This window comes from Micromonospora lacuserhaii (assembly GCF_036902735.1).
In the GTDB taxonomy this organism is placed as follows: domain Bacteria; phylum Actinomycetota; class Actinomycetes; order Mycobacteriales; family Micromonosporaceae; genus Micromonospora.
This window is the reverse complement of sequence record NZ_JBAKHO010000008.1, coordinates 1-115,343: the sequence shown is the minus strand read 5'-3', so window position 1 is coordinate 115,343 and position 115,343 is coordinate 1. Positions and strand designations below refer to the sequence as shown.

99 protein-coding genes, 1 tRNA gene and 2 pseudogenes (1 of these 102 running past the window's edge) are annotated in these 115,343 nt (G+C 73.0%); 65 read left to right on the top strand and 37 right to left on the bottom strand.

Annotated features, from left to right (window positions below):
* The 3 genes from V6U81_RS08240 to V6U81_RS08230 all read left to right on the top strand — a co-directional run.
* Positions 1-308, top strand: partial view of an FtsK/SpoIIIE domain-containing protein gene (locus V6U81_RS08240; protein WP_420883993.1) — the 3' portion only. Its footprint begins 2,302 nt before the window's first position; 308 of the gene's 2,610 nt are visible here — the last part of the coding sequence; its start codon lies beyond the left edge, outside the window; the stop codon is at positions 306-308.
* Positions 309-950, top strand: coding sequence for a hypothetical protein (locus tag V6U81_RS08235; RefSeq protein WP_334486192.1), 642 nt, complete (start codon positions 309-311; stop codon positions 948-950).
* 111 nt (positions 951-1,061) lie between these two features.
* Positions 1,062-1,325 carry a DUF6244 family protein gene (locus tag V6U81_RS08230; protein ID WP_334486190.1) on the top strand — a complete coding sequence of 88 codons (264 nt, stop codon included), beginning with the start codon at positions 1,062-1,064 and terminating at the stop codon, positions 1,323-1,325.
* A gap of 354 nt (positions 1,326-1,679) precedes the next feature.
* Here V6U81_RS08230 and V6U81_RS08225 read toward each other — a convergent pair whose 3' ends face one another.
* A complete protein-coding gene (locus V6U81_RS08225) occupies positions 1,680-3,038 on the bottom strand; it encodes a pentapeptide repeat-containing protein (RefSeq protein WP_334486188.1) in 1,359 nt (452 codons plus the stop codon).
* A gap of 252 nt (positions 3,039-3,290) precedes the next feature.
* Here V6U81_RS08225 and V6U81_RS08220 point away from each other — a divergent pair, with 252 nt between their 5' ends.
* The gene (locus V6U81_RS08220) at positions 3,291-4,109 is read left to right on the top strand and encodes a lipase family alpha/beta hydrolase (RefSeq protein ID WP_334486186.1); all 819 of its coding nucleotides are present in this window, start codon (positions 3,291-3,293) and stop codon (positions 4,107-4,109) included.
* A gap of 55 nt (positions 4,110-4,164) precedes the next feature.
* Here V6U81_RS08220 and V6U81_RS08215 read toward each other — a convergent pair whose 3' ends face one another.
* Together V6U81_RS08215 and V6U81_RS08210 are read right to left on the bottom strand one after the other, a co-directional pair.
* On the bottom strand, positions 4,165-5,031 hold the full coding sequence (locus V6U81_RS08215) for an aldo/keto reductase (protein WP_334486184.1): 867 nt from the start codon (positions 5,029-5,031) through the stop codon (positions 4,165-4,167).
* A gap of 116 nt (positions 5,032-5,147) precedes the next feature.
* Positions 5,148-11,318: a PAS domain S-box protein gene (locus V6U81_RS08210; RefSeq protein ID WP_334486182.1), complete on the bottom strand. Its 6,171-nt coding sequence runs from the start codon at positions 11,316-11,318 to the stop codon at positions 5,148-5,150.
* 254 nt (positions 11,319-11,572) lie between these two features.
* Between V6U81_RS08210 and V6U81_RS08205 the strand changes: the two genes are divergently transcribed.
* From V6U81_RS08205 to V6U81_RS08190, 4 genes are all read left to right on the top strand, one after another.
* Positions 11,573-11,938: a YciI family protein gene (locus tag V6U81_RS08205; protein ID WP_334486180.1), complete on the top strand. Its 366-nt coding sequence runs from the start codon at positions 11,573-11,575 to the stop codon at positions 11,936-11,938.
* Positions 11,939-12,043: 105 nt separating this feature from the next.
* Positions 12,044-13,426: an FAD-binding oxidoreductase gene (locus tag V6U81_RS08200; protein ID WP_334486177.1), complete on the top strand. Its 1,383-nt coding sequence runs from the start codon at positions 12,044-12,046 to the stop codon at positions 13,424-13,426.
* A gap of 224 nt (positions 13,427-13,650) precedes the next feature.
* Entirely contained in the window at positions 13,651-15,099 is a 1,449-nt protein-coding gene (gene pyk / locus V6U81_RS08195) for a pyruvate kinase (RefSeq protein WP_334486175.1), read from the top strand.
* The gene (locus V6U81_RS08190; RefSeq protein ID WP_334486172.1) at positions 15,096-15,980 is read left to right on the top strand and encodes an acyl-CoA thioesterase; all 885 of its coding nucleotides are present in this window, start codon (positions 15,096-15,098) and stop codon (positions 15,978-15,980) included. Before pyk ends, V6U81_RS08190 begins: the two co-directional genes overlap by 4 nt.
* A gap of 46 nt (positions 15,981-16,026) precedes the next feature.
* On the opposite strand, the gene V6U81_RS08185 is transcribed toward V6U81_RS08190, so the two are convergent.
* Both V6U81_RS08185 and V6U81_RS08180 read right to left on the bottom strand, forming a co-directional pair.
* Positions 16,027-17,796: a vWA domain-containing protein gene (locus V6U81_RS08185; RefSeq protein ID WP_334486170.1), complete on the bottom strand. Its 1,770-nt coding sequence runs from the start codon at positions 17,794-17,796 to the stop codon at positions 16,027-16,029.
* Between the two features lie 24 nt (positions 17,797-17,820).
* On the bottom strand, positions 17,821-19,089 hold the full coding sequence (locus V6U81_RS08180) for a serine/threonine protein kinase (protein ID WP_334486168.1): 1,269 nt from the start codon (positions 19,087-19,089) through the stop codon (positions 17,821-17,823).
* Between the two features lie 191 nt (positions 19,090-19,280).
* Between V6U81_RS08180 and V6U81_RS08175 the strand changes: the two genes are divergently transcribed.
* Together V6U81_RS08175 and V6U81_RS08170 are read left to right on the top strand one after the other, a co-directional pair.
* Entirely contained in the window at positions 19,281-19,751 is a 471-nt protein-coding gene (locus tag V6U81_RS08175) for an RrF2 family transcriptional regulator (RefSeq protein WP_334486165.1), read from the top strand.
* Positions 19,752-20,011: 260 nt separating this feature from the next.
* Complete coding sequence (locus V6U81_RS08170) at positions 20,012-20,980, top strand: sulfite exporter TauE/SafE family protein (RefSeq protein WP_334486162.1); 969 nt, start codon at positions 20,012-20,014, stop codon at positions 20,978-20,980.
* A gap of 532 nt (positions 20,981-21,512) precedes the next feature.
* On the opposite strand, the gene V6U81_RS08165 is transcribed toward V6U81_RS08170, so the two are convergent.
* From V6U81_RS08165 to V6U81_RS08155, 3 genes are all read right to left on the bottom strand, one after another.
* Entirely contained in the window at positions 21,513-22,946 is a 1,434-nt protein-coding gene (locus V6U81_RS08165) for a pyridoxal-dependent decarboxylase (protein ID WP_334486159.1), read from the bottom strand.
* 269 nt (positions 22,947-23,215) lie between these two features.
* Positions 23,216-24,226 (bottom strand): LLM class flavin-dependent oxidoreductase, encoded by a 1,011-nt coding sequence (locus V6U81_RS08160; protein WP_334486156.1) that lies wholly within the window; start codon positions 24,224-24,226, stop codon positions 23,216-23,218.
* 56 nt (positions 24,227-24,282) lie between these two features.
* The gene (locus tag V6U81_RS08155; RefSeq protein ID WP_334486153.1) at positions 24,283-24,762 is read right to left on the bottom strand and encodes an Lrp/AsnC family transcriptional regulator; all 480 of its coding nucleotides are present in this window, start codon (positions 24,760-24,762) and stop codon (positions 24,283-24,285) included.
* A gap of 83 nt (positions 24,763-24,845) precedes the next feature.
* Here V6U81_RS08155 and V6U81_RS08150 point away from each other — a divergent pair, with 83 nt between their 5' ends.
* Positions 24,846-26,021, top strand: a complete 1,176-nt coding sequence (locus V6U81_RS08150) for a trans-sulfuration enzyme family protein (RefSeq protein WP_334486150.1) — start codon at positions 24,846-24,848, stop codon at positions 26,019-26,021.
* Positions 26,022-26,052: 31 nt separating this feature from the next.
* Here V6U81_RS08150 and V6U81_RS08145 read toward each other — a convergent pair whose 3' ends face one another.
* The 3 genes and pseudogenes from V6U81_RS08145 to V6U81_RS08135 all read right to left on the bottom strand — a co-directional run bounded on the left by V6U81_RS08145 (position 26,053) and on the right by V6U81_RS08135 (position 26,911).
* Positions 26,053-26,418, bottom strand: a complete 366-nt coding sequence (locus tag V6U81_RS08145; protein WP_334486378.1) for a hypothetical protein — start codon at positions 26,416-26,418, stop codon at positions 26,053-26,055.
* A 279-nt stretch (positions 26,419-26,697) separates the two neighbouring features.
* Positions 26,698-26,802: pseudogene (locus tag V6U81_RS08140) on the bottom strand (terminase gpP N-terminus-related DNA-binding protein); the annotation flags it as partial.
* A 32-nt stretch (positions 26,803-26,834) separates the two neighbouring features.
* Positions 26,835-26,911, bottom strand: a tRNA-Leu gene (locus V6U81_RS08135).
* Positions 26,912-27,015: 104 nt separating this feature from the next.
* On the opposite strand from V6U81_RS08135, the gene V6U81_RS08130 reads away from it, so the two are divergent.
* The 8 genes from V6U81_RS08130 (at position 27,016) to polA (ending at position 36,945) form a co-directional block, all read left to right on the top strand.
* The gene (locus V6U81_RS08130; RefSeq protein WP_334486147.1) at positions 27,016-27,636 is read left to right on the top strand and encodes an ANTAR domain-containing response regulator; all 621 of its coding nucleotides are present in this window, start codon (positions 27,016-27,018) and stop codon (positions 27,634-27,636) included.
* Between the two features lie 74 nt (positions 27,637-27,710).
* Positions 27,711-28,895, top strand: a complete 1,185-nt coding sequence (locus V6U81_RS08125) for a hypothetical protein (RefSeq protein WP_334486144.1) — start codon at positions 27,711-27,713, stop codon at positions 28,893-28,895.
* A gap of 248 nt (positions 28,896-29,143) precedes the next feature.
* Positions 29,144-30,292 carry a branched-chain amino acid ABC transporter substrate-binding protein gene (locus V6U81_RS08120; RefSeq protein WP_334486141.1) on the top strand — a complete coding sequence of 383 codons (1,149 nt, stop codon included), beginning with the start codon at positions 29,144-29,146 and terminating at the stop codon, positions 30,290-30,292.
* 64 nt (positions 30,293-30,356) lie between these two features.
* Complete coding sequence (locus V6U81_RS08115; protein WP_334486139.1) at positions 30,357-31,340, top strand: branched-chain amino acid ABC transporter permease; 984 nt, start codon at positions 30,357-30,359, stop codon at positions 31,338-31,340.
* Positions 31,337-32,494, top strand: coding sequence for a branched-chain amino acid ABC transporter permease (locus V6U81_RS08110; RefSeq protein WP_334486136.1), 1,158 nt, complete (start codon positions 31,337-31,339; stop codon positions 32,492-32,494). The genes V6U81_RS08115 and V6U81_RS08110 overlap by 4 nt, the downstream gene beginning before the upstream one ends.
* Positions 32,487-33,428 carry an ABC transporter ATP-binding protein gene (locus V6U81_RS08105; RefSeq protein ID WP_334486133.1) on the top strand — a complete coding sequence of 314 codons (942 nt, stop codon included), beginning with the start codon at positions 32,487-32,489 and terminating at the stop codon, positions 33,426-33,428. The genes V6U81_RS08110 and V6U81_RS08105 overlap by 8 nt, the downstream gene beginning before the upstream one ends.
* Positions 33,415-34,128 carry an ABC transporter ATP-binding protein gene (locus V6U81_RS08100; protein WP_334486130.1) on the top strand — a complete coding sequence of 238 codons (714 nt, stop codon included), beginning with the start codon at positions 33,415-33,417 and terminating at the stop codon, positions 34,126-34,128. The genes V6U81_RS08105 and V6U81_RS08100 overlap by 14 nt, the downstream gene beginning before the upstream one ends.
* A gap of 117 nt (positions 34,129-34,245) precedes the next feature.
* Entirely contained in the window at positions 34,246-36,945 is a 2,700-nt protein-coding gene (gene polA, locus V6U81_RS08095) for a DNA polymerase I (RefSeq protein WP_334486128.1), read from the top strand.
* Positions 36,946-36,954: 9 nt separating this feature from the next.
* On the opposite strand, the gene V6U81_RS08090 is transcribed toward polA, so the two are convergent.
* From V6U81_RS08090 to V6U81_RS08080, 3 genes are all read right to left on the bottom strand, one after another.
* Positions 36,955-37,383 carry a DUF3140 domain-containing protein gene (locus V6U81_RS08090; RefSeq protein WP_334486125.1) on the bottom strand — a complete coding sequence of 143 codons (429 nt, stop codon included), beginning with the start codon at positions 37,381-37,383 and terminating at the stop codon, positions 36,955-36,957.
* Positions 37,370-37,588 (bottom strand): hypervirulence associated TUDOR domain-containing protein, encoded by a 219-nt coding sequence (locus V6U81_RS08085; protein ID WP_334486123.1) that lies wholly within the window; start codon positions 37,586-37,588, stop codon positions 37,370-37,372. The genes V6U81_RS08090 and V6U81_RS08085 overlap by 14 nt, the downstream gene beginning before the upstream one ends.
* 81 nt (positions 37,589-37,669) lie before the next feature.
* Positions 37,670-38,479, bottom strand: a complete 810-nt coding sequence (locus V6U81_RS08080; RefSeq protein ID WP_334486121.1) for a class I SAM-dependent methyltransferase — start codon at positions 38,477-38,479, stop codon at positions 37,670-37,672.
* Between the two features lie 400 nt (positions 38,480-38,879).
* Here V6U81_RS08080 and rpsA point away from each other — a divergent pair, with 400 nt between their 5' ends.
* Both rpsA and coaE read left to right on the top strand, forming a co-directional pair.
* Positions 38,880-40,376 (top strand): 30S ribosomal protein S1, encoded by a 1,497-nt coding sequence (gene rpsA, locus V6U81_RS08075; RefSeq protein ID WP_334486118.1) that lies wholly within the window; start codon positions 38,880-38,882, stop codon positions 40,374-40,376.
* Positions 40,377-40,586: 210 nt separating this feature from the next.
* Positions 40,587-41,765, top strand: a complete 1,179-nt coding sequence (coaE, locus tag V6U81_RS08070; RefSeq protein WP_334486115.1) for a dephospho-CoA kinase — start codon at positions 40,587-40,589, stop codon at positions 41,763-41,765.
* 4 nt (positions 41,766-41,769) lie between these two features.
* Here coaE and V6U81_RS08065 read toward each other — a convergent pair whose 3' ends face one another.
* Positions 41,770-43,608 carry a hypothetical protein gene (locus tag V6U81_RS08065; protein WP_334486112.1) on the bottom strand — a complete coding sequence of 613 codons (1,839 nt, stop codon included), beginning with the start codon at positions 43,606-43,608 and terminating at the stop codon, positions 41,770-41,772.
* A gap of 301 nt (positions 43,609-43,909) precedes the next feature.
* Between V6U81_RS08065 and uvrB the strand changes: the two genes are divergently transcribed.
* From uvrB to V6U81_RS08045, 4 genes are all read left to right on the top strand, one after another.
* On the top strand, positions 43,910-46,018 hold the full coding sequence (gene uvrB / locus V6U81_RS08060) for an excinuclease ABC subunit UvrB (RefSeq protein WP_334486109.1): 2,109 nt from the start codon (positions 43,910-43,912) through the stop codon (positions 46,016-46,018).
* A gap of 16 nt (positions 46,019-46,034) precedes the next feature.
* Positions 46,035-46,850 carry an AraC family transcriptional regulator gene (locus tag V6U81_RS08055; protein WP_334486107.1) on the top strand — a complete coding sequence of 272 codons (816 nt, stop codon included), beginning with the start codon at positions 46,035-46,037 and terminating at the stop codon, positions 46,848-46,850.
* A 24-nt stretch (positions 46,851-46,874) separates the two neighbouring features.
* A complete protein-coding gene (locus V6U81_RS08050) occupies positions 46,875-47,243 on the top strand; it encodes a VOC family protein (protein WP_334486105.1) in 369 nt (122 codons plus the stop codon).
* Positions 47,244-47,370: 127 nt separating this feature from the next.
* The gene (locus tag V6U81_RS08045) at positions 47,371-48,270 is read left to right on the top strand and encodes a helix-turn-helix domain-containing protein (protein WP_334486103.1); all 900 of its coding nucleotides are present in this window, start codon (positions 47,371-47,373) and stop codon (positions 48,268-48,270) included.
* Positions 48,271-48,988: 718 nt separating this feature from the next.
* Here V6U81_RS08045 and V6U81_RS08040 read toward each other — a convergent pair.
* Positions 48,989-49,282, bottom strand: coding sequence for an antibiotic biosynthesis monooxygenase family protein (locus tag V6U81_RS08040; RefSeq protein WP_334486101.1), 294 nt, complete (start codon positions 49,280-49,282; stop codon positions 48,989-48,991).
* 424 nt (positions 49,283-49,706) lie between these two features.
* Between V6U81_RS08040 and V6U81_RS08035 the strand changes: the two genes are divergently transcribed.
* Positions 49,707-50,705 (top strand): TerC family protein, encoded by a 999-nt coding sequence (locus tag V6U81_RS08035; protein WP_334486098.1) that lies wholly within the window; start codon positions 49,707-49,709, stop codon positions 50,703-50,705.
* 58 nt (positions 50,706-50,763) lie between these two features.
* Here V6U81_RS08035 and V6U81_RS08030 read toward each other — a convergent pair whose 3' ends face one another.
* Entirely contained in the window at positions 50,764-51,669 is a 906-nt protein-coding gene (locus V6U81_RS08030; protein WP_334486095.1) for a C40 family peptidase, read from the bottom strand.
* Between the two features lie 58 nt (positions 51,670-51,727).
* On the bottom strand, positions 51,728-52,825 hold the full coding sequence (locus tag V6U81_RS08025; protein ID WP_334486092.1) for a mandelate racemase/muconate lactonizing enzyme family protein: 1,098 nt from the start codon (positions 52,823-52,825) through the stop codon (positions 51,728-51,730).
* Between the two features lie 43 nt (positions 52,826-52,868).
* Between V6U81_RS08025 and V6U81_RS08020 the strand changes: the two genes are divergently transcribed.
* Entirely contained in the window at positions 52,869-53,666 is a 798-nt protein-coding gene (locus V6U81_RS08020) for a tyrosine-protein phosphatase (RefSeq protein ID WP_334486089.1), read from the top strand.
* Between the two features lie 49 nt (positions 53,667-53,715).
* On the opposite strand, the gene V6U81_RS08015 is transcribed toward V6U81_RS08020, so the two are convergent.
* Positions 53,716-54,582 carry a serine hydrolase gene (locus tag V6U81_RS08015; protein WP_334486086.1) on the bottom strand — a complete coding sequence of 289 codons (867 nt, stop codon included), beginning with the start codon at positions 54,580-54,582 and terminating at the stop codon, positions 53,716-53,718.
* A gap of 100 nt (positions 54,583-54,682) precedes the next feature.
* The gene (gene typA / locus V6U81_RS08010) at positions 54,683-56,551 is read right to left on the bottom strand and encodes a translational GTPase TypA (protein WP_334486084.1); all 1,869 of its coding nucleotides are present in this window, start codon (positions 56,549-56,551) and stop codon (positions 54,683-54,685) included.
* 134 nt (positions 56,552-56,685) lie between these two features.
* On the opposite strand from typA, the gene V6U81_RS08005 reads away from it, so the two are divergent.
* The gene (locus V6U81_RS08005; protein WP_334486082.1) at positions 56,686-58,044 is read left to right on the top strand and encodes a DedA family protein; all 1,359 of its coding nucleotides are present in this window, start codon (positions 56,686-56,688) and stop codon (positions 58,042-58,044) included.
* Positions 58,045-58,103: 59 nt separating this feature from the next.
* Here the strand turns inward: V6U81_RS08005 and V6U81_RS08000 are convergent, their stop codons facing one another.
* Positions 58,104-60,230 carry an MMPL family transporter gene (locus V6U81_RS08000; RefSeq protein ID WP_334486080.1) on the bottom strand — a complete coding sequence of 709 codons (2,127 nt, stop codon included), beginning with the start codon at positions 60,228-60,230 and terminating at the stop codon, positions 58,104-58,106.
* A gap of 177 nt (positions 60,231-60,407) precedes the next feature.
* On the opposite strand from V6U81_RS08000, the gene V6U81_RS07995 reads away from it, so the two are divergent.
* The 4 genes from V6U81_RS07995 (at position 60,408) to V6U81_RS07980 (ending at position 64,038) form a co-directional block, all read left to right on the top strand.
* Entirely contained in the window at positions 60,408-60,923 is a 516-nt protein-coding gene (locus V6U81_RS07995) for a MarR family winged helix-turn-helix transcriptional regulator (protein ID WP_334486077.1), read from the top strand.
* A 338-nt stretch (positions 60,924-61,261) separates the two neighbouring features.
* Positions 61,262-62,119 carry a hypothetical protein gene (locus tag V6U81_RS07990; RefSeq protein WP_334486074.1) on the top strand — a complete coding sequence of 286 codons (858 nt, stop codon included), beginning with the start codon at positions 61,262-61,264 and terminating at the stop codon, positions 62,117-62,119.
* 69 nt (positions 62,120-62,188) lie between these two features.
* Positions 62,189-62,764, top strand: a complete 576-nt coding sequence (locus V6U81_RS07985; RefSeq protein ID WP_334486071.1) for an ArsR/SmtB family transcription factor — start codon at positions 62,189-62,191, stop codon at positions 62,762-62,764.
* Complete coding sequence (locus V6U81_RS07980) at positions 62,761-64,038, top strand: MFS transporter (protein ID WP_334486069.1); 1,278 nt, start codon at positions 62,761-62,763, stop codon at positions 64,036-64,038. The genes V6U81_RS07985 and V6U81_RS07980 overlap by 4 nt, the downstream gene beginning before the upstream one ends.
* A gap of 48 nt (positions 64,039-64,086) precedes the next feature.
* On the opposite strand, the gene V6U81_RS07975 is transcribed toward V6U81_RS07980, so the two are convergent.
* A complete protein-coding gene (locus tag V6U81_RS07975; protein WP_007462771.1) occupies positions 64,087-64,290 on the bottom strand; it encodes a cold-shock protein in 204 nt (67 codons plus the stop codon).
* A gap of 188 nt (positions 64,291-64,478) precedes the next feature.
* Between V6U81_RS07975 and V6U81_RS07970 the strand changes: the two genes are divergently transcribed.
* Positions 64,479-65,162, top strand: a complete 684-nt coding sequence (locus V6U81_RS07970; RefSeq protein ID WP_334486056.1) for a class I SAM-dependent methyltransferase — start codon at positions 64,479-64,481, stop codon at positions 65,160-65,162.
* A 92-nt stretch (positions 65,163-65,254) separates the two neighbouring features.
* Entirely contained in the window at positions 65,255-65,881 is a 627-nt protein-coding gene (locus V6U81_RS07965; protein ID WP_334486054.1) for a DedA family protein, read from the top strand.
* Between the two features lie 15 nt (positions 65,882-65,896).
* On the opposite strand, the gene V6U81_RS07960 is transcribed toward V6U81_RS07965, so the two are convergent.
* The gene (locus V6U81_RS07960) at positions 65,897-66,550 is read right to left on the bottom strand and encodes an MBL fold metallo-hydrolase (RefSeq protein ID WP_334486052.1); all 654 of its coding nucleotides are present in this window, start codon (positions 66,548-66,550) and stop codon (positions 65,897-65,899) included.
* An 8-nt stretch (positions 66,551-66,558) separates the two neighbouring features.
* A complete protein-coding gene (locus tag V6U81_RS07955; RefSeq protein WP_334486051.1) occupies positions 66,559-67,275 on the bottom strand; it encodes a maleylpyruvate isomerase family mycothiol-dependent enzyme in 717 nt (238 codons plus the stop codon).
* Between the two features lie 177 nt (positions 67,276-67,452).
* On the opposite strand from V6U81_RS07955, the gene rsgA reads away from it, so the two are divergent.
* The 6 genes from rsgA to uvrC all read left to right on the top strand — a co-directional run bounded on the left by rsgA (position 67,453) and on the right by uvrC (position 76,384).
* Entirely contained in the window at positions 67,453-68,532 is a 1,080-nt protein-coding gene (gene rsgA / locus V6U81_RS07950) for a ribosome small subunit-dependent GTPase A (RefSeq protein WP_334486049.1), read from the top strand.
* A gap of 187 nt (positions 68,533-68,719) precedes the next feature.
* Positions 68,720-71,665, top strand: coding sequence for an excinuclease ABC subunit UvrA (gene uvrA, locus V6U81_RS07945; protein ID WP_334486047.1), 2,946 nt, complete (start codon positions 68,720-68,722; stop codon positions 71,663-71,665).
* A 168-nt stretch (positions 71,666-71,833) separates the two neighbouring features.
* Positions 71,834-72,319, top strand: a complete 486-nt coding sequence (locus V6U81_RS07940) for a Rieske (2Fe-2S) protein (protein WP_334486046.1) — start codon at positions 71,834-71,836, stop codon at positions 72,317-72,319.
* A gap of 151 nt (positions 72,320-72,470) precedes the next feature.
* The gene (locus tag V6U81_RS07935; RefSeq protein WP_334486044.1) at positions 72,471-73,052 is read left to right on the top strand and encodes an IS607 family transposase; all 582 of its coding nucleotides are present in this window, start codon (positions 72,471-72,473) and stop codon (positions 73,050-73,052) included.
* A complete protein-coding gene (gene tnpB, locus V6U81_RS07930) occupies positions 73,049-74,431 on the top strand; it encodes an IS607 family element RNA-guided endonuclease TnpB (RefSeq protein ID WP_334486043.1) in 1,383 nt (460 codons plus the stop codon). Before V6U81_RS07935 ends, tnpB begins: the two co-directional genes overlap by 4 nt.
* A gap of 9 nt (positions 74,432-74,440) precedes the next feature.
* On the top strand, positions 74,441-76,384 hold the full coding sequence (gene uvrC / locus V6U81_RS07925) for an excinuclease ABC subunit UvrC (protein ID WP_334486041.1): 1,944 nt from the start codon (positions 74,441-74,443) through the stop codon (positions 76,382-76,384).
* Here uvrC and recQ read toward each other — a convergent pair.
* Positions 76,381-78,225: a DNA helicase RecQ gene (gene recQ / locus V6U81_RS07920; RefSeq protein WP_334486039.1), complete on the bottom strand. Its 1,845-nt coding sequence runs from the start codon at positions 78,223-78,225 to the stop codon at positions 76,381-76,383. The two genes, uvrC and recQ, sit on opposite strands and share 4 nt — an antisense overlap.
* Positions 78,226-78,480: 255 nt before the next feature.
* Here recQ and rapZ point away from each other — a divergent pair, with 255 nt between their 5' ends.
* From rapZ to V6U81_RS07880, 8 genes are all read left to right on the top strand, one after another.
* The gene (gene rapZ, locus V6U81_RS07915) at positions 78,481-79,401 is read left to right on the top strand and encodes an RNase adapter RapZ (RefSeq protein ID WP_420883992.1); all 921 of its coding nucleotides are present in this window, start codon (positions 78,481-78,483) and stop codon (positions 79,399-79,401) included.
* Positions 79,398-80,360 (top strand): gluconeogenesis factor YvcK family protein, encoded by a 963-nt coding sequence (locus V6U81_RS07910; RefSeq protein ID WP_334486037.1) that lies wholly within the window; start codon positions 79,398-79,400, stop codon positions 80,358-80,360. The genes rapZ and V6U81_RS07910 overlap by 4 nt, the downstream gene beginning before the upstream one ends.
* Positions 80,361-80,414: 54 nt before the next feature.
* Complete coding sequence (whiA, locus tag V6U81_RS07905) at positions 80,415-81,395, top strand: DNA-binding protein WhiA (RefSeq protein ID WP_334486035.1); 981 nt, start codon at positions 80,415-80,417, stop codon at positions 81,393-81,395.
* 263 nt (positions 81,396-81,658) lie between these two features.
* The gene (gene gap / locus V6U81_RS07900; RefSeq protein ID WP_334486033.1) at positions 81,659-82,663 is read left to right on the top strand and encodes a type I glyceraldehyde-3-phosphate dehydrogenase; all 1,005 of its coding nucleotides are present in this window, start codon (positions 81,659-81,661) and stop codon (positions 82,661-82,663) included.
* Positions 82,660-83,859 (top strand): phosphoglycerate kinase, encoded by a 1,200-nt coding sequence (locus V6U81_RS07895; RefSeq protein ID WP_334486031.1) that lies wholly within the window; start codon positions 82,660-82,662, stop codon positions 83,857-83,859. Before gap ends, V6U81_RS07895 begins: the two co-directional genes overlap by 4 nt.
* A complete protein-coding gene (gene tpiA, locus V6U81_RS07890) occupies positions 83,859-84,650 on the top strand; it encodes a triose-phosphate isomerase (RefSeq protein WP_334486028.1) in 792 nt (263 codons plus the stop codon). The genes V6U81_RS07895 and tpiA overlap by 1 nt, the downstream gene beginning before the upstream one ends.
* A gap of 95 nt (positions 84,651-84,745) precedes the next feature.
* On the top strand, positions 84,746-85,006 hold the full coding sequence (secG, locus tag V6U81_RS07885; RefSeq protein ID WP_334486026.1) for a preprotein translocase subunit SecG: 261 nt from the start codon (positions 84,746-84,748) through the stop codon (positions 85,004-85,006).
* Between the two features lie 143 nt (positions 85,007-85,149).
* Positions 85,150-85,494 carry an RNA polymerase-binding protein RbpA gene (locus V6U81_RS07880; protein WP_334486024.1) on the top strand — a complete coding sequence of 115 codons (345 nt, stop codon included), beginning with the start codon at positions 85,150-85,152 and terminating at the stop codon, positions 85,492-85,494.
* A 49-nt stretch (positions 85,495-85,543) separates the two neighbouring features.
* On the opposite strand, the gene pgl is transcribed toward V6U81_RS07880, so the two are convergent.
* From pgl to tkt, 6 genes are all read right to left on the bottom strand, one after another.
* On the bottom strand, positions 85,544-86,314 hold the full coding sequence (pgl, locus tag V6U81_RS07875) for a 6-phosphogluconolactonase (protein ID WP_334486021.1): 771 nt from the start codon (positions 86,312-86,314) through the stop codon (positions 85,544-85,546).
* Positions 86,315-86,437: 123 nt separating this feature from the next.
* Positions 86,438-87,454, bottom strand: a complete 1,017-nt coding sequence (locus tag V6U81_RS07870) for a glucose-6-phosphate dehydrogenase assembly protein OpcA (protein WP_334486018.1) — start codon at positions 87,452-87,454, stop codon at positions 86,438-86,440.
* 31 nt (positions 87,455-87,485) lie between these two features.
* Positions 87,486-89,027 carry a glucose-6-phosphate dehydrogenase gene (zwf, locus tag V6U81_RS07865; RefSeq protein WP_420883991.1) on the bottom strand — a complete coding sequence of 514 codons (1,542 nt, stop codon included), beginning with the start codon at positions 89,025-89,027 and terminating at the stop codon, positions 87,486-87,488.
* An 11-nt stretch (positions 89,028-89,038) separates the two neighbouring features.
* Positions 89,039-90,685, bottom strand: coding sequence for a glucose-6-phosphate isomerase (locus tag V6U81_RS07860; protein ID WP_334486015.1), 1,647 nt, complete (start codon positions 90,683-90,685; stop codon positions 89,039-89,041).
* Between the two features lie 70 nt (positions 90,686-90,755).
* Positions 90,756-91,937 (bottom strand): transaldolase, encoded by a 1,182-nt coding sequence (tal, locus tag V6U81_RS07855; RefSeq protein ID WP_334486012.1) that lies wholly within the window; start codon positions 91,935-91,937, stop codon positions 90,756-90,758.
* A 16-nt stretch (positions 91,938-91,953) separates the two neighbouring features.
* Positions 91,954-94,092 (bottom strand): transketolase, encoded by a 2,139-nt coding sequence (gene tkt / locus V6U81_RS07850; protein ID WP_334486009.1) that lies wholly within the window; start codon positions 94,090-94,092, stop codon positions 91,954-91,956.
* Between the two features lie 290 nt (positions 94,093-94,382).
* Between tkt and V6U81_RS07845 the strand changes: the two genes are divergently transcribed.
* The 3 genes from V6U81_RS07845 to V6U81_RS07835 all read left to right on the top strand — a co-directional run bounded on the left by V6U81_RS07845 (position 94,383) and on the right by V6U81_RS07835 (position 96,845).
* A complete protein-coding gene (locus V6U81_RS07845; RefSeq protein WP_334486006.1) occupies positions 94,383-95,336 on the top strand; it encodes a heme o synthase in 954 nt (317 codons plus the stop codon).
* A gap of 238 nt (positions 95,337-95,574) precedes the next feature.
* Positions 95,575-95,907 (top strand): hypothetical protein, encoded by a 333-nt coding sequence (locus V6U81_RS07840; RefSeq protein ID WP_334486004.1) that lies wholly within the window; start codon positions 95,575-95,577, stop codon positions 95,905-95,907.
* Positions 95,908-95,915: 8 nt separating this feature from the next.
* On the top strand, positions 95,916-96,845 hold the full coding sequence (locus V6U81_RS07835) for an ATP-grasp domain-containing protein (RefSeq protein ID WP_334486001.1): 930 nt from the start codon (positions 95,916-95,918) through the stop codon (positions 96,843-96,845).
* 151 nt (positions 96,846-96,996) lie between these two features.
* On the opposite strand, the gene V6U81_RS07830 is transcribed toward V6U81_RS07835, so the two are convergent.
* Complete coding sequence (locus V6U81_RS07830) at positions 96,997-97,959, bottom strand: COX15/CtaA family protein (RefSeq protein ID WP_334485998.1); 963 nt, start codon at positions 97,957-97,959, stop codon at positions 96,997-96,999.
* A 98-nt stretch (positions 97,960-98,057) separates the two neighbouring features.
* Between V6U81_RS07830 and V6U81_RS07825 the strand changes: the two genes are divergently transcribed.
* From V6U81_RS07825 to V6U81_RS07780, 10 genes are all read left to right on the top strand, one after another.
* Entirely contained in the window at positions 98,058-98,858 is an 801-nt protein-coding gene (locus V6U81_RS07825; RefSeq protein WP_334485995.1) for a helix-turn-helix transcriptional regulator, read from the top strand.
* A complete protein-coding gene (gene sufB / locus V6U81_RS07820; protein ID WP_334485992.1) occupies positions 98,855-100,285 on the top strand; it encodes a Fe-S cluster assembly protein SufB in 1,431 nt (476 codons plus the stop codon). Before V6U81_RS07825 ends, sufB begins: the two co-directional genes overlap by 4 nt.
* Before the next feature lie 115 nt (positions 100,286-100,400).
* Positions 100,401-101,543, top strand: a complete 1,143-nt coding sequence (sufD, locus tag V6U81_RS07815; RefSeq protein WP_334485989.1) for a Fe-S cluster assembly protein SufD — start codon at positions 100,401-100,403, stop codon at positions 101,541-101,543.
* Positions 101,543-101,869, top strand: coding sequence for a non-heme iron oxygenase ferredoxin subunit (locus V6U81_RS07810; protein ID WP_334485986.1), 327 nt, complete (start codon positions 101,543-101,545; stop codon positions 101,867-101,869). Before sufD ends, V6U81_RS07810 begins: the two co-directional genes overlap by 1 nt.
* Positions 101,869-102,642, top strand: coding sequence for a Fe-S cluster assembly ATPase SufC (gene sufC / locus V6U81_RS07805; protein ID WP_334485984.1), 774 nt, complete (start codon positions 101,869-101,871; stop codon positions 102,640-102,642). Before V6U81_RS07810 ends, sufC begins: the two co-directional genes overlap by 1 nt.
* Positions 102,643-102,664: 22 nt before the next feature.
* A complete protein-coding gene (locus V6U81_RS07800) occupies positions 102,665-103,969 on the top strand; it encodes a cysteine desulfurase (protein ID WP_334485981.1) in 1,305 nt (434 codons plus the stop codon).
* Entirely contained in the window at positions 103,969-104,445 is a 477-nt protein-coding gene (gene sufU, locus V6U81_RS07795; protein ID WP_334485979.1) for a Fe-S cluster assembly sulfur transfer protein SufU, read from the top strand. Before V6U81_RS07800 ends, sufU begins: the two co-directional genes overlap by 1 nt.
* On the top strand, positions 104,442-104,900 hold the full coding sequence (locus V6U81_RS07790; protein ID WP_334485976.1) for a metal-sulfur cluster assembly factor: 459 nt from the start codon (positions 104,442-104,444) through the stop codon (positions 104,898-104,900). The genes sufU and V6U81_RS07790 overlap by 4 nt, the downstream gene beginning before the upstream one ends.
* Positions 104,901-105,404: 504 nt before the next feature.
* Positions 105,405-106,031, top strand: coding sequence for a LysE family transporter (locus tag V6U81_RS07785; RefSeq protein ID WP_334485973.1), 627 nt, complete (start codon positions 105,405-105,407; stop codon positions 106,029-106,031).
* Positions 106,032-106,076: 45 nt separating this feature from the next.
* Positions 106,077-106,724: an acVLRF1 family peptidyl-tRNA hydrolase gene (locus V6U81_RS07780; RefSeq protein WP_334485971.1), complete on the top strand. Its 648-nt coding sequence runs from the start codon at positions 106,077-106,079 to the stop codon at positions 106,722-106,724.
* Positions 106,725-106,785: 61 nt separating this feature from the next.
* Here V6U81_RS07780 and ypfJ read toward each other — a convergent pair whose 3' ends face one another.
* Positions 106,786-107,700 (bottom strand): KPN_02809 family neutral zinc metallopeptidase, encoded by a 915-nt coding sequence (gene ypfJ / locus V6U81_RS07775; RefSeq protein WP_334486359.1) that lies wholly within the window; start codon positions 107,698-107,700, stop codon positions 106,786-106,788.
* A gap of 246 nt (positions 107,701-107,946) precedes the next feature.
* Between ypfJ and V6U81_RS07770 the strand changes: the two genes are divergently transcribed.
* Positions 107,947-109,551: an ABC-F family ATP-binding cassette domain-containing protein gene (locus V6U81_RS07770; protein ID WP_334485969.1), complete on the top strand. Its 1,605-nt coding sequence runs from the start codon at positions 107,947-107,949 to the stop codon at positions 109,549-109,551.
* Between the two features lie 24 nt (positions 109,552-109,575).
* Here the strand turns inward: V6U81_RS07770 and V6U81_RS07765 are convergent, their stop codons facing one another.
* Positions 109,576-110,178, bottom strand: coding sequence for a cadmium resistance transporter (locus V6U81_RS07765; RefSeq protein WP_334485967.1), 603 nt, complete (start codon positions 110,176-110,178; stop codon positions 109,576-109,578).
* 217 nt (positions 110,179-110,395) lie between these two features.
* On the opposite strand from V6U81_RS07765, the gene V6U81_RS07760 reads away from it, so the two are divergent.
* The 3 genes from V6U81_RS07760 (at position 110,396) to V6U81_RS07750 (ending at position 113,532) form a co-directional block, all read left to right on the top strand.
* Entirely contained in the window at positions 110,396-110,623 is a 228-nt protein-coding gene (locus V6U81_RS07760) for a helix-turn-helix domain-containing protein (protein WP_007462679.1), read from the top strand.
* A gap of 46 nt (positions 110,624-110,669) precedes the next feature.
* Positions 110,670-111,437 carry an enoyl-CoA hydratase/isomerase family protein gene (locus V6U81_RS07755; RefSeq protein WP_334485964.1) on the top strand — a complete coding sequence of 256 codons (768 nt, stop codon included), beginning with the start codon at positions 110,670-110,672 and terminating at the stop codon, positions 111,435-111,437.
* A 112-nt stretch (positions 111,438-111,549) separates the two neighbouring features.
* Positions 111,550-113,532 carry an ABC transporter ATP-binding protein gene (locus V6U81_RS07750; protein WP_334486356.1) on the top strand — a complete coding sequence of 661 codons (1,983 nt, stop codon included), beginning with the start codon at positions 111,550-111,552 and terminating at the stop codon, positions 113,530-113,532.
* Here V6U81_RS07750 and mug read toward each other — a convergent pair.
* The 3 genes and pseudogenes from mug to V6U81_RS07735 form a co-directional block, all read right to left on the bottom strand.
* The gene (gene mug, locus V6U81_RS07745; RefSeq protein WP_334485961.1) at positions 113,529-114,125 is read right to left on the bottom strand and encodes a G/U mismatch-specific DNA glycosylase; all 597 of its coding nucleotides are present in this window, start codon (positions 114,123-114,125) and stop codon (positions 113,529-113,531) included. The genes V6U81_RS07750 and mug overlap by 4 nt on opposite strands.
* Positions 114,122-114,883 carry an SDR family oxidoreductase gene (locus V6U81_RS07740; protein WP_334485959.1) on the bottom strand — a complete coding sequence of 254 codons (762 nt, stop codon included), beginning with the start codon at positions 114,881-114,883 and terminating at the stop codon, positions 114,122-114,124. Before V6U81_RS07740 ends, mug begins: the two co-directional genes overlap by 4 nt.
* Positions 114,884-114,931: 48 nt before the next feature.
* A pseudogene (locus V6U81_RS07735) lies at positions 114,932-115,267 on the bottom strand (SCO6045 C-terminal-like domain-containing protein); the annotation flags it as partial.
* Positions 115,268-115,343 lie beyond the last annotated feature (76 nt).

The window sequence follows — 115,343 nt, the reverse complement described above, 5'->3', positions numbered from 1 at the left end:
GCTCCGGTCACGACGACCTGCGGGCGCTGCTGCGGGAGGGGCCGGGCCGGGGGGTCCACCTGCTCGGCTGGTGGCGCGGACTGCGCCGGCTCGCCGACGACCTCGGCGGCTCGCAGAACCGCGACGACGTGGCCTGCCTGCTCGCGTTGAACGTGCCGGCCGGCGACCTGGGCCTGCACCTCGGGGTGACCGACCTCGCGTACACCCCGCGCGCCGACCGCGCGCTGCTGGTGGACCGGCACGCCCAGCGGACCGCGCTGATCGTGCCGTTCACCCGGCCGGGACACCGGTACGAGGAGGAGGACTGAGTGGCCGGCTTCGACGAGTACGCCGCCGCGGTGCGCCAGCTCTCCGTCCAGGTACGCGAGGGGGAGCGGGGCGCCGCCGCCGAGGCGGAGCGCCGGCGGGGGATGTACGCCGCGGCCGACCAGCTCGGCCAGCGGCTTGCCGTGCAGGGCCAGCGCCTCGACCGGCTCGGCCAGGCGATCGGGGTGCCGGAGGCGCCCGCCCCTGACGGTCCGGTGGAGGCCGGGGCCGACCCGGGCGTGGTGCTGGAGGAGGCGCGGCGGCTAATCGAGGAGGCCGACCGGCAGACCCAGCAGGTGGAGGCGCTCGCCCAGCGTCCCGAACTGCTGCCCACCTGGTCACCGACGGCCCGGGCGGTGGCCGTCTACGTCGCGTGCGCGGCGGCCGGCGTGCTGCTCATGCTGGTCCTGGTGGTCGCCTCGGGCGTCGGGCTGGTCAGCGGCTTCACCCTGGGCGCCTGGGTGTGCGCCGGGTTGCCGGTGCTGTCGTTCGCCGCCGGCTGGCTCATCCTCGGGCGTTGGGGCCGGCCCGCGCTGGCCGCGGTGGAGCCGCCCCGGTTCGTGCCGCTCGGCTTCGTCATCTGCGTGGCCCTGGTGCCGACCGCCTACTGCGCCAGCCTGCTGCTGGTCCGCTTCCTGCGCTGACCCCTCCCGCCCGTCCACATCGGAGGCGAGGTGGGTTCGTCGACGCGGTGGTCGCTAGGCTCGGGCGAGGACCGTGGGCGGCACGGTCGGCGGGCGAGCAGGGGAGGGCGCGTGAGCGCAGCGCAGATCATCGCCAGGCTGGCGGCCGCGGCACAGAAGCTGGACGAGGCGAAGGCCAAGACGGCCGCCGCCGCGCAGGACGCGGCCGAGGCCCGGGAACTGGTCGCGGGCGCCCTCGAAGGCGTCGCCGCCGGGCCGCTGATCGGGATGCTGGACGCGTACCGGCAGGCGCTCGGTCAGGCGGCCCAGGGCGCCGGGCCGGCCAGCCAGCAGGTCCAGGAGACGATCGCGAAGGTGCAGGCGCTGGGGAGCTGACCTCGCGCCGACCGGTCAGCGGGCCCGCGCCCAGCCGAGAAACCGCTCGGTCAAGGTAGTCGTTCGAGCCGGGTCACGGTCGCCCCCGGCCAGGTGTGCGGGGCGTCCGGGATTGCCCGGGCCTGGTCGACCCGCGGGCGGCGGGCCAGCGTCGCGCGGCGGAGGCCCGACGGGGTTCCGGCACGCTACAAACTTGATGACGGCAACGAATCGCGCGCGACGGGCGGCGCTGATGCATTGACGTCATCAAGTCTGTAGGGGCCAAACCGACGTACCGGCCCCGCCAGCCAGGACCAGCGAGCCAGCAGATTCACGGGACGATCGCCAACGTGCGGGCGTTGGGGAGCTGACCGCTCACGGGTCGGTGAGCAGCAGCCAGTCGTCGTCGAGCCGGGTCACGGTCGTCCCCTCCGGCCAGGTGTGCGGCACGTTCGCGACCGCACGGGCCTGGTCGACCAGCGGGCGGCGGGCCAGGGTCGCCCCGTCGAAGCTCACCGAGCCGTGGAACCGGGCCCGACCGAAGTTCGCCGCCCCCTCGAAGCGGGCCCGTTCGAAGTACGCCTCCCCGCCGAACACGGTCCACCGGAACAGCGCCATGTCCGCGAACCGGGCCGTCCGGAACCCGGCGTAGCCGGCGAACTCGGTGTGCTCCATCGACAGCCCGCCGAGGAACACCGCGCCCCGGAAGCTGGTGCTGTCGCCGAAGCTGCTCGCGTCGAAGGTGACGGACCGGTGGAAGGTCGCGTCGCGCCACGACACCCGGTCGGTGAAGACGGCCCGTCGACAGTGGACCGGGCCACCCAGATCGGCGCCGTCGAAGCTGAGCGGACCGCTGACACGGGCATCGTCCAGCACGATCTCGGCGTCCCCGCGGACGCCGTCGAAGACCGCCCCCTCGCACGTCGCCCCGGCCAGCGACAGCCGGCCGCGCAGGGTGGCGCCGGCGAAGGTCGTACCGCCGGTGAGGACCGCGCCGGAGAGGTCCGCGTCGACCAGGGTGCAGCCGCCGGCGTCGAACCCGGTCAGCTCGGCCCCGGCGAGGTCCAGCCGGGCCTCCGGCCAGTACGCCGCGTCGTCCGCGCGCAGGTGCCGGCCGAGCACCCGCTGCGCGGTGCGCCGGACCTCCGTCTCCCGGGGTCCGTCGTCCGGCGCCGGCATCCGGAGGTACGCGCAGAGCACGGCCACGATCGTGGTCCGCTGCGCGGGATTGTCCTGCCCGAGCCGCTCCAGCGCGTAGAGCCCGCCGAGGCGCACGGCGGCGCTGTCGCTGCCGAGGAGTTCGACCGCCCGGGTGTAAAGGTCGGTCAGCCGGCGCTCGGCGGCGTCGTGCTCGGCCGCCGCGGCCTGCCGTTCCTGGTGCCGCTGGCCGATCCCGGCCACCGATTCGGCGTGCTCCTGCACCCGGTCCCGGTGCGCCTGGTCCTGGGCGGCCACCGTCTCCTGGTGCCGCTGGGCGCGTTCGCCGATCCACTGCCGACGGGCGGCGAGCAGCAACGCGAGCCCGCCGCCGGTGCCGGCCACCACCGTCAGGCCGGTGCGGATCGCGTCGATGCGCAACGCGGCCCGGGTGTCCGCCTGCGTCGCCCGGTCCGCCTCGCCGAGCAGCCAGTGCAGCACCAGCAGGCCGATCAGCACGGCCAGCAGCAGGCCGATCAGCACCGACCACCACGGCATCACCCGTAGCTGCCCGCCCCGGCCCTTCTCCTCGCGCACGGGCCACAGCATGCCATCCGGGCCGGGGGTGCGGGGGCCCGCGAATACGGAGCCGCCGAACCTCCCCTGTGGAGGGAGCGACGCCGCTGGTCCGATTGGCCGCTTTGTGCCCCCGGCGCGAGATCAGGTTACCGACGCGTAACTTCCCATTGACGAGTGTGAAACACGCCACGCATCATCGTCCCACCGATCGATCGGATCCCCCCGCCCGCCGTCCCGGGTTCCCGGGTACCTCCCACCGGAGGTGCAGCCATGCTGCTCCGCACGATCCTCGCTGCCACCACCCTCTCCGCCGCACTGCTCGTCCCGGCCACCGCCGCGGTGGCCGCCCCCGACCCCGCCGCCCCGGCCACCACCAGCGCCGGCACCGCCGCCGGTGTCGCCACGAGCGGCACCACCCTCGCCGCCGCGAACGCCAATCCCGTCATCGTCGTCGGGGGCCTGATTGGCATCTCCATCGCGTACGAGCCGATCGCCGCCCGGCTGCGCGCCGACGGCTTCCGGGTCTCCATCTACCAGTTGCCCGGCCTCGGCTTCGGCGACATCCGCGAGTCGGCACGGTCCCTCGCCGGCTACGTCGACCAGGTCCGCGCCGCCACCGGAGCGGCCAAGGTGGACCTGGTCACCCACTCCGAGGGTGGCCTGGTCTCCCGCTGGTACGTCAAGAACCTCGGCGGCACGGAAAAGGTCGCCCGCTACGTCAGCCTCGGCAGCCCGCAACAGGGCACCTACGTGGCCAACATCATCAACTTCCTCGGCCTCGGCAGCTGCGCCGGCATTGTCGCCTGCCAGCAGATGTCGATCGGCTCCGACCTGCTCACCGGCCTCAACGGCGGCGACGACACCCCGGGGGCGGTCCGCTGGACCACCGTGCGGACCTGGCAGGACGAACTGGTCCGTCCGGTCGGCAACGCCTCGCTCGCCGACGGCGCGACCAACGTGCTGATCCAGGGCTGGTGCCCGCTGCGGGTCGTCGGCCACCTCGGGCTGGTGCTCGACGGCACCACCTACAGCGTGGTCCGGCAGGTGCTCACCGACGCACCGATCCGCCCCAACTGCTTCGCGCTCTGAAAGTACGACGGCCGGCCGCCACCCACGGGTGACGGCCGGCCGGTCTGCCTGCGGGTCAGGCGGCCTTCGCCAGCGCCTCGAACTCGTCGTCGGTGAGCTGCACCTCGGCGGCGGCGACGTTCTCCTCCAGGTGGTCCACGGAGGACGTACCCGGGATGGGGAGCATGACCGGCGACCGGCGCAGCAGCCAGGCGAGCGCCAGCTGTGCGGGCGACGCGTCGTGGCCGGTGGAGATGGCGTCCAGCGGGCCGCCCGGCTTGGCCAGGTTGCCGGTGGCGATCGGGAACCAGGGGATGAACGCCAGGTCGTTGCGCTCGCAGTAGTCGAGGACGTCCTCGGCGCTGCGGTCGGCGAGGTTGTAGAGGTTCTGCACCGAGACGATCGGGGTGATCTTCCGGGCCGCCTCGATCTGCGCCACGGTCACCTCCGACAGCCCGATGTGCCGGATCTTGCCCTCCTGCTTGAGCAGCGCCAGCTCGCCGAGCTGATCCTCCAACGGCACCTTCTCGTCGATCCGGTGCAACTGGTACAGCCCGATCGACTCCAGGCCCAGGTGGCGCAGGCTCAGCTCGCACTGCTGGCGCAGGTACTCCGGGCGCCCGAGCGGCCGCCAGTCGCCCGGGCCGGAGCGGCTCAGGCCGGCCTTGGTCGCGATGACCAGGTCGTCGGCGTACGGGTGCAGCGCCTCCTTGATCAGCAGCTCGGAGACGAACGGGCCGTACGAGTCGGCGGTGTCGATGAACGTGACGCCGAGTTCGTACGCCCGGTGCAGCACCCGGACCGCCTCGGCCGGGTCCTTCGGGTCACCCCAGACGCCCGGGCCGGTGATCTGCATGGCCCCGTAGCCGAGCCGGTCGACCTGGAGGTCGCCGCCGATCCGGTAGGTGCCCGAGGCCTTCGCGGGCTGCGTGCTGGTTGCCATGAACCGGTCTCCGATCGTGTCCGCCGTCAGCGGCAAATCTAGCCACCGACGGCGAGGTTTTCCCGGAGATCGCCGGCTGCAACACCGGCGCGCCGATTGTGGGCGGGGACACCCGCTCAGCCGGCGTACCGGATCACCACCAGCGCCTGATCGTCGTCCGAACCGGAGAGCTTGCTCAGGAGCGCGTCGGCGATCGCCTCCACCGGCTGGTCCCGCACCCCCACGATCACCTCGTGCAGCGTCGCCACCCCCGCGTCGTACGACTGGTCGCGCCGCTCCACCAACCCGTCGGTGTACGCCACCAGCAGGTCACCCGGGCCGAACCGCACCGTGGTCAGCGGCACCGGCTCCCGGACCAGCCCCAGCGGCAGCGCGGTGGCGGTGGCCACCGTCTCCGGCGCCCGCCCGGAACGCAGCAGCACCGGGTGCGGATGCCCCACCCGGGCGACGGTGACCTCGCCCGCGGCCGGGTCGAGGACCATCGCCAGGCTGGTGCCGAGGAAGCCCGCCCCCAGCAGCTCGGTCAGCCGGGGGAACACCTCGGCCAGCGGCACGCCCGTGCGGATCAGCGTGTTCACCACCGTACGCAGCTGCGCCATGTCGGCGGCCGCCTCCACCTGGTGGCCCACCACGTCCCCGACCACCACCGCGAGCCGGCCGCCGTCCAGGGCGATCAGGTCGTACCAGTCGCCGCCCAGGTGCAGGCCGCTCATCGCCGGCTGGTAGCGGGTGGCGATCTCCAGCCCCGCCGGCACCGGCGCCGACGACGTCCGCAACCGCCCGGCCAGCCGGGTCACCAGGTTGTGCTCGGCCGCCGCCAACCGGACCCGCTCCAGGGTCTGCTCGCACAGGTCGGCGATGGTGTCCAACAGCGCCAGGTCGCCCTCGCGCAGCGGATGCGCCCGCGGCCAGCCGAATCCCAGCGCCGCGATCGGCCGGCGCTGGGCGTCGAACAGCGGCACCGCCACGGTCGTCGTCATGCCGTGCGCGCCCACCGGGTCGGGCAGGCCGGGGAAGCGCGCGGCGAAGGCCGCCCGGTCGGGCAGGATGATCCGTTCGCCGGTGCGCAGCGCCCGGGCGATCGGCCGCGGATCGTCGATGGTCAGGTCGGCGAAGCTCGCCGCCAGCGCGTGCGGCACCGCGTTGTGCCAGAGCCGGACCCGCCGCCCCTCGTCCCGCATCGCCAGCCCCGGCAGCGCGGCCCCCAGCGCGACCGGCGCCGCGTCGAGGATCACGTCGATCGCCTCGGCGGTGGAGCGGGTCATGCTCAACCGGGCCGCGAAGTCGGCCATCGCCTGCGCCGCACCGGCCAGCTCGGCCCGTTGCAACGCCTCGCTGCACAGGCCGGCCACCGCGTCCAGCAGGGTGCGCCGCGGCTCGTCGTCGGCCACCGGCCGCTCCCAGCGCACCTCCAGCGCGCCCAGCACCCCGCCGTCGCCGTAGCGCAGGGGCAGGCAGACGCCCGCGTCGCCGGCCAGCGGCACGGTCACGTTGTCGCACATCGCCCGGGCCAGCGGCACGTCCGCGGTGACCGGCAGCCGCTGCGGCCCGTCGCCGCCGGCCACGGCCAGCTCCGGCGAGCCCGGCGGGGCGACCGCCACCCGCACCGCGGACGCCCCCACCACCGACGGCACCGTGCGGATGATCACGTCGACGATCGCGGCCCGCCCCCGCGCGGCGCTGAGCGACCCGGCGAGCCGGGCCAGCCACTCGGCCTGGCGCAGCGCCCGCTGCCGGTCGCTGATGTCCCGGGCCACCGTGGCGACGAACGCGGTGGTGTCCCGGCCGTCGCCGGTGGTGACGGTGAACGTCTGGTGGTCCACGTCCAGCGGCGTGCCGGTGTCCAGCCGGACCAGCCGGCTCTCCGCCCGGTGGTGCCCCTCGCGCAGCGCGGTGGGGATCAGCTCCCGCCGCCACACCTCGCGTACGTCCGGCGCGGCGAAGTCGAGCAGGCGCAGGTCGCCCAGGGCGGCGTCGTGGGCCAGGCCGACGAACTCCCGGCCGGCGGGGTTCACGTAGACGGTCCGGCCGTCCGGGGCGGCCACCGCGATGAAGTCACCGGACCGCTCCACCAGCGCCTGGAACAGCCGCAGCTCCGCCTGGGTGGCCCGCTCCGCGCTGAGGTCCGACGCGTACGCCAGCCAGCGCAACGGCTGGCGCTCCAGGGCGACCACCCCGATCTGCACCGGCACCCGGTGCCCGTCGGCGTGCCGGTACTCCTTGTCGTACGTGCGGGCCCGACCGGCGGCGCGCAGCTCGGACAGCGCCCGGGCATCCGCCTCCTCCCAGCCCGGCGGAGTCAGCTCCGGCCACCTCAGCCGGCCCTCGGTGATGTCCCGGCGGGTGTAGCCGAGCATCTCCAGGAAGGCCTCGTTGGCCTCGGTGATGCGGTCCTCCTCGCCGCCGAAGACGGCCAGCACGTCGGTGGCCGCCAGCCGCTCGTGGCGGGCCCGCTCGGCGCCGAGCGCCTCCAGCAGCCGGGTGCGCTCGGTGACGTCGACGACGGTGCAGCCCAACCCGACCAGCTCGTCGGTGCCGGCGATCCGGATCGGGAAGTAGCTGGCCACGAGGTGCCGCCGCGCCACCCCGGCCTCCTCCGGCTCGGCGGTGAACTCCACCCCGACGATCGGGCCGTGCTCCAGCGCCTGGCGCATCAGCTCCTCGATTCCCGGCCCGTACGCCGCGAGCGCCTCACTCGGCCGCCGGCCGAGATGGGCCTCGGCCGGCAGCCCGTTGATCCGGGCCAGCTCCGGATTCACCTGGAGGTAGCGCAGGTCCGTGTCGACCAGCCCGACGCCGACCGGGGCGCCGTCGAGCAGGGCCCGGCTGATCGCCGCGACGCGTCGGGCCGCCCCCTCGGCGACCACCCGGCCCTCGATGTCGTAGATGGTGCCGATCCACTCGGTGATCGCGCCGGTCGGGTCGCGCAGGCTGGCCGCCCGGACGGCGAAGTGCCGGTAGCCGCCGCTCGCGGCGTGCCAGAGCCGCCCCTCCGCCTCGTACAGCGGCGCCCGGGTGTCCAGCGCCTCGCGCCAGGCCGCCTCGATCCTCGGCCGGTCCTCCGGGTGCAGGGCGGTGCCCCACCCCGCGTCCCGGTACTGCTCCCACCGCTGCCCGGTGAACGCCTCCCAGGACGGCTGGCGCTCGACCATCGCGCCGGTCGCGTCGGCGGTCCAGACCACCGCCGTGGACGCCTCCACCAGGGTGCGGAAGCGCTGGTCGGACTGCTGCTGGGCGGCGCGCGCCGCCGCCTCGGCCTGCCAGGCGCGCTCCCGCTCACCGGCCTCCCGGACCGCTTCGCGCAGCCGGACTACCACCGCGTCCTGCTGGTGCACCGCCTCCACCCGGCGCAGCGCCTGGCTGCCGGCCGCGGTGAGCAGCCCACCGAGCAGGTGCTCGTCCGCCGTCACCGCCCTGGGCCGGGGAAACGCCACCCAGACCCGCCACTCCCGGGCCGGGGTGCTCAACCGGCCGGCCACGCCCGGCACCTCGCCACGGGCGGGCGGCTCGTCGCCGCGCGCCGCGGCCAGCCGTCCGGCGACCGCCGGGTCCAGCTCCGCGACGGGGACCGGCCCCTGCGCCGTGTACGCCCGCGCCGGCTCGTCCGTCCGGGTCAGGTACGCCGTCCCGGCGAACGCCTCGCCGAGGGCCCGGGCGGTCAACGCCAGGATCTCGTCGGAGTCGGTGGCGCCGGCCAGCCGGTCGGTGACCGTGGCGGCGGACCGGTGCCGCTCCCGGACCAGGTGTTCCCCGGTGACGTCGCGGACCGTGCCGACCAGCAGGGTCCGGTCGTGTTCCGGGTCCGGCACGGCCGTCGCGGAGACCGACACCCAGTACAGCCGCCCGTCCGGGTGCTGGAACGGCACCTCGTACGCCCCGGCGTGCTCGTCGAGCAGGTGCACCAGCGCCTCGTCGAGCAGTTGCCGTTCGCGCGGGTGGGCGACCGGGTCCGGCCACCACGGGTACGGCGGCAGGTAGGGCGCCTGCTCCGGCCCGTACCCGGTGAGCTCGGCGAAGGTCTGGTCGACCTGGAAGATGGCGGCGTTCTCGTCGGCGACCCAGACGCCGTCGGTGATCGACCTGACCACCTGGGTGGCCCAGGCGCCCCGGCGCAGCCGGTCCCGGGCGCGCTCCAGGTTGGCCCGTACCCGGGCCAGCAGCTCCCGGCTGGAGAAGGGCTTGACCAGGTAGTCGTCCGCGCCGGCGGTCAGCCCCTCGGCGGCCGCCTCGGGACCGGCCCGGGCCGAGAGCAGCACCACCGGCAGATGCGAGGTGGCCGGCTCGGCGCGTACCGCGGCCAGCAGCCCGAACCCGTCGAGCAGCGGCATCATCACGTCGGCCAGGACCAGGTCCGGCGGGTCGGCGGCGATCAGCGCCAGGGCGGTCTGGCCGTCGGCGGCGGTCTGTACCCGGAACTGCCCGGCGAGCAGCCCGGTCACGTAGTCGCGCAGGTCGGCGTTGTCGTCCACCACCAGGATCCGCGGCGCGTCCGGCGGGCCGGTCACTGCGGTGCCGGCGGGTACGGCCGTCTCGGCCGCGAGCGCGGCGGACCGGTCGACCGGCGGCGCGGGTGCGGCGGAGGACGCCACCCGGCTCGCCCCCGCGCCGTACGGCAGCCGCACGTCGAAGGTCGAGCCGGTGCCTACTGTGCTGGACGCGCTGATCTCCCCGTCGTGGAGGTGCACCAGCTCGCGGATCAGTGCCAGCCCGATGCCGGTGCCCTCGGCCGACCGCCCGGTGGGGCCGCTGACCCGGTGGAACCGCTGGAACAGTCGGGGCAGCTGATCGGACGGGATGCCGACGCCGGTGTCGGTGACGCTCAGCCGGAACCAGCCGCCGTCGTCGGCGACCCGCAGCCGGATGCCACCCGACAGGGTCGCCTTGAGGGCGTTGGAGAGCAGGTTGAGGACGATCTTCTCCCACATCGTCCGGTCCAGGTACGCCGGCCGGGGCAGCCGCGGACAGTCCACCTCGAAGGTCAGGCCGGCGCGTTCGATGGCCGGTGCGAAGGAGGCGGCGATCTCCCGGGTCAACCGGGCCACGTCCACGGCCACCCGCTCCGGGACGAGCCGGCCGGCCTCGATCCGGGTGAAGTCCAGCACGCTGTCGACCAGCCGGCGCAGCCGGGCCGCGTTGCGGTCGGCCAGCTCCAGCCGGTGCCGGGTCTGCTGCGGCAGCGGCTCGGCCGGGTCGTCGAGCGCGTCGCGGACCGGGCCGGCGATCAGGGTCAGCGGGGTGCGCAGCTCGTGGCTGACGTTGGCGAAGAAGGCGGACTTCGCCGCGTCCAGCTCGGCCAGCGCCTCGGCCCGGCGGTGCTCCTCCTGATAGGCGCGCGCGCCGGCCAGCGCGGTGCCGATGTTCCCGGCCAGCAGGGTGAGGAAGGACAGGTACCCCTCGTCGACCGGCCGTCGCGGATCGATCCCGGCCGCCAGCACCGCGCTGGGCTCGCCGCCGCCGGGCTCCGGCACCGGCACCAGCGCCACCACCGGGGTGCCGGGGCGGGTCGGGTCGTCGCCCGGGGCGCGCGGCAGCAGCCGGGTCTTCCCGGTGGCGAGCACCTCCGCCAGCGGCCAGTCCCGCGCGACGGCCTCCGGCACCGGATCGCCGCCGGACGCGGCCAGCCATGGGCCGTCCGGCCCGGCCAGGTAGAGCCGGACCGACGGCAGCGCGGGGCTCTGCGCCAGGCTGTCGACCGTACGGTGGGCCACCTCCGCCGGGTCGACCGCGTCGACCAGGCTGGCGGCGAGGCCGCTGACGGCCCGCAGCCGGCGGTCGCTGATCACCCGTTCGGTGGTCTCGCTGACCGTGGCGAACACCCCGCCGGCCGCGCCCGACTCGTCGACGACCGGGCTGTAGGAGAAGGTGAAGTAGCACTCCTCGACGTAGCCGTTGCGGTCCAGCAGCATCAGCTCGTCCTGGTTCCAGGTGGCGCCCTCGCCGGCCAGCACACCGGTCAGCATCGGCCCGATGACGTCCCAGATCTCCGGCCAGACCGCCGCGCCGGGGCGGCCCAGGGCGTTCCGCTTCGACGCCCCGAGGATCGGCTGGAAGGCGTCGTTGTAGAGCATCACCAGCTCCGGACCCCACATCAGCAGGATGGGGAAGCGGGAGTGCAGGCAGATGGTGACGGCGGTGCGCAGGCTCTGCGGCCAGGAGTCGATCGGACCGAGGGGGGTGGTCGCCCAGTCGTGGTCGGCGATCCGCGCGCCCATCTCCCCACCGCTGGCGAAGACGTCCCGCCACCGGGAGCCGTCCGCCGGCGGGTGCCCGGCGGGGGAGTCCGTCACCTCGGAACCTCCGCTCGGCGGCTCGAGCTTTTTCCCATCATGCGGACCGTACCAGCGCGGCGCGGGTACGGCGTTTGTGGATCATGGCGGGGGATCGGAGCCGGTGGACGAACGGCCCGGCCCGGCGGTAACCGGGCGCGGGGCGGGGCAGTTGTCGCCGAGCGCCCGCCCCGGCCGCCCCGCGCGTGCGACGCTGTGCCGAGTCGGGGCAGGCCGGTCCCGGTGCGGGCGCCGGCAGCGCGGGAGGGGGCGCCATGACGGGTACGCCGCAGCTGGACTTCGCGCTCGACACGTACGAGTGCATCGTGCTCTATCCCGGTCCGGCCGGCCGGGCGCTGCCGAGCGAGACCGTGCAGCGGCTCCAGGCCGAGCACGCCGAGCACATGCAGGCCCTGCAACGGCGGGGCCTGGTGCTGGTCTCCGGCTCGATCGACGGCCCGGCCCGGGAGCCGGCGCCGCCGATCGGCATCGGCCTGGCCCACACCGGCTCGGTGGACGACGTGCGCAGCGTGATGGAGGCCGACCCGGCCGTGCAGGCCGGGCTCTACCAGGTGGACGTGCTGACGTTCCTCTGCCCGGCCGGCTCGATGGAATTCCCGCTCGCCAAGACCGAGAGCTGAGCGGGCGCCGACTGTCGGGAGGGTGACGGCGGGCTGCCGCGCGCGGGTGTGCACTGGGAGGGCCCCGGCCGGGGCGGGCGCGCCGGGCCGGGTCGAGGAGCCTCGATGACCTCCGTCGCCACCACCGACCTTCCGCACGCCGTCGCCCTCCTGCGGGACCTGCTGGGCGAGCGCCTGCTGCTCCCCGCCGACCCCCGGTTCGCCGGCGCGGTGCGGCTCTGGAACGGCGCCGTCGACCGCTCGCCCGCGCTGGTGGCCCGGTGCCGGGACGCCGACGAGGTGGCCGATGTCCTGCGGATCGCCCAGCGCTGCCGGCTGCCGCTCTGCGTCCGGGCCGGCGGCCACGACTGGGCCGGCCGGGCGCTGCGTGACGGCGCCCTGGTCGTCGACCTCACCGAGATGCGCGACGTGGCGGTCGACCCGGCCGCCGGGACGGTCACCGTGGCCGGCGGCGCCACCGCCGCCGACGCGGTCGCCGCGCTACGCCCGCACGACCTGGCCGTCGCCACCGGCGTCGTCCGGGCCGTCGGGCTCGCCGGCCTCACCCTCGCCGGTGGGTACGGCCCGCTCTGCGGCCGCCACGGTCTGGCACTGGACAATCTGCTCTCCGCCGAGGTGGTGCTCGCCGACGGCCGCCGGGTCACCGCCGACCCGGCGCACGACGCCGAGCTGTACTGGGCGTTGCGGGGCGGGGGCGGCAACTTCGGCGTGGTCACCCGGCTGACCTACCGGGCGCACCGGCTGCCGGTCGCGCTCGCCGGGATGGTCATGTTCGCCCTGGCCGAGGCCGGCGCCGTACTGCGCGGCTACCGCGACCTGCTCGTCGACGCGCCGGACGAGCTGACCGTGATGGCCGGGTTCCTGCCCGGCCCGGCCGGCGAGCCGGTGGTCTTCGTCTGCCCGGTGTACGTCGGCGACGACCCGGCCGCGGGGCAGGGCCACGTCGACCGGATCCGAGCACTGGGCACCCCGCTGGTCGACCAGGTGGCGCCGCTGCCCTACGAGGACGTGCTGCGGATGTTCGACGGCGGGATGGTCGACGGGAACCACTACCTGCTGCGTACCCGCTGGCTGCCCGGGCTCGCCGACGGCACGATCGAGGCGCTGGTCGACGCTGCCCGCCGGGTCAGCTCGCCCTTCTCGGCGATCGCCCTGCACCACTTCCACGGCGCGGCGACCCGGGTGGACGTCGCCGACACGGCGTTCGGGCTGCGCGCCGACCACCTGCTCGCCGAGGTGATCGCCGTGTGGGCGACGGGCGACGAGCCGGCGGCGCACCGGGAGTGGGCCGAGCGCACCTCCACCGCGCTGGCCCCGCACGCGCTGCCCGGCGGCTACCCCAACCTGCTCGCCCCGGAGGAGACCGACCGGGTCCGACTGGCGTACGCGGACAACTGGGAGCGCCTGCGCCGGGCCAAGCGCCGGTACGATCCGAGGGGGGTCTTCTCCGCCGTACCCACCCTGCCGGAGACCCCCGGCGGTGGGTGAGCGGCGGCGCGGCGGGCGCGCGCGACGGACGTGGGAGCGGCTCCGGCGGCGGATGCGGCCGGGCGGTACGATTCCCGGCGCGCGGTCGCCGATGCCCGCCACTCACGACGTCCCCGGTGCGGCCCCGTCCACCGGCCACGCGCATGGTCGCGCGTCGTTGGACAACTGTTCCGCAGTCCGAGAGGGGTCGGCCGGTGGGCCGACCCGGAGGAGAGACTAGCCTGATGGGCGTGACACGCCGCGCGAAGATCGTCTGCACTCTCGGCCCCGCAACCTCGTCCCCGGAACGGATCCGGGGGCTCGTCGAGGCGGGCATGAACGTGGCACGGCTCAACTTCAGCCACGGCAGTCACGCCGACCACGAGTCGGTGTACCGCTTGGTCCGCGAGGCCGCCGACGCGGCCGGCCACCCGGTCGCCATCCTGGCCGACCTGCAGGGCCCCAAGATCCGGCTCGGCAAGTTCGCCGACGGCCCGCACGAGTGGCGCACCGGCGACTCCGTGGTGATCACCGGGGACGACATCGTCGGCACCAAGGAGCGCGTCTCCTGCACCTACCGCAAGCTGCCGCAGGAGGTGAAGCCGGGCGACCGGCTGCTGATCGACGACGGCCGGGTCGCCGTGGAGGTCAGCGACGTCACCGGCAACGACATCCGCTGCCTGGTCACCGAGGGCGGCCCGGTCTCCAACAACAAGGGCGTCTCGCTGCCGAACGTGGCGGTCAGCGTGCCGGCGATGTCGGAGAAGGACGCCGAGGACCTGCGCTTCGCCCTCGGGCTGGGCGTCGACCTGATCGCGCTCTCCTTCGTCCGCTCGGCCGACGACATCAAGCTCGTGCACAGCATCATGGACGAGGAGGGTGTCCGTCGCCCGGTGCTCGCCAAGGTCGAGAAGCCGGAGGCGGTCGACCACCTGGAGGCGATCGTGCTCGCCTTCGACGGCGTCATGGTCGCCCGCGGTGACCTCGGCGTCGAGCTGCCGCTCGACCAGGTCCCGCTGGTGCAGAAGCGCGCGGTGCAGCTGTGCCGGGAGAACGCCAAGCCGGTCATCGTGGCCACCCAGATGCTCGACTCCATGATCGAGAACTCCCGGCCGACCCGCGCCGAGGCCTCCGACGTGGCCAACGCGGTGCTCGACGGCGCGGACGCGGTGATGCTCTCCGGCGAGACCAGCGTCGGCAAGTACCCGGTGCTCACGGTCAGCACCATGGCCAAGATCATCACTACCACCGAGGCCGGCTCGATCGGGGTGCCCCGCCTCCAGCACGACCCGCGCACCCACGGCGGCGCGCTCACCGTCGCCGCCTCCTCGATCGCCCGGGCCATCGGCGCCAAGGCGATGGTCGCCTTCTCGCAGACCGGTGACACCGTCAAGCGGCTCGCCCGGCTGCACTGCGACCTGCCGCTGCTGGCCTTCACCCCGGTGCCCGAGGTGCGCAACCAGCTCGCGCTCTGCTGGGGCGTGGAGACCTTCCTGATGCCGTTCGTGCAGCACACCGACGACATGTTCCGCCAGGTCGACCAGGCGCTGCTCGGCCTCAACCGGGCCAACCCCGGCGACTACGTGGTGATCGTGGCCGGCAGCCCGCCCGGCACCCCCGGCTCCACCAACACCCTGCGGGTGCACCAGCTCGGCTCGCTGGTCGACGCGGCCTCCGCGCGGGCACTGCAGTGACCGAGGGCTCCGCGGCGACCGGGCAGGCGGCGGTCGACCAACTGCTCGAGGTGCTCGACCTCGACCACACCGGCGACATGACCTTCCGTGGGATGAGCCCTCCGGTGGGTCCGCAGCGGGTGTACGGCGGCCAGGTCGCCGGGCAGGCCCTGGTCGCCGCCGGCCGCACCGTCGACGCGGAGCGCTTCGTGCACTCGCTGCACGGCTACTTCGTCCGCCCGGGCGACCCGGTGGAGCCGATCGAGTACCAGGTGGAGAACGTCCGCGACGGTCGGTCCTTCTCGGTCCGGCGGTCGGTGGCGCTCCAGCACGGCAAGCCGATCTTCTTCATGTCGGCGTCCTTCCAGCGGCAGGAGGAGGGCCTGGACCACCAGGCCCCCACCCCGCCGGACGTGCCCGGCCCGGAGGACGTGCCGACCATGCCCGACCGGCTCGCCCGCTTCCCGGAGCGGCTGGGCATCTGGGGGCAGATCCCGCGCCCGATGGACGTGCGCTACGTCGGCGAGCCCGGCTGGGTGCCGCCCGGCGACCGCCCCGCGGACCCGAACCAGCGGGTCTGGATGCGCATCGACGGCAAGCTGCCCGACGATCCGCTGCTGCACGCCTGCGCCCTCACGTACGCCTCGGACCTGACCCTGCTCGACTCGGTGCTCTCCGTACACGGCGAGGTCTGGGGCCCCGGCGGCGTCGTCGGGGCCAGCCTCGACCACGCGCTCTGGTTCCACCGGTCGTTCCGGGCCGACGAGTGGTTCCTCTACGACTGCTGGAGCCCGTCCGCCTCCGGAGCGCGCGGCCTGGCGACCGGGCGGATGTTCACCACCGACGGCCGGCACATCGCCAGCGCCGTGCAGGAGGGCCTGCTGCGCCGGGTCGGCGCCTGACCGTCCGCCCTCCCGGTGCCCGAACCTGCGGCATCCCGGCTTCCGATCAGAAGCTGCTGACCACCTTCACGAACGCGTCGTCGACCGTCGCCGGGTCGGTGGCGTCGAAGGCCTTGCCCGCCGAGGCCCGGGCGATCCGGTCCAGGGAGTCCAGGTCGGACTGCCGGTCGAACGCGACGCAGAAGACCTTCACCGGCCGCTCCGGATCCAGCGCGATGTCGCGCAGCAGCCGGTCGAGGTCGCTGTCCTTCCGGTACTCGTTCTTGCCGTCGGTGAGCACGACCAGCGCGTTGATCCGGTTCGGGTCGTAGTTGTCGAGCAGGTGACGGTGCGCCGCGCGCACCGTCGCGTACAGGGCGGTGTTGCCCTCCACCCGTAGCCCGGCGAGCTTGCGGGTGAACGCCCCCCGGTCGAACGGCGACAGCGGCAGCTCCTCGCTGTACGGCTTCGTCGGCCGCTGCCCGGTCTCGCTGGAGAACGACCAGAGCGCGACCCGGTCGGCGGAGTTCAGCAGGCCGACCGCCTTCCCGGCGGCGTCGGTGGCCACCTGGAACCGGGTCCGGTCGCCGACCCGGGCCTTCATGGACCCGGAGGTGTCCACGGCGAGCAGGATGTTGGCCTTCTTCCGCAGGGTGTCCCACCCGTCGAGGATCGCGTCGACCACCTCCGGCTCCGGCGGTTCGAAGTAGGTGAGTCGGTCCGCGCCCGGCCCGGCCACCGTGGCCAGCAGCCGCGCGGCGGGGCGGCGTTCGGAGTCCCGGAAGCCCAACTCGGCGAAGCTGCGCTGCTGCGGCGTCTCCTGCAGGAAGGCGAGGAAGTCCGCGGCGGCCGCCTGCTGCGCCGCGTCGGCCGAGGGCAGCAGCACGTACGGGTGGTCCAGGTTGAACGTGCCCTCCTTCGGGTGCACCGCCACCAGGGGAACCCGCGGCTTGCGGCCCGGCGTGGGGCCGAGGCGGCCCTCGTTGTAGAGGTAGACCAGCTCCTCCTGGAGGACGATCGCGCTCATGTCCGTCGCCGGGGCGTCCCCGGTGCCGGCGGCGTCCGCCTCGGCGAGGTTGCGCAGCAGGTCCACCGAGTCGTCGCTGTAGTGCGAGACGTTGGCCTCGATCCGCCGGACGAACTGGGTCACCGCGGGCCTGGCGAGGTCCGTCTCGGTCAGGTCGCTGGCCCGGTTGACCGCCGCGTAGTAGGTGGCGATCGTGGCCGCCAGGCCCGAGGTGGACAGGTGAGGGTTGTCCTTGCCGAAGGTGAACCGGCCCCACTCCGGCCGGCCGAACGCCGCCCAGCCGGTGTCGCCGGAGAGGCCCAGGACGTCCGCCCAGCCGAGCGGGCCGCGTTGCTGCACCAGCTGACCCTTGTCCCGGGGCATGGCGATGACCAGCGGGCTGTTCGCGATCGACGGGTACCGGTCGGGGGTCTGCGGCGCCCGGCCCGCCGCCTCGTCGAGAATGCGCAGCTGCCCGGTCCACAGTGACGACGTGGGCAGCCACACCTGCGGCGCCGGGAGCTGCGGCTGGGCGAGTGTCCAACCGCCGGCCAGCGCCTGCATCGCCTCGCCCGAGTTGAGGCCGTGCACGCTCACCCGCGCGCAGCGCCCGCCGAAGCGCCGCCCGGCGTCGTTGTACCGCGCGGCGAGCTGCTCGACCAGCGCGCTCTTCTCCGTCGACGAGTTCACCTCCAGCGCGACGCAGCCGGTGGCTTCCGCGCCGGGCGCCGGCCGGACGATCTGGTACGCCGCGGTGATCACCGCGAGCCCGGCGGCGACCGCCGCCGCGTACGGCAGCCACGGCCGGGCGGGACGCTGACCTGCGGCCATCGGATCCTCCTGGGGTTCGGCGGTTCAGGCGCCGGGGCGAGGTGCCGGCATGTGCTGGTCGGCGGCGGCGTCCGCCGGATGGCCGTCCGGCTCGACCATGGGGGTCAGCGTGGTCGCGACCAGCAGACGGACGCCGTAGACCACGACGAAGGTGACGACGCCGACGGCGGCGGCGGTGGCCACGGCCGTCGAGGCGACGTACCCGGCGGCGGCCCCGACCGCGCCGAGGAAGATCGCGACCGAGGTGCCCCACGGGTCGGCGTACTGCCGGCGCAACCGGCTGGTCCAGCCGTGCGGGTGGGCCGGTCCGGGCCGGTGCGGCGGGCGCGACGACAGGGTCGGCGACGCCGTCGCGGGCGTCGCCGGCAGGTCCATCGCCACGGGCCTCGTCGACGGCAGTGGCGCGCGGGGCACCGGCTGGGTGGCCGCGGCGTCGGTCCCCGCCCGCAACGCGGACTGGATCGGCAGGGCCGTTCCGGGGCGGGCGGCATGCCCGAGCAGTCGCAGCAGTACCTCCTCGCTGCGGGGTCGGACCCGGTGGTCCTTCTCCAGGCAGTGTGCGATCAGATCGGCAAGCGGGCCGGCGAGCCCGGTCAGCTCGGGCGGTTCGTGCAGGACCTGGTTCATCACCACCCCCACCGGACCGGTGCCGAAAGGCGGGCGGCCCGCCGCCGCGAAGGCGATGGTCGCCGCCCAGGCGAACACGTCGCTGGCCGGCCCGACATCCTCGTCACGGAACCGCTCCGGCGCCATGTACGGGGCGGTGCCCATGATCCGGCCCGTCAGCGTCTCGGTGACATCGAGCGCCCGGGCGATGCCGAAGTCGATCACCCGAGGGCCGTCGGCCCCGAGGATGACGTTGTCCGGCTTGAGGTCGCAGTGCACCACGTCGGACTGGTGGATCGCGGCGAGCGCGGTGGCGGTGCCCACGGCCAGCCGGTGCAGCGCGTTCCCGGTGACCGGGCCGTGCTCGTGCACGTGTCGGTGCAGGGTGACACCCTCGATGAACTCGCTGACCACGTACGGCAGATCGCCGTCGACGTCGGCGAAGAGGATCTGCGCGGTGCAGAACGGGGCCACCCGTCGGGCGGCGGCAATCTCCTTGGCGAACCGGGACTTGGCGCGCGGATCCTGGTGCAGGTCCACGTTGATCACCTTCACGGCGACCCACCGGCCCTGCTCGTCGCGGCCCAGGTAGACCACGCCCTGCCCGCCCGCGCCGAGGCGGCCCAGCAGCTCGTACGGCCCGGCCTGCCGCGGGTCCCACGGGTTCAGCGGTGTGACGTCCGGCATCGCTGTCGCTGCCCCTATCGGCCGGCGTCCTCGCGGTCGCGAGGGCGTACGGTCCTCCGGCTCCGTGCCGGCGACACGGGTATGGTGCCACGGCCGTGCCACCGCGCGGTGCCGCCCGGCCGACAGATGGGTCGGCCGTTCGGCGGAGGGCGGCGGCCTGGCCGGCTGACCAGCCGTCTAACCTTGCGGTCATGCGCCTCTCCGCCCGCGTCGACTATGCCCTCCGCGCGGCCGCCGAGCTCGCCGCGGTGGCCGATGGCGCGGGCGCCGGGCGGTCCCGACCGGTCACCGCCGAGCAGATCGCCCGCGCCCAGGAGATCCCGCCGAAGTTCCTGGAGAGCATCCTGCTCCAGCTGCGTCGCGGTGGCATCGTGCACGCCCAGCGTGGCCCGGAAGGCGGCTACTGGCTGGCCCGGCCGGCCGCGGAGATCTCGTTGGCCGAGGTGATCCGGGTGATCGACGGCCCGCTGGCCAACGTCCGGGGGCAGCGGCCGGAGGAACTCGGCTACCACGGGGCGGCCCGGGCGTTGCAGGAGGTCTGGATCGCCCTGCGGGCCAGTGAGCGGGAGATCCTCGAGCAGGTGACGATCGCCGACGTGGCCGCCGGCACGCTGCCGGGCCGGGTCAACGAACTGGCCGCCGACCCGCGGGCCTGGAGCTGACCGACGCCTGACGCTCCGCCGCGTCACGTCCGGTTCGTCGCGTCCCGCTCCCGGCCCGTCCTGCTCCCGGCCGTCCTGCTCCCGGCCGTCCTGGTCCCGGCCTGTCCTGGTCTCGACCCCTCCTGGTCCCGGCCCGTCCGGTGGATGCCGCCGCCCGGGTGGCGGGCGTCCCATCCACCGACACGGGTCTTGACCATCGCCGTGCCGTGCCGCATTGTCGACCAAGTCGATAGGAGATGCCGAAAAGTTCGGAGGGGCTCGTGCGCAAGCTTCTGGTCCTCGCCCTGGTGGGGCTGGCCGCGCAGCTCGTCGACGGTGCGCTCGGCATGGCGTACGGGCTGACGTCGTCCACGCTGCTGCTCTTCGCCGGTGTCGCCCCGGCCGCCGCCTCGGCGTCGGTGCATCTGGCCGAGATCGGCACCACCCTCGCCGCCGGCGTCGCGCACTGGCGCTTCGGCAACGTCGACTGGCGGGTGGTGGCCCGGATCGCCGTCCCCGGCGCGCTCGGCGCCTTCGCCGGAGCCACCTTCCTCAGCTCGATCTCGACCGAGTCGGCCGCGCCGTGGATGGCCGGCATCCTCTTCGCGCTCGGGGCGTACCTCCTGGTCCGCTTCTCCCGGCCGTTGCGCCCGCGGCCCGGCGCGGGTCGACTGCGGGGTCGCTTCCTCGGCCCGCTCGGCCTGGTCGCCGGCTTCGTCGACGCCACCGGCGGCGGCGGGTGGGGTCCGGTCGCCACCCCGGCGTTGCTGGTCTCCGGCCGTCTCGAACCCCGCAAGGTGATCGGCTCGGTCGACACCGCCGAGTTCGTGGTCGCCGGCGCGGCCAGCCTGGGCTTCCTGATTGGACTGGGTAGCCAGGGTTTCCTGCTGCCCACCGTGGCCGCGTTGCTGATCGGCGGCCTGGTCGCCGCGCCGATCGCTGCCTGGCTGGTCCGGATCGTCCCGGCCCAGCTGCTCGGCGCCACCATCGGCGGCGTGATCGTGCTGACCAACGCCCGCACCCTGCTCACCGCCGGCGGCGTCGGTACCACCGCCCGCCCGCTGGTCTACGCGCTGCTGGCCGCCGGTTGGCTGGCCGCACTGGCCCTGGCCGTACGGGCGCTGCGCCGAACCCGTCGGGCGCGAGCCACCGCCGACGCGGCGCTGACCCACGCCGAGCCGGCACCGGTCGCGCCGTCCGCTGCCGGTGCCACGCCGGAGGGTCGGCCGCTCGCCTCCGTGGAGGGCTGACTACCGGGACCTTCTGGTCCCCGGGGCCGGCGGCAGTCCTCAAAGGATCGACTCGACCCATCGGCAAGGTCGTCGACCAGATCCGGGTCCGGTTCGCCAGCGGATCGGTGGACGGAGTGCTCGCCGGGCGGTCCACCGCCGGCCCGCCTGGGCACCCGCGCCCGTCTGGGCACCCGCGCCCGTCTGGGCACCCGCGCCCGCCCGGGCACCCGCCGTGCGGCCCGTGTCGCCCACAGCGGCCGTGTTGCCCGGGCGGAGCGGGCCGTGCTGTGTTGCCCGAGGCCGTGCTTTCGGCGCTGTCCGTGCTGCCCGAGGACGGAGCCCGGCGGACCGTCCCGGCCCCTTGTCGGGCGCGGTGGTCGGATCGCCCGAGCAGCCACCGTCCGTGGGAGACACATTTCCCGGAGAGCGATATGACTCCCGGTCATATTTATGACGGAGCGTCATATCGCTCCCGGGGACATTGCCCGCCAGCCCGCCAGCCCGCCAGCCGGCCAGGCCGCCAGCCCGCCCGCCAGCGGCCCGGCAGGGGTCAACCGGCCAGCACCTCGGCCGCGGTGGCGGCGAGCAGTTCCCACGCCGCGTCCACGTGCTCCTGGGTGGTCAGTGGGGAGCCGACCGCGAGGCGCAGCGTGTAGCGTCCGCCCACCCGGGTGTGGGTCAGCAGCACCCGACCGGTGCCGTTGACCTGGGCCAGCAGGGCGGCGCTCGCCTCGTCCCCGGCCCGCAGGCGGAAGCAGACCAGCGAGAACGGGTGCGGCGCGGCCAGCGCGAACCGGTGGTCGGCGGCGACCCGGGCGGCGAACCGGTCGGCGAGAGCCACCCCGGAGCGGATGTGCGCCCGCAGTCCCTCGACGCCGTACCAGCGGAGCACGAACCAGAGCTTCAAGGCCCGGAACCGGCGGCCCAGCGGCACCTGCCAGTCCCGGTAGTCGATCACGGCGCCGGACTCGGTGGCGGCGTTTCGGAGGAACTCCGGCATCACCGTCAGCGCCTCGATCAGCTCACCACGGTCGGCGACCCAGAACGCGTCACAGTCGAAGCCGGTGAGCAGCCACTTGTGCGGGTCGAAGCAGTACGAATCGGCGTACTCCAGCCCGGCGTGTGACCAGCGCAGCTCCGGGCAGACCGTCGCCGCGCCCGCGTACGCGGCGTCGACGTGCAGCCAGACGCCGTACTCGGCGCAGATCCTTCCGATCTCCGGCACCGGGTCGACGGCGGTGGTGGAGGTCGTACCGATGGTCGCCACCACGATCGCGGGGACGTCCCCGGCGGCCAGGTCGGCCTCGATCGCCGCCCGCAGCGCCGCCGGTCGCATCGCCCGGGTCACCGGATCCACCTCGATCGGGCGGACGCCGTCCTCACCGAGGCCGGCGATCCGGGCGGCCTTCTCGATCGACGAGTGACCCTGGGTCGAGGTGTACGCGCGGTAGCGCCGGTCGACGCCGACCTCGCGCCACCGGCCGGCGCTGGCCCGGTGCAGCGCGCCGAGGGTGGCCACCAGGGTCGCCGAGGAGGCCGAGTCCTGGATCACGCCGCCGCCGCGCCCGGTGGAGCGGAACCGCTCCGGCAGGTCCAGCAGCCCGGCCAGCCAGTCGAGCATGACCGTCTCCAGCTCGGTGCAGGCCGGGCCGGTGGCCCAGAGCATGCCCTGCACGCCGAGGCCGGAGCTGACCAGATCGCCGAGCACGCTGGGCCCGCTGGTGTTGGCCGGGAAGTACCCGAAGAAGGAGGGGTGCTGCCAGTGCGTCAGCCGGGGCGTGATCAGCTGGTCGAGGTCGGCCAGGACCGCCTCGACCTTCTCGCCGTGCTCCGGCGGGGCGGTGGGCAGCGCGGCGGCGACCGTGCCGGGCGGGTCCTGCGAGGTCACCGGCCGCTGCCCGAGCGTGGTCCAGTAGTCGGCGACCCAGTCCACCACCGCGTGCCCGGCGCGGCGGAACTCCTCCGGGTCCATGTGCTCAGCCATCCACCGAGTCGATCAGGTGGACCGCCCCGGAGCAAGAGCAAGCGTCGGTGTGCGGTCGGGCGCTCCGTCCCGTCCGGGGCGACGCTGCCCCGGACGGTCCGGAAAGGCAGGCACCGGGTCGCCAGCCGCGGAATCCGCACAGCTGGCGACCCGGTGCACCACACCGCAGCACTCCCGACCCGTCCCGACCGGGAGTGCCGTACCACCACCGGTCACTAAGTTAGGCGCGCTCCGCGACGGTCGGGTGACGCGGGTATGAAGAGCGTGTTTCAGGCATTCCGGCGGAGTCCGCCGGCCACCTTGTCGGCGATCAGCTCGTACGAGCGCACCCGGTCCTCGATGTCGTAGACCATCGTGGTGATCATCAGCTCGTCGGCGCCGGTGCGGTCCCGCAGGTCGGTGAGCTGCCGGCGGACCGTCTCCGGCGAACCCATCGCCTGGCCCTCCCGGCGCTGCCGGATGAACTCGAGCTCCAGCTCGTTGTACGGGTACGCCGCCGCGTCCTGCGGACTGGCGAGGGGCTCGGGCCGGCCGGAACGCAGCTTCAGGAACGACAGCGAGCTGGGCCCGGCCAGCCACTCCGCGCGCTCGTCGGTCTCCGCGCAGACCGCGTTGACCGCCACCATCGCGTACGGCTTGTCCAGGAAGCGTGACGGGCGGAAGTGCTGCCGGTACAGCGCCAGCGCGGGCAGCGTGTTCTGCGCGCTGAAGTGGTGGGCGAAGGAGAACGGCAGTCCGAGCAGGCCGGCCAGCTGGGCGCTGAAGCCGCTGGAGCCGAGCAGCCAGACGGCGGGGGACTGGCCCAGCCCCGGGGTGGCCGTGATCGGCCCCGGGTCGTCGCCGCTGAAGTAGTTCATCAGGTCGGCCAGCTCGCGCGGGAAGCCCTCCGCGGAGAGCCCCTCCATGGTCCGGCGCAGCGCCAGCGCGGTCATCTGGTCGGTGCCCGGCGCGCGGCCGATGCCCAGGTCGATCCGGCCCGGGTGCAGCGCCTCCAGGGTGCCGAACTGCTCGGCCACCACCAGCGGCGCGTGGTTGGGCAGCATCACCCCGCCCGAGCCCACCCGGATCGAGTGGGTGTTCGCCGCCAGGTGGGCGAGCAGCACCGCCGGCGCGGAGCTGGCGATGGCCGGCATGTTGTGGTGCTCGGCGACCCAGAAGCGGCGGTAGCCCAGCTCCTCGGTGCGGCGGGCCAGCTCGGTGGTGTGCCGCAGGGCCTCGCCGGCGGAGGCGTCGGCGGCGACCGGGGCAAGATCAAGAACAGACAACGGTACGTCGATCACGGCTGTTGCCAACCCATCCCACGCCGGAATTGTTCCCCTCGCCGGGTACGGGTGGCTCAGCCCATGCCGCGCGCCTGCTCGAAGATCAGGCTGGTCTGGGTGTGCTGGACCACCGGGTCCACCGCGAGATGGTCCAGCACGAAGTCCCGCAGCGCGTCCCCGGATGCGGCCCGCACGTGCAGCACATAGTCCTCCGCGCCGGCCACGTGGAACACCGACACCACCCCCGGTAGCCGCACCGACCGGGCCCGGAACGCGTCCACCGCCGCGCGCTCGTGCGCCGTCAGCCGTACCGACACCAGCGCCTGCAACGGCAACCCCACCGCCGCCGGGTCCACCTCCGCGTGGAAGCCGCGGATCGCCCCGCAGTCGCGCAGCGCCCGGGTCCGGGTCAGGCAGGTCGACGGGGCCACCCCCACCCGCTCAGCGAGGGCGTTGTTCGGCAGCCGGCCGTCGACGGCCAGTTCGGTGAGGATCGCGCGGTCGACGTCGTCCAGGGCGGCGAAGGACCGCACATCATTCGGTACAGCAGGCATGTGAACATCCTTCCGCGAATCCAGCGATGGCGGAAGCGGCACTGACAGAATCATCTTCGGTTCTATTGCCTTGGGATAGTGCTTTGTTCGACGCTTCCGGCATGACGACGGTGGACACCCGGGCCGTGCACGCCGGCCGCGACGACCTCGCGAGCCTCGGCGTGCACGTGCCGCCGATCGACCTCTCCACCACCAACCCGTTGCCCTCGGTCGACGGCGGTGGCGACGCGTACGAACTGCTCGCCACCGGCGGCACCCTCCCGGCCGGCGCCAGCGCCGTCTACCAGCGGCTCTGGAACCCCACAGTGGCCCGCTTCGAGACCGCCCTGGCCGAACTCGAGGGCACCGCCCAGGCGGTCGCGTTCGCCAGCGGCATGGCCGCCCTCACCGCCGCCCTGCTCGCCGCCACCCGCGACGGGAAGCGCCACGTCGTCGCCGTCCGCCCCCTCTACGGCGGCACCGACCACGTGCTCGCCACCGGGCTGCTCGGCACCGAGGTCACCTGGGCCCGCCCGGACGAGGTCGCCGCCGCCGTCCGCCCCGACACCGCCCTGGTGATCGTCGAGACCCCGGCCAACCCCACCCTCGACCTGGTCGACATCGCCGCGCTCGCCACCGCCGCCGGGCACGTGCCGCTGCTGGTCGACAACACCGTCGCCACCCCGGTGCTCCAGCAGCCCGCCCGGCACGGCGCCGCGCTCGTCCTGCACAGCGCCACCAAGAGCATCGGCGGGCACGGGGACGTCCTCGCCGGCGTCGTCGCCTGCGACGAGGGGTGGGCCGCCCGGCTGCGCCAGGTCCGCGCCGTCACCGGCGCCGTCCTGCACCCGCTCGGCGCGTACCTGCTGCACCGCGGCCTGCAGACCCTCCCGCTACGGGTCCGCGCCCAGCAGGCCGGCGCCGAGAAGCTCGCCGTCTGGCTCTCCGGTCACCCGGCCGTCGTCCGGGTCCACCACCCGGCCGTGCACGACCCGGCCGGGCTGGTCGGCCGGCAGATGTCCGGCACCGGCAGCCTGCTCGCCTTCGAGGTACGCGGCGGCGGCACCGCCGCGGCCGCGGTCGCCGGCGCGTGTCAGCTGATCACCCACGCGGTGTCGCTCGGCGGGGTGGACACGCTGATCCAGCACCCGGCCTCGCTCACCCACCGGCCGGTCGAGGGGGACGCAAAGCCCTGCGGCGGCCTGCTGCGGGTGTCGGTCGGGCTGGAGGACCCGGAGGACCTGCGGGCCGACCTGGAGCGGGCGCTCGCCAGCATCTGATCGCCGCGCTGGCACCCCCCGGCAAGGGGCGTCAGGACTTGGGGCCGACGTGGCGGTCGAGGGCGGCGACCGCCTCCCGACGGGCCACCGACAGCGAGTTGCGGCGATTCATCCTCCAGGCGACGCCGAGCAGGTCGAGGGCCCACTGGCAGAGGCCCATGATGTCGGCGGACTCGTTGACGAACATGTAGCGCGGATAGACGTAGCCCTTGCCTCGGACCGTCACCCGGTTGGAGAACCGGCAGCCGTCGGAGTGGAAGAGGCCACGGAGGAAGTCGCCGGGGTGGCGCTCGACGATCTCGCGCTGCCACTCGGCGAGGACGATCGGGCGTTCGTGCTTCTTGCCAGGGCCGTGCTGCGGAAAGAGGCAGGGCCAGTGCTTGCCGTAGCTCTGCACGCTGACACACCCCTGCTGCCGGACACGCTGAACCTTGCTCGCGAGTACCGATCGCATGGCAGTCTCGCAGGCGCTGATCAGGCCGGGCCAACTGTTGCTGCAAGAGATCCGAAGAACGGGCACCCGTGCGGAAGTGACCAGGTGGCCGTCGCCCAGGTAAAGACCGAGCAGGTAGCTGTAGGCGGCTGGGTCTGGCGGATGATTTACGTCGCGCAGGCAGCGGAAGCAACGCAGAGCCGTTCCCTGGACAACCGGCTGGGGCCGGTCCCGGCACCAGTGCCACACGGTGCGGTAGGAGAGTCCGACGCTGCGGGCGGTGTCGGCGACCGTAGCTCCCGAGAGATAGAGCCGCCGTGCGCGTTCGCGTATCTCAGGTGGATGCACGCAGGCATCATCGAACACCCGTACGACAGTTTTGGTGTCCCCGGTGGGATTCGAACCCACACTGTCGGAGGTTTGAGCTCCGTTTCTCTACCGGTTGGAATACGGGGACAGGGCTCGCCTGACGCTCTCGCGTCGTGTCATAGGTTACCCACTACGCTAAGGGCGACGACACCCGGCACGGCGGTGTCGGGCTTGAACTGGTGGGAGTGGCTCGTGGCCGAGACGCAGACGGATGCCGAGCGCAGGCGCGTACTGATCGCCGAGGACGAGGCGCTCATCCGACTGGACCTGGCCGAGATGCTGGTCGAGGAGGGGTACGCGGTCGTCGGCGAGGCCGGTGACGGCGAGACCGCCGTCCGGCTGGCCGAGGAGCTCAAGCCGGACCTGGTCATCCTCGACATCAAGATGCCGATCATGGATGGGCTGGCCGCCGCCGAGCGGATCGCCGGCGCCCGGATCGCCCCGGTGATCATCCTGACCGCGTTCAGCCAGCGCGACCTGGTGGAGCGTGCCCGGGCGGCCGGCGCGATGGCGTACCTGGTCAAGCCGTTCCAGAAGAGCGACCTGGTGCCGGCGGTGGAGATCGCGCTGTCCCGCTACTCCGAGATCGCCGCGCTGGAGGCGGAGGTCGCCGGGCTCACCGACCGGCTGGAGATCCGCAAGACCGTCGAGCGGGCCAAGGGCGCGCTGATGACCACCTACGGGATGAGCGAGCCGCAGGCCTTCAAGTGGATCCAGCGCACCGCGATGGACCACCGGATGACCATGAAGGAGGTCGCCGAGCGGATCCTCGCGGAGACCGCCGGCGGCGAGGTCACCCAGCCGACCGCCTGACCCGCCGCCCCCCCGCGCCGCTTCGCAGGCGTCGTGGTCCCCCGAAAGTCGGTGCTCGTCGCTAGCATCGACGCGTGTCCACTCGGCGTACCTTCGCGGTGCTCGGCGTCCTCGCCGCGCTGCTGGTCGGCTGCGACCCGGCGGCCGACCCGGGGCCCTCGGCGTCCCCGGCGCCGGCGCCGCTGGCGGCCGACTGGCAGCAGCTGACCCTGCCCGCGCCGCCCGGTCCGGCCGGCCGCCCGTTGCTGCGCGACGCCGTGGCCTGCGCCGGCCGGTGGTACGTCACCGGCGGCGTCGCCGACCCTTCCGGCGGCACCCGACCGGCGGCCTGGACCAGCGTGGACGGTACGACGTGGGCGACGGTGCCGATCGCCGCGGATTCCTTCTACGGCAGGCAGAACGTGCTCTACGCGGCGGGGTGTCGGGGCGGCGTGCTGGCCGCGATCGGCGCGAAGGTCGGCGGCGCGCACGGCTATCCCCGGGTGAGCACGTGGCGGCAGCGCCCCGACGGCGGGCTGGTCGAGGTCTCGGCGGCGTTCGAGACGTACGGCGGGCCGAAGGCGGTGAACGTCTCCCGGCTGGCGGGCGGGCCGGCGGGCTGGCTGATCGTCGGCAACCGGTCCAGCGGCGCGGCGTCCTGGGTCTCCCCGGACGCGGCGGACTTCGCGCTGGTGGAGGGCGCCCCGGAGCTCGCCAGCGACGGGCGCGGCATCAGCTGGGCCTTCGACGCGGTGGGCGTACCCCAGGGGTGGTTGACGGTGGGCGGCGTGCTGCCCGCCGGTCGGATCGACCGCGACCCGGCGGTCTGGTCCTCGGCGGACGGGCGGGCCTGGCGGCGCACCACCCTGCCCGGGACGGACCGTTACGAGGAGTTACAGCGGGTGGCCCTGCTCGGCGGCGCGCCGGTGGCCGTGGGGCTGCGCGGCCGGGCCTTCGGCGCGTGGCGGCGCGACGGGGAGGAATGGCTGGCGGCGGGCGGTTTCGGCACCCCCGCGGCGTCGGGCGTGCCGTCGGTGGACGGGCTGGCGGTGGTCGGTGGGCGGCTGGTCGCGGCGGTCTCCGACGGGGCGGCCCGGGCGGTCTGGACCTCGGCGGATCGGGGCGACTCGTGGCAGCCGGTCCGGCTCCCGCTGCCGGTGGCGGCGGGGGCGGACCGGGACGTCGCGGTGGTGGCGGTGGGGGAGCGGGTCTGGCTCTTCGCCGATGACGGCACCAGGTCGGCGGGGTGGTCGGCGCGGCTGCCCGCGGTCCCGGAATGAGCCGTCGCGGGGCTTAACGACCGGTCAAGGATCGACCTGTTACGGGTTTCGCATTGATCTCGCACGTCTTCGTAACGGTTTCGCAGACCCGGGCTGTAACCCTTCCCCGCTCGTAGGAGTGTCGGTACGCTCCGCCATCACGAGCCGTAACGCAGGGGCGTCCCTGCCGGGTGGGTGGTGGTGCGGGCTGTGCGGTCGCCGCCGACTTGGTGAAGTCGTTCCCTGCTTCTGGAGGAGGTCAGGAAGCCGTGAGGCGTAGCTATGTACGGGTGCTGGGGGCCGCCGCGATCGCTGTGGCCATGGTCGGCGCCGCGGGTTGCCAGGACTCGGGTGACGGCGGCGGCACCGCGTCCGGCGACTGCGGTGGCAAGATCGCTATCTTCGGCGCGTTCACCGGCGACAACGCGGGCCTGGTGATCCCGTCGCTGAACGGCGCGAAGCTCGCCGTCAAGCAGTTCAACGAGAAGAACGCCGACTGCAAGGTCACCATGCAGGAGTTCGACACCCAGGGTGACCCTGCGGTGGCGACCCCGTTCGCGAACCAGATCGCCGGTGACAACTCGTTCCTCGGGGTCATCGGTGGCCACTTCTCCGGCGAGTCCGACGCCACCATGCCGATCTACCAGGCCGCCGGCCTGGCGATGGTGAGCCCCTCGGCGACCCGGACCGACCTCACCCAGAAGGGCAACAAGTCCTTCTACCGGGTGGTCGGCAACGACGGCACCCAGGCGGGCGCCGTTGCCACCTACCTCAAGTCGCAGAACGCCGCGAAGGTCTTCATGATCGACGACGGCAGCGCCTACGGCGCCGGCATCACCGCCGAGCTGGGCAAGAACCTCGGCGCCTCGCTGGCCGGCAGCGACAAGATCCAGGAGAAGCAGTCGCAGTTCGACGCGACGATCTCCAAGATCAAGGCCAAGCAGGCCGACTTCGTCTTCTACGGCGGCTACACCCGTGAGGCCGCTCCGCTGGTGAAGCAGATGCGCGCGGCCGGTGTCCAGGCCAAGTTCGTCGGCCCGGACGGTCTCTACGACCCGGCCTTCCCGGCGGGTGCCTCCGGCGGTGCCGAGGGCGCGATCATCACCTGCCCGTGCCTCCCGGCCGACAAGGCCGGCGGCACCTTCTCCGCCGACTACCAGAAGGAGTACGGCCAGGCGCCGGGCTCCTACGGCGCCGAGGGCTTCGACGGCGCGCAGATCTACCTCGACGCGTTCAAGGCCGGCAAGAAGACCCGGGCCGACATCCTGGCCTTCGTGAAGTCCTACGACAAGCAGGGCGTGTCGAAGTACATCAAGTTCGACGACAAGGGTGACGTCGACCCGTCGAAGGTTGTCATCTGGGCGTACCAGATCAAGGGCAAGGAGATCACCGCGCTTCAGGAGCTCAAGCTCAGCTGACGGCACGGCAAACGGGGTGCGGCCGGGGTTTCTCCCCGGCCGCACTCGATTCAAGGAGACCCCGGTGAATTTCGACGAACTCTTCGGCCACCTCGGCCAGCACACCGTCGACGGGTTGTCCAAGGGGGCGATCTATGCCCTGATCGCCCTGGGCTACACGCTCGTCTACGGCGTCCTGCGCCTGATCAACTTCGCCCACTCCGAGGTCTTCATGGTCGGCACCTTCGCGGTGCTGGGCGTGTGGAGTGCCTTCGGGGTGGAAAATAACCCGCCGGTCGGACAGGCCGTGCTCTTCCTCGTGCTCGGCCTGGTGGCCGCGGCGGTCGCGTCGGGCGGCACGGCCCTCGCGATCGAGCGGATCGCCTACCGTCCACTGCGGCGCAAGAACGCCCCGCCGCTGATCTTCCTGATCACCGCGATCGGCCTCTCCCTGGTGCTGGTCGAGGTCTTCGGCCTGCTCCTGCCGGACGTGGCGGGCAGCGCGCTGCCGTCGCTGTTCGGCCGGCCCCGGCAGATCGTCGGCATGCCGACGATCATCAAGCAGGAGACCCTGTTCCAGATCGGCAACACGGGAATCACCAACATCCAGGTGATCGTGTTCGTCTCGGCCGTGGTGATGATGGCGATCCTGGACTGGTTCATCAACCGCACCCGGTACGGCCGGGGCGTGCGCGCGGTGGCGCAGAACCCGGAGACCGCCGCGCTGATGGGCGTCAACCAGGAGCGCGTGATCATGCTGATCTTCGTGCTCGGTGGCATGATGGCCGGCGCCGCCGCGCTGCTGTGGAGCATGCGCTTCGGCTTCACCCAGAACAGCATCGGCTTCGTGCTGGGCCTCAAGGCGTTCACCGCCGCGGTGCTCGGCGGCATCGGCAACCTGCGCGGCGCGCTGGTGGGCGGCCTCTTCCTCGGCCTCGTCGAGGTCTACGGCGCGACTCTCTTCGCGTCCAACTGGGAGGACGTCATCGCCTTCGTCGTCCTGATCGTGGTGCTGATGTTCCGCCCGACCGGCCTGTTGGGCGAGTCGTTGGGGAGGGCCCGCGCATGATCGACAAGATCCGCACCGCAGACCGGCGCCGGGTCAGCCTGCTGACCTCCGTCGGTGACCGCTTCCGGGCGCTGCCGAAGTGGCAGCAGGCCGCGACGTTCCTGGCCTTCGTGGCGTTCCTCTACTACCTGCCGCTGCTCGGCGTCCCCGGCCTCACCTGGCTGCGGACCGACTCGATCGCAGGCGGCAACAACTGGGCCGGCGTGCTCTTCGTCTGCGCCATCTACGTGCTGGTCGCGATCGGCCTGAACGTGGTGGTCGGCCTCGCCGGCCTGCTCGACCTGGGCTACATCGGCTTCTTCGCCGTCGGGGCGTACAGCGTGGCGCTGTTCGGCTCGGTGAACTCGCCGGTGGTCAAGTGGATCCAGCAGAAGTTCGACCTGCCGCCGACCTGGGCGGTCACCTGGGCGATCTGCCTGCTCATCGCGATCGCGCTGACGATGATCTTCGGGGTGCTGCTGGGCTGGCCGACGCTGCGGCTGCGCGGCGACTACCTGGCCATCGTGACGCTCGGCTTCGGTGAGATCATCCGGATCGTCGCCCGCAACGCCACCGGGGTCACCAACGGCAATCAGGGCATCTCGGCGATCCCCGGACCGGAGGGTGCCCCGTCGGCTGACAACCAGGTCTTCGGGCTGATCGACGCGAAACCGTGGTACTGGTTGGCGATCACCGTGGTGCTGCTGATGGTCTTCGCGGTGCGCCGGCTGGAGCGCAGCCGGGTCGGCCGGGCCTGGCTCGCCGTCCGCGAGGACGAGGACGCCGCCGCGGTGATGGGGGTCTACCCGTTCAAGTTCAAGCTCTGGGCGTTCGCCATCGGCGCGGCCCTGGGCGGGCTCTCCGGGGCGCTCTTCGCCAGCCGGAACGCGTTCATCGACCCGACCCAGTTCGACGCGAACCGCTCCATTCTCTTCGTCGCCATGGTCGTGGTCGGCGGCTCGGGGAACATGATCGGGGTTTCGCTCGGCGCGGTGCTGCTGGCCTACCTTCCGGAGCGGTTCCGGGAGGTCGCCGACTACCGGTGGCTGGCCTTCGGCCTGGCCATGGTGCTGGTGATGATCCTGCGTCCGCAGGGCCTCATCCCCAGCCGGCGGCGGGCCCGCGAGCTGAAGGACCGTGCGGCGGAGGCAGAGGAGGCGCCCGCTCATGTCTGACCAGAACACCGCCACCGCGACGCCGAAGATCCCGGCCCAGCCGGGGCCCCGGCAGGTGCTGCTGGAGGTCGACGAGGTCACGCTCCGCTTCGGCGGCGTGGTCGCCCTCGACAAGATCGATTTCCAGATCTACGAGGGCGAGATCCTCGGCCTGATCGGCCCGAACGGCGCCGGCAAGACCACCAGCTTCAACGTGATGACCGGCGTCTACAAGCCCACCTCGGGTGCGGTCCGGTTCCGCGGTGAGCGGGTGACCGGCCGCAAGCCGCACCAGATCAGCAAGCTGGGCATCTCCCGGACGTTCCAGAACATCCGGCTCTTCCCGGAGATGACGGCGCTGGAGAACGTCATGGTCGGGACGGACTCCCGGCACAAGACCAGCGTGCCGGGCGCGCTGTTCCGGCTGCCCCGGTACAAGCCGAAGCCGCACGAGGTGCCGCAGGTCACCGCGCCGGGGGGCATCGTCCGGACCTGGCAGGAGGTGCGGCGGGCGTGCGCGAAGACCTTCGGCCTGTCCCGGCACATCCTGGAGGAGCGGGCCGCCGAGGCCAAGGCGCTGGAGCTGCTGCGCTTCGTCGGGATCGCCGACCGGGCCAACGACGAGGCGCGCAACCTGCCGTACGGCTACCAGCGCCGGCTGGAGATCGCCCGGGCGCTGGCCACCGAGCCGAAGCTGCTCTGCCTGGACGAGCCGGCCGCCGGGTTCAACCCGGCGGAGAAGGAGGAACTGCTCGCCCTGATCCGCAAGATCCGCGACATGGGGCTGACCGTGCTGCTCATCGAGCACGACATGCGCCTGGTCATGGGGGTCACCGACCGGATCGTGGTGCTGGAGTTCGGCCGCAAGATCGCCGAAGGGGCGCCGGCCGACGTCAGCCGCGACCCGAAGGTGATCGCCGCCTACCTGGGGGAGTCCACCGATGACGCTGCTTGAGCTGAGCGACGTCAGCGTCGCGTACGGCCGGATCGAGGCCCTGCACGGCATCAGCCTGACCGTCAACGAGGGCGAGGTGGTGGCCCTGATCGGCGCGAACGGCGCCGGCAAGACCACCACCATGCGCGCCATCTCGGGAACCCGGGCGCTGGCCGGCGGCCGGATCGTGTTCAACGGTGAGGACATCAGCAAGCTCCGCGCCGACCTGCGGGTCGTCCGGGGGCTGTGCCAGTCGCCCGAGGGCCGGCAGATCTTCCCCGGCATGACGGTGATGGAGAACCTGGACATGGGGGCGTACACCCGGCGGGACTCCGCCGGCATCGCCGCCGACCTGGAGCGGGTGCTGGAGCTCTTCCCGCGGCTGCGCGAGCGGCGCAAGCAGGCCGGCGGCACGCTCTCCGGCGGTGAGCAGCAGATGCTCGCGGTCGGCCGGGCGCTGATGAGCCGGCCGAAGCTGCTGCTGCTCGACGAGCCGTCGATGGGGCTGGCCCCGATGGTGATCCGGCAGATCTTCGACATCATCACGGAGATCAACCAGCAGGGCACCACGATCCTGCTGGTGGAGCAGAACGCCCAGCAGGCGCTCTCCCGGGCCCACCGCGGTTACGTGCTGGAGACCGGCCGGATCGTGAAGGAGGGGTCCGGCCAGGACCTGCTCACCGACCCGGCGGTCAAGGAGGCGTACCTCGGCGTGGCCTGAGTCGTACCGCCGGCGGGCGTCCGTTCCCCCAGGGGGACGGGCGGCCGCCGCTTTTCCCGGGGGCGCGGCGGTGCCGCCGGCTCAGGGTTGTCGGCGGTACGGGCTAGAGTCGCTGCCGTGACAGCTACGACGCCGCGCCTGCTCCTCGTCGACGGACATTCCCTGGCATACCGGGCCTTCTTCGCGCTGCCGGTGGAAAACTTCTCCACCACGACCGGGCAGCCGACCAACGCGGTCTACGGCTTCACCTCCATGCTGATCAACGTGCTGCGCGACGAGCAGCCCACCCACATCGTGGTCGCCTTCGATGTCTCCCGCCGGTCCTTCCGCACCGAGAAGTACGCGGAGTACAAGGCCGGCCGCAGCGAGACCCCGACCGACTTCAAGGGCCAGGTCAGCCTGGTCAAGGAGGTCCTCGCCGCGCTGCGCGTGCCGGTGGTGGAGCGGGAGGGCTACGAGGCCGACGACGTCATCGCCACCCTCGCCTGCCAGGCCCGCGACCAGGGCATGCAGGTGCTGATCAGCACCGGCGACCGGGACGCCTTCCAGCTGGTCGGCGATCAGGTCACCGTGCTCTACCCGCGCAAGGGCGTCTCCGACCTGGCCCGGATGGACCCGGCGGCGATCGAGGCGAAGTACGGCGTGGGCCCGGAGCGCTACCGCGACCTGGCCGCCCTGGTCGGCGAGACCAGCGACAACCTGCCCGGCATCCCCGGCGTCGGCCCGAAGACCGCGGCCAAGTGGATCAACACGTACGGCGGGGTCGAGGGCGTGATCGCGCGGGCCGACGAGATCAAGGGCAAGGCCGGCGACAGCCTGCGCGAGCGGCTGGCCGACGTGATCCGCAACTACGAGATCAACTGCCTGGTCTCCGACCTGGAGCTGCCGCTGCGCCCCGAGGACGCCCGCTGGCAGGGCTGGGACCGGGAGGCCGTGCACCAGGTCTTCGACACCCTGCAGTTCCGCATCCTGCGCGACCGGCTCTACCAGTACCTCGAGGCGGTGGAGCCGGAGGCCGAGGCCGGCTTCGACCTGGCCGGCGAGGTGCTCACCGAGCCGGGTGCCCTCGCGGGCTGGCTGGAGACGCACGCCCCGGTCGGGGCGCCGGTCGGCCTGGCCGCGAAGCTCGACACCGGCCCCAACCGCCGGCACACCGCCTCGGTGACCGGGCTGGCCCTGGCCACCGCGGGCGGGGCCGCCGCCTGGGTCGACCCGGCCGGGCTGGAGCCCACCGACGAGCAGGCGCTCGCCGGCTGGCTCGCCGACGCCACCCGGCCCAAGGTGCTGCACGACAGCAAGCCGGTGGTGCTCGCCTTCGCCGCGCACGGCTGGACGCTCGCAGGTATCGCCCGCGACACCCAGATCGCCGCCTACCTGGCCCGCCCCGACCAGCGCTCCTACGACCTGACCGACCTGGCGCTGCGCTACCTGCACCGGGAGCTGCGGGTCGACGCCCCGGAGACCGGCCAGCTCACCCTGGACGGGCTGGGCGACGAGGGGGCCGCCGAGCAGAACCTCATGCTCCAGGCCCGGGCCACCCTCGACCTGGCCGACGCGATCGATGCCGAGCTGTCCCGCGACGGCGAGCAGTCCGCGCGGCTGATGGCCGGGGTGGAGCTGCCACTGATGCGGGTGCTCGCCGACATGGAGCGGATCGGCATCGCCGCCGACACCCACTACCTGTCGGAGCTGGAGGCGCACTTCGCCGCCGAGGTGAAGGCCGCCGCGCAGGGCGCGTACGAGGCGGTCGGGCGGGAGTTCAACCTCGGCTCGCCCAAGCAGCTCCAGGAGATCCTCTTCACCGAGCTGGGCCTGCCCAAGACCAAGAAGATCAAGACCGGCTACACCACCGACGCCGACGCCCTCCAGTGGCTCTACGCGCAGAACCCGCACCCCGTGCTGGAGCACCTGCTGCGCCACCGCGACGTGGCCAAGCTCAAGTCCACGGTGGACGGGCTGCTCAAGTCGGTCTCCGACGACGGCCGAATCCACACCACCTTCAACCAGACGGTGGCCGCCACCGGCCGGCTCTCTTCCACCGAGCCCAACCTGCAGAACATCCCCATCCGCACCGAGGAGGGGCGGCGGATTCGGCGCGCCTTCGTGGTGGGGGAGGGCTACGAGACCCTGCTGACCGCCGACTACAGCCAGATCGAGATGCGCATCATGGCGCACCTGTCGTCGGACGACGCCCTGATCGAGGCGTTCAACTCCGGCCACGACTTCCACGCCGCCACCGCGTCGTCGGTCTTCGAGGTGCCGGTCACCGCCGTCAGCGCCGACCAGCGCCGCAAGATCAAGGCGATGAACTACGGCCTGGCCTACGGCCTGAGCGCCTTCGGTCTCTCCCAGCAGCTCGGCATCACCGCCGAGGAGGCCCGGGGGCTGATGGAGAACTACTTCACCGGTTTCGGCGGGGTCCGGGACTACCTGCACGAGGTGGTCGCCCGGGCCCGGCAGGACGGCTACACCTCCACCATCCTGGGCCGTCGGCGCTACCTGCCCGACCTGGGCAGCGACAACCGGCAGCGCCGGGACATGGCCGAGCGGATGGCACTCAACGCCCCCATCCAGGGCTCGGCGGCCGACATCATCAAGGTCGCCATGCTGCACGTCGACACCGCGCTGCGCGACGCGGGGCTGCGCTCCCGGATGCTGCTGCAGGTGCACGACGAGCTGGTCTTCGAGGTGGCGCCGGGCGAGCGGGAGACGCTCGAGGAACTGGTCCGGCGGGAGATGGGCGGGGCGTACCCGCTGTCGGTGCCGCTGGAGGTCTCCGTCGGCGAGGGCCGGGACTGGAACAGCGCCGACCACTGATCCCGCGGGTTACCGTCCCGGTCCGCGGCGCTCCTTCGGTGGGGTGCCGTGCCGTTCGAGGGCCCGCCGGGACGGGCCGCCCGGCGGTGGTAGCGGAGCCTTGAGGGGGTCGTGACCCCAGTTCATCAGGGAGTACCGCCACCGGGTCTCGCGGACGTCGCCGCTCGGTCGCTGCGCCATGTGCCGCCGTACGTACCCGACGACCTTGCGCATGTGCTTGTAGTCGCCCTCGGAGAGCTGGTCGCGCTTGCGCCGCAACAGGTTGATGATCTTGCGACCGGACTCGTGCCCGACCGACTCACCGCCCTTGGTGCCCTTCCGCCAGCCGACGTGCTTCGACTCCTCGGTCTCCAGCCACGTCGACAGCTCGCCGGGCTTCATGTTCACCGCCTCGGTGAACTCCTGGTACGTCTGCTGCGGGTCCTCACTTCGACTCATGGCGCAGCGCCTCCGGCCGGTGGGCGACGTCGCGCCCCGAGTCGTCGTTGCGGATCCGGTACTGCGGGTCCTCCGGGGACGCGTTCACGGCGTGCCCACGCACGTGCGTCCGCTCGGTGATCTTGTCCTTGACCACGCCGTACGCCCGGCCGCTGTGACTGGCCCAGGAGACGTGGTCGCCCGTCTGGAACTCCTTGTCGGCCATGCCTCGCGGGTACCCGCCGTCGATGTCGCGAAACGACCGGACGGGCCTAGGGACACCGGCCGCACCAGCAGTGCGACGGGCTCAGGCGGCAGGCTTCTCGGCGACGAAGATGGCGGTGCCGGGGAAGAGCCGGCCGCGCAGCGGGCTCCACTGCCCCCAGATCCCCTCGTGCCCCGCCGGCCACTCCGGCTCCACCAGGTCGACCAGGCGGAACCCGGCGCCGACCAGCTCCCGGATCCGGTCGCCGAGGGTGCGGTGCTGCTCGACGTAGCTGGCCGTGCCGGCCTCGTCCTGCTCGACGTAGGGGGACCGGTCGAAGTACGAGTGGACGGCGGTCAGCCCGCCCTCGCCGGGGTCGTCGAGGAAGATCCAGCGCATCGGGTGGGTCACCGAGAACACCCAGCGGCCGCCCGGGCGCAGCACCCGGTGCACCTCCGCCATCAGGGTGGCGGAGTCGTCGACGAACGGGATCGCCCCGAAGGCGGTGAAGGCGATGTCGAAGGCGGCGTCGGCGAAGGGCAGCGCGAGCGCGTCGGCCTGGACCAGCGGTACGCGTACCCCGGTGGTGTCGGCGGCGCGCGCGGCGTGCCGGAGCATGCCGGCGGAGAGGTCGAAGGCGACCGGTCGGGCACCCTGGGTGGCGAGCCAGCGGGCGCAGGCCGCGGCCCCGCCGCCGACCTCCAGCACCCGGCAGCCGGTGACGTTGCCGAGCAGCCGGGCGTCGGCCTCCCGCAGCCCCTCCGGACACCAGACGAAGTCCACGTCGCCGAGGAAGGCGCCGTGCTCGGCCTGGTAGTCGTCGGCGTCGGCGTCCCACCAGCCGCGGTTGGCGCGGCGCGCCTCCGCGTCGCCGACCCGGCGCCGGGTCACCCGGTTGTCATCGTCATCCACCCGCTCACGCTAGGCCCTGCACCGGCCCGTACCCACGGCGCCTGGCCGGTGGGTCGGGGTCGCGCTGCCGTCGGCGCGCCGATGCGCTACCTTCTCGTGGGGCTGGTGTGACGCAGGAGACAGTCGAGGCGCTTTCATGCTGAAATCTCCGCTTTCGCAGCTGGTGAGCTCGCGGCGACACGGGAGGCCTTGCACGCTGTGGTAATGCAGCGGGTAGGCTAGACGATGCGCTCGCGGATCGTGTGCCTCGGCAGGGAGCAGGTGCGCGGTCACCGGAGCCACTAATGATCTTCACTTGGCGATCGTTCGGTGTGCCCCGGAGGCGGATCCGTTGGCGCGAAATGGTCACCGCGACACCACGCCTGCTGTGACAACCCATCCGACCGGAGCAACCGCCCACATGACGAGCAGCATCGAGGCCCCCTCGAGCGCCACCCGGGTCACCCACGACGATCTCGGTTCCGAGGAGGCTTTCCTCGCCGCGATCGACGAGACCATCAAGTACTTCAACGACGGCGACATTGTCGAAGGCACCGTCGTCAAGGTCGATCGGGACGAGGTCCTTCTCGACATCGGCTACAAGACCGAGGGTGTCATCCCCTCTCGTGAGTTGTCGATCAAGCACGACGTGGACCCCGCCGAGGTCGTCTCGGTTGGCGACCACATCGAGGCCCTGGTCCTCCAGAAGGAGGACAAGGAGGGTCGTCTGATCCTCTCCAAGAAGCGGGCGCAGTACGAGCGGGCCTGGGGCACGATCGAAAAGATCAAGGACGAGGACGGCGTCGTCCGCGGTTCGGTCATCGAGGTGGTCAAGGGTGGCCTCATCCTCGACATCGGGCTGCGCGGCTTCCTGCCCGCCTCCCTGGTCGAGATGCGGCGGGTGCGCGACCTGCAGCCGTACGTCGGCCGCGAGCTCGAAGCCAAGATCATCGAGCTGGACAAGAACCGCAACAACGTGGTCCTGTCCCGCCGGGCCTGGCTCGAGCAGACGCAGTCCGAGGTGCGCACCGAGTTCCTCAACAAGCTGCAGAAGGGCCAGGTCCGCAAGGGCGTCGTGTCCTCGATCGTCAACTTCGGCGCCTTCGTCGACCTGGGCGGCGTGGACGGCCTGGTGCACGTCTCCGAGCTCTCCTGGAAGCACATCGACCACCCGTCCGAGGTCGTCGAGGTCGGCCAGGAGGTCGAGGTCGAGGTCCTGGACGTCGACCTGGACCGCGAGCGGGTCTCGCTGTCGCTGAAGGCGACCCAGGAGGACCCGTGGCGGCAGTTCGCCCGCACCCACGCGATCCAGCAGATCGTGCCGGGTAAGGTCACCAAGCTGGTGCCGTTCGGCGCCTTCGTCCGGGTGGACGACGGCATCGAGGGCCTGGTCCACATCTCCGAGCTGGCCGAGCGCCACGTGGAGATCCCGGAGCAGGTCGTGCAGGTCGGCTCCGAGGTCATGGTCAAGGTCATCGACATCGACCTCGAGCGTCGCCGCATCTCCCTGTCGCTCAAGCAGGCCAACGAGGGCTTCGTCGAGGGCGAGGAGCACTTCGACCCGACCCTCTACGGCATGGCCGCGACGTACGACACCGAGGGCAACTACATCTACCCGGAGGGCTTCGACCCCGAGACGGGCGAGTGGCTCGAGGGGTACGACAAGCAGCGCGAGACCTGGGAGAACCAGTACGCCGAGGCGCGTCAGCGCTGGGAGGCCCACACCAAGCAGGTGCAGACCTCCCGGGCTGCCGACGCCGAGGCCGCTGCCAACCCGGCTCCGCCGGTGGCCGCCGGTGCCGCCACCACCACCACGACCAGCACGGCCCCGAGCCGTCAGGCCGAGGAGCCGGCCGGCACGCTGGCCACCGACGAGGCGCTCGCCGCTCTGCGGGAGAAGCTCGCCGGCGGCAAGTGACCGTGTGACATCTCCAGTTCGGCGCGGCTGACGCCGCGTCGGCGACCTGGAGCAGTCGCTGATGACGACGGGCCCCGCCCCTGCGATCCGGTTCCACCGGGTCGTCGGGGGCGGGGCCCTCGCCATGTCCGCCGATCGGGCGGGGCGAGCCGCGCGCCAGACCCGGGCCCGATGTGGCGGCGCTCCGAATGATCAGGTTGACTGGTCGGCGTGCTGATGGTGGGACTGACGGGCGGGATCGGGTCCGGCAAGAGCGCGGTGGCGACCCGGCTGGCCGAGCGGGGCGCCGTGATCGTCGACGCCGACCGGGTCGCCCGCGAGGTGGTCGCCCCGGGTACCGAGGGGCTGGCCGAGATCGTCGCCGCCTTCTCGGAGCGGATCCTCGGTCCCGACGGCGCGCTGGACCGGGCGGCGCTGGGCGCGGTGGTGTTCGGCGACGACACTGCCCGACGCCGGCTGGAATCGATCACCCACCCGCGGGTCCGGGCGCGGACCGCCGAGCTGGTCGCCGCGGCCCCGTCCGACGCGGTCGTGGTCAACGACGTGCCGCTGCTGATCGAGGTGGGGCTCGCCCCGACGTACCACCTGGTGGTGGTGGTGCGGACGGCGCTCGGCACCCGGCTGGAGCGGTTGACGCGGGACCGGGGGATGCCCCGCGCGGAGGCCGAGCGGCGCATCGCCGCGCAGGCCGACGACGCCCGTCGGCGCGCGGCGGCCGACGTGGTGATCGACAACGACGGCACCCTGGACCAGCTGCACGCGGCGGTGGACGCCCTCTGGCGGGACCGGCTGGTGCCCTACGAGCGCAACCTGCGGGACCGACGCGCCGTCGGCGCACGGCAGGTGGTGCTGACCGAAGCCGATCCCAGCTGGCCCGAGCAGTACGCCCGGCTCGCCGCACGGATCCGGCACGCGACCGGGGCGGAGCGGCGGATCGACCACATCGGTTCGACCGCGGTCCCCGGTCTCGCCGCCAAGGACGTGATCGACATCCAGCTCACCGTCGACTCCCTCGCCGAGGCGGACGGGCCGCTCGCCGACCGGCTCGCCGAGGCGGGGTTCCCCCGGCTGCCCGGCGAGTGGTGGGACAACCCCCGCCCGCCGGGGAGCGGACGCTGGGAGAAGCGGCTGCACGGCAGCGCGGACCCGGGCCGCCCGGTGAACCTGCACCTGCGGGTGGCCGGGTCGCCCGGCTGGCGGTACGCCCTGCTGATGCGCGACCACCTGCGCGCCGACCCGGACCAGCGCTCCGCGTACCTGGCGTTGAAGCGGGAGCTGGCGGCGTCCGCCCCGGACAGCGGCAGCTACGCCACCGCGAGGGACCCCTGGTTCGACGAGGAGTACCTGCGCGCCGAGGAGTGGGCCGGGCAGACCGGCTGGCAGCCCTGAGCCGTCACCGTGCCCCGGCTCGCGCGGCCGGCCGCCCGCGCCGCCCCGGGTCGGGCTGGGCCGGGCGCCGTGGGGCCGGCTTCGCCTTGACGGGCGGCGCCGAGCGGGGTGGGACGACGACGCCCGCGGGCACCCTCGCGGGAGTCAGGTCGAGCTGCGCCCAGGCGCCGGCCCCGGTCCGCAGCTCCACCCGGCGCAGCAGCCCGTCCCGGTCGAGCCAGTAACGCAGCCGCAGCCCCTGGACGCGCAGCTCGAACACGTCGACGGTCACGCCGGCCAGCCGGCTGCCGCGCAGCCTGATCGCTGAGCCGGGCCGTACCGGCGTCGCCGCCACCCGCAGCGCCACGTCGACGAGTACGTCGAGGTCGTCGGACGGTCGTCCGCCGGTCCGCCAGGCGGCCCCGGACGGCGGTGGCAGCGGCGGGCCGACCGGCGGCTCGGCGCTGCCGCTGGCCGGACCGACCGGCAGCTCGGCCCGGGCGAACCCGTTCGCGTCGCGGCGCAGCAACGTGCGCCGGCCGAGCGTGTCCAGCTCGGCCACGGACAGGTAGACCACTGCACCCGACCAGCTGAGCCAGCCCGAGCCGCGCAGGTTGGCGGCGGTGCCCAGCGGCGCGGTCACGGTGACGGCCGCTCCGGACCGGGCCCGCAGCCGGGCGGGTAGCCGGTCCAGCCGTTCGGCCTCGGCGTCGGTGAGCGCGCGGGGCAGCCCGGGACGCCCACCCAGCGCGTCGACGGGCCAGAGGGTGGGCCGGTTGCTGCGCTCCAGCTCGACGGTGAGGGGTGCGCCGTCGGGCAGCCGACCGGCCCAGCGGTGCAGCCGGGCGTCCCGGTCGACCCACCAGCGGGGGTCGCCGTCCCCGGCGGCCGGCGGCGCCGACGGGGTGGCCGTGGGGTCGGCCGGCGCGGGTGGCGGCAGCGGCGCCTGGAGGACGTCGACCGACTCGCCGCCGAGGACCTCCCGGCCCACCCAGCGCCCGCCGCCGCGGCGCAACGGGTCGACGGGCTCACCCCGGTTGGCGCCGAGCGCGAAGAGGACGTCCAGCGCCCCGGCCAGCCCCCGGGGCAGGTCGCGCAGTCGCCAGCCGTCGACGGGCGGGACCAGCGGCGGTGGCGCCGGTGTCGGCATCGCGGTCGGGTCGGGGCGGACCACGACGACCGCGGGGGTGGCCTGGACCAGGCCGCGGTCCGGGCCGGCGCCCGGCCCCCCGACGTCCAGGTAGGCCAGTGGTCGCCCCCAGTCCACCCAGCCGACCAGCTCGGTGCGGGTGGCGCCGGCGCCGACGGTCGCCCGTACCCCGACCCGGACGTCGCGGTAGTTGGTGACCCGGGTGGCGGCCAGTCGCTCGGATTCGTCCGCGGTCAGCGCCCGGGCCGCCTCCGGTGACGTCGGCGCCCAGCTCAGCAGCCCGGCCACCAGCGCCGCGGCCGAGGCTGCGGCGACCACGCCGAGCGCGACCAGGGTGCTGCGCCGCCGGGCCGGTGGCTCCTCGGCGGCGGCGCCCCCGGCCGGTGGCGCGGGGGGCAGGTCGGGGGGCGCGGGCAGGGGGCGTCGGGAGCGCTGGTGCCGGCCGGGAGCGCGCCGCCGCCGGCCGGTCTGGTCGGCCGGTGCCGGCCCGCCCCGGGCGCCGGCCCCGATGGGGGTACGAAGGAACGGTGGCGCGGTGGACGGCCGGTCGGTGGGACCCGGCGGTGCGGTGGACGCTCGCCCGCCCAGCTCTGCGGGCGGGCGGGACGCGGACCCGGTGGCGGTCGGCGGGTCGGGCGTCGCCGGCCGGCCGGGCCGGGTGGGGGAGGGGTGCTCCGGGGAGGACGAGGGCGGCCGCTCGGATGAGGTGTCCACGAGTGGTTGAACGGCCGGCGAGGAGGACGGTGACGAATTGGGGCGCTCGCGGCGGCCGGTCTGCGCCTCGAGCGCGACCACGTCGGGTGCGCACGCCGGTGATGTCCGGGTGCTGCGACCACACGTGCCAGGGGCGGCCCGCCCGTGAGGGTCCGGCCACCGGCCCGGTCGGCCGCCGCGAGCGGCCTACGGTCTACAGGCTAGCGCGGTGAGATGTACCACACAATCGGAATATCGAAGCCGATCAGGGACCCACGGTAGCGACGGCGGAGTGTCGGACCTTGGGGCTACCGTTGCTGTCATGGCGCTCGACATTCCCCGGCTCGACGGCCGCTTCCAGGTCGTCAGTGACTTCCAGCCGGCCGGCGACCAGCCGGCAGCCATCGACGATCTTGAGCGTCGCGTCCGGCGCGGCGACCGCAACACGGTGCTGCTCGGCGCGACCGGCACCGGCAAGAGCGCCACCACGGCGTGGCTGGTCGAGCGGTTGCAGCGGCCGACCCTGGTGCTCGCCCCCAACAAGACCCTCTGCGCACAGCTGGCCAAGGAGTTCAGCGAGCTGCTCCCGCACAACGCGGTGGAGTACTTCGTCTCCTACTACGACTACTACCAGCCCGAGGCCTACATCCCGCAGACCGATACCTACATCGAGAAGGACTCCTCGATCAACGAGGAGGTCGAGCGGCTACGGCACAAGGCGACCATGTCGCTGCTCACCCGCCGCGACACGATCGTGGTGGCCACCGTCTCCGCGATCTACGGCCTGGGCACCCCGGAGGAATACCTGGAGCGTGCGGTGCGGGTCGCCGTCGGGCAGGAGCTCGACCGGGACAAGCTGCTCCGCCGGCTGGTCGACATCCAGTACACCCGCAACGACATGGCCTTCCAGCGGGGCACCTTCCGGGTCCGCGGCGACACCCTGGAGATCATCCCGGCCTACGAGGAGCTGGCCGTCCGGATCGAGCTCTTCGGCGACGAGGTGGAGAAGCTCTACTACCTCAACCCGCTCACCGGGGACGTGGTCAAGGAGGTCGACCAGCTGGTGATCTTCCCGGCCACCCACTACGCGGCCGGCCCCGAGCGGATGGAGCGGGCGATCCGCGACATCGAGGTCGAGCTGGCCGAGCGGCTGGCCGAGCTCGAGCGGCAGGGCAAGCTGCTGGAGGCGCAGCGGCTGCGGATGCGCACCACCTACGACATCGAGATGATGCGGCAGGTCGGGTTCTGCTCCGGCATCGAGAACTACTCGATGCACATGGACGGTCGGCTGCCCGGCAGCCCGCCGCACTGCCTGCTCGACTACTTCCCCGACGACTTCCTCACCGTGATCGACGAGTCGCACGTGACCATCCCGCAGATCGGCGGCATGTACGAGGGCGACGCCTCCCGCAAGCGGATGCTGATCGACCACGGTTTCCGGCTGCCCAGCGCCGCCGACAACCGCCCGCTGCGCTTCGACGAGTTCCTGGAACGGGTCGGCCAGATGGTCTACCTCTCCGCCACCCCCGGTCCGTGGGAGCTGGAGCAGGCCCAGGGTGAGTTCGTCGAGCAGGTGATCCGCCCGACCGGGCTGATCGATCCGCAGGTCGTGATCAAGCCGACCAAGGGCCAGATCGACGACCTGATGCACGAGATCAAGCTGCGTACCGAGCGCGACGAGCGGGTGCTGGTCACCACGCTGACCAAGAAGATGGCCGAGGACCTCTCCGACTACCTGCTGGAGAACGGCATCCGGGTGCGCTACCTGCACTCCGAGGTCGACACGTTGCGCCGGGTGGAGCTGCTGCGCGAGCTGCGCAAGGGCGAGTACGACGTGCTGGTCGGCATCAACCTGCTCCGGGAGGGCCTCGACCTGCCCGAGGTGTCGCTGGTGGCGATCCTCGACGCCGACAAGGAGGGCTTCCTGCGCAGCGGCCGGTCGCTGATCCAGACCATCGGCCGCGCTGCCCGGAACGTCTCCGGCCAGGTACACATGTACGCCGACAAGATCACTCCGTCGATGGCGGCCGCGATCGACGAGACCGACCGGCGCCGGGCCAAGCAGATCGCCCACAACGAGGCGAACGGAATCAGCCCGGAGCCGCTGCGCAAGAAGATCCACGACATCCTCGACGACATCTATCGCGAGGCGGAGGACACCGAGAACTCGCGGATCGGCGGCGCGGCGCGGCAGCTCTCCCGGGGCAAGGCGCCGGTCAAGGAGACCCGCAGCCGCAGCCGGGCCGGCACCTCCGCACCGTCCCGCGAGGGGATGGCGCGGGCCGATCTGGCCCAGCTCATCCAGGAGCTCAACGACCAGATGCTGGCCGCCGCCCGGGAGTTGCAGTTCGAGCTGGCGGCCCGGATCCGCGACGAGGTGTCGGATCTGAAGAAGGAACTGCGCGGAATGGACGCCGCCGGCGTGAAGTGACGGACGGAGGACGGGGATGGGCGACCTCGACCTGGTTGTGGGCCGGCCCGACGCCCGGCTGCTCCCGTTCGTCGACCGGTACGTCGGCTACCGCGAGCGGGCGGCACTGCCGGCGGTCCGCCGGGAGACGGCCGGCGCCTTCGTGGTGCTGATCCTCGGCTGGGGCGCCCCGCTGGACGTCGTGGATCCTCGGTGCGCCGAGCGCGGGGCGTCCCGGGTGGACTCCTTCGTGGCGGGGACCTTCGACGGCTACTGCATCACCCGCACGGTCGGGGTGGGCCTCGGGGTGCAACTCCTGCTCGCCCCGCTCGCCGCCCGCCGGATCCTCGGCCTGCCGCTGGTCGAGCTGGCCAACCGGGCGGTGGCGGTGGAGCACCTTCCCGACCGGTGGCTCGACCTGCTCCGTCACCGGCTGGCCGGGGCGTCGGACTGGCCCAGGCGGTTCCGGCTGCTTGACGCGGCGCTGGCCGCGCGACTGGCCACCAGCGACCCGGTCGACCCCCGGGTCGGGTGGGCCTGGCGGCGGCTGGCCGGCAGTGGGGGGCAGGTCGAGGTCGGCCGGTTGGCGGAGGAGCTCGGCTGGAGCCGGCGTCACCTGGCCACCGTGTTCCGGCGGGAGCTGGGCCTGCCGCCGAAGACGACCGGCCGCCTGCTGCGTTTCGCGCGGGCCCAGGCGGCGATCACCGGGGCGGCCGGAGCAGCCCCGAGCGGTGCCGAGGTGGCCGCCCGCCACGGCTACTACGACCAGTCCCACCTGATTCGGGACTTCCACGAGTTCGCCGGGGAGACGCCCGCGGGCCTGCTGAGGTCACATTCGTCCAATCCGGCGTGACCGCTCCGGCGGCAGGATGAGGGCATGCGAACCCTCTACCCGGTCTTCCGGTATCCCGATGCCCGCGCCGCCATCGACTGGCTCTGCGCCGCGTTCGGCTTCGCGGTGCACGCCGTGCACGATGCGCCGGACGGCTCGGTGGCGCACGCCCAGCTCGCCCTCGACGAGGGGATGATCATGATTGGTGCGAACTCGGCGCTGCGACCCCGGCCGGCCGACGACGACTGGTCGGTCTACGTCGCCCTCGACGACGTGGACGCGCACTGCGCCCAGGCCCGCGCGGCCGGCGCCGAGATCGTCCGCGAGCCCTTCGACACCGACTACGGGTCCCGCGACTACGTGGCCCGCGACCTGGCCGGCAACGTCTGGTCGTTCGGCACCTACCGCCCCTGAACCGCTCCGGTGGCCGATCCGGCGCCACGGGGGCGCCAGACCGGCCACCGGCCGCGCCGTTGCGGTGTGCGAGCAAGGTATTGCCGTGGGTGACGGTCCTGCGTACCCTCCGTCGTGGGGAGGCGGGATGCCGTTGTCATCGAGTCCTGTGATTCGACGCGCGCGACTCGGCGCCGAGCTGCGCCAGTTGCGCAGACGGGAGGCGCTGACGCTGGAACAGGTGTGTGGCCGGCTGGGCTGGGCCTCCACCTCGAAGCTGTCCCGGATCGAGCTGGGGCAGAGTAGGCCGGATCTGGCCGACGTCCTCGACCTGCTCGACGTCTACGACGTCCCGGCGCCGCAACGGGACGCGCTGATCGTCATCGCCCGGGACGCGGCCACCAGCCGCGGCTGGTGGAAGGCGCTGGGCGAGATGAGCGAGCGGCAGCGCACCTACGCCGAGCTGGAGGCGGGCGCGGCCGCCATCGTCGAGTACCAACCGGCCGTCGTGCCCGGGCTGCTCCAGGCCCCCGGGTACGCCCGAATGCGGATCGCCGCCGCCCGGCTGCTCCACCCGGAGCTGGACGCGGAGGCCGACCTGCGCGCCCGGCTCTCCCGGCAGGCGGTGCTGCGCCGGCCCGACCCGCCCCGCTACACCGGCCTGCTCGACGAGCGGGTCTGCGAGCCGGGTGACGACCCGGCCGAGGTTTGGCGGGAGCAGCTGGAGCACCTCGCGGCCCTGTCCGAGCTGCCGCACCTGACGCTGCGGGTGGTGCCCCGGGCGGCGGCGCCGCGCGGGCCGCACCCGCTGACCCCCTACTGCTGCTACTCCTTCCCCGACCCGGCCGACCCGCACACGGTGATGCTGGAGGCGCTCACCACCGACGTGCGGCTGGTCGGCGACGTCGACGTGAGCCGCTACGACCGGGTGACCGGCTGGCTGACGGAGGTGGCGCTGAGCCGGGCGGAGACGCGGGAGCTGTTCCGCCGGCGCGCCGCCGGCGCGGTCGACGCGGCGGTGGTGGAGGCGGTCAAGGGCGACCGCTGACCGGAGCGCGCGGACCGGCCCGGCCGTCGGGCCGGAGCGGCAGCACGGGTGGCCGGAGCCCGGCGGCGACCGGAGCCTTCACCGGGGCAGCCACTCCGCCTCCGGCGCACCGCGGGCTCCCGCGCCCGGGCAGGAAGGGCTCCCGCGCCCGGGCAGGAAGGGCTCCCGCGCCCGGGCAGGAAGGTGGCCCTGCTCGTCGCTGTGGCCTGACGGGCCGCACGGAATCACGCGCGCCGGCACGGGCAGCGGGCCGGGCCGGGAGGCCCGGACCCGGCTGGTCCAGAAGCCCGACGTGGTGTGACGTCGGGTTGACGAGCGGGCGACGGTAGGGGCCGGGCCGGGTGTCCCGGCGACCGCTACAAACTTGATGACGCGAACGAATCGCGGATGCCAGTCACGCCTCGGGCGCCTGAAACGGACATCCGATTCGCTGACGACATCAAGTTCGTAGCGCCTGAAACGGCACCCCGCCCGTCGACGGGCAGCGCCCCTCGGGCAACACCGACGCCCCAGATTCCGGAGCTCCTCCGCCCCGGCAGGTAAGCCCGGCCGGTGGAACTGCCCGGCCCGCGACACCGATCGGTCCCGGGTGCCGGCCCGGCGTCAGGCGCCGTCGCCGCCCGGCCACCGGACCCGGCGCCCCCGAACGCGTCGGGGCCGGTGTGCCGCGCGAGCGCCGTACGGTAACCCGGGGGTACGACAGCGACGGTGATGGATCTCAGGCCGGTACGTCGACGAAGTGCTCGACCCGCGGCGGTCCGGCGAAGTGCGGGCCGATCAGCGCCCGCCACTGGCCGAACGCCTCGGTGGCGCGGAAGTTCTGGTCGTGCGCCTCGACCGAGTCCCACTCGACCAGGAGGACGAACCGGGTGGGGGTCTCGATGCCCCGGGTCATCCGGACCGACCGGCAGCCCTCGGCGGCGGTGATGATGGAGTGCGCCTTCGCGTAGGCGGCGGCGAACGCGTCCTCGTGTCCGGGCAGTACGTCGATGAGCGCGACTTCAAGAACCATGCCCGAAGCCTCGCACGGCGGTCGGCCGACGCTACGCCGCGGGGGTGGCCCCGTCCCAGGATCGCCCCGCGGCGGGGCCGATCCGGACGTAACGCGACACCTAGCCTCCTAGGATGCCGCACGAAAGGTGTCGGTCGACACGTGAGCAGGGTGATACGTGCGGCAATCCGCCCTACCGGAGATGCGCTGACGGCCGTGCATGGTGAAGAATGGCGGCCGGAGGGGAGTATTCCCCCGCGACGGAGTCGTCAGCACGGTCGACCGCCACCCCCGGCACCCGACCCGGCTCCATCGGTCAACGCCCCGCCCGCGGGTCGCTGGCGGAAGAGACCTCCGACAGTCACCACAGCTTCCGTCGCCGCCCACCCCGCCGTCACTCGGCGTACGGTGTGCCCGACGCCGCGTGTCTGCCGGAGGAATGGAATTGAACGTGTCCGGAATGGTGTGGGCGGGAACGCTCGTCGCGATGACGGCGATGCTGCTCATCGACCTCTTCATCGTGGGTCGGCGTCCGCACGAACCCAGCATCCGTGAGTCGAGCCTCTGGGTCAGCTTCTACGTCGGCCTGGCCCTGCTCTTCGGCGTGGGCCTCTGGCTCGCCTCCGGCGCCAGCGTGGCCGGCCAGTTCTACACGGGGTGGCTCACCGAGTACAGCCTCTCGGTCGACAACCTCTTCGTCTTCGTGATCATCATGGCCCGGTTCGGGGTGCCCCGGAAGTACCAGCAGAAGGTGCTGCTCATCGGCATCGTGCTGGCCCTGGTCATGCGCGGTGGCTTCATCGCCGCCGGCGCCGCGTTGATCTCCCAGTTCTCCTGGGTCTTCTACATCTTCGGCGCGTTCCTGATCTACACCGCGGTCAACCTGGCCCGCCAGGGCGAGCCGGACGAGGACGAGTTCAAGGAGAACCTGCTCATCCGGTGGAGCCGCAAGGCGTTGCCGATCTCCCGGGACTACGACGGCGCCAAGCTGACCACCCACCTGGCCGGCAAGCGGCTCTTCACCCCGATGCTGATCGTGATGATCGCGATCGGCACCACCGACCTGATCTTCGCGCTGGACTCCATTCCGGCGATCTTCGGAATCACCCAGGAGCCTTACCTGGTCTTCACCGCGAACGTCTTCGCGCTGATGGGCCTGCGCCAGCTCTACTTCCTGCTCGGCGGCCTGCTGGACCGGCTGATCTACCTCAGCTACGGCCTGGCCGTGGTGCTCGGCTTCATCGGCGTGAAGCTGGTGCTCGAGGCGCTGGCCGACAACAACCTGCCGTTCATCAACGGCGGCGAGCACGTCGCCTGGGCCCCGCACATCCCGATCTGGCTGTCCCTGCTGGTCATCCTCGGCACCCTCGCCGTGGCCACCGTGGCGAGCCTGGTCAAGTCGTCCCGGGACCGGCGGCGGGAGCTGGCCGAAGCCCGGCGCTGACCCACCCACCGACGACGACGGCGCCTCCGGTCACCGGGGGCGCCGTCGTCGTACCGGGTCAGACGCGGTGCGCGCCGACGAGGGTGGCCAGCCGGTCGGCCGGAAGCGGCTCCTCCAGCACCCGGCGCTCCCGGTAGCAGGCGTGCAGCATCCGGCGGTCGGCGGCGCCGTCGGTGACCATCCCGACGTGGTGGATGCCCCGGCCGGGGCGGGCGAAGAAGTAGAGGTCCCCGGGGCGTTCCTCGCCGTCGGGCACCGGGCTGGTCGCCGCCGCCTGGTCGCCGGCATCGCGGGGCAGCGTCACGCCGAACCGCCGCCAGACCAGGTGCACCAGACCGGAGCAGTCGATGCCGTGGCCGGAGAGACCACCCCAGACGTAGACCACGTCGCGCAGCCGCTCGGCCAGCCGGAGCACCTCGCCGGCCGGCGGTGGGGTGGTGGGCAGCGGGACGACGTCCGCCTCCGGCACCCAGAGCGGGTCCGGGTGGCCGGGCGCCCGCACCGGGCACCACCCGTCCACGGCCGGGCCGGCCGGGGCGAGGCGGGTGCCGAGGACGACGCCGGGCAGTGCCACCGGGCCGTCCGGCGTGGCGTGCAGCGCGGTCACGGTGGCGTCGACCACCAGCGGGTCGACGGTGGGAGCCTGCTGCGGGGCGAGCTGCGCGACGGGCAGCCAGCCGGGGTAGCCGCGCGGATCGAGCCGTGGCGCCGGCTGTTCGACCGCGACCACGTGCGCCCAGCCGTCCGGGCGCAGCGCGGTGACCAGCACCCGCTCGCCGAGCAGCAGCTGGCTCAGCACGCAGTCTCCGACCTGCTGGTCACGGTCCATGCCGGCGACCCAGCCGGGGGTGTCGGTGGGGGTGTCGAGCGCGAGGCGGTCGACCGTCCGTACCGCCCCGGGGTCGGTCCAGAGGGTCGCGACGGCGACCCGGACGACCGCCTCGCGGCCCGCTCGCAGCTCCACGTCGACCTCCGGTTCGCGCTGGCACCTATCGGGACCTTATGAAAGAAACCAACGAGACTCAAGCGCGGGGCTGCACCTTTGTTTCACTGACACCGCTGATGCCCAGCCCGGGCTCGTCCGGCAGCAGCACGGTCGCGCCCTCGTACCGGATCCCGCCGCGCACCGGCGACCAGGCCAGCCACCAGGCGGCGTCCAGGTCCGACACGGCGGTGGTGCGGTAAGCGGCGACCAGGCTGGCCGCCGCGCCCACCCCGACCGCGCTCTCCATCATCGAACCGACGATCGTGCCCATGCCATGCGCGCGGGCCAGATCGAGCAGCGTGCGGGCGGCGTGCAGGCCGCCGCACTTGGCCAGCTTGACGTTGACCATGTCGGCCGCCCGACGGCGGATCACCTCGACCAGGTCCCGGACGCCGAAGACCGACTCGTCGGCGAGGATCGGCACCTGCACCCGGTCGCTGACCCAGGCCAGGCCGTCGAGGTCCCAGCGGGCCACCGGCTGCTCGACCAGCTCGACGTCGAGCCCGGCGTCCTCGATGCCCCGGATCACCCGGACCGCCTCGCGCGGCGTCCAGCCCTGGTTGGCGTCCAGCCGGATCCGTACCCCCGGCCCGACCGCCGCGCGGACCGCGCGGACCCGGTCCAGATCGCCGGCGGCGTCCGTGCCGACCTTGAGTTTGAGCACGTCGAAGCCGTCCGCGCGGCGCTGCCGGGCCGCCCCGGCCAACTCCACCGCGTCACCGGCGGCCAGGGTGACGTCCGTCGGGACGCGCAGGCTGGTGCCGCCGAGCAACCGCACCAGGGGTACGCCGAGCCGTCGCGCCGCCAGATCGTGCAGCGCGACGTCCAGCGCCGCCCGGGCCGACTCGTTGCCGGGAACCGCGTCCCGCACCTCGGCGCACCGGGCCACCAGGTCGTCGGCGTCCCGGCCGACCACCGCGGGGGCGAGCATGTCGCGGACGCACGCCTCGGCGCCGGCCACCGACGCGCCGGTCACCTTCCAGACCTGCGGCGCCTCTCCGAAGCCGGACCGCCCGTCGGAGTCGATCACCTCCACGACCAGGGTGTCCACCGTGGTCGTGCGGCGCAGTGCGGTGACGAAAGGCGTGTGTAAGGGAGCGGAAAGCCGGTGGGTGCGTACCGCGGCGATCGTCATGTGCGGCACCCTATACGCAGGACTAGGCCGGAGGGGGACGTCGATGACCGGGCGGGACTGGGAGCTGGTGGGCGCGCCGAACGCGCGTGACCTGGGCGGCCTGCCCACAGCGGACGGGCGGCGGGTGCGGGCGGGCCGGCTGATCCGGACCCCGGCGCTGGGCCGGCTGATCGAGGAGGACCTGCCGGTGCTCGGCAAGCTCGCCCCGGCCTGCGTGGTGGACCTGCGCGACGCCTCCGAGCAGGAGGTCGCCCCGGCGGACCGGCTGGTGGGGGAGCCGAGGGTGGTGCACCTGCCGGTGCACGACCCCGCGCACCCCGTCTTCACCTACGTCTCGGCGGTGCTGCTCGGCCATGACCTCGACGCGTACGACGAGCTGGCCCGGGAGGGCACGCCGGCGGCGATGGCGGCGATCTACCGCTGGTTCGTCACCGGGGAGTCGGCGCGCGAGGGGTTCGGCACGGCGCTGCGGCTGGCGGCGGAGGAGGCGAACCTGCCGTTGCTGTTCCACTGCTCGGCCGGCAAGGACCGGACGGGGTGGCTGGCGGTGGTGCTGCTGACCGTGCTGGGCGTGGAGCCGGCCGCGATCCGGGCCGACTACCTGCGGCACAACGAGCTGACCGTGAGCCTTCGTGAGGTGCTGCTGGCCGCGATGGTCCGCCGGCAGCCGGAGCTGGACCCGGCGGCGGTCCGCCCGGTGCTGGAGGTCCGGGCGGAGTACCTGGACGCCGCCTACGACGAGGTGCGCCGGGTGCACGGGTCGTTCGACGTGTACCTGCGTGACGGGCTGGGGGTCACCGGCGAGCTGCGCGACGCGCTGCGGGCGAATCTGCTGGACTGACGGGCCGGCGGGGGCGGTCGTCGCCACCCGCCCGGCCGGCCCGCCCGCCTCAGTCGCGCAGGTCGTGCCGGGCCGCCCAGACCGCCGCCGAGACGTCGGCGATCAACCGGCAGGCGTCGTCCTCGACCTCCTCGCCGCTCGCGCCGCCGTCGGCCAGGTCGGTGGTGGTGCAGACCACCACGGCGTACGGCGGGGCGTCGGCCGGGAAGACCACACCCGCGCCGTGCCGGACCCCGCGTACCCAGCCGTTCTTGTGCGCGATCCGGGTGCCCTCCGGCAGCCCGGAGGCGAGGTCCTCGCGGTGCTCCTGGGCCAGCAGCACGTCCACCATGGCCGCACAGGCCGCCGGCGAGGCCAACGGTCCGGGGCGGCGCGCGCCGGTGACCAGCCCGGCGAGCAGGGCGGCCAGGTCGGCCGCGGTGACCACGTTGGTGACGCCGGCCTCGCGGGCGGCGAAGTCCTCGATGCCGCGCCCGGTGGCGCTGTGCCGGGCCCCGGCCAGCGCCCACGCCTGCGCGACCGCCGGCAGGCCGACCCGGCCGATGACGATGTTGGTGGCCAGGTTGCTCGACCGGGTGATCATCCGATCGGCCAGCCAGCGCAGCGGGGCCACGCCGCCCACCCGTTCCCAGACCGCCTCGTCGTTGTCGTAGTTCCGGTCGCAGCAGAACCGGGGTGCGCCCGGCAGCGCCGAGTCGAACTCGTTGACCACCGGCGTCGGCGCGTCCAGGTCGAGGGTGCCCGCCTCGGCGGCCCGGTAGAGCGCGACCAGCACCGCAGCCTTCATCGTGCTGGCCGCGTAGTGGGTCGCGTCGGGCAGCCGGGTCCAGGTCGGGGCGGCGTCGAGCCGGCCCACGTACGCCGACACGGTGCCGGGTACCCGGTCCAGGTGGGCGTCGAGATCATCCCAGGTCATGCCGGTGACCGTAGCCGACGCGCGCCGCGGGGCGTACCCCCGCCGGAGACGGCGGAGCCCGGACCGCGCGAGGCGGTCCGGGCTCCGGGGCGGCCGTGGATCAGCCGGCGTGCTTGCGGCGGGCGGCGGCCCGGCCACGGGTGGTCTGGTCCAGCACCACCTTGCGGATGCGCACCGCGGACGGGGTGACCTCGACGCACTCGTCCTCGCGGCAGAACTCCAGCGCCTGCTCCAGGGAGAGCTTGCGCGGCGGGATCAGCTTCTCGGTCTCGTCGGAGGTCGACTGCCGCATGTTGGTGAGCTTCTTCTCCTTGGTGATGTTGACGTCCATGTCGTCGGAGCGGGAGTTCTCCCCGACGATCATGCCCTCGTACACCTCGGTGGTCGGCTCGACGAAGAGCTGCCCACGCTCCTGCAGGTTGATCATCGCGAACGAGGTGACCGCACCCGCCCGGTCGGCCACCAGCGACCCGTTCTGCCGGGTCCGCAGCTCGCCGAACCACGGCTCGTACGACTCGAAGACGTGGTGCAGGATGCCGGTGCCCCGGGTGTCGGTGAGGAACTCGGTGCGGAAGCCGATCAGGCCGCGCGCCGGAACCAGCCACTCCATCCGGATCCAGCCGGTGCCGTGGTTGACCAGCTGCTCCATCCGGCCCTTCCGGGTCGCCAGGAGCTGCGTGATCGCGCCCAGGTACTCCTCCGGGGCGTCGATGGTCAGCCGCTCCACCGGCTCGCAGATCTTGCCGTCGATCTCCCGGGTGACCACCTGCGGCTTGCCGACGGTCAGCTCGTACTGCTCGCGGCGCATCTGCTCGACCAGGATGGCCAGCGCCAGCTCGCCACGACCCTGGACCTCCCAGGCGTCCGGCCGCTCGGTCGGCAGCACCCGCAACGAGACGTTGCCGACCAGTTCCTTGTCGAGCCGGTCCTTGACCATCCGGGCGGTGACCTTGGAGCCCTTGACCCGGCCGACCAGCGGCGAGGTGTTGGTGCCGATGGTCATCGAGATGGCCGGCTCGTCGACGGTGATCAGCGGTAGCGCAATCGGGTTCTCCGCGTCGGCCAGCGTCTCGCCGATCATGATCTCGGGAATCCCGGCGACCGCGATGATGTCGCCCGGTCCGGCGGAGTCCGCCGGCTTGCGCTCCAGCCCCTCGGTCATCAGCAGCTCCGAGATGCGCACCCGCTGGGTGCTGCCGTCGGTGCGGCACCAGGAGACCGTCTGGCCCTTGTTGATGGTGCCCTGGCGGACCCGGCACAGCGCGAGCCGGCCGAGGAACGGCGAGGCGTCGAGGTTGGTGACGTGCGCCTGCAGCGGCGCACCCTCCTCGTACGCGGGCGGCGGGATGGTGTCCAGCAGGGTGCGGAACAGCGGCTCCAGGGAGGTGCTGTCGCTCGGCACCGAGCCGTCGGCCGGCTGGGTCAGCGAGGCGATGCCGTCGCGGGCGCAGGCGTAGACGATCGGGAAGTCGATCTGCTCCTCGTCGGCGTCCAAGTCGAGGAAGAGCTCGTAGGTGTCGTCCACGACCTCCTTGATCCGGGCGTCCGGACGGTCCACCTTGTTGATCACCAGGATGATCGGCAACCGGGCGCGCAGCGCCTTGCGGAGCACGAAGCGGGTCTGCGGCAGCGGGCCCTCGCTGGCGTCGACCAGCAGCACCACCCCGTCGACCATGGTCAGGCCGCGCTCGACCTCGCCGCCGAAGTCGGCGTGGCCGGGGGTGTCGATGATGTTGATGGTGACCGGGTCGGAGCCGTCGGCCGGCAGGTAGTGCACGCCGGTGTTCTTGGCCAGGATGGTGATGCCCTTTTCCCGTTCCAGGTCACCTGAGTCCATCACCCGCTCGGTGTCCTCGCCGCGGGCGCCGTAGGCGCCGGCCTGCCGCAACATGGCGTCGACCAAGGTCGTCTTGCCGTGGTCGACGTGGGCGATGATGGCGACGTTGCGGAGGTCGGTGCGAAGCTGCATACCCTCCATACTCCTGTCTACGGTTGCCGGGGCGCGTGTCGGGGTCACCCCCAGATGGCCCGGATCTCTGCCGAAACTGCTGTTCCGACCGTTCCAGCGGCTGGCATGCTGGCCCCCATGTTCATGAGGGCCGGATGCATGACCTGCTGACCTCGCTGCAGGGTCTGCCGTCCCTGCTGATCTATGTGATCGCCGCGACAATCGTCGCGGGGGAGACCGCGGTGATCTTCGGTCTGCTGGTGCCGGGCGAGGCGACCCTGATGCTGGTCGGTTTCCTAGCGTACGCGGGCACGCTACGGCTTGTGCCGGCGCTGCTCGTGATGGCGGGGGCCGCGGTGATGGGAGACACACTCGCGTTCCGGTCCGGCCGTCGCTACGGCCCCCGGCTGCGGGCCGGCGGGCTGGGCGTCCGGGTCGGGCCGCAACGCCTGGCCCGGGCCGACGCGATGCTCGGCCGGCTCGGCGGGCGGGGGGTGTTCGCCGCCCGCTGGGTGGCCTTCGCCCGCACCCTGGTGCCCCGACTGGCCGGCGCGTCCGGTATGCCGTACCGGCGGTTCGCGCCCTGGAACCTGGCGGGGGTGGTGAGCTGGGTCGGCGGCTCGGTGCTGCTGGGCAACCTGGCCGGCGAGTCGTACGAGACGGTCTCCCGACTGCTCGGCCGCGCCACCGGCGCGGTGCTGGTGCTGCTGGTGGTGCTGGCGGGGATCGTGCTGGTCGGGCGCTGGCTGGGCCGCAACCCCGATCCGGTACGCGCGCTGCTCGGCCGGGCCGCCGCGCTGCCGCCGGTGCGCTGGGTCACCGGCCGGTACGGGATCCTCTTCTTCCTGATCGCCATGCGCGCCGGGCCGGGCGGGGCGCTGCTGCTCAACCTGGCGGCCGGCCTGGGCCTGCTCTTCGCCGCCGGGTTCGCCGTCGCCTGGCTGTTCGGAACGGTGGTCCGGTGGAGCGGGCTGGTGGTGGTCGACGGGGCGATCGCCGACTGGTTCGCGCAGCGGCGTACGCCCGGTGCGGTGGACGTCGCGCTGGGGACGGTCTCGGTGCTGCGGGCCTCGTTCCTGATCGGGCTGGTGGCGGTGGTGGCCGCCGTCCTCGCCTGGCGGACCCGGCCCTGGCGGGCCGACCTGCTCAGCGTCTTCGGCACCGTCGGCGCGTTCCTGCCGCTGGTGGTGCTGGCCGTGGTGGCCGACGTGATCGTGCCGGCGCCGGCCGCTGTGGTCTTTCCGACCCAGAACGCAGTGGTGGCGGCGAGCCTCTGCACCCTCGCCTGGCTGCTGTCCCGCGACGCCCGCTGGCCGGCCGCGGTGACGGCCTGGACGGTGGCGGCGGCGGGCATCGCGGTGTGTGGCGGGGCCCGCCTCTACCTGGGCTGGAGCACGGCCAGCGGGACGGCGACGTCGGTGCTGCTCGGGGTGGGCTGGACGGTGGTGTTCGTGGTCGCCTGGGCGACCCGGGACCGGGCGGTCGGCGTCGAGGACGGCGCGCCGGACCGGTGACGACGGACGGGGGCCGGGGGCGTCGCCGCCCCGGCCCCCGTCGCCGGCTCTCCCGTCGGTCAGTGCCCGGCGGCGAGGGGCTCCCGCTCGGCCGGGGGCTCCCCGGCGGGCTGCCGGGCGATCCGCCCCGGCCACCAGAACCGGTCGCCGAGGAGGAACGCCAGCGCCGGCACCAGCACCGTGCGCACCAGCAGCGTGTCCAGCAGGACGCCGATGCAGACGATGATCCCGATCTGGGTCAGCGTGATCAGCGGCAGCACCCCGAGCACCGCGAACACCGCCGCGAGCAGCACACCCGCGCTGGTGATGACGCCACCGGTCACCCGCAGGGCGGAGAGCATCCCGTCCCGGGTGCCCGCCCGGCGCGCGTCCTCGCGGGCCCGGGTGACCAGGAAGATGTTGTAGTCCACGCCGAGGGCGACCAGGAACACGAACGCGAGCAGTAGCACGCCGCTGTCCAGCGCCGGGAAGTCGAGCACGTGGTCGAAGAGCAGCCACGCGGCGCCCAGGCTGGCGAAGAAGGACGCGATCACGGTGAGCACCAGCAGGAGCGGGGCGAGCAGGCCGCGCAGCAGCAGGACCAGCACCGCGCCGACGAGCAGCAGGATGATCGGCAGGATGAGCCGCTGGTCCTTCCCGTTGGCCTCGTCGGTGTCGTAGGCGGCGGCGATGTTGCCGCCGACCACGGCGCCGTCGACGTCGTCCGCGCCGTCGACCGCGGGCGGGGCGGAGTCGGGTACGGCGGCGACCGCGTCGCGCAGCGCCTCGATCGCCCGGTCCGAGGCCGGCGTGCCCGGCTCGGCCTCCAGCACCACGTCGACCTGGGCGACCGCCTGGCCCGCGTCGCCGGGTCGGGCGGAGGCGACACCGGGGAGGGCCGTCGCGGCCCGGGTCACGGCCGACACGGCGGCGGGGTTGGTCAGCACGGCGACCGGCTGGGTGGTCCCGGCGGGGAACGTCTGGGCGAGGGTCTGCGCGCCGGTCACCGCCTCCGGCTTCGCCCGGAACTGCTCGGTCTCGGACAGGCCGGTGCGGATGCCGAGGCCGCCGAGGGCGAGGGCGGCGAGCACCAGGGTGGCCAGCGCCGCGACCGGTGCCGGGCGACGGATCACCGCCCCGCCCAGCCGGCCCCAGAGCCGGCCCTCGCGGGCGGTCTCGCCGACCTTGGGTACGAACGGCCAGAACAGTCCGCGTCCGAAGATCACCAGCGCGGCGGGCAGGACGAAGAGCGCGGAGAGCATGGCGAACACCACGCCGGTGGCGCAGGCCACGGCGAGCGCCCGGTTCGTCTCCTGCTCGGACAGCAGCAGGGTGAGCACGCCGAGGACCACGGTGAGGCCGCTGGCGAGGATGGGCTCGGCGGTCCGCCGCAGGGCCGCCCGCATCGCGACGAACCGGTCCTGCTCGCGGTGCAGTTCCTCGCGGTAGCGGGCGATGAGCAGCAGGGCGTAGTCGGTGGCGGCGCCGAAGACCAGGACGCTGGCGATGCCGGTGACCGCGCCCTCCTGGAGGTTGATGCCGACGGCCGGGACGATGGTGTCCACCGCGCGCAGGGTGAGCTGCTCGGTCGCCGCGACGACGACCAGCGGCACGATCCAGAGGAACGGGCTGCGGTAGGTGATCAGCAGCAGCAGCGCCACGACGCCGGCGGTGACCAGCAGCAGGGTGGTGTCGGCGCCCTCGAAGACCTTGGTGAGGTCGGCGGTGAAGGCGGGCCCGCCGGTCACCTCGACGGTGAGGTCGTCGGGCAGGTCGGTCAGGGAGCCGCGGAGCTGGTCGACGGTCTCGGCGACCTGGTCCTGGCCGCCGGCGGTGGAGAGCGGCACGGCGACCAGCGCGACCGTGCCGTCCGGGGAGACCTGCGGCGGGCCGACCCGGCCGCCGACGGCGAACCGGCCCAGCCCGGCGGTGGCGCCGGTGAGCGCCGCCCGGTCGGGCTCGGTGAGCGCCGCCCGGTCGTCGCGGCTGACCACCACGATGGCCGGCTGGACGTCGCTGGACGGCAGTTGTTCCTGGAGGCGTTCGACCTGGGTCGACTGCCACTCGACGGAGAGGCCGGTGGCCGACACGGGCGCGGGGTTGTCGGGCCTGGGGAGCCCGAAGACGGCCGCGCCGACGAGGATCGCGGCGACCACGGTGAGCCACGCGGCGAGCCGGCCGCGGGCTACGCGGGTGAACACAGACATCGGATGCCCTCACGGTCCTTCGACGGTAAAATCTCGACTGCCAAGAGTTTTGTTCATCAAGAGTATCGTGGCAACTCGAAGAACGAGCATCTTGATAGGCGAGATTCAAGCGGACGTTCTATGCTGCAACCCGGCCCGTTCGACAGGGGGAATCGACGAGACGTGGCAGCACACGGCATGTATCGGCGGCGGACGGACCGGCGCGGGCGGATGATCGCGGACATCACCAACGATCTGCGCCGCTACTCGTCGGACGCCCAGCACGTCGGGCATGCCTTCGCCAACCTGCACGGCCTCAACGCCACGGACCTGCAGGCCCTCATCGCCGTGATGGACGCCGAGCTGGCCGAGGACCCGATCACCCCCGGCCGGCTGGGGGAGCAGCTCAATCTCTCCTCCGGGTCGGTGACCGCCCTGATCGACCGGCTGGAGCGGGCCGGGCACATCCGGCGCGACCGGGACACCGTCGACCGGCGCAAGGTGCTGCTGCACTACGCCGACCGGGGCGCCGCCCTGGCGATGGAGTTCTTCCAGCCGCTGGGTGCGCGGACCGACCGGGTGATGGCCGACTTCACCGACGACGAGCTCGAGGTGGTCCACCGCTTCATGGCGGCGATGAGCGGGTCGGTGCGTGAACACCGGGACGCGGTGCGCGCCGCCCGCCCGGAACCGCCCCGGCGGACCGCGGACTGACCCGTGCCGGGCCGGCTCGTCCGGCCCGCCTCAGCCCCGGCCCGCGGCCGACCCGGGCGCCCGTGAACCGCTCCGGCACCGCCGTCACTCTCCGCGCCGGCTGGCCGGAAACCGTGCGCATCGGTCCATGGTGAGCCGGCCGCTGCTCCCAGCGGGCCCACAGCTTGGACCTATCTGAACAGATGCCTGTTGACCTGGGGTTTCTCCGGTGTCGACGGTTATTGTTCAATCGACGCCCGACGACGTGCATCCTCCGGTCGGGTCCGCTCCCGGATCGACGCCCGCATACGAGGAGTCACCGTCGCGCCCTGACCTCCGTCCGATGGAAGGGGGACCCCATGACCACGGCCCCGGCCAACCTGCTGGCCGTCCGCCGGCTGCTCCTCGACCACCTGCCCAACCTCGACCCCGCCTCGGTGGGGATCGTCGGCGACTCGGCCCACCGCGGTGGCTACCACTGTGGATCGGACCGGGTGGCGACCAACGACTACTCGGTGGTGGAGTCCCCACGGGACACCAACGGCCTCACCCTCTACGCCTCCGCGCTCGACGTCGGCACCTTCACGGTGCGATCCGACGGTGCGACGCACAACCTGCGGACGTTCTCGAACTGGTGCGTCGCGCAGTGCCGGGCGAACACCGCGGACAGCCGGGACCTCCGCTCGATCATCTACTCCCCGGACGGGGTGACCGTGCGGCGGTGGGACCGGCTGGGCAAGCGCACCACCGGCGACGACTCGCACCTCTACCACACCCACTTCAGCTTCTTCCGCGACTCGACCAAGGCCGGACGGGACCAGACCCCGCTGTTCCGGCGCTACCTGACCTCCATCGGACTCCTGGAAGGCCCCGACATGACCCCCGAAGAGCACAGCTGGCTGCAGACCGTCCACCGCAATCTGACCGTCCTGGACGGGCGGAACCCGGTGGGTCAGATCTACACCCGGATGGCGATGGGCGAGGACCACACCAACCCCGACTTCGTCGTACCGCACCCGACCCTGAAGTCCCTCGGTGCGCAGCTCACCGCCCTCCAGACGGCGCACGCCGCGCTGGCGAACAAGGACTTCACCGACGAGCAGGCGATCATCACGGGCGTGCTGGCCGGGCTCACCCCCGAGAAGATCGCCGCTGCCATCCCGCCGACCATCGCCAAGCAGGTCGCCGACGAACTCGCCAACCGTCTGGCGGCCTGACCGACATCCGCAACAGCCCTTCCGCAACACCTCTTGCGGAAGGGCTGTTGCGGATGTCAGGCTGTCGGCATGGAGACCCCCGACGTACGCCAGGTCACCGACTCGCGGGTGCTCGCCGCGATGTCCCACCCGCTGCGCCGCCGACTGATGGACGTGCTCAAGGTCGACGGTCCGTCCACCGTCGGCATGCTGGCCGAGCGCACCGACCAGGCGCCGGCCAACGTCAGCCACCACCTCAGGGTGCTGGCCGCGGCCGAGCTGGTGGTCGAGGCGCCCGAGCGGGCCCGGGACCGCCGGGAACGGTGGTGGCGGCTGGTCACCCGCGGGGTCCGCTGGTCCAACACCGACTTCGACGCCGACCCCGCGGCCCGCGCGGTCGCCGACGCGGCCACCTCGCTCAACCTCGACCGGCACGTCGCGCTGGCCCGGGCCTGGCACGCGGCGGACGAGTCCGCGCAGGCCGCCTGGGGCGACGGGCCCTTCTCCACCGACCGCTGGCTGCGGCTCACCCCCGAGGAGCTCGCCGAACTCGGCCGCGAGGTGATCGACCTGCTGGCCCGCTGGGGCGACCGCGAGATCCCCGATGACGGCCGGGACCGGCAACCGGTCTTCCTCTTCGCCTACGGCGTCCCGGCCCAGCCGTGACCGTCACCCGGCCGACCGTCGCCCCGGCCCGGGAGCCCCGCGGGCTCTCGGGGCACCGTGACTTCCGCCTGCTCTGGGCCGCCCAGACGGTCAGCGCGGTCGGCAGCAACGTCACCGCGGTCGCGCTGCCGCTGGTGGCGGTCGCGGTCCTCGACGCCGGCCCGTTCGCCGCGGCGGTGCTCACCGCCGCCGCCTGGCTGCCCTGGCTGCTGGTCGGCCTGCCCGCCGGAGCCTGGGTGGACCGGCTGCGCCGCCGCCCGGTGATGATCGTCTGCGACCTGCTGTCGGCGCTGCTGTTCCTCAGCGTCCCGGTGGCGGCGGTGCTCGGCGTGCTCACCATGGGCCAGCTGCTGGCCGTGGCGCTCCTCGCCGGCGCCGCCCGGGTCTTCTTCGAGACCGCCGACCAGGTCTACCTACCCGTGCTGCTCCGCCCCGAGCAGGTGCCGGCGGGCAACGCCCGGATCCAGACCACCCAGACCGCCAGCTACGTGGTCGGGCCCGGGCTGGCCGGCCTGATCGCCCAGCTCGCCGGCGCGGTCGCCGCGCTGCTGGTGGACGCGGTCAGCTTCCTGGTCTCGGCGTGGTGCCTGTGGCGGATCCGGGCGGTCGAGCCGGGGCCGGCCGCGCGCGAGCGGTCCAGCTCGTTGCGCCGGGAGATCACCGAAGGACTGCGGTTCGTCGCGCGCGACCCGTACCTGCGGGTGCTCACCGCCTTCGGCGCCGCCAGCAACGTCGGGCTGATCGGCTACCAGGCGGTGCTGGTGGTCTTCCTGGTCCGCGACGTCGGGCTGGCACCCGGGCCGGTCGGCACGCTGGTCGCCGTCACCAGCCTCGGCGGGGTGGTCGGGGCGGTGGCCGCCACGACTGTCGCCCGGCGGATCGGCACCGGCCGGGCCCTGCTGCTGGCCGGCGCGCTGACCGGGCCGCCCGCCCTGCTCATCCCGCTCGCCGGGCCCGGCGCGCGGCTGGTCTGGCTGGCGCTGGGCGGAATCCTGGTGAGCTTCGGGGTGGCGATCGGGAACGTCGTCAAGGGCAGCTTCCGGCAGACGTACACCCCGCACCACCTGCTGGGCCGGGTGACGGTGAGCGGGCAGCTGCTCAACTACGGGACCATTCCGCTGGCCGCCGTACTCGCCGGCGCCATCGGCGCCGGGTACGGCCCGCACCGGGCCATCCTGGTGATGACCGGTTGGCTGGCCCTGACCCCGCTGATCCTGCTGGTCGGCCCGATCCGGCGACGGCGGGACCTGCCGACGGCCGCCCACGCGGCCTGAGACGTCCAGCGGCGGCGGTCGAGAACGACCGCCGCCACCGGCACGGAACTACATCGGGCGGACGTTGTCCGCCTGCGGCCCCTTCTGCCCCTGGGTCACCTCGAACTCGACCTTCTGGCCCTCGTTCAGTTCCCGGTAACCACTGCTCGCGATGGCCGAGTAGTGGACGAACACGTCCGGACCTCCGCCGTCCTGCTCGATGAAGCCGAAGCCCTTTTCCGAGTTGAACCACTTGACCGTGCCGGTTGCCATGCATCTCTCCCTGTTCAAGACGGGTGACCCTCCGCGTCCACGGGACGGTCGCCCTGTACTTCCTCGACAGTAACCGGCGGACCGCCGGTTTGCGCGCCGAAGTGCCGTAGAGAGGTCAACGGAAAACGTGTCGCGGGTCGCGTAGCAAAACCGGCCCGGTCTCTACCCGGCTCCGGCATGCTCGACCGGTGACCGCACCCAGCACAACAGCGTTGACCGTCCTGGAACACGAGATCGACGCCCCGGGCGACGGCCTGGACCGCCTCCGGCTGGTCCCCACCCCGTTCGTGCCCGAGGTGCGGCTGCACCTCGCCGAGGACGCCATCGTCTGGTGGGCCCGGATGGAGGCCGCCGCCGGTCACACCCTGCCGCCGCCGTTCTGGGCCTCGGCCTGGGCCGGCGGGCAGGCGCTCGCCCGGTACCTGCTCGACCACCCGGAGCTGGTCGCGGGGCGTCGGGTGCTCGACCTCGCCGCCGGCTCGGGGCTGGTGGCCATCGCCGCCGCGCTGGCCGGTGCCGGGCGGGTCGTCGCCAACGACGTCGACCCCTGGGCGGTGGCCGCGGTGACGGTCAACGCCCGCGCCAACCGGGTGGCGGTCGTCACCACCGGGAGTGACCTGCTCGACGGCGACGCCGACGGGGCGGACCTGCTGCTGGCCGGCGACGTGCTCTACGACGCGGAGCTGGCCGAGCGGGTGCTGCCCTTCCTGCGCCGGGCCGCCGCCGCCGGGGCGCAGGTGCTGGTCGGCGACCCCGATCGGGGACACCTCCCGGCCGGCGCGCTGGAGGTCGTCGCCCGGTACCCGGTGCCGACCACCGAACCCCAGGTCGACGGCCTGGTACGCCAGGTGCAGGTGCTCCGGCCGCGCTGACCCGCTCAGGGGTGACCCCGAGCCCGGGTTCAGGGGGTGCTGGGGGGCCGGACCTGATGTGGCCGGGACACCCCCGGCCATAGGTTCATCCCATGCTGGATTCGTTGTCGCAGGTCGGGGAGTTGCCGGTCACCCTCCTGATGGGAGTGCTGGGGCTGGTGATGCTCCTGGACGCCGTACCGCTGCTCGGGGTGCTGGTGCCCGGGGACGTCGCGATCCTCGCGGCCGTCGGCGCGGCGGGTGGCGCGGCGACCGGCGCGGCCACCCTCGGCGCGGTCGTCGGCGGTTGCGTCGCCGGCTGGTCGCTGAGCTTCCTCGCCGGCCGGGTGTACGGCGACCGGCTGCGGCACAGCCGCGTCGGCGGCTGGATCGGCGAGGCCCGCTGGGCGGCCGCCGAGGGGATCCTGCGCTCCGGTGGCGGGCGGATGGTGCTGGTCGCGCCCTTCCTGCCGGTCTTCAACGCGCTGCTGCCGCTGGCCGCCGGCGGGCTGCGGATGTCGTACCGCCGGTTCGTCGGCTGGGCGACCGCCGGCGCGGTGGCCTGGGCCGGTCTCTACCTGGCGCTGGGCACCGCCTCGCGGTCGCTGGCCGGGCTGCTGCCGGGGGAGGGGAGCCCGATGCTGTTCACCATGGCGGTCGGGCTGCTGCTGGCCGGGACGATGCTGTTCGGCACCCGACGCCGGCTGCGGGCGGTGGCCGGCGTCGGTCAGCCGGGCTGACCGACGCCGGGCGGCTCACCAGCCGCGGGCCCGCCACTGCGGCACCGAGGGCCGCTCCGCGCCGAGGGTGCTGTCCTGGCCGTGACCCGGGTAGAACCAGGTCTCGTCCGGCAGCCGGTCGAAGAGCTTGTGCTCGACGTCGTCGATCAGCTGGGCGAAGCGTTCCGGGTCCTTGTCGGTGTTGCCCACCCCGCCCGGGAACAGGGAATCGCCGGTGAACAGGTGCGGGGTGCCGGCCGGGTCGCGGTAGAGCAGCGCGATCGAGCCGGGGGTGTGCCCCTTGATGTGCACGACCTCCAGCGCGCAGTCGCCGACCGCCACCGTGTCGCCGTCGGTGAGCGTCTCCGCGGCGATCGGCAGGCCTTCGGCGTCGTCGGCGTGCGCCAGGACGCGGGCGCCGGTCTTGGCGGCCACCTCCTCCAAGGCGACCCAGTGGTCCATGTGCCGGTGGGTGGTGACCACGCTGGACAGGCCACCGTCGCCGACCAGGTCGAGCAGCCGGGGCGCCTCGTTCGCGGCGTCGATCAGCACCTGCTCGCCGGTCTCCCGGCAGCGCAGCAGGTAGGCGTTGTTGTCCATCGGGCCGACCGACAGCTTGGTGACGGTGAGCCGGTCCAGCTCCCGGACGGCGGGCGGGCCGCCGGGCGTGACGTCTCCGGTGTAGCTCATGACGGTGTCTATATCCATTCCGGTGGAGTCGGCAGGTGACCGTCCGGGGTGACGGTCAGCGGGTCGCCGCTGCTGCGGCCGATCAACCAGGCGGCCAGCTCGGCGGCGGGACCGGCGATCCGGGGCGCGCGCTCGGGGTCGCCGACGATGAACTCCTGCGGGCCGTCGTCGGGGCGCAGCACCATCGGCGGCGCGTCGTCGCGGCCGGCGAGGCCGGCGCCGACCTCGTGCAGCAGGTGCTGGGCGAACGCGGCCGGCCAGTCGGCCGGCCGGTAGCCGGCGGCCAGGTCGACGTGGTGCACCTCCAGCTCGCGCAGCCGGCCCCAGACCAGCAGCGCCGCCTGCCACGGCCCGCGCCGGGTCTCCACGGTGGCCGCCCACGCCTCGACCGGCATCGCGGCCACGGCCTCGGTGAACCGCTCGGCGGAGCGGTGCAGGTCGTCGAGGTGCGCGGCCACCGGCCGGGCGGCGCCGGCCTCGATGTCGGCGCTGCGGGCCGCGATGCTGGCGTACATCGGGATCCGCTCGCCGGTACGGGCGGAGGTGAGCAGGTTGACGAAGCCGTCGGCGTTGCGGGCCAGGTGGGCCAGCACGTGGCCGCGGGTCCAACCGGGCAACAGGGAGGGCGCCGCGAGGTCCGCGGCGTCCAGCCCCTCGGCGGTACGGAGCAACCGGTCGGTGGCGGCGGCCACCTCGCCGGTCAGCAGAAGCGGATCCGTGGTCACGCCACGACCCTAGCGGTCCCGGCCCGGCCCGTCGCCGGGGAAATCGCTTTCGGCGCGTCGGCGCGACCCCTACCGTCGGCGTCGTACGGGACACCGGGACGACGGACGGGGGGTGGTGACATGCCGGTCGCAGCACGCGTGTTCCCCGCCACCCGTTTCTCTCCCGAAGAGGATGACATGACCATCGATCTGACCGCCCTCGGCCTCGACGCCGAGCGGGCGGCGTGCGTACGCCGGCGCCCCGACCGACGTCCGGGCCGGGTGGCCCGGGTCGACCGCGGCGTCTGCACCGTGCTCTGCGCGGACGGCCCGGTCCGCGCCAGCCTGGGCCCGGCGGTGCTGGCCGCCGCCGCCCGGGATCTCTCCGCGCTGCCCTGCGCGGGTGACTGGGTGCTGCTGGCGACCTGGCCGGACGGCCCGGTGACCGTCGACACGGTGCTGCCCCGGCGCACCGCGCTGGTCCGGCGGACCGCCGGCAAGGACGCCAGCGGGCAGGTGCTCGCCGCCAATCTCGACACCGCGGCGGTGGTCGAGCCGGTTCATCCGGAGCCGGACGTGGCCCGGATCGAGCGGCTGCTCTCGCTGGCCCACGAGTCGGGGGCCACCCCGCTGGTGGTGCTCACCAAGGTCGACCTGGCCGCCGACCCGGAGGCGGTCGCCCGGCAGCTCGCCGCGGTGGCCCCGGGGGTGCCGGTGCTGCCGGTCAGCGCCGAGCGGGGCACCGGCCTGGCGCCGCTGCGGGAGCACGTCGCCCCGGGGCGGACCCTGGGCCTGCTCGGCCCCTCCGGCGCGGGCAAGTCGAGCCTGGTCAACGCCCTCGCCGGGGCGGCCGTCATGCCTACCCAGGCGATCCGGCGGTCCGACGGCAAGGGGCGGCACACCACCACCTGGCGGGCGCTGGTCCCGATCCCCGGCGGCGGCGCGGTGCTGGACACCCCGGGGGTACGGGCGGTGGGCCTGCTCGACGGCACCGCCGGGCTGGACCGGGCGTTCGTCGACATCGCCGAGCTGGCCACCGGCTGCCGGTACGCCGACTGCGGGCACGAGGCGGAGCCGGCCTGCGCGGTGCGGGAGGCGCTGGAGAGCGGGGAGCTGCCCGTCCGGCGCTGGGAAAGCTGGCGTCGGCTCCAGCGGGAGGTGGCGTACGAGAGCCGCCGCCGGGAGACCCGGCTGGCCGCGGAGCGGCGGGGCGGCTGGCGGGGCGACCGGCGTCGCACGGCGCGTCCGTCGTCGCCACCGGGTCCGGGGGGATTCTGACGGGTCAGCTTCGGCCGCTGGGGGCGAGCCCGACCGGTGTGAGCTGGGGGAATGTGCGGGCGCGGAAAGTTGTCGTACCTCGGGGCTAGTCTTGCCGAGGCGTTCATTCTGCGCCCGCAAAACCGCTCAGACCTCGCTCGGAGCGGACAGATCCGCCTCACTCTTTTCATCCGGGAGCACACGCACCGTGGCCGACCGACTGATCATCCGTGGCGCGCGCGAGCACAACCTGCGTGACGTCAGTCTCGACCTGCCCCGGGACGCCCTGATCGTCTTCACCGGGCTCTCCGGGTCGGGCAAGTCGAGCCTGGCCTTCGACACCATCTTCGCCGAGGGCCAGCGGCGCTACGTCGAGTCGCTCTCGTCGTACGCCCGGCAGTTCCTCGGCCAGATGGACAAGCCCGACGTCGACTTCATCGAGGGCCTCAGCCCCGCCGTCTCGATCGACCAGAAGTCCACCTCGCGCAACCCGCGCTCCACGGTCGGCACCATCACCGAGGTCTACGACTACCTCCGGCTGCTCTTCGCCCGGATCGGCGAGCCGCACTGCCCGGTCTGCGGCGAACGGATCTCCAAGCAGAGCCCGCAGCAGATCGTCGACCGGGTCCTGGCCATGGCCGAGGGCACGAAGTTCATGGTGCTCGCCCCGGTGGTGCGTGGCCGCAAGGGCGAATACGTCGACCTCTTCGCCGAGCTCCAGGGCAAGGGCTACGCCCGGGCCCGGGTCGACGGCGTGGTGCACCAGCTCACCGAGCCGCCGAAGCTCAAGAAGCAGGAGAAGCACACCATCGAGGTGGTGATCGACCGGCTCAGCGTCAAGGCGAGCGCCAAGCAGCGGCTGACCGACTCGGTCGAGGCCGCGCTCGGTCTCTCCGGCGGCCTGGTGCTGCTCGACTTCGTCGACCTGGCCGAGGACCACCCCGACCGGGAGCGGCGCTACTCCGAGCACCTGGCCTGCCCGAACGACCACCCCCTCGCCATCGAGGACCTGGAGCCCCGGGTCTTCTCCTTCAACGCGCCGTACGGCGCCTGCCCGGACTGCACCGGCCTGGGCACCAAGAAGGAGGTCGACCCGGAGCTGGTCGTCCCGGACCCGGAGCGCACCCTGCGCGACGGCGCGCTCCAGCCCTGGGCCACCGGGCACAACCTGGAATACTTCCTCCGCCTGCTGGAGGCGCTCGGCGAGAGCCAGCACTTCGACATCGACACGCCGTGGCGGGCGCTGCCCTCCCGGGCCCAGAAGATCATCCTGCACGGCTCCGACGACCAGGTGCACGTCCGCTACCGCAACAAGTACGGCCGCGAGCGCTCCTACTACACCGGCTTCGAGGGCGTGGTGCAGTGGATCGAGCGCCGGCACACCGACACCGAGTCGGAGTGGTCGCGGGACAAGTACGAGGGCTACATGCGGGACGTGCCCTGCGCGGCCTGCGGCGGCACCCGGCTCAAGCCCGAGGTGCTCGCGGTCACCCTCGCCGGCCGGAGCATCGCCGAGGTCTGCAACCTGTCGGTGGGCGAGGCGGCCGAGCTGCTCGCCGGCATCGAGCTGACCGACCGGCAGAAGATGATCGCCGAGCGGGTGCTCAAGGAGATCAACGCCCGGCTGAAGTTCCTGCTCGACGTCGGCCTGGACTACCTCTCCCTGGACCGCGCGGCCGGCACCCTCTCCGGCGGTGAGGCGCAGCGCATCCGGCTGGCCACCCAGATCGGCTCCGGCCTGGTCGGCGTGCTCTACGTGCTGGACGAGCCGTCGATCGGCCTGCACCAGCGGGACAACCACCGGCTGATCGAGACCCTCATCCGGCTGCGCGGCCTGGGCAACACGCTGATCGTGGTCGAGCACGACGAGGACACCATCCGCACGGCCGACTGGATCGTCGACATCGGCCCGGGGGCCGGCGAGCACGGCGGCAAGATCGTGCACAGCGGCTCGGTGCCCGCGCTGCTGGAAAATCCGGAGTCGGTCACCGGGGCGTACCTGTCCGGCCGCAAGGCGATCCCGACGCCCCCGCAGCGCCGCCCGCAGACGCCGGAGCGGGAGCTGGTGGTGCACGGGGCGCGCGAGCACAACCTGCGCGACCTCACCGTCTCCTTCCCGCTCGGTCAGCTGATCGCGGTCACCGGGGTCTCCGGCTCCGGCAAGTCGACCCTGGTCAACGACATCCTGCACGCCGTGCTGGCCAACCAGATCAACGGCGCCCGGCTGGTCCCCGGCCGGCACACCCGGGTCACCGGCCTGGAGCACGTCGACAAGGTCGTCGGGGTCGACCAGTCGCCGATCGGGCGCACCCCCCGGTCCAACCCGGCCACCTACACCGGGGTCTGGGACCACGTCCGCAAGCTCTTCGCCGAGACGACCGAGGCCAAGGTCCGGGGGTACGGCCCGGGCCGGTTCTCGTTCAACGTCAAGGGCGGGCGCTGCGAGGCCTGCTCCGGTGACGGCACCATCAAGATCGAGATGAACTTCCTGCCGGACGTCTACGTCCCCTGCGAGGTCTGCAAGGGCGCCCGTTACAACCGGGAGACCCTGGAAGTCCACTACAAGGGGCGGACCGTCTCCGACGTGCTGGAGATGCCGATCGAGGAGGCTGCCGAGTTCTTCTCCGCCATCCCGGCCATCCACCGGCACCTCAAGACGCTGGTCGACGTCGGCCTCGGCTACGTCCGGCTCGGCCAGCCCGCGCCGACGCTCTCCGGCGGTGAGGCGCAGCGGGTCAAGCTCGCCTCCGAGCTGCAGAAGCGCTCCACCGGCCGGACGGTCTACGTGCTCGACGAGCCCACCACCGGCCTGCACTTCGAGGACATCCGCAAGCTGCTGATGGTGCTGGAGGGCCTGGTCGACAAGGGCAACACGGTGATCACCATCGAGCACAACCTCGACGTGATCAAGACCGCCGACTGGCTGATCGACATGGGGCCGGAGGGCGGCCACCGGGGCGGCCTGGTGCTGGCCACCGGCACGCCCGAGGAGGTCGCCGAGGTGCCCGAGAGCCACACCGGCCAGTTCCTGCGCCAGGTGCTCAAGCTCGACGGCGAGGCCAAGGGCGCCAAGGCCGCCACCACCCGGGCGGCCAGGGCCAACGGCAGCACCGCGAAGCCGCGTACCCGGAAGGTGCCGGCCGGGGCGCGCTGAGCGACGCCACGCGTGGCGGTGCGCGACGCTGACGGGCGGGTCGGGGAACCGGCCCGCCCGTCGTCGTGTCGGTGGGGCGATGCCGTGAACCGTCGGGCACAGTGATCCGTGTGCACGGGTGTGGCCGTGGTGCGGGAGCGGCCACCGCAGTCGAGAGAAGGGCCGGAGATGAGTGACGATCAGGTGCTGACCGGGCCGGGTACCCAGTCGCGGCGCGCGCTGCTCGCGGGGGCCGGCGCGGTCGGGGCGTCCGTGGTCCTGGCCGCCTGCGGCGGGGACGACTCCGGTGCCGGCGGCACCGCGCCGACCAGCGGCGGGCCGGGCGCGTCCAGCGCCGGCGACGCGGAGGGCGGCGACCGCCAGGGCGCGGCCTCGATCGCGACGACCGGCGACATCCCGGTCGGCGGCGGGAAGGTCTACGCCGCCCAGGGCGTGGTGATCACCCAGCCGAACCCGGGGGAGTTCAAGGCGTTCGACCCGATCTGCACCCACCAGAACTGCCCGGTGTCGAACGTCGACGGCGGCACGATCAACTGCACCTGCCACGGCAGCAAGTTCGGCATCGCCGACGGCGCCGTGAAGCAGGGGCCGGCGACCAGGCCCCTGGCCGCCAAGGAGATCAAGATCCAGGGCGACCGGATCTCCTTCGCCTGACCCGCCCTCCCGCCCCGCCTCGCCGCACGGGTCGAGCGGGCGGGCCGGGTGTCGGGGGTGCGGATTAGGGTTGAGGAGCAACGAACTGGGGGCAACCAACTGGTGGCGTGGCGGGGCCTTTGGCGCTCTCAGAGTGGCTCTTGATGATCGGGTGAATTTGAAGGAGTGGGCGGCGTCGCAGGGCATCGCGTACATCACGGCGCGACGGCAGTATGCGGCTGGCGCGTTGCCTGTTCCCACGTATCGGCTCGGTCGTCTGATCATGGTCGGTGAGCCGCTTGCCTCGGCGGCCATTGAGCCGGGGCAGGTGGTCGTGTATGCCGGGGTGTCGTCGGTCGAGCAGAAGGCCGACCTGGATCGGCAGGTCGCTCGTGTCACCGTTTGGGCGACCGGGCGGAAGTTGCCTGTGTCGCGGGTGGTGACCGAGGTCGGGTCCGCGGTGAACGGGCACCGCAAGGAGTTCCTCGCGCTGCTGCGCGACGCGGCGGTGACCACGATCGTGGTGGAGCGCCGGGACCGGTTCGTCCGGTTCGGCGGCGAGTATGTGGAGGCGGCGTTGGCGGCGCAGGGTCGGCGGTTGCTCGTGGTCGACCCGGCCGAGGTGGACGACGATCTGGTTCGCGACGTCACCGAGGTCCTCACCCTTTTGTGTGTCCGTCTCTACGGCCGGCGAGGCGCCGCGAACCGCGCTCGCCGCGCGGTCGAGGCCGCCATCGAGGGCAGGCCGGCGTGAGGGCGGTCCAGGCGTACCGGTTCGCCCTGGACCTCACCCCATCGCAGGAACGCGTGGTGCTCGCGCACGCCGGGGCGGCAAGAGTGGCGCACAACTGGGCCCTCGCGTGGGTCAAGGCGGTGATGGACCAGCGCGCCGCCGAGCGGACCTACGGCGTCCCGCACGAGCAGCTCACCCCGGCCATGTCGTGGTCGCTGCCCGCGCTGCGTAAGGCGTGGAATGCGGTCAAGGCGGAGGTGGCGCCGTGGTGGGCGCAGTGCTCGAAGGAGGCGTTCAACACCGGGCTGGACGCGCTCGCCCGCGCACTGAAGAACTGGGCCGACTCGCGTTGCGGCAAGCGCGCTGGGCGGATGGTCGGGTTTCCCCGGTTCAAGTCCCGCCGTCGGTCGACACCGTCGGTGCGGTTCACCACCGGCGCGATCCGGGTCGAGCCCGACCGCAAGCATGTCGTGTTGCCCCGTCTGGGCCGATTGAAGCTGCATGAGTCCGCGCGTAAACTCGCCCGCCGCCTGGGCGCGGGCACCGCCCGGATCATGTCCGCTACGGGGCGCCGCGATGGTGGCCGCTGGCACGTGGCGTTCTGCGTCGAGGTCGACCGCGCCGAGCGGCGTCCGAGCCTGCCGAACGCGACGGCCGGGGTGGACGTCGGGATCAGGCACCTTGCGGTGCTGTCCACTGGCGAACTCGTGCCCAACCCCCGGCACCTCGACCAGGCGCAGCGCAGGCTGCGTGCGCTCGGGCGGAGCCTGTCGCGCAAGGTCGGCCCGGACCGGCGCACCGGACGCCGGCCGTCGAACCGGTGGCAGCGCGCCCAGGCACGGCTCGGGCGGGCGCACGCCCGCGTGGCGAATCTGCGCCGCGACGGCCTGCACAAACTCACCACCCGGCTCACCCGCAAGCACGCCACGATCGTGGTTGAAGACCTCAACGTCGCCGGGATGCTGCGTAACCGACGACTGGCCCGGCACATCGCCGACGCCGGATTCGCCGAACTGCGCCGGCAACTAACGTACAAGACCAGGTGGAGCGGCGGCCGGCTCGTGGTAGCCGACCGCTGGTATCCGTCCTCGAAGACCTGCTCGGGCTGCGGCGCGGTGAAAACCAAGCTCGCCCTGTCCGAGCGTGAGTACGAGTGTGAGGCGTGCGGCCTGATCCTGGACCGGGACCTCAACGCCGCACGGAACCTCGCCGCCCTCGCGGCTAAGATCGACCCTGCCGGGAGTGGCCCGGTGGCAGGACGTGGAGCCGACCATGAGACCCGCCCCTGCGGGCAGGTGGCCATGAAGCGTCAACCCGGCACGGCATCCGCCGGTCAGACCGGGACCGTCCCACCGCAAGGCGGGACTACCTACGACCGTGTGCTCACCAAAGCACACTGAGAGGTAACGGTGGCTGATCCCTCGACCTACCGTCCGGCGCCCGGCACCATCCCGGAGTCGCCGGGGGTCTACCGGTTCCGCGACGGCACCGGCCGGGTGATCTACGTCGGCAAGGCGAAGAACCTGCGCAGCCGGCTCAACTCCTACTTCGGCGATCTCTGGGGCCTGCACGAGCGCACCCGGCAGATGGTCACCACCGCCGAGTCGGTCGACTGGATCACCGTCGGCACCGAGGTCGAGGCGCTCCAGCAGGAGTTCACCTGGATCAAGCAGTACGACCCCCGGTTCAACGTCCGCTACCGCGACGACAAGTCCTACCCCTACCTGGCCGTCACCCTCGACGAGGAATACCCGCGCCTGCAGGTGATGCGCGGGGCCAAGCGCAAGGGGGTGCGCTACTTCGGGCCCTACTCGCACGCCTGGGCGATCCGCGAGACGCTCGACCTGCTGCTGCGGGTCTTCCCGGCCCGCACCTGCTCCTCCGGGGTGTTCAAGCGGGCCGGCCAGGTCGGCCGCCCCTGCCTGCTGGGCTACATCGGCAAGTGCTCCGCGCCCTGCGTCGGCAGCGTCTCCGCCGAGCAGCACCGCGACATCGTCGACGGCTTCTGCGAGTTCATGGCCGGCCGTACCGACAGCATGGTCCGCCGGCTCGAACGGGAGATGACCGAGGCCAGCGAGCAGTTGGAGTTCGAGCGGGCCGCCCGGCTCCGCGACGACGTGGCCGCGCTGCGCCGAGCGATGGAGAAGCAGACCGTGGTGCTCGGCGACGGCACCGACGCCGACGTGGTGGCCTTCGCCGACGACCCGCTCGAAGCCGCCGTCCAGGTGTTCCACGTCCGCGACGGCCGGGTCCGCGGCCAGCGCGGCTGGGTGGTGGAGAAGACCGAGGACCTCAGCACCGGCGACCTGGTGCACCACTTCTGCACCCAGGTCTACGGCGGCGAGCAGGGCGAGGCGGACGTCCCCCGCGAGCTGCTCGTCCCCGAGCTGCCCGCCGACGCCGACGCGCTGGCCGACTGGCTCTCGAGCCACCGGGGCAGCCGGGTGTCGCTGCGGGTGCCGCAGCGCGGCGACAAGAAGTCGTTGATGGAGACCGTCGAGCGCAACGCCAAGGACGCCCTGACCCGGCACAAGCTCAAGCGGGGCAGCGACCTGACCACCCGCAGCAAGGCGCTCGACGAGATCAGCGAGGCGCTCGGCATGCGTACCTCGCCGCTGCGCATCGAGTGTTTCGACGTCTCCCAGATCCAGGGCACCGACGTGGTGGCCAGCATGGTGGTCTTCGAGGACGGCCTGCCGCGCAAGAGCGAATACCGCCGCTTCATCGTCCGGGGCGCCACCGACGACCTCTCCGCCATGTCCGAGGTGCTGCGCCGCCGCTTCGCCCGCTACCTCGACGCCCGCGCCGAGACCGGCGAGATCGGCGAGGAGACCGCGTCGGATCCGGACCGCCCTGGCATCGACCCCACCACCGGCCGGCCGCGCCGGTTCGCGTACCCGCCGCAGCTCGTGGTCGTCGACGGGGGCGCACCGCAGGTGACCGCCGCCGCCCAGGCCCTCGCGGAGCTGGGCATCGACGACGTGGCGCTCTGCGGGCTGGCCAAGCGGCTGGAGGAGGTCTGGCTCCCCGACGACGAGTTCCCGGTCATCCTGCCCCGCACCTCGGAGGGGCTCTACCTGCTCCAGCGGGCCCGGGACGAGGCGCACCGGTTCGCCATCACCTTCCACCGGCAGCGGCGCTCCAAGCGGATGACCGAGTCGGCGCTCGACAACGTGCCCGGGCTGGGGGAGGTGCGCCGCAAGGCGTTGCTGCGCCACTTCGGCTCGCTCAAGCGGCTCTCCGCCGCCACCGTCGAGGAGATCACCGAGGTGCCCGGGGTGGGCAGGCGGACCGCCGAGGCGATCCTCGCCGCCCTCGACGGCGACGAGGCGAAGGCCGGGGCCGCCGACTAGCCCTGGTCGGCGAGGACGGCGAGGAGCTGCTCGCCGTACTTGGCGAGCTTGTTCTCGCCGACGCCGTTGACCCGGGACAGCTCGGCCAGGGAGGCGGGGGCGTCCGTGGCGATCTGCCGCAGGGTGGCATCGTGGAAGATCACGTACGCCGGGACGCCCTGCTCCTTGGCCGTCGCGCCCCGCCAGGCGCGCAGCCGTTCGAACAGCGACGCGGCGGCGGGGGAGAGGTCGGCGACCACGGTGGCCGCGCCGCGCGGCTTCGTCGACCGGGTCGACGCGGGCTTCTCCGGCTCCCGGCGCATGGTCACCGTGCGCCGCCGGCCCAGCACCTCGGCGCTGGCTTCGGTCAGCGCCAGCGTGCCGTAGTCGCCCTCGACCGCGAGCAGCCCCTCGGCCAGTAACTGGCGCACCACCCCGCGCCACTCCGCCTCGCGCAGCTCGCCGCCGATGCCGAAGGTGCTCAGTGCGTCGTGGCCGTACTGGGTGATCTTCTCGGTCGTCCGGCCGAGCAGGATGTCGACGCAGTGCCCGGCGCCGAAGCGCTGGTTGCGTTCCCGGTCCAGCCGGAAGACGGTGGAGAGCAGCTTCTGCGCCGCCACCGTGCCGTCCCAGGTCTCCGGCGGGGTGAGGCAGGTGTCGCAGTTGCCGCAGTCGGCGGAGCCCGGCTCGCCGAAGTAGTCGAGCAGCTGCGCCCGGCGGCAGCGCACCGTCTCGCAGAGGGCCAGCATCGCGTCCAGGTGGGTGGCGAGGTTGCGTCGGTGGGCGAGGTCGCCCTCCGAGGTCTCGATCATCTTGCGCTGCTGCACCACGTCCTGGAGCCCGTACGCGAGCCAGGCGGTGGAGGGCAGCCCGTCCCGGCCGGCCCGCCCGGTCTCCTGGTAGTAGCCCTCCACCGACTTGGGCAGGTCGAGGTGGGCGACGAACCGGACGTCCGGCTTGTCGATGCCCATCCCGAAGGCGATGGTGGCCACCATGACCAGTCCGTCCTCGCGCAGGAAGCGCTGCTGGTTGGCCGCGCGGGTGCGGGCGTCCAGGCCCGCGTGGTACGGCAGGGCGGCCACGCCGTTCTGCACCAGGAACTCGGCGGTCTTCTCCACCGAGGCGCGGGAGAGGCAGTAGACGATCCCGGCGTCGCCCGGGTGCTCGTCGCGGAGCAGGGTCAGCAGCTGCTTGCGCGGCTCCCGCTTGGGCACGATCCGGTACTGGATGTTGGGCCGGTCGAAGCTGGCGACGAAGTGCCGCGCCTCGGTCAGCTTGAGCCGGGTGGCGATCTCGGCCCGGGTGGCGCCGGTGGCGGTGGCGGTCAGCGCGATCCGGGGCACGGCCGGCCACCGCTCGTGCAGCATCGACAGGGCCAGGTAGTCGGGGCGGAAGTCGTGCCCCCACTGGGACACGCAGTGCGCCTCGTCGATGGCGAACAGCGCGATCCGGCCCCGGTCGAGCAGCTGCTGCACACCCCGGGTGCCGAGCGCCTCGGGGGCGAGGTAGAGCAGGTCCAGCTCGCCGGCGACGAAGGCCGCCTCGACCTTGCGCCGGGCGTCGAGGTCCTGCGTCGAGTTGAGGAAGCCGGCCCGGGCGCCGACCGCGGTCAACGCGTCGACCTGGTCCTGCATGAGCGCGATCAGCGGGGAGACCACCACCGCGACGCCGTCCCGGACCAGGGCCGGGATCTGGTAGCAGAGCGACTTGCCGCCGCCGGTGGGCATCAGCACCAGCGCGTCGCCGCCGGCCACCACGTGGTCGATGACCTCCCGCTGGAAGCCGCGGAAGGCGTCGTAGCCGAAGACCCGGTTGAGCACCCGGAGGGCGTCGGAGGTACGCGTCTCGGTGGGGGAGGTCATCCGGGGAGTCTACGAGCCGGCCCCGACACCGTGGCCGGCGCCGAGCGGGGCCGCGACCGGCCGTCGGGGGACGGGCGGGGGAATACCGCGCCCGCCGGCGCCGCTTTCCATCGTGGCGACACCGGACCGGGCAGGACACCGCACCGGTCGGACGGGCACGAACCGATCGACAGCGCCCGCCGGGATAGAGTCGCTGACTGACCACGCGCGTCCGGCGGACCGGGCGCGGCGCCACGGACACCGGGGGTAGCGGGAGTGAGCGAGGCGCGGACGGCCGGCGGGTACGCCCCGGACGGCCCCAGCACCACGGCGGAGGCGGACACCACGTTGGTGGTGGTCACCGGGCTCTCCGGTGGCGGCCGGAGCACGGTGGCCCGGGCGTTGGAGAACGTCGGCTACTACGTGGTGGACAACCTGCCACAGGCGCTGATGCTGGACATGGCCGAGCTTGCGGTCAAGGCCGGCGGCGCGGCCCGGCGTACGGCGATGGTGCTGGACGTCCGCTCGCGTGCCTTCTCCACCGACCTGGCGGGGGCGATCCGTGAGCTCAAGGAGCGCGGCTTCTCCCCGCGGGTGGTCTTCGTCGACGCCGACGACGAGGTGCTGATCCGTCGCTTCGAGAGCGTCCGCCGCTCGCACCCGTTGCAGGGCGAGGGACGGCTGGCCGACGGCATCGCCGTCGAGCGGGCGCTGCTGGAGGAGGCCCGCGACCAGGCCGACGTGATCATCGACACCAGCCACCTCAACGTCAACCAGCTCCGCCGCCGGGTCGAGGAGCTCTTCGGCGGGGAGGACGCCCGCCGGCTGCGGGTCACCGTGCTCTCCTTCGGCTTCAAGTACGGCCTCCCGCCGGACGCCGACTTCGTCCTGGACGCCCGGTTCCTGCCGAATCCGTACTGGGTGCCGGAGCTGCGCGAGCACACCGGGCGGGAGGAGGCGGTCAGCGCGTACGTGCTGGGCCAGGAGGGCGCGGACGCCTTCGTGGCGTCGTACGCCGAGTTGGTCAACGCCACCACCGCGGGCTTCGAGCGGGAGGGCAAGCGCTACCTGACCGTGGCGGTCGGCTGCACCGGTGGCAAGCACCGCAGCGTGGCGATCACCGAGGAGCTGGCCGGTCGGCTGCGCGAGGCCGGCCTCGCCGCCAACGCGCAGCACCGGGACCTGGGGCGGGAATGACCGGGACGAGGGTGGTCGCCTTCGGCGGGGGGCACGGCCTCTCCGCCTCGCTGCGCGCGCTGCGGCACTGCACCCCGGAGCTCGACCTGGACATCACCGCGGTGGTCACCGTCGGCGACGACGGCGGCTCCAGCGGGCGGCTGCGCGCCGAGCGCGGCGGCCTGCCCCCGGGCGACCTGCGGCAGGCCCTGGTGGCGCTGGCCGGCGACCACCCCGCCACCCGGCGCAGCGCCGGGCTGTTCCAGCACCGGTTCACCGGGGACGCCGGCGACGGGCTGGCCGGGCACGCGGTGGGCAACCTGGTGCTCTGCGGCCTGATCGAGCAGCTGGGCGACCCGGTGGCCGCCCTGGAGCACGCCGGGGCGATGCTCGGCGCGGTGGGCCGGGTGCTGCCGATGTCCCGCCAGCCGGTCGGCATCGAGGCCCGGGTCCGGGGCGCCGACCCGGACCACCCCGACGAGGTACGCACCGTGCGCGGCCAGCACCAGGTCGCCGTGAGCACCGGCCGGGTGGAGTCGTTGCGGCTCACCCCGGACGCCCCGGCCGCCTGCGACGAGGCGGTGGCCGCGGTCAAGGAGGCGGACTGGTTGATCTTCGGACCGGGGAGCTGGTACACCAGCGTGCTGCCGCATCTGCTGGTCCCGGGACTGGCCGCCGCGGTCGTGGCGAGCCCGGCCCGCCGGCTGGTCACGCTCAACCTGGCCGCCGAGAAGGAGACGCTCGGCCTGTCGGCGGCCGACCACCTGGCCGCCCTGCACTGGTACCTTCCGCAACTCGCGGTGGACTACGTGCTGGCCGATTCGAAGGCGGTGGGTGACCCCGAACCGGTCGGACGTGCGGCAGAATCGCTGGGTGCCCGGCTGGTCCTCGCCCCCGTGGCCGTCACCGACGGCTCGCCCCGGCATGACCCGGCAGCCCTGGGCGCCGCGCTGGTGCCTGTCCTGGGCGCCGATCGTTAAGCACGTACGTAATCACCGGCGACACGCCGGTACGGGTCCGTGGAGGGGCGCAGAATGGCGATGACGGCTGCGGTCAAGGACGAGCTGAGTCGGGTCGACGTGCCCAAGCCCTGCTGCCGCCGGGCGGAGATGGCGGCGCTGCTGCGCTTCGCCGGCGGGTTGCACATCGTCTCCGGCCGGGTGGTGGTCGAGGCCGAGTTGGACACCGGGGCGGTGGCGCGCCGGCTGCGTCGGGAGATCGCCGAGGTGTACGGCTACCCCAGCGAGATCCACGTGCTGGCCTCCGGCGGGCTGCGCAAGGGCAGCCACTTCATCGTCCGGGTGGTCAAGGACGGCGAGGCGCTCGCCCGGCAGACCGGCCTGCTCGACGTCCGTGGCCGGCCGGTGCGCGGCCTGCCGCCGCACGTGGTGGCGGCGAACGTCTGCTGTGCGGTGTCGGCGTGGCGGGGCGCGTTCATGGCGCACGGCTCGCTGACCGAGCCGGGCCGCTCCAGCGCGCTGGAGATCACCTGCCCCGGGCCGGAGTCCGCGCTGGCCCTGGTCGGCGCGGCCCGCCGGATGGGCATCACCGCCAAGAACCGTGAGGTGCGCGGGGTGGACCGGGTGGTGGTCAAGGACGGCGACGCGATCGCCGCGCTGCTCACCCGGATCGGCGCGCACTCCAGCGTGCTGGCCTGGGAGGAGCGTCGGGTGAGGCGCGAGGTCCGGGCCACCGCCAACCGGCTGGCCAACTTCGACGACGCGAACCTGCGCCGCTCGGCGCGGGCCGCGGTGGCCGCCGCCGCCCGGGTCACCCGGGCGCTGGAGATCCTCGCCGAGGACGCGCCGAACCACCTCACCGACGCCGGGCGGCTGCGGCTGGAGCACCGGCAGGCGTCCCTGGAGGAGCTGGGCGCGCTGGCCGAGCCGCCGCTGACCAAGGACGCCATCGCGGGGCGGATCCGCCGGCTGCTGGCGCTGGCCGACAAGCGCGCCCACGACCTGGGCATCCCGGATACCGAAGCTGCCGTCACGCCCGACATGCTCGTGGTCTGATAGGACGGTGAGACGCCAGCATGCGAGCGGGATCACCACCCGGCGCGGCGCGGCGTCCCACGCTCGGATAGGGTCGCTGCGTACGGCAAGGGGGCCGGTACAGGCACTCCTCGCCGTGTTCACCGCCTCGGGCGGTCAGGTCCTCCGGACCGCGGCGGGGTGGCCGAGATGAACCGTCAACGGCCGGCTCCAACGGTCGGCGCACACACCTCCGCCGGTCCGGGTCTGACGCCGGCGGACCAGAACGCGAGGAGATGGGACCTGTGACCATCCGGGTTGGCATCAACGGCTTCGGCCGGATCGGCCGTAACTTCTTCCGGGCAGTGCTGGCTTCCGGCGCTGACATCGAGGTCGTGGCGGTCAACGACCTGACCGACAACGCGACGCTCGCCCACCTGCTCAAGTACGACAGCATCCTGGGCCGCCTTCCGCACGAGGTGAAGGCCACCGCCGACGAGATCACGGTGGGCGGCAAGACCATCAAGGCGTACGCGGAGAAGGACCCGGCGGCGCTGCCGTGGGGCGAGGTCGGCGCGGACGTCGTCATCGAGTCCACCGGCTTCTTCACCGACGCCACCAAGGCGAAGGCGCACGTCGACGGCGGGGCCAAGAAGGTCATCATCTCCGCTCCGGCGAAGAACGAGGACGTCACCGTCGTCATGGGCGTGAACCACGACCAGTACGACCCGGCCAAGCACACGATCATCTCGAACGCCTCCTGCACCACCAACTGCCTCGCCCCGATGGCGAAGGTCCTGCACGACACGTTCGGCATCCAGCACGGTCTGATGACGACGATCCACGCGTACACCCAGGACCAGAACCTGCAGGACGCGCCGCACAAGGACCTGCGCCGGGCCCGGGCCGCCGCCCTGAACATCGTCCCGACCTCCACCGGCGCCGCGAAGGCGATCGGCCTGGTGCTCCCCGACCTCAAGGGCAAGCTGGACGGCTACGCGCTGCGGGTGCCGATCCCGACCGGCTCGGTCACCGACCTGACCGTCAATGTGGGTCGGGAGACCACCGTGGACGAGGTCAACGCCGCGCTGAAGGCCGCCGCGGACGGCCCGCTCAAGGGCATCCTGGTCTACAACGAGGACCCGATCGTCTCCTCGGACATCGTGACCGACCCGGCGTCCTGCATCTTCGACGCGCCGCTGACCAAGGTCGTCGGCAACCAGGTCAAGGTCGTCGGCTGGTACGACAACGAGTGGGGCTACTCCAACCGGCTGGTCGACCTGGTCAAGCTGGTGGGTTCGTCGCTGTGAGCATCCGTACCCTCGACGACCTGCTCGCCGAGGGGGTGTCGGGTCGGCGCGTGCTGGTGCGCGCCGACCTGAACGTCCCGCTCGACAAGCAGACCGGTGACATCACCGACGACGGGCGCATCCGCGCCGTGCTGCCGACCCTGAGCGCGCTGGTGCAGGCCGGCGCCAAGGTGGTCGTCTGCTCGCACCTCGGCCGCCCGAAGGGCACGCCGGACCCGCAGTTCAGCCTCCGCCCGGTCGCCGGGCGGCTCGGTGAGCTGCTCGGCGCGCCGGTGCACTTCGCGGAGGACACCGTCGGCGATTCCGCCCGCTCCACCGTGGACGGCCTGGCCGACGGCCAGGTCGCCCTGCTGGAGAACCTCCGGTTCAACAAGGGGGAGACCAGCAAGGACGACGCCGAGCGGGGCGCCTTCGCCGACCAGCTCGCCGCCTTCGGCGACGCGTACGTGGACGACGCCTTCGGCGCCGTGCACCGCAAGCACGCCAGCGTCCACGACGTGCCGGCGCGGCTGCCGCACGTGGCGGGCCGGCTGGTGCTGCGCGAGGTCGAGGTGCTCGGCAAGCTCACCGGCGAGCCGGAGCGGCCGTACGTGGTGGTGCTGGGCGGCTCGAAGGTCTCCGACAAGCTGGCCGTGATCGAGGCGTTGCTGCCGAAGGTCGACCGGCTGCTCATCGGCGGCGGGATGTGCTTCACCTTCCTCAAGGCCCAGGGCCACGAGGTGGGCACCTCGCTGCTGGAGAAGGAGATGGTCGAGACCTGCGGCAACCTCATCGAGCGGTCCGGGGGCAAGATCATGCTCCCGGTCGACGTGGTGGCCGCGGACGCCTTCGCCCCGGACGCCGCGCACGACACGGTCCCCGCCGACGGCATCCCGAGCCACCGGGTCGGCCTGGACATCGGGCCGGAGACGGTGGCCGGCTTCGCCGCCACGATCTCCCAGGCGAAGACCATCTTCTGGAACGGCCCGATGGGCGTCTTCGAGATGCCGGCCTTCGCCGCCGGCACCCGGGGCGTCGCCGAGGCGGTCGCCAAGGCCGACGCGTTCAGCGTGGTCGGTGGCGGTGACTCCGCGGCGGCAGTGCGCTCGCTTGGGCTCGACGAGTCCGCTTTCGATCACATCTCCACGGGTGGCGGCGCCTCCCTGGAATACCTCGAGGGCAAGACCCTCCCCGGCATCGCGGCCCTGGAGAACTGATGGCGAGCGTCACCCGCCGGCCGCTGATGGCCGGCAACTGGAAGATGAACCTGAACCACCTCGAGGCCAACCTGCTGGTGCAGAAGTTGGCCGCGAGCCTCACCGAGAAGCAGCTCACCGACGTCGAGACGGTGGTCCTGCCGCCCTTCACCGACCTGCGGACCGTGCAGACCGCGGTGGACGGCGACAAGCTGCTTATCGGCTACGGCGGGCAGGACCTCTCGCCCTACCAGTCGGGCGCCTACACCGGTGACACCTCCGGGGCGATGCTGGCCAAGCTCGGCTGCACGTACGTGGTGGTTGGGCACTCCGAGCGGCGCGCCTACCACTACGAGGACGACGCCATCGTCAACGCGAAGGTGGCGGCGGCGCTGGCCAACGGGCTCACCCCGATCCTCTGCATCGGCGAGGGCCTGGAGATCCGGGAGCAGCTGCGGCACGTCCCGCACTGCTGCGACCAGCTCGACGGCGCCCTGCAGGGGCTCACCGCGGAGCAGGTCACCAAGGTCGTCGTGGCGTACGAGCCGGTCTGGGCGATCGGCACCGGCAAGACGGCCACCCCGGAGGACGCCCAGGAGGTCTGCGGGGAGGTTCGCAAGCGGCTGGTCGAGACGTACGACCAGGGCACCGCGGACCAGGTCAGGATCCTCTACGGCGGGTCGGTCAAGTCGTCGAACGTGGCTTCGATCATGGCCCAGCCCGACGTGGACGGCGCCCTGGTGGGCGGCGCGAGCCTGGACGCCGAGGAGTTCGCGAAGATCTGCCGGTTCCCGGAGCACACCGCCCGCTGATCGCTCGCTATCCTTGGCTTCGCCCGTCCACCGGTCGGTGCCACCGTGCCCGATCTGTCCGGGCGAGGATCGTAACGAGAGGACTGACCCCAGCCATGCCGATCTGGTTCGCATACACGTTGATCGTGTTGCTGGTCATCACGAGCATCCTGCTCACCATGCTCATCCTGCTGCACCGCGGTAAGGGCGGTGGGCTGTCGAGCATGTTCGGCGGCGGCGTCAGCTCCAGCCTGGCGGGATCGTCGGTGGCCGAGAAGAACCTGGACCGCTACACCGTCCTGGTGAGCATCGTCTGGTTCGCCTGCATCGTCGGGCTCGGCCTCTGGCTGCGGCTCCAGCTCAGCAGCGGGTCCTGAACGGCTTCGCTTAGTCGTACAATCTGCGCGCGGTCCGTCACCAGACGGGCCGCGCGCAGTTCTTTTCGTCCCGCTGCACCGCGTCGCCGCCGCCCATCCCCCTCCGGGTGGTGGTCCCCTCCGACGGACAGGAGCGAGCAGCCGTGTCCAGTGGCAACGTGATCCGTGGTTCCCGGGTCGGATCGTCCCCGGAACGCTTCCCCGAGCGGTACGAGCCCGCCCCGTGCCGCGTGGTGACCTACTGGTGCCGCAATGACCACGCCACCGAGATCAGGGTGGCGGTGCAGGCGGAGGAGCCCCCGCTGTGGGACTGCCCCCGCTGCGGCCTGCCCGCCGGCCGGGACGCGGAGAACCCACCCGGCCGGGTCCGCCCCGAGCCGTACAAGACGCACCTGGCGTACGTGAAGGAGCGGCGCAGCCCCGCGGAGGGGGAGGCGATCCTCGCCGAGGCGCTCGCCGCCCTGCGGCGACGCCGGGGCCGGGACTGACGCGCCGGAGCCCCGGTCCCACCGGGGACCGGGGCTCCGCGTCGTCGACTCAGCGCAGGCTGCGCAGCCGGGGCGGCACGTTGGCCGCCGCCGGCCGGTCCAGCAGCCAGAGGGTGCGCGAGACGCCCCGCGCGCCGGCCGCCGGCAGCTGGACCGGGCCGGCCCCGGCCAGCGCCATCCCGACCGCCCGGGCCTTGTCGGCCCCGCTGGCGACCAGCCAGACCTCCTCGGCCGTGTTGATCGTGGGCAGGGTGAGCGTGGTGCGCAGCGGCGGCGGCTTCGGGCTGCCCCGGACCGCGCTGACCGGCCGGTTGTCGTGGTGCACCGGGTGCTCGGGGAAGACCGACGCCACGTGCCCGTCCTCGCCGACGCCCAGCATCAGGACGTCGAAGTGGGGGAGCGCGGCGTGCCCGGGCCGCGCGGCCCGGGCCAGCTCCTCGGCGTAGGCGGCGGCGGCCGCCTCCGGGTCGGCGCCGGTCGGGCCGTCCGAGGGTGGCATCGGGTGCACCCGGGCCGGGTCCAGCGGCACGGCGTCCAGCAGGGCCGCCCGCGCCTGGGTCTCGTTGCGCTCCGGGTCGCCGGCCGGCAGAAAACGCTCGTCGCCCCACCAGACGTCCACCCGGGACCAGTCGACCGCGTCGCGGGCCGGCAGCGCGGCCACCGCCCGGTACACCGCCGCGGCGATCCGCCCGCCGGTCAGCACCACCGAGGCCTGACCCCGGTCGGCCTGCGCGTCGAGCAGCTTCACCACCAGCCGGGCCGCCACCGCCTGCGCCAGCAGGTCGGCATCGGCGTGGACGGCGACACTCGCCTCACTCATTCGTTGTGCCTTCGTTTCTGCGACCGCCGTCGCGGTCGGTGTTCGTGCCGGGGGCCGACGGCCCAGCCGACGTGGCCCTCGACCGGCATCGCGGGCGGACCGTGGCCCGCCCGCGGGTGGCGGTCAGGGGGTGGCGCTGGTGCCGGCGTGGGCGGTGAGCCCGGCCTCGGCCCGCTGCGCGGTGGCCGGGTCCTTCCAGACGTGCACCCGGTGCGCGGGACGCTGCTCCAGGCCGTGCAGCCCGGCCGCCGCGCCCAGCGCCTCCGCGTAGACCTGGTCGGCGTCGAGCCGGCGCAGCTCCTCGGCCAGCTCGTCGCCGAGCGGGCGGCGCACCAGCGGCAGCAGCCGGTCCTCCTGGCCGGTACGCCGGAAGTTGGCCATGTTCTCGCTGCGGGTCAGCGTCAGCTCGTCGCCGTTGGCGCAGCGCAGCTGCACCTCGCGCATCCTGGGGAACTCGTCGGTGGGCTGCAACTGCGGGTCGATGCCGAGTCGGGCGGCGAGCCAGCCGCGCATCAGCGCCGCCGTCGGGTCGCTGGGCGGCGCCACCACGGTGGCCTCGGTGACCCGGGCCTCGGTGGTGTCGAAGGCCCCCGCGACCAGGGTGCGCCACGGGGTGATCCGGGTCCAGGCCAGGTCGGTGTCGCCGGGTGCGTAGTCCCGGGCCCGCTGGCGCAGCGCCTCGATCGGGTCGGCCGCCTGCGCGGTGTCGGTGATCCGCCGGTCGGCGACCACGCCGAGGAAGTCGGTGGAGATCTCCGCCGGCGGTTCGCCGTGCCACCAGGTGACCACCGGCACGTCCGGTACCAGCAGCGGCATCACCACGGACTCGGCGTGCAGGGCGAGCCGCCCGTACATCCGGGTCACCACCGCCTCGCAGGGGCCGAGCCGGCCGCCGACGACGATCTCGGCGTCCAGCCGGTTGCGTTCCCGCTCGACGTCGGTGCGGACGACGACCAGCAGCCGGCACGGATGGGCGGCCGCGGCGATGGTGGCCGCCGCCTCCGCCTCCCGCACCCGCTTCTCGTCCACCACCACGATCAGCGTGAGCGCCATGCCGCTGGCCACCCCGCCCGCGCTGCGCCGCTCGGCGGCGAGCGCCCTGACCACCTCGTTGCCGGTGGTGTCCCACAGCCCGATCAATGGAGCCTCCTGGTTCGCTCGCTGCGCTTGGTCACGCCCGCCGCCACGCCCGGCCCTCGCGGGCCAGCATCTCGTCGGCCGCGCGCGGCCCCCACTCGCCGGCCCGGTACGGCTCCGGCTTCGTGCCCTCCCAGGCGTGCTCCAGCGGGTCCACCACCTGCCAGCTCTGCTCCACCTCGGCGGCGTCCGGGAAGAGCGTCCGGTCGCCGATCAGCACGTCCAGCACCAGCCGCTCGTACGCCTCGGGGCTGGACTCGGTGAACGCCTCGCCGTACTGGAAGTCCATCGCGATGTCGCGGACCTCCATCGTCGTGCCGGGGACCTTGGAGCCGAACTTCAGCACCACGCCCTCGTCGGGCTGCACCCGGATGACCAGCTGGTTGGGGCCCAACGACTCCATGTCGGCCGCGTTGAACGGCAGGTGCGGGGCCTTCTTGAACATGATCGCGACCTCGGTCACCCGGCGGGGAAGCCGCTTGCCGGCGCGGATGTAGAACGGCACCCCCGCCCACCGGCGGTTCTGGATGCCCAGTTCGACGGCGACGTACGTCTCGGTGGTGGAGTGCTCCGGGACGCCCTCCTCCTCCAGGTAGCCGACCGCCCGCTCGCCGCCCACCCAGCCGGGCAGGTACTGCCCGCGCACGGTGCCTTCGTTGACGTCCTTCGGCAGGGTGATCGCCTTGAGCACCTTCAGCTTCTCGGCCCGGATCTCGTCGGCGTCGAAGCTGGTCGGCTCCTCCATCGCGACCAGGGCGAGCAACTGGAGCAGGTGGTTCTGGAGCACGTCGCGGGCGGTGCCGACCGAGTCGTAGAAGCTGGCCCGGGTGCCGATGCCGACGTCCTCGGCCATGGTGATCTGCACCGAGTCGACGTACTTGGAGTTCCACAGCGGCTCGAAAAGGTTGTTGGCGAACCGCAGGGCCAGGATGTTCTGGACCGTCTCCTTGCCCAGGTAGTGGTCGATGCGGAAGACGTCCTGGCGGGTGAACACGTCGTCGACCAGGTCGTTGAGCTCCTTGGCCGAGGGCAGGTCGTTGCCGAACGGCTTCTCGACCACCACCCGGCGCCAGCCGCCGGACTTGGCGTTGTCGGCCATCCCGGTGCGGGCCAGCTGCTTGAGCACGACGGGGAACGCCGCCGGGGGGATGGAGAAGTAGAACGCGGCGTTGCCGTGGATGCCGTGGGTGTCGCGCAGTTCGTCGAGGGTGGCGGCGAGGTGGTCGAACGCGGCGTCGTCGTCGAAGGAGCCGCCGACGAACTTGATGTTGCCGGCCAGCCGCGACCACACCTCCTCCCGCCAGGGAGTACGGGCGTGCTTCTTGGCCGCCTCGTGGGCCAGCGACTCGAAGTCGCCGGCGGCCCAGTCCCGGCGGGCGAAGCCGAGCACCACGAATCCGGGCGGCAGCAGCCCCCGGTTGGCCAGGTCGTAGACCGCCGGCAGCAACTTCTTGCGCGCCAGGTCACCGGTCACCCCGAAGATCACCAGAGCGCACGGCTCCGGGATCCTCGGCAGTCGCCGGTCCTGTACGTCGCGCAGCGGGTTCACGCCGCCTCCTCGCTCCGTCTGGTGCATGTCATCCATTCTCACGCCGGCCACCGTCCGATCGCATCCAGCAGCCGGGCCAGGCCGGTCGGCCGGTCTGTCAGGTGCAGCCGCAGCACCGGCCGGCCCCGGTCGACCAGCGCCTGCCGGTCACCGGCGGCCTGCGCCGCCTGCAGCTGTCCGAAGGAGTACGGGCGGCCCGGCACCGGCAGATCAACGTCCACCGCGCCGGTCAGCTGAAGGAAGCTGCCCACCGGCGGGCCGCCCTTGTGGAACTGGCCCGTCGAGTGGAGGAACCGTGGCCCCCACCCGAAGGTGACCGGCCGCCCGGTCACCGCCGCGAGCGCCGCCCGCAGCCGCGCCGCGTCGGCGTCCGCCACCGGATCGAGGTAGGCCGTGACGGCCAGGTAGCCCTCGTCGTCCACCTCGTCGACCAGCCGGCGCAGCGCGCCGTCCAGGTCGGTGGGGAAGCCGGCCGGGGCGTACACCTCGACCGGGCCGTCGGTGGACGACGGCGCACCCGCCGGCTCGCCCCGCTCGAGGATCCGCGCGGTGTGCTGCTTGCTCGCGGCGACGTCCGGCTGGTCGAACGGGTTGACGCCGAGCACCACCGAGGCGACCGCGGTGGCGTACTCCCAGGCCAGGAAGTGCGCGCCGAGGGGGCCGTTGACGGCCAGGTCCGGCGCGAGGCCGGCGCCGGGGACGTCCCCGGCGGTCAGCGCGCCGCCGTGGCTCACCGTCAGCACGCCGGGGCCGGTCGCGCCGGGGGCCGACGGCGACTCGACGACCACCGGCAGGATGCCGGCGCCGGCCTTGCCGGTGGACTCGGCGAGCAGTTGCTCCGCCCAGTCGCCCAGGCCGTCCAGGCCGGTGCCGTCGCCGACCAGGGCGACCGTGGCGCGTCCGGTGGTGGCCGCCGCGGCGAGGGCCGCGCCGAGCGCCAGGGCGGGATTGTCCCGGTCCCGGTCCAGCGAGGCGGCGAACGCCTCGGCGTCGTCGAGCAGCTCGATCACGCCCACCCCGGCCAGGGCCGCGGGGAGCAGACCGAACGCGGTCAGCGCCGCGTACCGCCCGCCCACCTCGGGGTCGGCCGGGACGACCACCACGCCCATCTCGTTGGCGGTGGCCTCCAGCGGGGAGCCCGGGTCGGTCACCACCACGAAGTGCCGGGCCGCCTCGGCCTCGGTCATCCCGGCGTCCAGGAACGCCTGCCAGTACGCCCGCCGGTGGCTGTCGGTCTCCACCGTCGTGCCGGACTTGCTGGCCACCACGACCACGGTGCGTTCCAGCCGGTCGGCCAGCGCCGCCCGGATCCGGCCCGGGTCGGTGGTGTCCAGCACGGTCAGCGGGCGGCCCAGGCTCCGGGTGATGGTCTCCGCGGCGAGCGACGAACCGCCCATCCCGGCGAGCACCACGTGGTCCAGGTCTTCCAGTTCCGCCGCCAGCTCGGCGAGCTGGGGGAGCAGTTCCCGGCTGCGGCGGTGGGTGTCCAGCCAGCCGAGGCGGACCTTCGCCTCCGCCTCGGCCTCCGGGCCCCAGAGCGTCGGGTCCCTGCGGGCCAGCCGCCCCGGTACGTCCCGGGCGACCAGCGCCTCGCGTACCGAGGCGGGCGCGGACCGGTCGACCGCGTCCGCGCCCCGCACCGCCAGTCCGGCGGCGGCCTCCGGGCCGGCCGTCGGCTCGCTCACGTCGTCATCCCGGCGACGACGGCGGGAAGCGCCGCGGGGTGGTGCCCCGCGGCGCGTCCGACGCCATTGGTCACGCGTTGCCCCCGGCCTGCTGGGCGGCCTTGGCGCTGCCCTTGGCGGCCTTGTTCGGCGCGCCGGCGCCCTTGGCCGCCTCCGCCAGCGACTTCTTCACCCCGTCGAGCAGCTCCAGCCAGCTGGCCTCGAACTTCTCCACGCCCTCCCGCTCCAGGGTGGCGATCACGTCGGACATGTCCACGCCGACCCGCTCCAGGTCGGTGAAGACCTTCCGGGCCGCGTCGTACGCCCCGGTGATGGTGTCTCCGCCGCGGGTCTCGCCGTGGTCGGCGAACGCGTGGATCACCGACTCGGGCATGGTGTTGACCGTGCCCGGGGCGATCAGTTCCTCGACGTAGATCACGTCCCGGTAGTCCGGGTTCTTGGTCGAGGTGGACGCCCAGAGCGGCCGCTGCGGGTGCGCGCCGGCGTCGGCGAGGGCCTGCCACCGGTCGGAGGAGAAGACCTCGCCGTAGCGCTCGTACGCCAGCTGGGCGTTGGCGACCGCGGCCTTGCCGCGCAGCGCCTTCGCCTCGTCGGAGCCGATCTTCTCCAGCCGCTTGTCGACCTCTGAGTCGACCCGGGAGACGAAGAACGAGGCGACCGAGCCGATGGTGGACAGGTCGTGCCCGTTCGCCTTCGCCTGTTCCAGGCCGGCGAGGAACGCATCCATCACCGCGGAGTAGCGGTCCAGGCCGAAGATCAGGGTCACGTTGACGCTGATCCCCTCGGCCAGGGTGGCGGTGATCGCCGGCAGGCCGGCCTCGGTCGCCGGGATCTTGATGAACAGGTTCGGCCGGTCGACCAGCCACCACAGGGCCTTGGCCTCGGCGACGGTCTTCTCCGTCTCGTGGGCCAGCCGGGGGTCCACCTCGATGGAGACCCGGCCGTCGACGCCGGCGCTCGCGTCGTACGCCGGCCGCATCACGTCGCAGGCCCACCGCACGTCGTACGTGGTCAGCAGGCGTACCGCCTCTTCGACCTCCAGGCCACGGGTGGCGAGGTCCTTGAGCTGCCAGTTGTACTCGTCCGCGTCGCTCAGCGCCTTGGCGAAGATGGTCGGGTTGGACGTCACCCCGACCAGGTGCTTCTCCCGGCGGAGCTGGTCCAGCCCGCCGGAGCTCAGTCGTACCCGGGAAAGATCATCGAGCCATACCGCCACGCCCGCGGCGGTGAGTTCGCTCAGCCTGTCCGTCATGCCGTCCACGCTCCCCTCAGTTGCCGGTCGTGAAACCGGTGATGTCGCCCACCCGGGTCAGCGCCGCGTGCGCGGCGGCCACGATCCGGTCGGGGGTGAACCCGAACTGCTCGAACAGCACGGTGTGCGGGGCGCTGGCGCCGTAGTGCTCCAGGCTCACGCTCTCGCCGCTGTCGCCGACGATCCCGCGCCAGGACATGGCGATGCCCGCCTCCACGCTCACCCGTGCCTTTACCCCGCGCGGCAGGACCGACTCCCGGTACGCCTCGTCCTGCTCGTAGAACCACTCCTGGCAGGGCATCGAGACGACCCGGGTGGGGGTGCCGTCGGCCTCCAGCCGCTCCCGGGCGGTGAGGCAGAGCTGCACTTCGGAGCCGGTACCCACGATGATCACCTGCGGCTTGCCGTTGGACGCCTCGGCCAGCACGTAGCCGCCCTTGGCGACGCCCTCGGCGCTGCCCAGCTTCTCCCGGTCCAGGGTCGGCAACGGCTGGCGGCTCAGCGCCAGCGCGGTCGGCCGGTCGGTGTGCTCCAGCGCCTGTCGCCAGGCCCAGGCGGTCTCGTTGGCGTCGGCCGGGCGGACCACGTCCAGGCCGGGGATGGCCCGCAGCGCGGTCAGGTGCTCCACCGGCTGGTGGGTCGGGCCGTCCTCGCCGAGGCCGATCGAGTCGTGCGTCCAGACGTAGGTCACCGGCAGCTTCATCAGCGCGGCGAGCCGGACGGACGGACGCATGTAGTCGCTGAACACCAGGAAGGTGCCGCCGTACGGGCGGGTGCCGCCGTGCAGGGCGATGCCGTTGAGGATGGCGCCCATGGCGTGCTCACGGATGCCGAAGTGCAGGGTGCGGCCGTACTCGTGGCCCGGGAAGTCCTTGGTGGCGTGCGACGCCGGGATGAACGACGGCTCGCCCTTCATGGTGGTGTTGTTGCTCTCGGCCAGGTCGGCCGAGCCGCCCCAGAGCTCGGGCAGCACCGGGGCGAGCGCCTCCAGGACCTTGCCGGAGGCGGCCCGGGTGGCGACACCCTTGGCGTCGGCGGGGAAGGTCGGCAGCGCGTCGGTCCAGCCCTGCGGCAGCACCCGGCGGCCCATCCGGTCGTAGAGCGCCTTGCGCTCCGGGTTGGCCTTCGCCCAGGCGTCGTACGCGGTGGTCCACTCCTGCTGCGCGGCCTCGCCGCGGCCGAGCACCTGACGGGCGTGCTCGAGCACCTCGTCGGAGATCTCGAAGGTCTGGGCCGGGTCGAAGCCGAGGATCTGTTTCGTGGCGGCCACCTCGTCGGCGCCGAGCGCCGAGCCGTGGATCTTGCCGGTGTTCTGCTTGTTGGGCGCGGGCCAGCCGATGATGGTGCGCAGGGCGATGAAGGAGGGACGGCCGGTCTCCGCCTTGGCGGCCAGCAGCGCCGCGTGGAGCGCCTCGGCGTCCTCGTGGTAGTCGCCCTGGTCGGCGTCGCCGGTCCGCCAGTCGACGGTCTGCACGTGCCAGCCGTACGCCTCGTAGCGGGCCGCCACGTCCTCGCTCTTGGCGATCCGGGTGTCGTCCTCGATCGAGATCTCGTTGTCGTCGTAGATCACGCAGAGGTTGCCCAGCTGCTGGTGCCCGGCGAGGGAGCTGACCTCGTGGGAGATGCCCTCCTCGATGTCGCCGTCGGAGACGATGCACCAGATGTCGTGGTCGAAGACCGAGGCGCCCGGCTCGGCCTCCGGGTCGAAGAGACCGCGCTCGCGGCGGGCGGCCATGGCCATGCCGACCGCGTTGCCCAGGCCCTGGCCGAGGGGGCCGGTGGTGGTCTCGACGCCCGGGGTGTGCCCGTGCTCGGGGTGGCCGGGGGTGAGGGAGGCCCACTGCCGCAGCGCCTTCAGGTCGTCCAGGGCGAGCGGGTAGCCGGAGAGGAAGAGCTGGATGTAGAGGGTGAGGCTGGAGTGCCCGGCGGAGAGCACGAACCGGTCCCGGCCGGGCCAGTTCGGGTCGGCCGGGTTGTGCCGCATGACCTTGTTGAAGAGCAGGTACGCCGCGGGGGCGAGGCTCATCGCGGTGCCCGGGTGGCCGTTGCCGGATTTCTCCACGGCGTCCATGGCCAGCACGCGGACGGTGTCGACGGCCCGACGGTCGAGGTCGGACCAGTTGAGAGCGGGGTGCTCGGGTCGGTTGGCAGCCACGATGGTTGTGCTCCTCGGCAGATGGGCGGAACCCTCACTGATGACCCTATCGAGCCGTCCTAAACGTCCGCCCAGGGATCTGTGCACGCTGTTACGTACGTGTCGACCCGATGGGGGCGTTCAGTGGGCGGCCGGCGACGTCTCAGGCGGGCGGGGTGTGACGGCCCGCACCGTTGTCGGGTCGACCGGGCAGCCAAAACGACGGCGCGTAGTGTGTGGGGCGGTGTCTGGACCCCGTTCCGGGGCCGGCCGACCCGATCTCCCCTGCCGACGCCGGAAGGTGGCAATCCGTGAGCATGATCACCGAGCGCCCCGTCAGCAACTCTGCCGGGCAGCCGCCGGTGCGCACGGTGGCCGAGGAGTCGCCCCGCCGGAACGTCCGGGGGATCGTCGCGTCGTACGTCGCCCTGACCAAGCCCCGCATCGTCGAGTTGCTGCTGGTCACCACGGTGCCGGCGATGATGCTCGCCGACGGGGGTGTGCCGTCGCTCTGGCTGGTGGCCGTGGTGCTGGTCGGCGGCTCGCTCGCCGCCGGCGCGGCCAGCGTCATCAACTGCTACATCGACCGGGACATCGACCAGCTGATGCGGCGCACCAAGCGCCGCCCGCTGCCGGCGCACACCGTCTCGCCGCGCAGTGCGCTGATCTTCGGGCTGGTGCTCGCGGCGGTCTCGACCGTGCTGATGGCGACGTTCACCAACCTGCTCGCCACGGCGCTGACCCTGGCCGCGATCGCCTACTACGACCTCGTCTACACGCTCTGGCTCAAGCGCACCACCACCGCCAACACCTTCTGGGGCGGGGCGTGCGGGGCGGCGCCGGTGCTGATCGGCTGGGCCGCGGTCACCGGGTCGCTGGCCCCGCAGGCGTGGGCGCTCTTCGCGGTGGTCTTCTTCTGGCAGATGCCGCACTTCTACCCGCTGGCCATGAAGTACAAGGACGACTACGCGCGGGCCGGCATCCCGATGCTCCCGGTGGTCGCCTCCCCGCGCCGGGTCAACGCCGAGATCCTGATCTTCGCCTGGCTCACCGTGCTGACCTCCCTGGCCCTCTGGCCGATGGGGATGAGCGCGATCTACGGCGTGCCGACCCTGGTGGTCGGCGCCATCTTCCTCGTCGAGGCGCACCGGCTCTGCCGCCGGGTGGTCCGGGGCGAGGCGGTCAAGCCGATGCGGCTGTTCCACTGGTCGACCACCTACCTGACCATTCTGTTCGCCGCGGTCGCTCTCGACGCGCTGATCTGACCGCCGTGAGGCCTGTTCGCAGGTCGGCGAAGATAAATTTCTCGAGTCGTTTTTCGGACCCTGGCGACAGCCTCAAGTCGGACACATCGGGGCGTAGCAGCCCGCCCGGTTTGGGGTTACCTTTCCGACATGTCCGGGCAATCCACCTGTGGTCTTCCTTAAACCTGTAGGTAATTGGCATCACAAAAGGTTCATGGTTCTCGCACCTATGGGTGGTTGTCTGCTTAGGCTTCGCGTCATGGCAGAAGGTTCCGATACGACGCTGACGACTGAACAGACCACCGAGCGGGCCCCCAACGGCCTGGTCACCGGCATCAAGTCGTTCGCCGCCGGCCACGGCGGCGCGAAGGCGGTCATCGAGTACGTCGGCAAGCGCGGCGCGCGGATCGTCCTCGTCGGCGAGGACGGGGTGTGGGCCGACCAGTTCGCCGACGACACCGTCGTCGCCCGGCAGGCATGCGCGAAGGCGGGAGTCACCGTCGAGAACGCCTGGGAGCGTGAACTCATGGACCAGATGCGTCCGAGCAACGACCTCTGGCGGTCGATGGCCCGGCGCACGATGGCCCGCTGACACATAAATTGATCCACCACCACCAGCAGCCGACCCGGGGGAAACCCCGGGTCGCTCTCGTCACCTGTGACCGGCTCGCCGACCTCGACCCGGACGACCGGCTCGTGCTCGCCCCCCTCGCCGACCGCGGCGTCCACGCCGACGTCGCGGTCTGGGACGACCCGGCCGTCGACTGGGCCGGGTACGACCTGGTCGTGCTCCGCTCGCCCTGGGACTACGCGCTGCGGCGCGAGGAGTTCGTCGCCTGGGCGCGCACCATCCCGACCCTGGTCAACCCCGCCGACGTGGTCGCCTGGAACACCGACAAGCGGTACCTGGGCGAGCTCTCGGGCGCCGGGGTGCCCACGGTCGAGACCTCCTGGGTGCTGCCCGGCGACGGCCCCTGGGACCCACCCGCGGCGCACGGCGAGTACGTGATCAAGCCGGCGGTCAGCGCCGGCAGCCAGGACACCGGCCGGTACGACCTGGCCGACCCGGAACACCGCGAGCTGGCCGTGGCGCACGTGCGCCGGCTCGTGGACGCCGGCCGGGTCACCATGGTCCAGCCGTACCTGAGCGCCGTCGACACGGCGGGGGAGACGGCCCTGCTCTTCCTGGCCGGGCCGGACGGCCTGGCGTACAGCCACGCGATCCGCAAGGGCGCGATGCTGGACGGCCCGGACCTGGGCGTGGAGGGGCTCTACAAGCCCGAGGAGATCACCGCCCGCTCGGCCACACCCGAACAGCTGGCCGTCGCCGAGCGCGTCCTCGCGGCCGTGCCCGGCGGCACGCAGCGGCTGCTCTACGCCCGGGTCGACCTGATCCCCGGCCCGGACGGCACCCCCGTGCTGGTCGAGCTGGAGCTCACCGAGCCCTCGCTGTTCATCGGGTACGCCGACGGTGCCCCCGACCGCCTCGCCGAGGCGGTCCTCACCCACCTGTCCCGCCGCACGCCCTGACCGCCCCGCCCCGCGGCGTCGGATCGGGCATGGCCAACTCAAGAGCACGCTGTATCCACGACGTGGTGGCCTCCCTGAATCAGGGAGGCCACCACGTCCGTGTTCGAGCCTTGCGGGGTGGGTGTGCCGCAGAGGCGGCCCTACGGGGGTGTCAGGCGGCGGCGGTGACCGGGGCCGGGGTCGGCGTGGCGGCCGGGGTCGGCTCGACGGGGTGGCGTTCGCGGGTCGACCAGAGGACCGCGAGGGTGGCCAGCAGGACCAGGCAGGAGCCGAGCATGTGCGCGGCGACCAGCAACGCCGGCAGGTGGGTGAAGTACTGCACGAACCCGATCAGCCCCTGGGAGAGCTCCACCGCCACCAGCACCACGGCGGCCCGGGTGGCCCGGGTCGCGCCGACCGCCTGGAAGGCGAAGACCAGCGCGACCGAGAGCCCGATCAGCAGGAACACCCCGTCGGCGTGCACCTGGGAGATCGACTCCGGGTCCAGGCCGTTGCGGGCCGCGCCCTGGTCGCCGGCGTGCGGGCCGCTGCCGGTCACCCAGGTGCCGATCACCAGGACCGCGACACTGACCACCGTGGTGAGCAGCGCCAGGGTGCGCAGCGGGCCGGGGACCACGGCGACCGCCGGGCCGTCGGGGTCCTTGATCCGCCGCCAGAGCGCGTACGCGGCCGCGATCACCGCCATCGAGGCGAGGAAGTGCAGCCCGACCACCCACGGGTTCAGGTTGGTCAGCACGGTGATCCCGCCGATGACCGCCTGCGCCGGGATGCCGAGGAACACCGCCACCGCCAGCCCCAGCAGCCCCTTGCGGCGAGGCCGGTGGGCCAGCACCGCGAGCACCGTGGCCAGCGCGATGATCCCGACGGCGAAGGTGAGCAGCCGGTTGCCGAACTCGATCACCCCGTGCACGCCCATCTCGGCGGTGGTGGTGTACGAGGCGTCGGTGCACCGGGGCCAGGTCGGGCAGCCCAGGCCGGACGCGGTGAGGCGGACCGCCCCGCCGGTCACGACGATGCCGACGTTCGCCACGATGGAGGCGTACGCGAGGCGGCGCAGCAGGGTGGTGGAGACCGGGAACCGGGTGGATCGCATCACGGAGCGAATCCTACGCACCGTAGTGCTGCCCGATCGGGTGACTCCGCCGGGCCGGTGTGCGGGATCACCGGGACCCGGGTTTGCGGCCTCCGGGCTATTTACGTAACGTTGGCGTTGTGAAAAACGCGGCGGCGCTCTCCGGGCAGCAGCCGGCGACCGCCCTGGTCGCCGGCGGCTCCAGGTCGCGGCGCGGCGTCAGACGCGCCGAGCTGGAGTTGTCGCAGGCCGCGTCCACCGATCTTTCCACCCGGGACCGGGTCACCCAGCTCCTGCTGGAGCAGGGGGCGACCACCGCTGCCCAGCTCGGCTCGGCGCTCGGGCTCAGCCCGGCCGCGATCCGCCGGCACCTCGACGCGATGCTCGCCGACGGCGACGTGATCGCCCGGGAGCAGGTCGTCCGGGGCAGCCGCGGCCGGGGCCGCCCGGCCAAGGTGTTCCTGCTGACCGACGCGGCCCGGGTCCGCTGCGGCACGCACCACTACGACAACATGGCCACCGCCGCGCTGCGCTGGATCGCCCGCAGCGGCGGATCCGACGCGGTCGACGCGTTCGCGGCCGATCAGGTGGCCGCCCTGGAGGCCCGCTGCCGGGCCGCCATGGAGGACGCCGGGGACGACCCGCTCGCCCGGGCCGAGGCGCTCGCGGGGGCGCTCACCGCCGAGGGTTACGCTGCCAACGCGTCCACGATCGCCTCCGGCGGCCAGCTCTGTCAGCACCACTGCCCGGTGGCGCACGTGGCCGCCGAGTTCCCCCAGCTGTGCGAGGCCGAGACGGCGGTCATCTCCCGTCTGGTCGGCACGCACGTGCAGCGCCTGGCCACCATCGCGCACGGCGACGGGGTGTGCACCACGCACATCCCGGCCCAGCCGCGCGCCCAGTCCGGTAACACCGTCACCACTGTGAGGACAGATAGATGACCGAGCAGATCGTCCAGCCCCTGACCCAGGAAGAGCAGCTCGCCGCTCTCGGTCGCTACGAGTACGGCTGGGCCGACTCCGACGTCGCCGGGGCCGCTGCCCAGCGCGGCATCAACGAGGCGGTGGTGCGGGACATCTCGGCGAAGAAGAACGAGCCGGCCTGGATGCTCGACCTGCGCCTGAAGGGCCTGCGGCTGTTCGGCCGTAAGCCGATGCCGGCCTGGGGCGCCGACCTCACCGGGATCGACTTCGACAACATCAAGTACTTCGTGCGCTCCACCGAGAAGCAGGCCACCAGCTGGGAGGACCTGCCGGAGGACATCAAGAACACCTACGACCGGCTGGGCATCCCGGAGGCGGAGAAGCAGCGCCTGGTCGCCGGTGTCGCGGCGCAGTACGAGTCCGAGGTGGTCTACCACAAGATCCGCGAGGACTTGGAGGAGCAGGGTGTCCTCTTCCTGGACACCGACACCGCCCTCAAGGAGCACGAGGACGTCTTCAAGGAGTACTTCGGCACGGTGATCCCGGTCGGCGACAACAAGTTCGCCGCGCTGAACACCTCCGTGTGGTCCGGCGGCTCGTTCATCTACGTGCCGAAGGGCGTGCACGTGGAGATTCCGCTGCAGGCCTACTTCCGGATCAACACGGAGAACATGGGCCAGTTCGAGCGGACCCTGATCATCGTCGACGAGGGCGCCTACGTGCACTACGTCGAGGGCTGCACCGCGCCGCTCTACTCCTCCGACTCGCTGCACAGCGCGGTCGTGGAGATCATCGTCAAGAAGAACGCGCGCTGCCGCTACACGACCATCCAGAACTGGTCGAACAACGTCTACAACCTGGTCACCAAGCGCGCCGTCTGCCACGAGGGCGCGACCATGGAGTGGGTCGACGGCAACATCGGCTCCAAGGTCACCATGAAGTACCCGGCGGTCTACATGACCGGCGCGCACGCCAAGGGCGAGGTGCTCTCGGTGGCCATGGCCGGCGAGGGCCAGCACCAGGACGCCGGCGCCAAGATGGTGCACGCCGCGCCGCACACCTCCTCCACCATCATCTCCAAGTCGATCGCCCGGGGCGGCGGCCGCACCTCGTACCGCGGCCTGGTCCAGGTGCTGGAGGGTTCGCACCACAGCCGGAGCACCGTCAAGTGCGACGCGCTGCTGGTCGACACCATCTCCCGCTCGGACACCTACCCGTACGTCGACATCCGCGAGGACGACGTGTCGATGGGGCACGAGGCGACCGTCTCCAAGATCAGCGACGACCAGCTCTTCTACCTGATGAGCCGCGGTCTCAGCGAGGACGAGGCGATGGCGATGATCGTGCGCGGCTTCATCGAGCCGATCGCCAAGGAGCTCCCGATGGAGTACGCCCTGGAGCTCAACCGGCTGATCGAGCTCCAGATGGAGGGTGCGGTCGGCTGACGCCGCCGTCCCCTCGGTGGGCCGCGCCCAGCTCGACCCGTCGGGCTGGGCCGCGCGAACCCCGACCCGCCCTCCGGTCAATGACACCGTCGTCGCAGAACAGACCAAGGAAGAGATGACTACCCAGGCTTCCGCGCCGCCCAGCACCAAGACGCAGGCGCTCCGCTCGTACGACGTCGCCGACTTCCCGGCCCTCACCGGCCTCGAGGAGGAGTGGCGCTTCACCCCGCTCAAGCGGCTGCGCGGGCTGGTCGGTGGGGCGCAGGCCGCCACCGGCACGGTCCGCCACGAGTACGGCGACCTGCCCTCCGAGGTCACCGTCTCCCGGATCGCGAAGGACGACCCGCGGGTGGGCAGCGTGCTCACCCCGGTCGACCGGGTCAGCGCCCTGGCGTACGGCGGGGCCGGTGACGCGCTGCTGGTGGAGGTCGCCCGCGACGCCGTGGTGTCGGCGCCGGTGAGCCTGCGGGTGGTCGGCGACGGCGCCGAGGGGCTGTCCTTCGGGCACACCTTCGTCGACGTGGGCCGGTTCGCCGAGGTGACCCTGGTGCTGGAGCACGTCGGCTCGGCCACCCTGGCCGACAACGTCGAGGTGTCGGTGGCCGACGGCGCGAAGCTGACCCTGGTCACCGTCGCCGACTGGGCCGCCGACGGGGTGCAGGCCCAGCACCTCAAGGTCAAGCTGGGGCGGGACGCCAAGGTGGTGCACATCCAGGTCAGCCTCGGCGGCGACCTGGTCCGGCAGTACACCTCGGTGGAGTACACCGGCCGGGGCGGCGAGGCCGAGCTGTACGGCGTCTACTTCGCCGACGGCGGCCAGCACCTGGAGCACCGCCAGCTGGTCGACCACAACACGCCGGACTGCCGCAGCTACGTCGGCTACCGGGGTGCCCTGCAGGGCAATGACGCGCACACCGTCTGGGTGGGCGACGTGCTGATCCGCGCCGAGGCGACCGGCACCGACACGTACGAGATCAACCGGAACCTGCTGCTCTCCGACGGGGCCCGGGCCGACTCCGTGCCCAACCTGGAGATCGAGACCGGCGAGATCGCCGGCGCCGGCCACGCCAGCGCGACCGGCCGCTTCGACGACGAGCAGTTGTTCTACCTGATGGCCCGGGGCATCCCGGAGGGCGAGGCCCGTCGCCTGGTGGTGCGGGGCTTCTTCGCCGAGCTGATCAACAAGATCCCGGTCGAATCGCTGCGCGAGCGCCTGGGGGACGCGATCGAGGCCCGGCTGGCCAAGGCGGGCGCCTGATGATCCGGATCTGCTCGACCGAGGACGTGCCGAAGGGCACCGTGATCCGGGCCGAGGTCGACGGCATCCCGCTGGCGCTGGTGCACGGCGACGACGGCGCGTTCTACGCCGCCTACGACGAGTGCTCGCACGCCGCGGTCGCCCTCTCCGAGGGCGAGGTCGAGGGGTGCACGCTGGAATGTTGGCTGCACGGATCCCGTTTCGACCTGCGGACGGGTGAGCCCACCGGGCTGCCCGCCACCGAACCCGTACCCGTCTATCCCGTCGAAGTCCGCGACGGCGACATCTACGTCAGCCTGACGCCGAGCAATGGAGTGACCCGATAATGAGCACCCTGGAGATCCGCGACCTGAAGGTGTCGGTCAAGCTGCCCGAGGGTGAGCTCAAGCCGATCCTTGATGGGGTAAACCTGACGGTCAAGTCGGGAGAAACCCACGCGATCATGGGCCCGAACGGCTCCGGCAAGTCCACCCTGGCGTACTCGATCGCCGGTCACCCCAAGTACGAGATCACCGGCGGTTCGGTGACCCTCGACGGCGAGGACGTGCTGGCCATGTCCGTCGACGAGCGGGCCCGTGCCGGTCTCTTCCTGGCCATGCAGTACCCGGTCGAGATCCCCGGCGTCTCGGTGGCCAACTTCCTGCGGACCGCCAAGACCGCCATCGACGGCGAGGCGCCGAAGCTGCGCACCTGGGGCGGCGAGCTGCGCGGCGCCATGGAGCGCCTGCAGATGGACCCGGCGTTCGCCCAGCGCAACGTCAACGAGGGCTTCTCCGGCGGTGAGAAGAAGCGGCACGAGATCGTCCAGCTGGAGCTGCTCAAGCCGAAGATCGCCATCCTCGACGAGACCGACTCCGGCCTCGACGTCGATGCGCTGCGCGTGGTCAGCGAGGGTGTGAACCGGGTCCGCGACACCGGCGACACCGGGCTGCTGCTGATCACCCACTACACGCGGATCCTGCGCTACATCAAGCCGGACTTCGTGCACGTCTTCGTCGCCGGCCGAATCGTCGAGCAGGGCGGCCGGGAGCTGGCCGACAAGCTCGAGGAGTCCGGCTACGAGCGGTACGTCGCCGGGGCCGGTTCGGCTCGGGCCTGACATCGGGACAGGGGCCGCTGAGATGACCACCATCGCCATCCCCGAGGGGATGCCGCAGTACGACGACGTGCCGCGTTTCGACGTGGCCACGGTCCGCGCCGACTTCCCGATCCTCGACCGGGAGATCAACGGGCACCGGCTGGTCTATCTCGACAGCGCCAACACCTCGCACAAGCCGCGGCAGGTGCTCGACGTGCTCACCGAGCACTACGCGATGCACAACGCCAACGTGTCGCGCTCGGTGCACACGCTGGGCACCGAGGCGACCGAGGCGTACGAGGGGGCGCGGGCGAAGATCGCCGCCTTCATCAACGCGCCCAGCGTGGACGAGGTGGTGTTCACCAAGAACTCCACCGAGGCGATCAACATCGTGGCGTACGCGTTCTCCAACGCGTCGCTGCGCCCGGACGCCGACCCGCGCTTCCGGCTGGGCCCGGGCGACGAGATCGTGATCTCCGAGATGGAGCATCACTCGAACATCGTCCCGTGGCAGCTGCTGGCCGAGCGGACCGGCGCGACCCTGCGCTGGTTCCCGGTCACCGACTCCGGCCGGCTGGACGAGTCGGGGCTGGAGGAGCTCGTCACCGAGCGGACGAAGATCGTCTCGCTGGTGCACGTCTCCAACATCCTCGGCACCGTCAACGCCACCTCGCGGATCACCCAGCGGGTCCGGGAGGTCGGGGCGCTGCTGCTGCTCGACTGCTCCCAGTCGGTGCCGCACATGCCGATGGACGTGGTCGACTACGACGCCGACTTCATCGTCTTCACCGGGCACAAGATGTGCGGTCCGACGGGCATCGGCGTGCTCTGGGGCCGGGGCGAGCTGCTCGCCGCGATGCCCCCGGTGCTCGGCGGCGGCTCGATGATCGAGACGGTGTCGATGGCGCGCTCCACGTTCGCCGCGCCGCCGGCCCGGTTCGAGGCCGGCACCCCGCCGATCGCCGAGGCGGTCGCGCTCGGCGCGGCCGTGGACTACCTCAGCGGCATCGGGATGCGGGCCATCCAGTGGCACGAGAAGGAGCTGACCGCGTACGCGCTGGACGGCCTGGCCACCGTGCCGGGCCTGCGGGTCTTCGGCCCGTCGGTGCCGGTCGGCCGGGGTGGCACCATCTCGTTCGCGCTCGGCGACATCCACCCGCACGACGTGGGGCAGGTCCTCGACTCCCTCGGCGTGCAGGTCCGGGTGGGGCACCACTGCGCGAAGCCGGTGTGCACCCGGTTCGGCGTACCGGCCATGACGCGGGCGTCGTTCTACCTGTACACCACCACGGAGGAGATCGACGCCCTGGTGGCGGGTCTCGAGCAGGTGCGGAAGGTGTTCGACTGATGCAGCTCGACCAGCTCTACCAGGAGATCATCCTGGACCACTACAAGCACCCGCACGGCCGCGGCCTGCGCGACGCCGAGGACCCGGACGCCCGGGTCGCCGAGGCGCACCACGTGAACCCGACCTGCGGTGACGAGATCACCGTCCGGGTGGCCACCGACGGCGCCACGCTCGACGACATCTCGTACGACGGCATGGGCTGCTCGATCAGCCAGGCCTCGGCGAGCGTGTTGCACGAGCTGCTGCGCGGTCGCGGTACGGGGGAGGCGTTCGTCGTACACGAGGCGTTCGTCGAGTTGATGTCCGGTCGTGGCCAGGTCACGCCGGATGAGGACGTGCTCGGTGACGGGGTGGCGTTCGCGGGTGTCGCGCGCTATCCCGCCCGGGTCAAGTGCGCGCTGCTGCCGTGGATGGCGTTCAAGGACGCCGCGGCACGCGCGGGGGTGGGCGCGAGCCCGACGGAGGTGAAGGCATGAGCGAGAACACCGCAACCGCGGCGACGCCGGAGACCGGCGACGCCGCCACGACGCCGCAGACCGGCGCCGTGGCGACCGATGGCGCGGCGACGCCGGGTGCCGGCGACGCCGCGACCCCGGCCGCCGGCGGCAAGGCCGCCCTCGCCGACATCGAGGAGGCGATGAAGGACGTCGTCGACCCCGAGCTGGGCATCAACGTGGTCGACCTCGGTCTGGTGTACGGCGTGCACGTCGACGACGAGAACGTCGCGACGCTGGACATGACGCTCACCTCGGCGGCCTGCCCGCTCACCGACGTGATCGAGGACCAGGCCCGGCAGGCGCTGACCACCGGCCCCGGCGGCGGCCTGGTCAACGACATCCGGATCAACTGGGTCTGGCTGCCGCCGTGGGGGCCGGACAAGATCACCGACGAGGGGCGCGACCAACTCCGCTCGCTGGGCTTCAACGTCTGACGGCTGTTGCTCGGCAGCAGGGCGCGGCATCCTAGGGATGCCGCGCCCTGCTGACTTTCGTGACGATGGGTGAATGCCGGCCCGGCGCGCCCAGGATCCCGCCTCGACGCTTTGCTCTGCTGCTGCCACGGCAACACCTCCGTTCACCAGCCGATCTGCCCCCGGGCCGGGTTGCTGCGGCCACCGGAGGGATCACTGTCCGTGCCCGTTGCGCGGAGGGCAGCAGAGCAAAGGTGCCGAAGGAGATGTCCGGTGCCCCCGACCACCGGTGCGACGCAGGTCCGGCCTCTCCGGTCGCCGGGTGCGGCGGCACGGCCCTCCACGACTCGGCGTCGGAGGCGAGGCCCGCGACAAGGGTCCGAATTCGATGGCGGAGCGCCCAACCACTGACCATGATGGGCGCGTGATCGAGGCGTACCCGAAGCAGCTCCCTGTCCGTGCGGCCACCGCCGCGCGCCGACAGCGGACCGCGCCGGGGCGTGCCTCGACCCGCCGCCGACCGTCGTGACCGCCGCGTTCCTCGCCGGTCTGGTGGCCGGTTACGGCGTCGCCGTCCCGGTCGGTGCGATCGCGGTCCTCATCCTCGGGCTCAGCGCCCGTACCTCGTTCCGGGTCGGCGCGGCCGGCGCGCTCGGTGTTGCCACCGCGGACGGCCTCTACGCGGCCGTCGCGGTGCTCGGCGGGGCGGCGGTGGCCGGCCTGGTCGCCCCCGTCGCCGGGCCGCTGCGGGTGGCCGCGGCCCTGGTGCTGCTGGCGCTCGCGGGGCACGGTACGTGGCGGGCGGTGCGGCCCCGCCGCGCGGGCGGCCCGCGCGAGGCGCCCCGCGGGATGGACACTCCCGCCCGAGCCTTCGCCGGGGTGCTGGCGCTGACCCTGCTCAACCCGGCCACCGTGGTCTACTTCGCGGCGCTGGTCATGGGCCGACGGGACGTCGGGGCCAACGGGCCGCCGGCGGCCGGGCTCTTCGTGCTCGGCGCGTTCCTCGCCTCGGCGAGTTGGCAGCTGCTGATCGCCGGCGGCGGCACCCTGGTCGGTCGGATGTTGGCCGGTCCGCGCGGCCGGCTGGTGACCGGGCTGCTCTCCAGCGCCATCATCGGCGCCCTCGCCGTCGCCGTGCTGCTCGCCGACTGACCGGGCCCGGTGAGCGTTGCGGCCGCTGTGCCGTACCGTCGGCCCATGAGCAGCCGACCCGCAGCCGGCGGTGGCCGGTGGGTCGAGGTGGACCCCGGTCGGGTCGCCCGGTGGGTCGAGGGCTTCGCCGACCGGCACGGCACGCCCACCACCAACGTCCAGGGGTACGGCCTGCTGCTGACCGCTCCCGACGGCGCGACGGCCGAGCTGCACACCCCACCGGGGGCACCGGCCAGCTCTGACGTACCCGGCTTCGTCGCCGCGGCGGCCGCGCCTCGCCGGATCGGGCTGCTGCTCGCCCGGAAGGGCGCGGTGGCGGTCGGCGTCGCGGTGGGGGAGAAGCTGGCGGTCTCCAAGGTGGACACCCGGTACGTGCAGGGGCGCACCGCCGCCGGCGGGTGGTCCCAGCAGCGCTTCGCCCGACGCCGGGACAACCAGGCGAAGGCGGCCCTGGGCGACGCCGCCGAGCTGGCCGTACGGCTGCTGCTGCCGGAGACGGCGACGCTGGCCGCGCTGGTCTGCGGCGGCGACCGGCGGGCCGTGGACACCGTGCTGGCCGACCGGCGGCTCGCTCCGCTGGCCGCGCTGCGGGCCGAGCGGCTGCTCGACGTGCCGGAGCCCCGGCACGCGGTGCTGGTGGGGGCGATCGCCGCCGCCCGCGCGGTACGCGTCCTGGTCCGCGACCCCGACTGAGACGGGACGACGGCCGGCGGGTCGGGGACCCACCGGCCGTCGCCGGGCGTGCGGTACGCCGTCAGAGGCTGCCGCCGAAGGTGTCGCAGGACTTCGGGTCACCGGTGGAGTACCCCTTGGTGAACCACTGCTGACGCTGCTCGGACGTGCCGTGGGTGAACTCGTCGGGGTTCACCGGGCGCCCGGAGCGCTGCTGGATGGCGTCGTCGCCGATCTTCTCGGCGGTGTCGACCGCCTGCTGGATGTCCTGCTCGGTGACGCTCTTGAAGATCTTCTGGCCCTTGGCGTCCGCGGTGCCGGTGGCGTTCTTCGCCCAGGCCCCCGCGTAGCAGTCGGCCTGCAGTTCGAGCTTCACCGACAGCGCGTTGGCGTTGTTCGGGTCGCGCTGCTGCTGGCGGCGCATCTGCGCCTCGGTGCCGAGCAGGTCCTGCACGTGGTGGCCGTACTCGTGGGCCAGCACGTACGGCTGGGCGAACTCACCCTCCGCGCCGAGCTGGTCGGCGAGCAGCTTGTAGAAGGTGAGGTCGATGTAGACCAGGTCGTCGGCCGGGCAGTAGAACGGCCCGACGCCCGAGTCGGCCTGGCCGCAGCCGGTGTTCACGCCCTGGCTGAAGAAGACCGTCTTCGACGGCTGGTACTGGTCGCCGAACTTCTCGGGCAGCGCGGTGCGCCAGTACGCCTGGATCGAGTTGACGTACGCCGTGTTGCGGCAGTCCAGCTGCTGGAGCGCGTCGTCGGCCGAGCACTTCTGCTGCAGCGACGTGTTGTCGCCCTGCTCATCGCCGCCGCCGTTGGTCGCCGCGTTCAGCCCGAAGCCGCCGCCGACCAGCGCGACGAGGACCGCGATGATGATGCCGACGATCCCTCCGCGGCCGCCGCCGATCGGGATGGGTATGCCCATCCCGCCGCCTCCGCCGGACCCTCGCCGATCGTCCACCTGGCTGGTGTCGATCTGCGCGTTCTCGTTCAGCTCCATGTTGACCCCGATCACCGATTCATCACGTTCAGGTGGTTGCGGTACCGGACCGGGTCCGGACGGCAGATTCGGTACCCGATGATCTTGCTCGGTAATCCGGACAGGGCACGAAAGGCGGCCCGGTACACTTGACGGGTGCTGCTCTGCGAAGGCTGAACCGCCCCGCGCCGACGGGCCATCGGGCCCGCCGGCCGTTTCGCGTGCCCTGAGTCAGCCCTTCCGGACCCCGAGAGCGAGTTCCCCGACATGATCACTGCCACCGGCCTGGAGTTGCGCGCCGGCGCCCGGATCCTGCTGTCCGACACCACCCTGCGGGTGCAGCCGGGCGACCGGATCGGCCTGGTCGGCCGCAACGGCGCCGGCAAGACCACCACCCTCAAGGTGCTGGCCGGCGAGGGGCAGCCGTACGGGGGGCAGCTCGACCGACGCAGCGCGATCGGCTACCTCCCGCAGGACCCGCGCACCGGTGACCTGGAGGTCACCGGCCGGGACCGGGTGCTCTCCGCCCGCGGCCTGGACGTGCTGATGGCCCAGATGAAGCAGGTCGAGGAGCAGCTCGCGGAGAACCCCGAGGACAAGCTGGTCCGTCGCTACGGCGCCCTGGAGGACCAGTTCGCCGCCCTCGGCGGGTACGCCGCCGAGGCCGAGGCGGCCCGGATCTGCGCCAACCTGGGCCTGCCCGACCGGGCCCTCGCTCAGACCATCGGCACCCTCTCCGGCGGCCAGCGCCGCCGCATCGAGCTGGCCCGGATCCTGTTCCGCGACGCCGGCGAGAACGGCGGCGGCATCCTGCTGCTCGACGAGCCCACCAACCACCTCGACGCCGACTCGATCACCTGGCTGCGCGGCTTCCTCGCCAACCACAAGGGCGGCCTGATCGTGATCTCCCACGACGGCTCGCTGCTGGAGTCGGTGGTCAACAAGGTCTGGTTCCTGGACGCCACCCGTTCCGTGGTGGACGTCTACAACCTGGGCTGGAAGGCGTACCTGGAGGCGCGGGAGACCGACGAGCGGCGCCGCCGCCGGGAGCGGGCCAACGCCGAGAAGAAGGCCGGCGCGCTGATGGCGCAGGCCGACAAGATGCGGGCCAAGGCCACCAAGACCGTCGCCGCGCAGAACATGGCCCGCCGGGCCGAAAAGCTGATCTCGGGGCTGGAGGAGGTCCGGGTCGCCGACCGGGTGGCCAAGGTCCGCTTCCCCACCCCGGCGCCGTGCGGCAAGACCCCGCTCACGGCCACCGGCCTGTCCAAGTCGTACGGGTCGCTGGAGATCTTCACCGACGTGAACGTGGCGGTGGACCGGGGCTCCCGGGTGGCCATCCTCGGCCTCAACGGCGCCGGCAAGACCACCCTGCTGCGAATGCTCGGCGGCCTGCTCAAGCCCGACACCGGCGAGGTGCACGCCGGGCACGGGCTGCGGCTGGGCTACTACGCCCAGGAGCACGAGACGCTCGACGTGAACCGGACGGTGCTGGAGAACATGCGGGCCGCCGCCATCGAGCAGTCCGACACCGACCTGCGCAAGATCCTCGGCGCGTTCCTCTTCTCGGGCGACGACGTCGACAAGCCGGCCGGGGTGCTCTCCGGCGGTGAGAAGACCCGGCTCGCCCTGTCGACCCTGGTCTGTTCGGGGGCGAACGTGCTGCTGCTGGACGAGCCGACGAACAACCTCGACCCGGTCAGCCGGGAGCAGGTGCTCGACGCCATCGCCAACTATCCGGGCGCGATCGTGCTGGTCACCCACGACCCCGGGGCGGTGCTCGCGCTCAAGCCCGACCGGGCCATCCTGCTCCCCGACGGCGACGAGGACGCCTGGAGCGACGACCTGCTCGAACTGGTCGAGCTGGCCTGACGCCGCCGGGCCGGCCCGGCGGCGTCAGGCCGCCAGGTCGGCCAACCGGCCCAGCACGCCCGAGCCGACCAGGATCACCACGCCGATCGCGATGAAGATCGCCGGGACCAGCCAGTGGCCGGCGCGGCCGACCAGCCGGACCACCCGGGGGTGGCCGCCGAGCAGCCCGGCGGCCGTGCACCAGAGCGCCACCAGGGCGGCGAAGACCAGCAGGAACACCGGGCCGGTCGCCGGGTCCAGGCTGCGGAACACCGGCACGTAGACGGCGATGTTGTCGGCCCCGTTGGCGATCGTCACCCCGGCCACCCCGAGCAGCCCGCCCACCACGGCCGGCGGGCCGTCGTCATCGGTGCGGGCCAGCAGCGCGCGGACGCCGAGCGCGATCGGCAGCAGACCGAGCAGGCCGGTCCACGGATCGGGGACGACCAGCAGCCCGGCGGCGACCACCAGGCTCGCCGCGACCAGCGCGCCGATGCCGAGGTACTGACCCGCGACGATCTGCCAGGGACGGGGCCGGCCGGTGCCGCGCGCCGCCACGAAGAGCACGGTGAGCACCACGATGTCGTCCAGATTGGTCGCGGCGAAGACCAGCGCCGCGCCGCCCGCGCTCCCCAGCAGCTCCGTCACCCGGGCAGGGTACGGCCCGGCCGGGGCGTGCCGCCGGCCGCAGTGGCCCACACCGACGACGTCAGGTCAGCCGGTCGGAAGGATCACTCTATCGGGAAGCTGACACTGCATAGCGTGTCGGTTGGCGAAGAGTTGATATCTGGCGCATGATCGTTCGAGGCGGTCTAATAGGTGGGACCGTATCCGAACCGCACAGTCTGGGACGTGAGGAATCAGCATGGCAGCCACTGGCACAGCCACCAGCACTGAGAAGGGTCGCCGGATCGTCGGAGCCGAGCGTCAGACGCTCGCCAAGGACCTGGTAAAGCGGTACACCTCGGGTGAGAGCATCCGCGCGCTCGCGGCCTCGACCGGCCGTTCCTACGGATTCATCCACCGGGTGCTCACCGAGTCCGGGGTGCAGCTGCGTCAGCGTGGCGGCGCCCGGCGCCGCAAGAAGGCGTGACCCGCCCGCCAGCGTCGTCCATCAGCGTCGCGCCCCGGGCGGTCCGGTGACCGCCGAGACGACCGGGGTGCGCCTCGACTGCGACGGGCCGGTCGCGACGGTGACGTTGTGCCGGCCCGACGTGCTCAACGCCCAGACCCCGGCGATGTGGCGCGCGATGAGCGACTTCTCCCGGGATCTCCCCGGCGACGTGCGTGTCGTCGTCGTGCGCGGCGAGGGGCGGGCCTTCTCGGCCGGTCTCGACCTGTCGGTGGCCGGCGCCTCCGGCCCGGGCTCCTTCGCCGAGCTCTCCACCCTGCCCGAGCAGGAGTGCGCCGACCGGATCGCCGAGTACCAGCAGGGCTTCAGCTGGCTGCACCGCCCGGACGTGATCTCGGTGGCGGCCGTTCAGGGGCACGCGATCGGCGCCGGCTTCCAGCTGGCCCTCGCCTGCGACCTGCGGGTGCTCGCCGAGGACGCCCGGTTCTCGATGGCCGAGGTGACCCTCGGGCTGGTCCCCGATCTGGCCGGCACCAAGCGCCTGGTCGAGCTGGTCGGCTACTCCCGCGCCCTGGAGATCTGCGCCACCGGCCGGCGGATGGACGCCGCCGAGGCGGACCGGATCGGGCTGGCCACCCTGGTGGTGCCGAACGCCGATCTCGACGGCGCGGTCCGGGACCTGACCGCGGGGCTGCTCGCCGCCAACCGCGACGCGGTGGTGGAGATCAAGGCGCTGATCGCCGGCGCCGGCACCCGGTCCCACGCCGAGCAGCAGCGCGCCGAGCGGGAGGCGCAGACCCGCCGTCTGCGGGATCTTGCCGGGCGGGGAGAATAGTAAGGACCGTTCGGGAAGATCCGGGTTACTCGCGAGGTTGTCGTAGTCGTCGGGAGAATTGACCTGACGGTGCCCGCTGCCCACGACCCGGAGGTGACCGATGTCCAACCCCATGTCCGGTGGCGGGATGGCCGGGTGGAGCATGCTCCGCTCGATGCGTAGCCGGGACGAGGTCTCCGCGCACCAGCTCAAGCGGGGCACCGCCAAGCGGATCGTCGCGTTCGCCCGCCCGTACCGACGCGACATCGTCGTCTTCCTGGTCACCGTGGTGATCGCCGCGATCATCGGGGTCGCCACCCCGGTGCTGGCCGGCAAGGTCATCAACGAGATCACCGGGGCGGCTGCCGACGCCGGCGCGACGGTGGTCCGGCTGGCCCTGATCATCGGTGCCCTGGCGGTCGCCGACGCGCTCTTCTCGCTGGCCCAGCGGTGGTACTCGGCCCGGATCGGCGAGGGCATCATCCTGGACCTGCGCACCCGGGTCTACGACCACGTCCAGCGGATGCCGCTGCAGTTCTTCACCCGGACCCAGACCGGCGCGCTGGTCAGCCGGCTCAACAACGACGTGATGGGCGCCCAGCGGGCGTTCACCTCCACCCTCTCCGGGGTGGTCAGCAACGTCATCCAGCTGGTGCTCACCGCCGGGGTGATGTTCACCCTCTCCTGGCAGATCACCCTCCTCTCGCTGGTCATGCTGCCGATCTTCATCGTCCCGGCCCGCCGGGTCGGCAAGCGGCTGGCCGAGATCACCCGGGAGTCGTACAACCTCGACGCCAAGATGAACGCCACGATGACCGAGCGGTTCGGGGTCGCCGGGGCGCTGCTGGTCAAGCTCTTCGGCGCGCCGGAGGTCGAGGCGCGTCGGTTCGCCGGCCGGGCCGAGCGGGTCCGGGACATCGGCATCCAGTCCGCCATGTACTCGCGGACGTTCTTCGTGGCGATGCTGCTGGTCGCCTCGCTGGCCCAGGCGCTCACCTACGGGCTCGGCGGCTGGCTGGCGGTCACCGGCGCGGTCAGCGCCGGCACCGTGGTCACCCTCGCTCTGCTGCTCACCCGCCTCTACGGCCCGCTCACCGCGCTGTCCAACGTCCGGGTGGACGTGATGAGCGCGCTGGTCTCCTTCGACCGGGTCTTCGAGGTGCTCGACCTGCGCCCCGGCATCCAGGAGAAGCCCGACGCGGTGCCGGTGCCCCGGGGCGTCGGCCGGGTCGAGTTCCGCGACGTCCGGTTCCGCTACCCGGCCGCCGCCGACGTGTCGCTGGCCTCGCTGGAGGAGGTCGCCACCCTCGACCGTACGGTCAACGAGCCGGTGCTCAAGGGCGTCTCGTTCACCGTCGAGCCGGGCCAGATGGTGGCCCTGGTCGGCCCCTCCGGCGCCGGCAAGTCCACTCTCTCCATGCTGATCTCCCGGATCTACGACGTCACCGACGGCGAGGTGCGGGTCGGCGGGGTCGACGTCCGGGACGCCACCCTCGCCTCGCTGCGCGACGAGATCGGCGTCGTCACCCAGGACTCGCACCTGTTCCACGAGACGATCGCCGAGAACCTCCGCTACGCCAAGCCGGACGCCACCGACGACGAGATCTGGGCCGCGCTGGCCGGCGCGCAGGTCGCCGACCTGGTCCGCGCCCTGCCCGACGGGCTGGAGACCATGGTCGGCGAGCGCGGCTACCGGTTCTCCGGCGGCGAGAAGCAGCGCATCGCGATCGCCCGGCTGCTGCTCAAGGCGCCGTCGATCGTCATCCTCGACGAGGCCACCGCGCACCTCGACTCCGAGAGCGAGGCGGCGGTGCAACGGGCGCTGTCCGTGGCGCTCACCGGGCGTACCGCGCTGGTGATCGCGCACCGGCTCTCCACCGTCCGTGACGCCGACCAGATCCTCGTCCTCGACGACGGCCGGCTCGTCGAGCGGGGCCGGCACGACGAACTGGTCGCGGTCGGCGGCCTCTACGCCGAGCTGTACCGCACCCAGTTCGCCGTCGCCGACTCGCCCACGCCGTACGCGCCGTCGGCGGAGCCCGAGCCGGTGATCACCACGGTGCCGATGGGCACCTACGTGGCGCAGGAGGCGTTGCCGCCGGCCGCGGCCAATTAGCCGTCGACGGCCGCCCGTAGCTCGCCGAAGGCCGCCCCGAGCGTCTCCGGGGTGAAGTGCGCGTTCAGCCCGCTCGGGTTGGGCAGCACCCAGAGCCGGGCACCCGCCAGCGGCTCCGGCTGTGGGCCGAAACCCGCCTTCGGCCGGGCGAACCCGATCCGGTACGCGGTCACCCCGACCACCGCCACCCACGCCGGCCGGTACGCGGCCACCTTGCCGGCCAGGATCTCCGCCCCGGCCAGCAGCTCGGCGGCGGTCAGCTCGTCGGCCCGGGCACTGGCCCGCGCCACCATGTTCGTGATGCCCAGCCCGTACCCGGGCAGCAGGTCCTGCTCCTCGGGGCGGAGCTGGCGCGGGGTGAAGCCACCCCGGTGCAGCGCCGGCCAGAACCGGTTGCCCGGACGGGCGAAGTGCCGGCCGGTCGCCGCCGACCAGAGCCCGGGGTTGATGCCGACGAAGAGCACGTCCAGCCCCGGCGCGATCACGTCCGGGATGGTCCGGTCGCTGGCGGCGGCCAGCTCCGCCTTCGTCGGGCGCGCCGCACGGCCGCCGGTCGGTTCCGCAGTCGGCCGGGGCCGGCGGGCCGGGGTCACAGGCCGCGCAGGGCGCCGCCGTCGACCGGCACGGTCACCCCGGTGACGTAGCCGGCGGCGGGGGAGAGCAGGAACGCGGCCACCCGACCGAACTCGGCCGGGTCGCCGATCCGGCGCAGCGGGATGCCGGCCTCCGCCTCGGCCCGGGCCGCCTCGGCGTCCCCGGTGGCGGCGAAGAGCTCCTGGTTGCGGTCGGTCAGGATCCGCCCCGGCAGCAGGCCGAGCACCCGGACGCCCCGGGCGCCGTACTCGTCGGCCATGTCCTTGGCCACCCCCGCCAGGCCGGGACGCAGGCCGTTGGAGATGCCCAGGCCGGGCACCGGGCCGCGGGCCGAGGTGGAGAGGACCAGACCGACCGCGCCGCCGTCGGTCAGCGCACCGGCGACCGTACGGGCCATCCGCACGCTGCCCAGGAAGACGGTCTCGAAGGACTCCCGCCACTGCGCGTCAGTCACCTCGGCGGCGGTGCCCCGAGGCGGCCCGCCCACCGACACCAGCGCCCCGTCGAGCCGGCCGAAGTGCTCCCGGGCGGCCGCCACCAGCCGCTCGGGGGTGCCCGCGTCGGTGAGGTCGGCGGTGAGTCCGATGGCGTGCTCCGGCCCGCCGAGCCGCGCCACCGCCCCGGCCACCCGCTCGGGGTCACGGGCCGAGAGGACCACCCGGGCGCCGTCGGCGACCAGGCATTCGGCGGTGGTGAAACCCAGGCCGCGGGAGGCGCCGGTGAGTACGTACACCCGGTCGGTGAGTCCGAGATCCATGGCACCGATCCTGCCGCACGGGCGGACCGGCCGCACGGGCCGGGCGGCTCAGCGGGGGGCGGGGCGCAGCAGGCGTACCCGACCGGCGAGCTGCACCGCGACGGCGCCGCCGGCGCGGGCGACGGCCGGCAGCCGGCGGGGCCGCGGCGGACCGACCCCGTCGTAGCGGCTGCCCGCCTCGCGGACTACCAGCTCCTCGGCGCCCAGCGGCGGCAGCGCGCCCCGGTCGCGCAGCACCCGGGCCAGCTCCCAGCCGTCGCGCAGCGAGCCGGCGGTGGGCCGGCCGGTCGCCCAGTCGCGGAAGGTCTCCCACCACGCGTCGCCGAGCCCCGCGGCGAGCAGCGGCCAGTGCCGCGCCACGTCGCCGGCCCGCTTGCGCAGCAGCTGTGCCGCCCAGCGGGTCGTCACTCAGGGTGCGCGTGACCGCCCGGGCCGCGCCGCCGGCGGACCGGGCGGACCC

Coding starts and splice junctions, on each gene's coding strand:
- V6U81_RS08015 (WP_334486086.1), bottom strand. CDS start 54,582: ATGACCTGGGATGATCTCGACGCCCACCTGGACCGGGTACCCGGCACC.
- V6U81_RS08000 (WP_334486080.1), bottom strand. CDS start 60,230: ATGTCTGTGTTCACCCGCGTAGCCCGCGGCCGGCTCGCCGCGTGGCTC.
- whiA (WP_334486035.1), top strand. CDS start 80,415: ATGGCGATGACGGCTGCGGTCAAGGACGAGCTGAGTCGGGTCGACGTG.
- V6U81_RS07965 (WP_334486054.1), top strand. CDS start 65,255: ATGCTGGATTCGTTGTCGCAGGTCGGGGAGTTGCCGGTCACCCTCCTG.
- V6U81_RS07800 (WP_334485981.1), top strand. CDS start 102,665: ATGACCACCATCGCCATCCCCGAGGGGATGCCGCAGTACGACGACGTG.
- V6U81_RS08155 (WP_334486153.1), bottom strand. CDS start 24,762: ATGCCTGCTGTACCGAATGATGTGCGGTCCTTCGCCGCCCTGGACGAC.
- typA (WP_334486084.1), bottom strand. CDS start 56,551: ATGCAGCTTCGCACCGACCTCCGCAACGTCGCCATCATCGCCCACGTC.
- uvrB (WP_334486109.1), top strand. CDS start 43,910: ATGGCGCTCGACATTCCCCGGCTCGACGGCCGCTTCCAGGTCGTCAGT.
- V6U81_RS07760 (WP_007462679.1), top strand. CDS start 110,396: ATGGCAGCCACTGGCACAGCCACCAGCACTGAGAAGGGTCGCCGGATC.
- V6U81_RS07985 (WP_334486071.1), top strand. CDS start 62,189: ATGGAGACCCCCGACGTACGCCAGGTCACCGACTCGCGGGTGCTCGCC.
- V6U81_RS08025 (WP_334486092.1), bottom strand. CDS start 52,825: ATGACGATCGCCGCGGTACGCACCCACCGGCTTTCCGCTCCCTTACAC.
- V6U81_RS08050 (WP_334486105.1), top strand. CDS start 46,875: ATGCGAACCCTCTACCCGGTCTTCCGGTATCCCGATGCCCGCGCCGCC.
- V6U81_RS07740 (WP_334485959.1), bottom strand. CDS start 114,883: ATGGATCTCGGACTCACCGACCGGGTGTACGTACTCACCGGCGCCTCC.
- V6U81_RS07790 (WP_334485976.1), top strand. CDS start 104,442: ATGAGCGAGAACACCGCAACCGCGGCGACGCCGGAGACCGGCGACGCC.
- V6U81_RS08185 (WP_334486170.1), bottom strand. CDS start 17,796: ATGGCCGCAGGTCAGCGTCCCGCCCGGCCGTGGCTGCCGTACGCGGCG.
- recQ (WP_334486039.1), bottom strand. CDS start 78,225: ATGACCTCCCCCACCGAGACGCGTACCTCCGACGCCCTCCGGGTGCTC.
- V6U81_RS07780 (WP_334485971.1), top strand. CDS start 106,077: ATGAGCAGCCGACCCGCAGCCGGCGGTGGCCGGTGGGTCGAGGTGGAC.
- V6U81_RS08175 (WP_334486165.1), top strand. CDS start 19,281: ATGCGCCTCTCCGCCCGCGTCGACTATGCCCTCCGCGCGGCCGCCGAG.
- V6U81_RS08165 (WP_334486159.1), bottom strand. CDS start 22,946: ATGGCTGAGCACATGGACCCGGAGGAGTTCCGCCGCGCCGGGCACGCG.
- V6U81_RS08205 (WP_334486180.1), top strand. CDS start 11,573: ATGACGGGTACGCCGCAGCTGGACTTCGCGCTCGACACGTACGAGTGC.
- pgl (WP_334486021.1), bottom strand. CDS start 86,314: ATGAGTGAGGCGAGTGTCGCCGTCCACGCCGATGCCGACCTGCTGGCG.
- V6U81_RS07770 (WP_334485969.1), top strand. CDS start 107,947: ATGATCACTGCCACCGGCCTGGAGTTGCGCGCCGGCGCCCGGATCCTG.
- sufD (WP_334485989.1), top strand. CDS start 100,401: ATGACTACCCAGGCTTCCGCGCCGCCCAGCACCAAGACGCAGGCGCTC.
- V6U81_RS07750 (WP_334486356.1), top strand. CDS start 111,550: ATGTCCGGTGGCGGGATGGCCGGGTGGAGCATGCTCCGCTCGATGCGT.
- V6U81_RS07975 (WP_007462771.1), bottom strand. CDS start 64,290: ATGGCAACCGGCACGGTCAAGTGGTTCAACTCGGAAAAGGGCTTCGGC.
- pyk (WP_334486175.1), top strand. CDS start 13,651: ATGGGCGTGACACGCCGCGCGAAGATCGTCTGCACTCTCGGCCCCGCA.
- V6U81_RS08090 (WP_334486125.1), bottom strand. CDS start 37,383: ATGAGTCGAAGTGAGGACCCGCAGCAGACGTACCAGGAGTTCACCGAG.
- V6U81_RS07995 (WP_334486077.1), top strand. CDS start 60,408: ATGTATCGGCGGCGGACGGACCGGCGCGGGCGGATGATCGCGGACATC.
- V6U81_RS08055 (WP_334486107.1), top strand. CDS start 46,035: ATGGGCGACCTCGACCTGGTTGTGGGCCGGCCCGACGCCCGGCTGCTC.
- tal (WP_334486012.1), bottom strand. CDS start 91,937: ATGACGGACAGGCTGAGCGAACTCACCGCCGCGGGCGTGGCGGTATGG.
- V6U81_RS08020 (WP_334486089.1), top strand. CDS start 52,869: ATGACCGGGCGGGACTGGGAGCTGGTGGGCGCGCCGAACGCGCGTGAC.
- V6U81_RS08180 (WP_334486168.1), bottom strand. CDS start 19,089: ATGCCGGACGTCACACCGCTGAACCCGTGGGACCCGCGGCAGGCCGGG.
- sufB (WP_334485992.1), top strand. CDS start 98,855: ATGACCGAGCAGATCGTCCAGCCCCTGACCCAGGAAGAGCAGCTCGCC.
- V6U81_RS08220 (WP_334486186.1), top strand. CDS start 3,291: ATGCTGCTCCGCACGATCCTCGCTGCCACCACCCTCTCCGCCGCACTG.
- V6U81_RS08215 (WP_334486184.1), bottom strand. CDS start 5,031: ATGGCAACCAGCACGCAGCCCGCGAAGGCCTCGGGCACCTACCGGATC.
- V6U81_RS08200 (WP_334486177.1), top strand. CDS start 12,044: ATGACCTCCGTCGCCACCACCGACCTTCCGCACGCCGTCGCCCTCCTG.
- V6U81_RS07960 (WP_334486052.1), bottom strand. CDS start 66,550: ATGAGCTACACCGGAGACGTCACGCCCGGCGGCCCGCCCGCCGTCCGG.
- V6U81_RS08045 (WP_334486103.1), top strand. CDS start 47,371: ATGCCGTTGTCATCGAGTCCTGTGATTCGACGCGCGCGACTCGGCGCC.
- sufU (WP_334485979.1), top strand. CDS start 103,969: ATGCAGCTCGACCAGCTCTACCAGGAGATCATCCTGGACCACTACAAG.
- V6U81_RS07810 (WP_334485986.1), top strand. CDS start 101,543: ATGATCCGGATCTGCTCGACCGAGGACGTGCCGAAGGGCACCGTGATC.
- tpiA (WP_334486028.1), top strand. CDS start 83,859: ATGGCGAGCGTCACCCGCCGGCCGCTGATGGCCGGCAACTGGAAGATG.
- V6U81_RS07990 (WP_334486074.1), top strand. CDS start 61,262: ATGACCACGGCCCCGGCCAACCTGCTGGCCGTCCGCCGGCTGCTCCTC.
- rsgA (WP_334486049.1), top strand. CDS start 67,453: ATGACCATCGATCTGACCGCCCTCGGCCTCGACGCCGAGCGGGCGGCG.
- V6U81_RS07940 (WP_334486046.1), top strand. CDS start 71,834: ATGAGTGACGATCAGGTGCTGACCGGGCCGGGTACCCAGTCGCGGCGC.
- V6U81_RS08040 (WP_334486101.1), bottom strand. CDS start 49,282: ATGGTTCTTGAAGTCGCGCTCATCGACGTACTGCCCGGACACGAGGAC.
- rpsA (WP_334486118.1), top strand. CDS start 38,880: ATGACGAGCAGCATCGAGGCCCCCTCGAGCGCCACCCGGGTCACCCAC.
- V6U81_RS07910 (WP_334486037.1), top strand. CDS start 79,398: ATGACCGGGACGAGGGTGGTCGCCTTCGGCGGGGGGCACGGCCTCTCC.
- V6U81_RS07840 (WP_334486004.1), top strand. CDS start 95,575: ATGGCAGAAGGTTCCGATACGACGCTGACGACTGAACAGACCACCGAG.
- V6U81_RS08005 (WP_334486082.1), top strand. CDS start 56,686: ATGCATGACCTGCTGACCTCGCTGCAGGGTCTGCCGTCCCTGCTGATC.
- V6U81_RS08100 (WP_334486130.1), top strand. CDS start 33,415: ATGACGCTGCTTGAGCTGAGCGACGTCAGCGTCGCGTACGGCCGGATC.
- ypfJ (WP_334486359.1), bottom strand. CDS start 107,700: ATGGAGCTGAACGAGAACGCGCAGATCGACACCAGCCAGGTGGACGAT.
- V6U81_RS08085 (WP_334486123.1), bottom strand. CDS start 37,588: ATGGCCGACAAGGAGTTCCAGACGGGCGACCACGTCTCCTGGGCCAGT.
- V6U81_RS08105 (WP_334486133.1), top strand. CDS start 32,487: ATGTCTGACCAGAACACCGCCACCGCGACGCCGAAGATCCCGGCCCAG.
- secG (WP_334486026.1), top strand. CDS start 84,746: ATGCCGATCTGGTTCGCATACACGTTGATCGTGTTGCTGGTCATCACG.
- sufC (WP_334485984.1), top strand. CDS start 101,869: ATGAGCACCCTGGAGATCCGCGACCTGAAGGTGTCGGTCAAGCTGCCC.
- V6U81_RS08110 (WP_334486136.1), top strand. CDS start 31,337: ATGATCGACAAGATCCGCACCGCAGACCGGCGCCGGGTCAGCCTGCTG.
- zwf (WP_420883991.1), bottom strand. CDS start 89,027: ATGCACCAGACGGAGCGAGGAGGCGGCGTGAACCCGCTGCGCGACGTA.